This window comes from Mesorhizobium sp. M7D.F.Ca.US.005.01.1.1 (assembly GCF_003952545.1).
In the GTDB taxonomy this organism is placed as follows: domain Bacteria; phylum Pseudomonadota; class Alphaproteobacteria; order Rhizobiales; family Rhizobiaceae; genus Mesorhizobium; species Mesorhizobium loti.
Window position 1 is genome coordinate 3,961,651 of the sequence record NZ_CP034453.1, and the last position, 112,703, is coordinate 4,074,353.

110 protein-coding genes, 1 tRNA gene and 1 riboswitch (2 of these 112 only partly in view) are annotated in these 112,703 nt (G+C 62.4%); of the genes, 64 read left to right on the forward strand and 47 right to left on the reverse strand.

The annotated features are described in order from the left end of the window. From ctaD to radC, 3 genes are all read right to left on the reverse strand, one after another. Positions 1-699, reverse strand: the start of a protein-coding gene (gene ctaD / locus EJ076_RS18915) for a cytochrome c oxidase subunit I (RefSeq protein WP_126068907.1). Its footprint begins 1,071 nt before the window's first position; only the first 699 of its 1,770 coding nucleotides appear in the window; its start codon is at positions 697-699; the stop codon falls past the left edge of the window. 21 nt (positions 700-720) lie between these two features. Further along, a complete protein-coding gene (locus EJ076_RS18920; RefSeq protein ID WP_126068908.1) occupies positions 721-1,602 on the reverse strand; it encodes a cytochrome c oxidase subunit II in 882 nt (293 codons plus the stop codon). A 157-nt stretch (positions 1,603-1,759) separates the two neighbouring features. Next, the gene (radC, locus tag EJ076_RS18925) at positions 1,760-2,518 is read right to left on the reverse strand and encodes a DNA repair protein RadC (RefSeq protein ID WP_126068909.1); all 759 of its coding nucleotides are present in this window, start codon (positions 2,516-2,518) and stop codon (positions 1,760-1,762) included. A gap of 258 nt (positions 2,519-2,776) precedes the next feature. Between radC and EJ076_RS18930 the strand changes: the two genes are divergently transcribed. Genes EJ076_RS18930 through EJ076_RS18940 form a run of 3 tightly spaced genes read left to right on the forward strand, consistent with a single transcriptional unit; the run spans position 2,777 to position 5,741 of the window. After that, entirely contained in the window at positions 2,777-3,634 is an 858-nt protein-coding gene (locus EJ076_RS18930) for a MipA/OmpV family protein (RefSeq protein ID WP_126068910.1), read from the forward strand. A gap of 17 nt (positions 3,635-3,651) precedes the next feature. After that, on the forward strand, positions 3,652-4,419 hold the full coding sequence (locus EJ076_RS18935; RefSeq protein ID WP_164548865.1) for a response regulator transcription factor: 768 nt from the start codon (positions 3,652-3,654) through the stop codon (positions 4,417-4,419). After that, a complete protein-coding gene (locus EJ076_RS18940) occupies positions 4,416-5,741 on the forward strand; it encodes a HAMP domain-containing sensor histidine kinase (protein WP_126068912.1) in 1,326 nt (441 codons plus the stop codon). Before EJ076_RS18935 ends, EJ076_RS18940 begins: the two co-directional genes overlap by 4 nt. A gap of 30 nt (positions 5,742-5,771) precedes the next feature. Here the strand turns inward: EJ076_RS18940 and map are convergent, their stop codons facing one another. After that, positions 5,772-6,599 carry a type I methionyl aminopeptidase gene (map, locus tag EJ076_RS18945; protein WP_109671569.1) on the reverse strand — a complete coding sequence of 276 codons (828 nt, stop codon included), beginning with the start codon at positions 6,597-6,599 and terminating at the stop codon, positions 5,772-5,774. Between the two features lie 200 nt (positions 6,600-6,799). Here map and EJ076_RS18950 point away from each other — a divergent pair, with 200 nt between their 5' ends. From EJ076_RS18950 to EJ076_RS18980, 7 genes are all read left to right on the forward strand, one after another. Beyond that, positions 6,800-7,219, forward strand: a complete 420-nt coding sequence (locus tag EJ076_RS18950; protein ID WP_109671549.1) for a hypothetical protein — start codon at positions 6,800-6,802, stop codon at positions 7,217-7,219. Positions 7,220-7,330: 111 nt separating this feature from the next. Further along, entirely contained in the window at positions 7,331-7,570 is a 240-nt protein-coding gene (locus tag EJ076_RS18955; protein ID WP_109671548.1) for a hypothetical protein, read from the forward strand. Between the two features lie 152 nt (positions 7,571-7,722). After that, a complete protein-coding gene (locus EJ076_RS18960; RefSeq protein WP_013532001.1) occupies positions 7,723-8,019 on the forward strand; it encodes a DUF982 domain-containing protein in 297 nt (98 codons plus the stop codon). A 42-nt stretch (positions 8,020-8,061) separates the two neighbouring features. After that, a complete protein-coding gene (locus tag EJ076_RS35825) occupies positions 8,062-8,493 on the forward strand; it encodes a DUF6074 family protein (RefSeq protein WP_245462834.1) in 432 nt (143 codons plus the stop codon). Between the two features lie 427 nt (positions 8,494-8,920). Further along, the gene (locus tag EJ076_RS18970) at positions 8,921-10,147 is read left to right on the forward strand and encodes a pilus assembly protein TadG-related protein (RefSeq protein WP_164548683.1); all 1,227 of its coding nucleotides are present in this window, start codon (positions 8,921-8,923) and stop codon (positions 10,145-10,147) included. A gap of 5 nt (positions 10,148-10,152) precedes the next feature. Next, positions 10,153-10,593, forward strand: coding sequence for a TadE/TadG family type IV pilus assembly protein (locus tag EJ076_RS18975; protein WP_170136885.1), 441 nt, complete (start codon positions 10,153-10,155; stop codon positions 10,591-10,593). Then, positions 10,583-10,987: a TadE/TadG family type IV pilus assembly protein gene (locus tag EJ076_RS18980; protein WP_126068913.1), complete on the forward strand. Its 405-nt coding sequence runs from the start codon at positions 10,583-10,585 to the stop codon at positions 10,985-10,987. The genes EJ076_RS18975 and EJ076_RS18980 overlap by 11 nt, the downstream gene beginning before the upstream one ends. Positions 10,988-11,359: 372 nt before the next feature. Here the strand turns inward: EJ076_RS18980 and EJ076_RS18990 are convergent, their stop codons facing one another. The 5 genes from EJ076_RS18990 to phaC all read right to left on the reverse strand — a co-directional run bounded on the left by EJ076_RS18990 (position 11,360) and on the right by phaC (position 16,080). Further along, positions 11,360-11,602: a hypothetical protein gene (locus EJ076_RS18990; protein WP_109671545.1), complete on the reverse strand. Its 243-nt coding sequence runs from the start codon at positions 11,600-11,602 to the stop codon at positions 11,360-11,362. Between the two features lie 361 nt (positions 11,603-11,963). Next, positions 11,964-12,398, reverse strand: a complete 435-nt coding sequence (locus EJ076_RS18995; RefSeq protein WP_126068914.1) for a PIN domain-containing protein — start codon at positions 12,396-12,398, stop codon at positions 11,964-11,966. Between the two features lie 88 nt (positions 12,399-12,486). Next, positions 12,487-12,561, reverse strand: a tRNA-Glu gene (locus EJ076_RS19000). A gap of 224 nt (positions 12,562-12,785) precedes the next feature. Beyond that, positions 12,786-14,030 carry a YcbK family protein gene (locus EJ076_RS19005; protein ID WP_126068915.1) on the reverse strand — a complete coding sequence of 415 codons (1,245 nt, stop codon included), beginning with the start codon at positions 14,028-14,030 and terminating at the stop codon, positions 12,786-12,788. 214 nt (positions 14,031-14,244) lie between these two features. After that, entirely contained in the window at positions 14,245-16,080 is a 1,836-nt protein-coding gene (phaC, locus tag EJ076_RS19010) for a class I poly(R)-hydroxyalkanoic acid synthase (protein ID WP_126068916.1), read from the reverse strand. A 43-nt stretch (positions 16,081-16,123) separates the two neighbouring features. Between phaC and EJ076_RS19015 the strand changes: the two genes are divergently transcribed. The 8 genes from EJ076_RS19015 to recJ all read left to right on the forward strand — a co-directional run bounded on the left by EJ076_RS19015 (position 16,124) and on the right by recJ (position 23,354). Beyond that, entirely contained in the window at positions 16,124-16,570 is a 447-nt protein-coding gene (locus tag EJ076_RS19015) for a hypothetical protein (RefSeq protein ID WP_245462835.1), read from the forward strand. 45 nt (positions 16,571-16,615) lie between these two features. Beyond that, positions 16,616-17,833 carry an LL-diaminopimelate aminotransferase gene (locus EJ076_RS19020; RefSeq protein ID WP_126068917.1) on the forward strand — a complete coding sequence of 406 codons (1,218 nt, stop codon included), beginning with the start codon at positions 16,616-16,618 and terminating at the stop codon, positions 17,831-17,833. A gap of 45 nt (positions 17,834-17,878) precedes the next feature. Further along, entirely contained in the window at positions 17,879-19,192 is a 1,314-nt protein-coding gene (locus tag EJ076_RS19025) for a homoserine dehydrogenase (RefSeq protein WP_126068918.1), read from the forward strand. Positions 19,193-19,328: 136 nt separating this feature from the next. After that, a complete protein-coding gene (locus EJ076_RS19030; protein ID WP_109671538.1) occupies positions 19,329-19,685 on the forward strand; it encodes a hypothetical protein in 357 nt (118 codons plus the stop codon). A gap of 71 nt (positions 19,686-19,756) precedes the next feature. After that, positions 19,757-19,924 (forward strand): Thivi_2564 family membrane protein, encoded by a 168-nt coding sequence (locus EJ076_RS19035; protein ID WP_109671537.1) that lies wholly within the window; start codon positions 19,757-19,759, stop codon positions 19,922-19,924. Positions 19,925-20,127: 203 nt separating this feature from the next. Continuing rightward, a complete protein-coding gene (gene glpX / locus EJ076_RS19040) occupies positions 20,128-21,111 on the forward strand; it encodes a class II fructose-bisphosphatase (protein ID WP_126068919.1) in 984 nt (327 codons plus the stop codon). Between the two features lie 73 nt (positions 21,112-21,184). Continuing rightward, positions 21,185-21,409 (forward strand): DUF6434 domain-containing protein, encoded by a 225-nt coding sequence (locus EJ076_RS19045; protein ID WP_109671535.1) that lies wholly within the window; start codon positions 21,185-21,187, stop codon positions 21,407-21,409. A gap of 160 nt (positions 21,410-21,569) precedes the next feature. Beyond that, entirely contained in the window at positions 21,570-23,354 is a 1,785-nt protein-coding gene (gene recJ, locus EJ076_RS19050) for a single-stranded-DNA-specific exonuclease RecJ (RefSeq protein ID WP_126068920.1), read from the forward strand. A gap of 115 nt (positions 23,355-23,469) precedes the next feature. Here recJ and EJ076_RS19055 read toward each other — a convergent pair whose 3' ends face one another. The 3 genes from EJ076_RS19055 to folE form a co-directional block, all read right to left on the reverse strand. After that, a complete protein-coding gene (locus EJ076_RS19055; RefSeq protein WP_109671563.1) occupies positions 23,470-24,441 on the reverse strand; it encodes a patatin family protein in 972 nt (323 codons plus the stop codon). Positions 24,442-24,525: 84 nt separating this feature from the next. Continuing rightward, positions 24,526-24,984, reverse strand: coding sequence for a phosphoribosyl-AMP cyclohydrolase (gene hisI / locus EJ076_RS19060; protein ID WP_109671534.1), 459 nt, complete (start codon positions 24,982-24,984; stop codon positions 24,526-24,528). Positions 24,985-25,018: 34 nt separating this feature from the next. After that, complete coding sequence (folE, locus tag EJ076_RS19065) at positions 25,019-25,654, reverse strand: GTP cyclohydrolase I FolE (protein WP_109671533.1); 636 nt, start codon at positions 25,652-25,654, stop codon at positions 25,019-25,021. Between the two features lie 240 nt (positions 25,655-25,894). On the opposite strand from folE, the gene EJ076_RS19070 reads away from it, so the two are divergent. Continuing rightward, on the forward strand, positions 25,895-26,341 hold the full coding sequence (locus EJ076_RS19070; protein WP_126068921.1) for an iron-sulfur cluster assembly scaffold protein: 447 nt from the start codon (positions 25,895-25,897) through the stop codon (positions 26,339-26,341). 17 nt (positions 26,342-26,358) lie between these two features. Here EJ076_RS19070 and EJ076_RS19075 read toward each other — a convergent pair whose 3' ends face one another. Beyond that, positions 26,359-27,264, reverse strand: coding sequence for a LysR substrate-binding domain-containing protein (locus tag EJ076_RS19075; RefSeq protein ID WP_126068922.1), 906 nt, complete (start codon positions 27,262-27,264; stop codon positions 26,359-26,361). Positions 27,265-27,354: 90 nt separating this feature from the next. Between EJ076_RS19075 and EJ076_RS19080 the strand changes: the two genes are divergently transcribed. From EJ076_RS19080 to blaOXA, 3 genes are all read left to right on the forward strand, one after another. Next, positions 27,355-27,513, forward strand: a complete 159-nt coding sequence (locus EJ076_RS19080; RefSeq protein WP_126068923.1) for a hypothetical protein — start codon at positions 27,355-27,357, stop codon at positions 27,511-27,513. 59 nt (positions 27,514-27,572) lie between these two features. Continuing rightward, a complete protein-coding gene (gene yidD / locus EJ076_RS19085) occupies positions 27,573-27,962 on the forward strand; it encodes a membrane protein insertion efficiency factor YidD (protein ID WP_164548684.1) in 390 nt (129 codons plus the stop codon). A 147-nt stretch (positions 27,963-28,109) separates the two neighbouring features. After that, positions 28,110-28,937, forward strand: a complete 828-nt coding sequence (gene blaOXA / locus EJ076_RS19090) for a class D beta-lactamase (RefSeq protein WP_126068924.1) — start codon at positions 28,110-28,112, stop codon at positions 28,935-28,937. Between the two features lie 57 nt (positions 28,938-28,994). On the opposite strand, the gene EJ076_RS19095 is transcribed toward blaOXA, so the two are convergent. After that, positions 28,995-29,831, reverse strand: a complete 837-nt coding sequence (locus EJ076_RS19095) for an SAM-dependent methyltransferase (protein WP_126068925.1) — start codon at positions 29,829-29,831, stop codon at positions 28,995-28,997. A gap of 201 nt (positions 29,832-30,032) precedes the next feature. On the opposite strand from EJ076_RS19095, the gene thrS reads away from it, so the two are divergent. Further along, on the forward strand, positions 30,033-32,009 hold the full coding sequence (gene thrS / locus EJ076_RS19100; RefSeq protein ID WP_126068926.1) for a threonine--tRNA ligase: 1,977 nt from the start codon (positions 30,033-30,035) through the stop codon (positions 32,007-32,009). A gap of 84 nt (positions 32,010-32,093) precedes the next feature. Next, positions 32,094-33,032: a GNAT family N-acetyltransferase gene (locus tag EJ076_RS19105; RefSeq protein WP_126068927.1), complete on the forward strand. Its 939-nt coding sequence runs from the start codon at positions 32,094-32,096 to the stop codon at positions 33,030-33,032. 12 nt (positions 33,033-33,044) lie between these two features. On the opposite strand, the gene EJ076_RS19110 is transcribed toward EJ076_RS19105, so the two are convergent. Continuing rightward, positions 33,045-34,007, reverse strand: coding sequence for a hypothetical protein (locus EJ076_RS19110; RefSeq protein WP_109671525.1), 963 nt, complete (start codon positions 34,005-34,007; stop codon positions 33,045-33,047). Between the two features lie 157 nt (positions 34,008-34,164). On the opposite strand from EJ076_RS19110, the gene EJ076_RS19115 reads away from it, so the two are divergent. From EJ076_RS19115 to EJ076_RS19125, 3 genes are all read left to right on the forward strand, one after another. Further along, entirely contained in the window at positions 34,165-34,749 is a 585-nt protein-coding gene (locus EJ076_RS19115; RefSeq protein ID WP_126068928.1) for a nitroreductase, read from the forward strand. Continuing rightward, positions 34,750-35,358: a flavin reductase family protein gene (locus tag EJ076_RS19120; protein ID WP_109671523.1), complete on the forward strand. Its 609-nt coding sequence runs from the start codon at positions 34,750-34,752 to the stop codon at positions 35,356-35,358. Between the two features lie 157 nt (positions 35,359-35,515). Further along, positions 35,516-37,417, forward strand: a complete 1,902-nt coding sequence (locus EJ076_RS19125) for a hypothetical protein (RefSeq protein WP_126068929.1) — start codon at positions 35,516-35,518, stop codon at positions 37,415-37,417. On the opposite strand, the gene EJ076_RS19130 is transcribed toward EJ076_RS19125, so the two are convergent. Continuing rightward, on the reverse strand, positions 37,395-38,129 hold the full coding sequence (locus tag EJ076_RS19130) for a TetR/AcrR family transcriptional regulator (protein ID WP_109671521.1): 735 nt from the start codon (positions 38,127-38,129) through the stop codon (positions 37,395-37,397). The two genes, EJ076_RS19125 and EJ076_RS19130, sit on opposite strands and share 23 nt — an antisense overlap. A 159-nt stretch (positions 38,130-38,288) precedes the next feature. Between EJ076_RS19130 and EJ076_RS19135 the strand changes: the two genes are divergently transcribed. Then, a protein-coding gene (locus tag EJ076_RS19135) for an IS5 family transposase (RefSeq protein ID WP_126068930.1) occupies positions 38,289-39,040 on the forward strand; the annotation gives its coding sequence in 2 pieces (ribosomal slippage) (positions 38,289-38,619 and positions 38,619-39,040; 753 coding nt in all). A 58-nt stretch (positions 39,041-39,098) separates the two neighbouring features. Next, positions 39,099-39,773: an isoprenylcysteine carboxylmethyltransferase family protein gene (locus tag EJ076_RS19140; RefSeq protein WP_109671520.1), complete on the forward strand. Its 675-nt coding sequence runs from the start codon at positions 39,099-39,101 to the stop codon at positions 39,771-39,773. Between the two features lie 12 nt (positions 39,774-39,785). On the opposite strand, the gene EJ076_RS19145 is transcribed toward EJ076_RS19140, so the two are convergent. Continuing rightward, positions 39,786-40,667: a CoA ester lyase gene (locus EJ076_RS19145; RefSeq protein WP_109671519.1), complete on the reverse strand. Its 882-nt coding sequence runs from the start codon at positions 40,665-40,667 to the stop codon at positions 39,786-39,788. 3 nt (positions 40,668-40,670) lie between these two features. After that, entirely contained in the window at positions 40,671-41,123 is a 453-nt protein-coding gene (locus tag EJ076_RS19150; RefSeq protein ID WP_109671518.1) for a MaoC family dehydratase, read from the reverse strand. Positions 41,124-41,276: 153 nt separating this feature from the next. Here EJ076_RS19150 and EJ076_RS19155 point away from each other — a divergent pair, with 153 nt between their 5' ends. Then, positions 41,277-42,401 carry a DUF2336 domain-containing protein gene (locus EJ076_RS19155; RefSeq protein WP_126068931.1) on the forward strand — a complete coding sequence of 375 codons (1,125 nt, stop codon included), beginning with the start codon at positions 41,277-41,279 and terminating at the stop codon, positions 42,399-42,401. Here the strand turns inward: EJ076_RS19155 and EJ076_RS19160 are convergent. Together EJ076_RS19160 and parE are read right to left on the reverse strand one after the other, a co-directional pair. Continuing rightward, entirely contained in the window at positions 42,398-44,464 is a 2,067-nt protein-coding gene (locus EJ076_RS19160) for an FUSC family protein (protein ID WP_126068932.1), read from the reverse strand. The two genes, EJ076_RS19155 and EJ076_RS19160, sit on opposite strands and share 4 nt — an antisense overlap. 46 nt (positions 44,465-44,510) lie before the next feature. Then, positions 44,511-46,565 carry a DNA topoisomerase IV subunit B gene (gene parE / locus EJ076_RS19165; RefSeq protein WP_109671562.1) on the reverse strand — a complete coding sequence of 685 codons (2,055 nt, stop codon included), beginning with the start codon at positions 46,563-46,565 and terminating at the stop codon, positions 44,511-44,513. Positions 46,566-46,803: 238 nt separating this feature from the next. Between parE and cpaB the strand changes: the two genes are divergently transcribed. The 10 genes from cpaB to EJ076_RS19215 all read left to right on the forward strand — a co-directional run bounded on the left by cpaB (position 46,804) and on the right by EJ076_RS19215 (position 56,999). Then, positions 46,804-47,730: a Flp pilus assembly protein CpaB gene (gene cpaB, locus EJ076_RS19170; RefSeq protein ID WP_245462837.1), complete on the forward strand. Its 927-nt coding sequence runs from the start codon at positions 46,804-46,806 to the stop codon at positions 47,728-47,730. A gap of 32 nt (positions 47,731-47,762) precedes the next feature. After that, a complete protein-coding gene (locus EJ076_RS19175; protein WP_126068933.1) occupies positions 47,763-49,208 on the forward strand; it encodes a type II and III secretion system protein family protein in 1,446 nt (481 codons plus the stop codon). Between the two features lie 4 nt (positions 49,209-49,212). Then, positions 49,213-49,482, forward strand: coding sequence for a hypothetical protein (locus EJ076_RS19180; protein WP_109671513.1), 270 nt, complete (start codon positions 49,213-49,215; stop codon positions 49,480-49,482). Positions 49,483-49,526: 44 nt separating this feature from the next. Further along, entirely contained in the window at positions 49,527-50,741 is a 1,215-nt protein-coding gene (locus EJ076_RS19185) for a CpaE family protein (RefSeq protein WP_109671512.1), read from the forward strand. Further along, on the forward strand, positions 50,738-52,159 hold the full coding sequence (locus EJ076_RS19190; protein ID WP_109671511.1) for a CpaF family protein: 1,422 nt from the start codon (positions 50,738-50,740) through the stop codon (positions 52,157-52,159). Before EJ076_RS19185 ends, EJ076_RS19190 begins: the two co-directional genes overlap by 4 nt. Positions 52,160-52,163: 4 nt before the next feature. Beyond that, a complete protein-coding gene (locus EJ076_RS19195; RefSeq protein WP_126068934.1) occupies positions 52,164-53,129 on the forward strand; it encodes a type II secretion system F family protein in 966 nt (321 codons plus the stop codon). 1 nt (position 53,130) lies between these two features. Beyond that, on the forward strand, positions 53,131-54,093 hold the full coding sequence (locus EJ076_RS19200) for a type II secretion system F family protein (RefSeq protein WP_109671509.1): 963 nt from the start codon (positions 53,131-53,133) through the stop codon (positions 54,091-54,093). A gap of 87 nt (positions 54,094-54,180) precedes the next feature. After that, the gene (locus tag EJ076_RS19205; protein WP_126068935.1) at positions 54,181-55,002 is read left to right on the forward strand and encodes a hypothetical protein; all 822 of its coding nucleotides are present in this window, start codon (positions 54,181-54,183) and stop codon (positions 55,000-55,002) included. A 186-nt stretch (positions 55,003-55,188) separates the two neighbouring features. Then, entirely contained in the window at positions 55,189-55,659 is a 471-nt protein-coding gene (locus tag EJ076_RS19210) for a hypothetical protein (protein WP_109671507.1), read from the forward strand. 164 nt (positions 55,660-55,823) lie between these two features. After that, positions 55,824-56,999, forward strand: coding sequence for a GGDEF domain-containing protein (locus EJ076_RS19215; RefSeq protein ID WP_109671506.1), 1,176 nt, complete (start codon positions 55,824-55,826; stop codon positions 56,997-56,999). On the opposite strand, the gene gcvP is transcribed toward EJ076_RS19215, so the two are convergent. From gcvP to gcvT, 3 genes are read right to left on the reverse strand one after another with little or no spacing between them, the layout of a single operon-like run. After that, positions 57,000-59,810 (reverse strand): aminomethyl-transferring glycine dehydrogenase, encoded by a 2,811-nt coding sequence (gene gcvP / locus EJ076_RS19220; RefSeq protein ID WP_126068936.1) that lies wholly within the window; start codon positions 59,808-59,810, stop codon positions 57,000-57,002. A gap of 17 nt (positions 59,811-59,827) precedes the next feature. Further along, complete coding sequence (gene gcvH, locus EJ076_RS19225; RefSeq protein WP_126068937.1) at positions 59,828-60,196, reverse strand: glycine cleavage system protein GcvH; 369 nt, start codon at positions 60,194-60,196, stop codon at positions 59,828-59,830. Positions 60,197-60,201: 5 nt separating this feature from the next. Next, positions 60,202-61,299 (reverse strand): glycine cleavage system aminomethyltransferase GcvT, encoded by a 1,098-nt coding sequence (gene gcvT / locus EJ076_RS19230; protein ID WP_126068938.1) that lies wholly within the window; start codon positions 61,297-61,299, stop codon positions 60,202-60,204. A 149-nt stretch (positions 61,300-61,448) separates the two neighbouring features. Next, positions 61,449-61,535: riboswitch (glycine riboswitch) on the reverse strand. A gap of 292 nt (positions 61,536-61,827) precedes the next feature. On the opposite strand from gcvT, the gene EJ076_RS19235 reads away from it, so the two are divergent. Next, positions 61,828-62,829 (forward strand): hypothetical protein, encoded by a 1,002-nt coding sequence (locus tag EJ076_RS19235; RefSeq protein WP_126068939.1) that lies wholly within the window; start codon positions 61,828-61,830, stop codon positions 62,827-62,829. Between the two features lie 18 nt (positions 62,830-62,847). On the opposite strand, the gene EJ076_RS19240 is transcribed toward EJ076_RS19235, so the two are convergent. Together EJ076_RS19240 and EJ076_RS19245 are read right to left on the reverse strand one after the other, a co-directional pair. Next, on the reverse strand, positions 62,848-63,576 hold the full coding sequence (locus EJ076_RS19240) for a GntR family transcriptional regulator (RefSeq protein WP_126068940.1): 729 nt from the start codon (positions 63,574-63,576) through the stop codon (positions 62,848-62,850). 8 nt (positions 63,577-63,584) lie between these two features. Next, positions 63,585-64,865 (reverse strand): D-amino acid dehydrogenase, encoded by a 1,281-nt coding sequence (locus EJ076_RS19245; RefSeq protein ID WP_126068941.1) that lies wholly within the window; start codon positions 64,863-64,865, stop codon positions 63,585-63,587. 219 nt (positions 64,866-65,084) lie between these two features. Here EJ076_RS19245 and EJ076_RS19250 point away from each other — a divergent pair, with 219 nt between their 5' ends. After that, complete coding sequence (locus EJ076_RS19250; protein WP_126068942.1) at positions 65,085-65,879, forward strand: aspartate/glutamate racemase family protein; 795 nt, start codon at positions 65,085-65,087, stop codon at positions 65,877-65,879. A gap of 40 nt (positions 65,880-65,919) precedes the next feature. On the opposite strand, the gene EJ076_RS19255 is transcribed toward EJ076_RS19250, so the two are convergent. The 6 genes from EJ076_RS19255 to EJ076_RS19280 all read right to left on the reverse strand — a co-directional run bounded on the left by EJ076_RS19255 (position 65,920) and on the right by EJ076_RS19280 (position 70,694). Continuing rightward, entirely contained in the window at positions 65,920-66,711 is a 792-nt protein-coding gene (locus EJ076_RS19255) for a molybdopterin-binding protein (RefSeq protein ID WP_126068943.1), read from the reverse strand. 1 nt (position 66,712) lies between these two features. Further along, on the reverse strand, positions 66,713-67,591 hold the full coding sequence (locus EJ076_RS19260; RefSeq protein WP_126068944.1) for a cytochrome b/b6 domain-containing protein: 879 nt from the start codon (positions 67,589-67,591) through the stop codon (positions 66,713-66,715). 97 nt (positions 67,592-67,688) lie between these two features. Continuing rightward, positions 67,689-68,366 (reverse strand): DUF1345 domain-containing protein, encoded by a 678-nt coding sequence (locus EJ076_RS19265; protein ID WP_109671499.1) that lies wholly within the window; start codon positions 68,364-68,366, stop codon positions 67,689-67,691. A 31-nt stretch (positions 68,367-68,397) separates the two neighbouring features. Continuing rightward, positions 68,398-68,865, reverse strand: a complete 468-nt coding sequence (locus EJ076_RS19270; RefSeq protein ID WP_109671498.1) for a YaiI/YqxD family protein — start codon at positions 68,863-68,865, stop codon at positions 68,398-68,400. Between the two features lie 64 nt (positions 68,866-68,929). Then, complete coding sequence (gene gfa, locus EJ076_RS19275) at positions 68,930-69,499, reverse strand: S-(hydroxymethyl)glutathione synthase (protein WP_109671497.1); 570 nt, start codon at positions 69,497-69,499, stop codon at positions 68,930-68,932. A gap of 67 nt (positions 69,500-69,566) precedes the next feature. Beyond that, positions 69,567-70,694 carry an S-(hydroxymethyl)glutathione dehydrogenase/class III alcohol dehydrogenase gene (locus EJ076_RS19280; protein ID WP_126068945.1) on the reverse strand — a complete coding sequence of 376 codons (1,128 nt, stop codon included), beginning with the start codon at positions 70,692-70,694 and terminating at the stop codon, positions 69,567-69,569. Between the two features lie 199 nt (positions 70,695-70,893). On the opposite strand from EJ076_RS19280, the gene EJ076_RS19285 reads away from it, so the two are divergent. After that, entirely contained in the window at positions 70,894-72,906 is a 2,013-nt protein-coding gene (locus tag EJ076_RS19285; RefSeq protein WP_126068946.1) for an acetyl/propionyl/methylcrotonyl-CoA carboxylase subunit alpha, read from the forward strand. 52 nt (positions 72,907-72,958) lie between these two features. Here the strand turns inward: EJ076_RS19285 and EJ076_RS19290 are convergent, their stop codons facing one another. Continuing rightward, positions 72,959-73,390, reverse strand: a complete 432-nt coding sequence (locus EJ076_RS19290) for a hypothetical protein (RefSeq protein ID WP_245462838.1) — start codon at positions 73,388-73,390, stop codon at positions 72,959-72,961. 316 nt (positions 73,391-73,706) lie between these two features. Between EJ076_RS19290 and dnaE the strand changes: the two genes are divergently transcribed. From dnaE to EJ076_RS19305, 3 genes are all read left to right on the forward strand, one after another. Continuing rightward, positions 73,707-77,204, forward strand: a complete 3,498-nt coding sequence (dnaE, locus tag EJ076_RS19295; protein ID WP_206438823.1) for a DNA polymerase III subunit alpha — start codon at positions 73,707-73,709, stop codon at positions 77,202-77,204. 261 nt (positions 77,205-77,465) lie between these two features. Next, complete coding sequence (locus EJ076_RS19300) at positions 77,466-77,864, forward strand: nuclear transport factor 2 family protein (protein WP_126068948.1); 399 nt, start codon at positions 77,466-77,468, stop codon at positions 77,862-77,864. Positions 77,865-77,921: 57 nt separating this feature from the next. Then, on the forward strand, positions 77,922-78,725 hold the full coding sequence (locus EJ076_RS19305) for a potassium channel family protein (protein WP_126068949.1): 804 nt from the start codon (positions 77,922-77,924) through the stop codon (positions 78,723-78,725). Positions 78,726-78,737: 12 nt separating this feature from the next. Here the strand turns inward: EJ076_RS19305 and EJ076_RS19310 are convergent, their stop codons facing one another. After that, positions 78,738-79,619 carry a DMT family transporter gene (locus EJ076_RS19310; RefSeq protein WP_126068950.1) on the reverse strand — a complete coding sequence of 294 codons (882 nt, stop codon included), beginning with the start codon at positions 79,617-79,619 and terminating at the stop codon, positions 78,738-78,740. 197 nt (positions 79,620-79,816) lie between these two features. On the opposite strand from EJ076_RS19310, the gene EJ076_RS19315 reads away from it, so the two are divergent. Further along, a complete protein-coding gene (locus tag EJ076_RS19315) occupies positions 79,817-80,323 on the forward strand; it encodes a hypothetical protein (RefSeq protein ID WP_126068951.1) in 507 nt (168 codons plus the stop codon). Positions 80,324-80,329: 6 nt separating this feature from the next. Here EJ076_RS19315 and EJ076_RS19320 read toward each other — a convergent pair whose 3' ends face one another. Next, complete coding sequence (locus EJ076_RS19320; RefSeq protein WP_126068952.1) at positions 80,330-81,658, reverse strand: DNA polymerase IV; 1,329 nt, start codon at positions 81,656-81,658, stop codon at positions 80,330-80,332. A 65-nt stretch (positions 81,659-81,723) separates the two neighbouring features. Between EJ076_RS19320 and EJ076_RS19325 the strand changes: the two genes are divergently transcribed. Together EJ076_RS19325 and EJ076_RS19330 are read left to right on the forward strand one after the other, a co-directional pair. Next, a complete protein-coding gene (locus EJ076_RS19325) occupies positions 81,724-82,299 on the forward strand; it encodes a GNAT family N-acetyltransferase (protein ID WP_109671489.1) in 576 nt (191 codons plus the stop codon). Between the two features lie 107 nt (positions 82,300-82,406). Then, positions 82,407-83,957, forward strand: a complete 1,551-nt coding sequence (locus tag EJ076_RS19330) for a hypothetical protein (RefSeq protein ID WP_126068953.1) — start codon at positions 82,407-82,409, stop codon at positions 83,955-83,957. A 12-nt stretch (positions 83,958-83,969) separates the two neighbouring features. Here the strand turns inward: EJ076_RS19330 and EJ076_RS19335 are convergent, their stop codons facing one another. Together EJ076_RS19335 and EJ076_RS19340 are read right to left on the reverse strand one after the other, a co-directional pair. Then, positions 83,970-84,623 carry a hypothetical protein gene (locus EJ076_RS19335; protein WP_126068954.1) on the reverse strand — a complete coding sequence of 218 codons (654 nt, stop codon included), beginning with the start codon at positions 84,621-84,623 and terminating at the stop codon, positions 83,970-83,972. After that, positions 84,620-84,919, reverse strand: a complete 300-nt coding sequence (locus EJ076_RS19340; RefSeq protein WP_056582159.1) for a DUF3572 domain-containing protein — start codon at positions 84,917-84,919, stop codon at positions 84,620-84,622. Before EJ076_RS19340 ends, EJ076_RS19335 begins: the two co-directional genes overlap by 4 nt. A 261-nt stretch (positions 84,920-85,180) precedes the next feature. Between EJ076_RS19340 and EJ076_RS19345 the strand changes: the two genes are divergently transcribed. From EJ076_RS19345 to ugpC, 9 genes are all read left to right on the forward strand, one after another. After that, a complete protein-coding gene (locus EJ076_RS19345; RefSeq protein WP_276325614.1) occupies positions 85,181-85,537 on the forward strand; it encodes a response regulator in 357 nt (118 codons plus the stop codon). 33 nt (positions 85,538-85,570) lie between these two features. Continuing rightward, positions 85,571-86,944 (forward strand): PleD family two-component system response regulator, encoded by a 1,374-nt coding sequence (locus EJ076_RS19350; RefSeq protein WP_109671486.1) that lies wholly within the window; start codon positions 85,571-85,573, stop codon positions 86,942-86,944. 522 nt (positions 86,945-87,466) lie between these two features. Continuing rightward, positions 87,467-88,966 (forward strand): FAD-dependent monooxygenase, encoded by a 1,500-nt coding sequence (locus tag EJ076_RS19360; RefSeq protein WP_164548686.1) that lies wholly within the window; start codon positions 87,467-87,469, stop codon positions 88,964-88,966. A 139-nt stretch (positions 88,967-89,105) separates the two neighbouring features. Continuing rightward, complete coding sequence (locus EJ076_RS19365) at positions 89,106-89,840, forward strand: FadR/GntR family transcriptional regulator (protein ID WP_109671484.1); 735 nt, start codon at positions 89,106-89,108, stop codon at positions 89,838-89,840. Next, positions 89,837-91,024 carry a PLP-dependent transferase gene (locus tag EJ076_RS19370; protein ID WP_126068955.1) on the forward strand — a complete coding sequence of 396 codons (1,188 nt, stop codon included), beginning with the start codon at positions 89,837-89,839 and terminating at the stop codon, positions 91,022-91,024. Before EJ076_RS19365 ends, EJ076_RS19370 begins: the two co-directional genes overlap by 4 nt. A 29-nt stretch (positions 91,025-91,053) precedes the next feature. Further along, positions 91,054-92,331, forward strand: a complete 1,278-nt coding sequence (locus tag EJ076_RS19375; RefSeq protein WP_126068956.1) for a sugar ABC transporter substrate-binding protein — start codon at positions 91,054-91,056, stop codon at positions 92,329-92,331. A gap of 183 nt (positions 92,332-92,514) precedes the next feature. Then, on the forward strand, positions 92,515-93,438 hold the full coding sequence (locus EJ076_RS19380; protein ID WP_126068957.1) for a sugar ABC transporter permease: 924 nt from the start codon (positions 92,515-92,517) through the stop codon (positions 93,436-93,438). Continuing rightward, positions 93,438-94,286, forward strand: a complete 849-nt coding sequence (locus tag EJ076_RS19385; protein WP_027036797.1) for a carbohydrate ABC transporter permease — start codon at positions 93,438-93,440, stop codon at positions 94,284-94,286. The genes EJ076_RS19380 and EJ076_RS19385 overlap by 1 nt, the downstream gene beginning before the upstream one ends. A gap of 4 nt (positions 94,287-94,290) precedes the next feature. Beyond that, positions 94,291-95,358 carry a sn-glycerol-3-phosphate ABC transporter ATP-binding protein UgpC gene (ugpC, locus tag EJ076_RS19390; RefSeq protein ID WP_126068958.1) on the forward strand — a complete coding sequence of 356 codons (1,068 nt, stop codon included), beginning with the start codon at positions 94,291-94,293 and terminating at the stop codon, positions 95,356-95,358. Positions 95,359-95,749: 391 nt separating this feature from the next. Here the strand turns inward: ugpC and EJ076_RS19395 are convergent, their stop codons facing one another. The 10 genes from EJ076_RS19395 to EJ076_RS19440 all read right to left on the reverse strand — a co-directional run bounded on the left by EJ076_RS19395 (position 95,750) and on the right by EJ076_RS19440 (position 105,619). Continuing rightward, the gene (locus EJ076_RS19395; RefSeq protein WP_109671478.1) at positions 95,750-95,959 is read right to left on the reverse strand and encodes a hypothetical protein; all 210 of its coding nucleotides are present in this window, start codon (positions 95,957-95,959) and stop codon (positions 95,750-95,752) included. A 157-nt stretch (positions 95,960-96,116) separates the two neighbouring features. After that, positions 96,117-96,377, reverse strand: coding sequence for a hypothetical protein (locus tag EJ076_RS19400; protein WP_126068959.1), 261 nt, complete (start codon positions 96,375-96,377; stop codon positions 96,117-96,119). 178 nt (positions 96,378-96,555) lie between these two features. Then, a complete protein-coding gene (rpmG, locus tag EJ076_RS19405; RefSeq protein WP_006201775.1) occupies positions 96,556-96,723 on the reverse strand; it encodes a 50S ribosomal protein L33 in 168 nt (55 codons plus the stop codon). Positions 96,724-96,876: 153 nt separating this feature from the next. Next, positions 96,877-97,335 carry a hypothetical protein gene (locus EJ076_RS19410; RefSeq protein ID WP_126068960.1) on the reverse strand — a complete coding sequence of 153 codons (459 nt, stop codon included), beginning with the start codon at positions 97,333-97,335 and terminating at the stop codon, positions 96,877-96,879. Positions 97,336-97,445: 110 nt separating this feature from the next. Beyond that, positions 97,446-98,624, reverse strand: a complete 1,179-nt coding sequence (locus EJ076_RS19415; RefSeq protein WP_109671476.1) for an MFS transporter — start codon at positions 98,622-98,624, stop codon at positions 97,446-97,448. Positions 98,625-98,640: 16 nt separating this feature from the next. Continuing rightward, a complete protein-coding gene (locus tag EJ076_RS19420; protein WP_109671475.1) occupies positions 98,641-99,381 on the reverse strand; it encodes an NUDIX domain-containing protein in 741 nt (246 codons plus the stop codon). A gap of 86 nt (positions 99,382-99,467) precedes the next feature. Beyond that, a complete protein-coding gene (locus tag EJ076_RS19425; RefSeq protein WP_109671557.1) occupies positions 99,468-99,914 on the reverse strand; it encodes a DUF983 domain-containing protein in 447 nt (148 codons plus the stop codon). Beyond that, entirely contained in the window at positions 99,914-102,220 is a 2,307-nt protein-coding gene (rnr, locus tag EJ076_RS19430) for a ribonuclease R (RefSeq protein WP_126068961.1), read from the reverse strand. Before rnr ends, EJ076_RS19425 begins: the two co-directional genes overlap by 1 nt. A 6-nt stretch (positions 102,221-102,226) precedes the next feature. Beyond that, positions 102,227-104,878: a type I DNA topoisomerase gene (gene topA, locus EJ076_RS19435; RefSeq protein ID WP_109671473.1), complete on the reverse strand. Its 2,652-nt coding sequence runs from the start codon at positions 104,876-104,878 to the stop codon at positions 102,227-102,229. A 363-nt stretch (positions 104,879-105,241) separates the two neighbouring features. Then, on the reverse strand, positions 105,242-105,619 hold the full coding sequence (locus EJ076_RS19440; protein ID WP_109671471.1) for a hypothetical protein: 378 nt from the start codon (positions 105,617-105,619) through the stop codon (positions 105,242-105,244). 197 nt (positions 105,620-105,816) lie between these two features. Between EJ076_RS19440 and EJ076_RS19445 the strand changes: the two genes are divergently transcribed. From EJ076_RS19445 to EJ076_RS19470, 6 genes are all read left to right on the forward strand, one after another. After that, on the forward strand, positions 105,817-106,563 hold the full coding sequence (locus tag EJ076_RS19445; RefSeq protein ID WP_126068962.1) for a cytochrome c biogenesis CcdA family protein: 747 nt from the start codon (positions 105,817-105,819) through the stop codon (positions 106,561-106,563). Positions 106,564-106,730: 167 nt separating this feature from the next. Then, on the forward strand, positions 106,731-108,107 hold the full coding sequence (glmU, locus tag EJ076_RS19450) for a bifunctional UDP-N-acetylglucosamine diphosphorylase/glucosamine-1-phosphate N-acetyltransferase GlmU (protein WP_109671469.1): 1,377 nt from the start codon (positions 106,731-106,733) through the stop codon (positions 108,105-108,107). A gap of 215 nt (positions 108,108-108,322) precedes the next feature. After that, positions 108,323-110,146 (forward strand): glutamine--fructose-6-phosphate transaminase (isomerizing), encoded by a 1,824-nt coding sequence (gene glmS, locus EJ076_RS19455; RefSeq protein WP_126068963.1) that lies wholly within the window; start codon positions 108,323-108,325, stop codon positions 110,144-110,146. A 118-nt stretch (positions 110,147-110,264) separates the two neighbouring features. Next, the gene (locus EJ076_RS19460) at positions 110,265-110,546 is read left to right on the forward strand and encodes a type II toxin-antitoxin system RelE/ParE family toxin (RefSeq protein ID WP_109669338.1); all 282 of its coding nucleotides are present in this window, start codon (positions 110,265-110,267) and stop codon (positions 110,544-110,546) included. 37 nt (positions 110,547-110,583) lie between these two features. After that, entirely contained in the window at positions 110,584-110,883 is a 300-nt protein-coding gene (locus EJ076_RS19465; RefSeq protein WP_126068964.1) for a HigA family addiction module antitoxin, read from the forward strand. Positions 110,884-110,962: 79 nt separating this feature from the next. Further along, positions 110,963-111,718, forward strand: coding sequence for a DUF502 domain-containing protein (locus EJ076_RS19470; RefSeq protein WP_126068965.1), 756 nt, complete (start codon positions 110,963-110,965; stop codon positions 111,716-111,718). Here the strand turns inward: EJ076_RS19470 and recG are convergent. Next, positions 111,670-112,703, reverse strand: the end of a protein-coding gene (recG, locus tag EJ076_RS19475; protein WP_126068966.1) for an ATP-dependent DNA helicase RecG. The gene runs 1,075 nt beyond the window's last position; the window shows 1,034 of its 2,109 coding nt (coding positions 1,076-2,109); its start codon lies beyond the right edge, outside the window; it ends in the stop codon at positions 111,670-111,672. The genes EJ076_RS19470 and recG overlap by 49 nt on opposite strands.

The following is a 112,703-nucleotide window of genomic DNA, read 5'->3' on the forward strand; positions in this document are numbered from 1 at the left end:
GACGAACAGCGCCGGAAAGGCGAGCAGCGCCATGACGGTTGCGGTGAAGATGCCCCAGACGGTCAGCGGCAGGCGCATCATTGTCATGCCGCGCGTGCGGCCCTGCAGCACCGTCACCACATAGTTCAGGCCGCCCATCGTGAAACCGATGATGAACAGGATCAGCGAGGAGAGCATCAGGATGATGCCCCAGTCCTGGCCGCCTGGCGTGCCGCTCATGATGGCTTGCGGCGGGTAGAGCGTCCAGCCGGCCCCCGTCGGTCCGCCGGGTGCAAAGAAGCTCGACACCAGAACCAGCACGGCAAGCAGGTAGATCCAGTAGCTCAGCATGTTGACATAGGGAAAGACCATGTCGCGCGCGCCGACCATCAATGGGATCAGATAGTTGCCAAAGCCGCCGAGGAAGAGGGCGGTGAGCAGGTAGATCACCATGATCATGCCGTGCATGGTGATGAACTGGTAGTAGGCTTCCGGGGTGATGAAGTCGAACGTACCGGGGAATCCGAGCTGCAGCCGCATCAACCAGGACAGAACCAGGGCGACCAGGCCTATACCCGTTGCCGTCGCCGAATACTGGATGGCGATGACCTTGGCGTCCTGCGAGAAGACGTATTTCGTCCACCAACTGTGCGGATGGTAGAGTTCCATTTCCGCGACTTCGGCCGGTGGGATGCCATCTGCAGGCGTGATGTCGACCATAGGAACACCTCCGTGTCCTTTTCAGCGAGACCCGACCGTTTCGAGCCTTGCTGCAATTTTCAAACCTGACGCCATCTTGCCCGGCGCCTGGTCCGCCGAGCCCGTTTGCTGGGGTGCCGACAACTGGGCGAAAGTCTGCTGCTGGCCAAGCCAGGCCACGTAATCTTGCTGCGTGTCGACCATGACCACACCATGCATCAAAGGATGCCCTTGGCCGCAAAGTTCGGCGCACAGGACCTGAAAGGTTCCGGTCCTGGTCGGGGTGAACCAGAAATAGGTGACCGAGCCCGGGATCATGTCCATCTTGGCGCGGAATTCCGGCACATAGAAATCATGCAGCACATCGATCGAGCGAAGCAGCATCTTGACCGGTTTGCCGACCGGCAGATGCAGATCAGCCGCTTCGACCACGACATCGTCCTGACCATTGGGATCGCTGGCAATCACGCCCAGCGGGTTGTCAGCGGTGACGTCGCGGGTGTCGGACGTGCCAAGCTTGCCGTCCTTGCCGGGCAGACGGAAACTCCACTGCCACTGCTGGCCGACGACTTCGACATCGGTTGCGTCGCTCGGGACGTGGACAAACCGGCTCCAGACGAACAGGCCGGGAACCAGCAACGCCGTGACCCCGACCGCGGTAACGATCGTCAGCCACGATTCGAGCCGCTTGTTCTCCGGTTCGTAGGCCGCCCGGTTTCCTTCCCGGTGACGGAAGCGGAAGACGCAATAGGCCATGAACAGGACGACGGCGGCGAAGACGAAGCCGGTGATCCAGAAGGTGATGATGATGGTGTTGTCGATATAGGCCCAGTTCGAGGCAATCGGCGTCCACCACCATGGGCTCAGGAGATGAAACAACACTGAGCCCACGACGATCAAAACGAGTACAAGCGCTACGGCCATGTCCCGTTCCTCCCGGCATTCCAAAGGGGCGCGCGAAGCTGTCCCGTCGAATGCCAAGTTCATCATGCTCTTTTTGCGGTCGAAATTCCAGAGCCGACTATCTTGACGGGAAAAATGCCGGCTTTTGCCGCCGCGACCCTTCCGAGAAGGGCCGGCCCTAGATCAGCAGCAGGCCCTTCATGCTGGCGTGTCCCTTCCGCCCGATGATGATGTGGTCGTGCACGGAAATGCCTAGGCGCTTGCCGGTCTCGATGATCTCCTTCGTCATCTCGATGTCGGCGCGCGACGGCGTCGGGTCGCCTGACGGGTGATTGTGGACCAGGATAATGGCGGTCGCCGAGAGTTCGAGCGCGCGCTTGATCACTTCCCGCGGATAGACGGGCGTGTGGTCGACAGTGCCTGTCTGCTGCACCTCGTCGGCAATCAGCGCGTTCTTCTTGTCGAGGAACAGGATGCGAAACTGCTCGCGCGCCTCGAAGGCCATGGCTGAACGGCAATAGTCGAGAAGCTGCTGCCAAGACGAGAGGATCTCGCGGCCGTGGACCTCGCCGCGTGCCATGCGCTGCGCCGTCGCGGCGACGATTTTCAGGTCGAGTGCCACCGCCGGGCCGATGCCCTTGACCTCCTGCAGCAGGCCAAGAGGCGCGCCAAGCACTTCGGCCAGCGTGCCGAAGCGCGCCAGCAGCGCCTTGGCCACCGGCTTGGTGTCGGCGCGAGGGATCAGGCGAAAGAGCAGAAGTTCCAGCAGTTCGTAATCGGGCAGGGCGTCCGGACCTGCCGAGGCAAAGCGCTCGCGCAAGCGGTCACGATGGCCGAGATAATGCGGCTTTTCGTCTGCCGCCTTGGCTTTCGCCGCTGGCCGCATCGGCACTTCGGCGAAGAAACTCCGCTCGTCGTCGTCGCTGATGTTCCCCATATGCCGCCCACACTCCTCCGATGCGAACATTAAAACCGTTCTGGACTGGATTGAAAACCGTTCTGTTCTGCGAGCGTGAGATGACCGGCGCGGGGGGCATGCCAGCTTTTGCCATCAACTTCCGGCTTCTCTCGTGCAGGCGCCAAGATGAGACCAAGATTGCGCAACAAAACTTAACATCACTTCACGCATGCAGCCACTTTCACCTGAAATAGTCAGAGCATCAGGGGCTCACCGCCTCGCTGTTCTGGAGCACGCATGTTCGCCAAGATCGATTCTGGAATGTTCACTGGCCGGGCCTCTCTTGCGGCGATGGCAATCCTGTTTTCAACGCATTCGGGGATCGTGCTGGCGGCCGACGCCATTGCAGTCGATGCCGACGATTTCACCCCGCCGCCCGAACCTTCCCGTTTCGGGCGCATCGAACAAAAACTGGCCGACTGGCACGTCGTGCTTGGCGGTGGCGCCATCATCGTCCCCAAATACGAGGGCAGCGACGAGTTCAAGATCATGCCGGTGCCTTTCGTCACGGCCACATTCCGCGACACGGTGACGATCGATCCGACAGGCGCCAACATCGCCGTCTATGACCAAGGGCCGTTCGCATTGCGTGCGCGGCTTGGCTATGAGATGGGTCGCAAGGAAGACGACTCCGATCACCTGCGCGGCTTGGGCGATGTCGACATGGGCGCGACAGTCGGCGCGAAGGCCGCGGTGAAGTTCGGCCCGGCTGAAATCTTCGCACAACTGGACAAGACCATCGGCGGCAGCGATGGCCTGTTGGGCACGATCGGGATCGAGGTGACCCAGCCTCTGTCGCAATCGTTGATGATCGGCGCCAGCGCATCCGTTGTCTTCGCCGACGAAAATCACATGCAGGCCTATTTTGGCGTCACGCCGGAACAGTCGGCTCGCTCGGGGCTGGCGCGCTATGATGCCGGCGCCGGGTTGAAGCGCGCCGATTTTTCCGTCTCCGCCACATATATGCTCAACGAGAACTGGATGGTGCGTGGCCAGGCGGGGGTCGGCATTCTTGTGGGTGACGCCGCCGACAGCCCTATTGTCGTCGACAAGATCCAGCCTTCCGGGATGCTTCTTGTCGGATACAGGTTTTAATGCCCACACAGGTAACGATGCAGGCTGCGGCAAACGCGAGCCGGAGCGATTTGAACGCCAAGTTCAAATCGGCAAGGCAGGATTCGCGTATCCTTATTGTCGAAGACGATATCGAGATCGCGCGCATGCTGGGTGAGACGCTCACCGATAACGGCATGATCGTGGAAATTGCCGAGAGCGGCGTCCAGATGAATGCCGCGCTTCGCAACCACAAATTCGATCTCATCGTGCTCGATGTCATGCTGCCGGGTGAGAACGGTCTCAACATCTGCCGCCGTCTTCGTACGGGAACGAACATTCCGATCCTGATGCTGACTGCGCTTGGCGAAGAAATCGACCGTATCTTCGGACTGGAAATCGGCGCGGACGATTATGTGACGAAACCATTCAGCGCGCGCGAGCTGACGGCCAGGATACGGGCGCTGCTGCGCCGCACGGCCTATGCTCCCGACGAGCGGGACCGGTCGAAGGTGCTTCGCTTCAACGGCTGGAGCCTCGATCCGATCCGCCGGCAATTGCATGATCCGAGCAATGCGCGGGTTGCGACGACGACGCATGAATTCGACCTGCTGCTTGCGTTCTGCCGCAATGCGGGCCGGGTTCTCTCGCGCGAAGAACTGCTCAGCGTGACCCACGCCGGGCTCGCCGGACCGATCGAACGAAGCGTCGATGTGCATGTCAGCCGGATCCGCCAGAAGATCGAAAAGGACGCGCGCGATCCGGTGCTTCTCAGGACTGTTCGGTTGGGTGGCTACATCTTCACCGCAACGGTGGAGGAAGCATGAGGGGTTTCGTCCGCCGTTTTCTGCCCCAGTCCGTGCGCGGGCAGTTTGCGGCAATCATTTTCATCGCGGTGATTGTGATCATGTCCGTCGGATCGGTCGTCGAGAGTTTCATAGAGAACGTCGACCTTCCCGTTGTGGAAGATAGCGCCAGGCGAGCGGCCGTTTTTGCTGCCTTGCTACGCGAAACGCCAGCGCAAGCGCGTGGCGCAATTCTGGCGACAGCTGCGCGAGCTGGTTTTGATCTCAAGGTGCTGCCCAAGGAACAGATCCGCAGCATTCCCTATTCCTATCTGCAGTGGCGAAGTATCGAATGGCTTTTCCGCATCGACAGGGGGGCGGTTGATGGGCGCTGGATAAGGATCGGCGGCCGATACGCGTTTGTGATCGACCTCGACCAGCATGACGTCCTTGCTCATTTCGGTATGCCCGATTCCTGGCTGACATCTGGCTTCGTGCGTGCCTCGTTCTACAGGTTCATGGCTTTCGTCGCCTTGCCCGTCCTGATCTGGCTGTTTGCGGTATGGGCCGTGACGGGCCCGCTGAAGCGCATCTCGGCGGCAGTCGGGTCGGCCGAGATTGAGAATAGCGACCAGCTTTTCGTCGAACGCGGCTCCATTGAGATGGTTGGGCTGGCGCGCGCCCTGAACAGGATGAGAACGCGTATCCGAACGATGATAGAAAACCGCACGCGCATGTTGCGCAGCGTCAGTCATGATCTGCGCACGCCTTTGACGCGGCTGCGGCTTCGCGCCGAGCGCATGGATGATGGCCCCGTTCGAACCGCGATCCTCTCCGATGTCCAGCACATCGAAGTCCTGATCGACGAGACCCTGACCTATCTGCGCAACGACGTTTCGACGGAGAAGCTGCAGCGCGCCGACATTGCCAGCGTTCTGCAAACCGTCTGTGCTGAATTCTCCGATGTCGGGTTTCCGGTCTCATATTCCGGACCGGATCGGCTTCTGGGCTGGTGCAAGCCCAATGCACTGGCGCGGGCGATTGCCAATCTCTGCGACAACGGGGTCAAATTCGCTGGCAATGTCACGGTCGCATTGACGGCGACCGACACGGCGGCACGCATCACGGTTGGCGATGACGGGCCGGGCATTCCGATGACGGCGCGCGCTCGTGTTTTCGAACCGTTCTTCAAAGAAGATGCGTCGCGCGGCATTGCATCGAAGCATGGCTTTGGCCTGGGTCTTTCGATCGTTGCCGACATCGTCCAGGGACACGGCGGCAGGATCGAATTGCAGGACAATCAACCCAACGGACTGGTCGTCACCATCGACCTGCCGAATGGTCCAAGTGCCCAACCGTCTTAGACGGCCTCGTGCCGGGTAAGACGACGCGCTTTAAGCCGGCAGGCCGGGGCGGTCGAGCTTTTTGGGCGACAGGGTGAAAATCTCGCAGCCGGTGTCGGTCACGCCGATCGTGTGCTCGTACTGCGCCGACAGCGAGCGGTCGCGCGTCACCGCGGTCCAGCCGTCCGACAGAACCTTCACGTGCGGTCGGCCGAGATTGATCATCGGCTCGATGGTGAAGATCATGCCGGGCCGCATCTCGACGCCCTCATTGGCACTGCCATAGTGCAGGATGTTCGGTGCGTCATGGAAAAGCTGGCCGACGCCGTGGCCGCAGAAATCGCGCACCACCGAGCAACGCTCACCCTCGGCATAGGTCTGGATGGCGGCGCCGATGGCGCCGGTGCGGGCGCCGGGCCTGACCGCCGCTATGCCGCGCATAAGGCATTCATGCGTGACTTCGAGCAGGCGCTCGGCGGCGCGCTTGATCGTGCCGACCGGATACATGCGCGAGGAATCGCCGTGCCAGCCGTCGAGGATGTAGGTGACGTCGATGTTGACGATGTCGCCATCCTTGAGCGGCTTGTTGTCGGGAATGCCATGGCAGACGACATGATTGATCGAGGTGCAGGACGATTTCGTGTAGCCGCGATAGTTGAGTGTCGCCGGCAGCGCGCCGTGGTCCATGCCGAATTCGAAGACAAAGCGGTCGATGGTTTCGGTGGTGACGCCGGGCTCGACCATCGGCACCAGTTCGTCGAGACAGCGCGCGGTGAGATCGCATGCCTTGCGCATGCCGGCAAAGCCGTCCTCGCCATAGAGGCGAATCTGGCCGGTATTTCTGAGCGGTGCCGTGGCGGCGTCGAGATAGGTGACCATTTTGTCCGTGTAGTCGGTAGGGCTCTGCAAGAGAGCCGACGTGAAAATCTCCCCAGATTTGGCACTTGAGGGCAAAAGGTTCAAGGAAGAACTGCCTGATGCAGCCGTGCATTCGGGATATTTGCCTTGCATAGGGTAATGTCTCGCCGGGTTTTGCCCGGTTTACTTTCCTTTCTGGCCATCGTGCGGTAGGGCGGGTGATGTTTTCGAGATCGCGCCCCTTCACGGCCAGGCAAGCCAGATGGCTTGAAGCGCCGCTGACGGCAGCCTGCTCATGCCTGATGGGCATGGTGCTGCTGGCGATGCTATGCCTCGGCCGGCCGGCGGCGCCAGCCTTCGCGGATAGTGCGCCGAGCGGTGCCAGCATCGGTGTCGAGCGGTCTGGCGAGGTGGCGGCGCTGCTGCGTGTCACCGGTAAGGTGCAAGCGCTGGAAGTTCGCGCCGTCCGTCCGGCCCTGGTCAAGTTCGCCGGCGGCCACCCCGCCCTGCCGGTCCCCGACGCTGTCTTCCCCGGGGTCGAGCGCACGCTGCCGGGAGCGGCTGTTTCGGGATACGGAGCGGCCTCGGCTCCGAGGGCGGGCACCAACCAGCCGCGCGCACCGCCGGGCATCGCGGCCTAAGCGGTCCAGAGCCGCACCCTTCACCTCTTCACTATCCCTGTTCGCGTCGTGATCGTGCGGCGGCTGTGGCCGCGCCGCGGTCGCGCGGCGCGGCATTTCCGGACTATTTCAATGCAACAACGCATCAAGACTTTCAAAACCCTGTCGCGTGCGGCCTCGGCTGCCGCGTTCCTCTCCGTTCAGGCGCTCATCTGCATCGGAACCGTCTATTGGGCGGTTGCCGAGACACTCGGCCTGTCGCCGATGTCGGCCCTTGTGCTCGGCGGCATCTTCGCCGTGCCGACGATATTTGTGCTGATCACCGCGATTCGCATGGCTTTCGACGCGGAGACGGATCCAGCGAACCAGTGAGCGCAGTCGCCCAAAGCATATCCTCGATTGTTTTGGGCGACGTGGCTGTTCAGCGACCCAAGTGACGACACATTTCTGGGTCAAAAGCCTGTCAAAGCAACTTTTGACGACGAATGGCGTAGCCTCGGTGACGCCGGTTCGGGAGATAGGAAATGGACAGACTGCAATTCGAGGTGCCGGTGCGCATCGCACCCGCGCCCGGCCTGCCAGTCGAGGAGATTTACGGCGTCGAGCAGGCGCTCGATTTTCTTCAGGACTGGCCTGCGCGTCGTCAGGGCCCGATCTATCAGAAAGCGTTCAACGCCTGCTTTGGCGCCACGGTGGACGTGGTCAAGACCGAGGATGCCTGCCGGGCATTCATGGCGTTTTGCCGGGCGAGCGGACTGATGGCCAGGGACATGATGACGCCGCGCAAGCGCGGCGGTGAGGCAAGGGCGCTCCAGGCCTGAGGGCCGTCGCCCGTTTCACCTGCCCAACGCCAACGATGGCGTTTGAACGCACACGGCGATGTCGTGGGCGTATGGCTGCGCCTTTTGTCCCCGACGACCTCACCAGGCGCACCAACGTCAGCGCCGTTAAGCTTCCGTTTCCACCTTCCCGGCTACGCCATTGCTTGTTGGCAATGGTTGATTCGTTGCGTCAGTCTCATGGTTCGGAAGATGTCCCTAGAAAAAGTTCGTGCATTCCCGATCGACCGTCAGGTATTCTTGGTCAGGGAAGTTGCCGCCAAGCTCGGCAATCTGCATGGCGAGACCGCCACCTCCTTCTGGAGGGCCAAGGCGTCGGAGTTGCTCGATCGCGTGGTCGGATCCGGCAGGGACAGAACAGCAGCCAGCGATGAAGTGCGCAGGTTCTTCCTGGCCGTACAGAGAGAGATGATGGCCGAAACGGCTGCGGAGTCGATGCCAATTCTTTCCGCTTAAAGCTGAACCGGGGTAGCAACACATCGGTGTTCGCCACCTTCGACGGCAAGTTCGCCGATCGGATGCAGACCATGGCGGCAATATCGAGTTCAGGGTGAACTGGTAGGCAAGGGCACGGAGTGCTCGCTGGCTCGGTATCCGATGGAGTGGGTCCCGGTTTGCCGCGCATAAATCCTATCGCGAATGGATGGCAGTCCTGCCCCATAGCGGGTCACTTGCCACCATCTCCGCAATTGCATTGTTAGCAAACGGTAAACTGTCGCCGGCAATCGTCCACGTGGGATGCGGGCTTTTGGTCGTGTTGCTGCCTTTAATGCCGTCGATCGGCCATGAATCTCCTTGTTCTGGATGCCAATAGATCACTGGTCAAAATTGAACGGAACTTTTTAGCCGTTCGTTCATATATGCGTGCTTTCTAATCTATGCCATGGTCTCCAATTGCTTCACCCGAATTCGGCTTGTGGCGGACGGTATATGCCGGAGCACCCGCGCAAATGTTGCCACCATTTTCGCCCTGACGTTGCCGATCGTTGTCGGCGCCGCGGGCTTCGGTGTCGAGACCTCCTATTGGTACTACAACAGCCTGAGACTGCAGGCGACGGCTGATGCCGCCGCCTATGCCGGCGCGCTTGAACAGGTCTCGGGTTCCGACAAGCCGACAATCGTCGCGGCCGCGACCCAGTCGGCAGCGACGAACGGACTGGGCTCGGGCACCATCGTCGTCAATACGCCGCCAGCGTCCGGACCGAATACGGCGAAGAAAGCGGTCGAGGTGATCGTCGGCCAGAAGCTCGACCGGATGTTTACCTTGATCTTCACGCAGGCCCAGGTTCCCGAACAGGCGAGGGCGGTCGCCCTCATCACCAACGCCTCGAAGGCCTGCATGACCGCGCTCGATCCGGCCGCCCCGCAGGCAGCGCTGTTTTCCGGCAATACTATCGTGAAGGTTACCGGCTGCGTGGTGATGTCCAATTCGATCGCCCCTGACGCCATCAAGCTTCAGGGCTCGGCGGGCCTCCAGATCGATTGCCTGATTTCGGCGGGCGGCGTCTGGCTCAGCAATCCCGTCACTACGGTCTGCGCGGCCCCGATCACCCAGGCGCTGCCTGCCGCCGATCCATTTGCCGACCTGCCAGCCCCGGCGGCCTCGAACCCTTGCCAGAACGACAACAAGCCGACGCTGAGCCCAGGCACCTATTGCGGCGGCATGACGCTGAAGGGCAATGTCACGCTTTCGCCTGGCGTCTATGTCGTTCAGGGCGATCTCAAGATAAACGCCAACGCGGCCATTATCGGCAGCGGTGTGACCATCTTCATGTCGGGCAGTTCGACCGTCAGCATGAATGGCAACGCCTCTGTGAAGCTCAGCGCGCCGACCTCGGGCACCTATTCCGGTGTGCTGTTCTACGGCGACAGGACCGGTACCCCCGCATCCAGCACATTCAACGGCACAGCGGACTCGCTGCTGACCGGAGCCATCTACTTCCCCAAACAGCAAGTAAACTATCTTGGCAACTTCTCAGGCAACGGCGGCTGCACCCAGGTCGTCGCCAATACGATTCAATGGTCCGGCAGCACAACCATCAACCAGGATTGCACGAGCCTCGGAATGCGCGACATTCCGGCGGGGCTGTCCGTGGCGCTGGTAGAGTAGCCTCCGTGGAACGCCGATCGGCGCCGATCCTCAGCGATAAAGCGGGCGTTGCGGCGGTCGAGTTCGCGATGGTGCTGCCCATCCTGTGCCTGGTGCTGCTCGGCATTCTGGACGGCTGGTCCTACGTAACGAGCTCGCTGTCGATGCGTGCCGGCGTGAAGACTGCCGCGAACCTGGTCATGGGCGGATCGACCAATGATACGGCGACCAAGGCTGTTGCCATTGCGAGCTGGGAGAATCGGCCGGAGGACGGCCAGGTCACGCTAAGCCGGACTTACATGTGCGGGACGACCGTCGTCGACGCTGCCACCTTGTGCAGTGGGCCGAAAGCACCATCGGTCTATGTCCAGATCCAGGCATCGGCCACTTGGGTGCCGCCCATTGCCTTCGGCGCCTTTGCTGCTTCCACCACGATCGGTCACCAGGAGATGATCCGTGTCCGCTAGGGCAAGCGCGTTCGGGCGGGATCGATCGGGCGGCGCCGGGCTGGAATTCGCGCTGATCGCGCCTTTCCTCGTCATGCTGCTGTTCGGGATCTTCGCCTTCGGCTGGTCGATGAACTCGGTCTCCAGTGTTCGCTATACGCTGGAGACGTCCTCGCGTTCGCTGCAGCTTCAGAACACGCTGACCCAGGCCGACATCCAATCGATCGCCACGCAGAAATTGCAGGCCCTGGGTTTGAAGGATGTGAACGTCACGATCGCCATCGACCCGGCGAGCGGCGGCTTCCGCATGGCGCATCTGACCGCCACCTACGCCTTTGTCATCGACTTCCCTTACTTCAGCGCCTTCCCGATCAACTACGCGACAACCGTTACCGTGCCGCTGGTCGGCGGCTAGGCTCTGACAGGACAGCGATCGGCGAGACCGCGCGCTGGGCGCTGCTTACTTGTACGCCTTGAGCGCGATCAGACCACAGAGGATGATTATCGCCGTCAGGATCAGCGCCCACGACACGACGTTATGCGATAGACGCCTCCGGCGACCGCGCAGGGCCTGGTCTCGCCAGAGTTTAGCCTGATCAGCTCCTATGTTTAGTTTATCCACGCTCTTCTCCCCATGAGCAGAATGCGACTCAGCTGCATGAACGGTCGAGCGAGCATGCCCGTCCGCGAAGCTGAACGGAATGGGGGTGTGGGGCCTCATGCCCTACGTCTTCCTTGTGTTGGCGCCAAAGCCGCGCGCGCGAGGACATTCGCCGCTTCCCAAAGGTCAGAGACCGAGCGTCTGACTGGCTTCCAGATGCATCAAAACTACCGAAGGTGCGATCGTCACGTCCGTGTCAGGTTGACGGGTGGCCTCGACCAAAACGGCCGCTGCCTGTTCAACCCGATCGGCCGCATGGTCGACCTGGTCGAGCTTCTTCGCCAGGCGGCCGCGCAGGGTCGAAAGCCGTGTTGCGTGGTAGGCGGCGCTTCGCTTTCGGCCGTCCAGGGTGAGCGGTTCAAAGAGCATCGTGACGGCTCCTCACTGTACGATGGCCACCTATACGCCGCCTCTTCACGGTTCGCGATTCCCTCAAAAGGAGAACGCCCTATCCCTTTGGTCCCGACCCGGCTCCTCCTCAGAGCTGGGTCCGGGTATGGTGCTAGTCGTTCTGGATGACCACGTCCCCCGATGGGTTTTGACCATCGCAGTGACGAGTGGGCGAAACTGACGCCTCCAGAAATGAGCAGACATCGCCAAGGCGATCAGGGCGACTGCGAGAGCCGCAATATTGATCCAGTCCATCTTCCCGCCGCCATACCGACTATCGACCGTCGCAGGAAAGAACTGGCACCGCAATTGGCACCGGACGGCTAGGGCGACGACAGCCTCATGGCTTTCGCAGGTCAAGTACGGCACAACCATTCGCGCTAGCGATTTTCTTCAAAGCTTGGTCATTGGTGACGAGCAGAAAACCGTTCTGGATGCAGGTGTCGGCAATAAGGGCGTCTGCGCTGTTGCTCGGCCTTTTCTTCTCACGGTCCAGCTGATCCTTCAGTTCGCTACAGAGGGATGCGGGGCCGGTCCATTTCGCCTCACCCCATCGAGACATACCCCACACCGCAGTCTCGGTCGGAACTCGAATATGCGTAACTGCGGTGACCATGGCTTGGAGAGCGTTTCGCTTTGTGGGATCGGATGTCCGCTCGATTTCGTCGTTCTGGATATGCGTGATCACAGGCTCCCATTCTGCTGGGATTGGGGCAGGATCGATCGAACCTTCCACGAGATGGTTGAAGACATTTGTGTCCAGCATCACCTTCATGGGCCAACTTCAAAGCCAATGTTCGCTGAAATCCGCCGGCGTTTATTCGGCGCATCGGTATCAAAACTAACTAAGACATTGAAAAGCCTGGTACGCCCAAGGGGAATCGAACCCCTGTTACCGCCGTGAAAGGGCGGTGTCCTAACCGCTAGACGATGGGCGCGCTCAGACGAAGCGGCTTATACTGGCGTTGTGCGCAACCGGCAACCCGTCAGGTGCCACCTTGGACAACTTTTTTCCGAGCCTTGTAATCAAGGATTTCGCTATGTCCGGCAAGGTGCGGAATTCTGCTCTGCTGCACTCGTCGGCTACTGTCCTGGCATGGATCCCAGGGTCTGCGCCGCGGCGCTTCGCTCCTTGCTTCGCCATAGGATGACGAAGTTGCCGCTAGCCGTCGCCACCACCGCTGCGCCGGCGGCAGCGCCAGTTCCAGTCGCGCTCCGGACCGACGTCGACGTGAACCGATTCTGTGTGGCAGTAGGTGCCGACACCGCCGCGGCCGGGCATGCTTCTGATGTAGCTTGCCAGTTCCCATTTCGAAACGCCGGGCACCTGGATGTCGGCGGCGGCGCAATACATGTGCAGCGAATTCTTGGCGCCGTTGGCGCGCCGGTTGCGGGCCGGGTCGCGATAGCCTGACGTCACCGTCATCTTGCGTCCGTAGTGGCCTTCGATCGTCTTCAGCACGCGCACCAGCGACGGCTTCAAGCAGGCCACATCGACGCTTTCGTTCTGCTTGAGCAGCCCGTTGGGCGCCAGCCGGGCCATGCCGGCGGCGGACGCAACCTGATAGGAGCCGCCGACTGGCCCCTCATCCTCGTTGAGGTCGACGTCGCTTTCGTCGTCGATGCCGGACTTGCGCTTGATTTCGAACAGGGCTGTCTGGCGCACGCCGGGCAGGGCGTCGCTACCAGTGATGTGGCCGCTATTGTCGCCGCCGAGCGAAGCCAACTGCACCGGCTTTGCCGTGGAATTGGCCGAGGCGAGCGTGATGATCGGCTTTGCTGCTGCCGGCGCCGGTTTGGCCTGCACCGCGGGTTCGCCCGATCGGGTGTTGATAAGGGGCGTCGCCGAGGCCGGCGTGGCGCCGAACATCGAGGCCAGGAAGCCTTTTTTCTTTGGTTCCTCGGCCTGGGGCATCTCGCCAGCCGTCACATAGACCGGGTTGTTCATGGCCGGAGCGGCTGTCGGCTTCTGCGCGTTTACGCCGGCGTCGGCAGCTGCGATCTGCTGAGCAACCGTGTCGTTCTGCTGCGCCGTCTGCGCCTGCTGCTGCAAGGACTGCGGCGTGTTGCCGACGATCGTTTCGGCGCCCGCCGGCGTGGTCAGCGGAAAGGCGGCTCCCGGTTTGGCCATCGGCACATAGGCGACCTTCTCGGGCAGCGCCGTATCGCTTGCCGTCATCACGGTCGTCTGCTCGGTCGTGACCTCAGACGAATCGGAGGCGACGGTCGCCTTGCCGCTGGAGGCAGCGCTTATGTCCGATGCGGTGGCATTGTAGCCGGGCATTCCGACCGACATTGTCGGATCACCAGCCGAGGTGCAGGAGGCCAGAAGCAAGGAACAAAGCGCTGCCACAATGGCGCGGCGTTCTCCCTTTGCGAGGCTCCATCCTGCTGATTTCAAAGTCAAATTCCCCCTCGATGCCCGGTCGGTTTCCTTGGCGCGGCACGCATACGTCGCTGTCAAGGTGACCTTTGTCTCCGATCCGGAAACGAGACCTGTGTCAAATCCGCAAGCCTGAAAGTATTTTTGCAGTGATTGCCAAATTAGGGCTGCTTGATGGTTGACGACACCATTTCGCCCGCTTTTACCGGCCCGTCAACTCACCAGACATTACAGTCCGTTACACACGCACCTTCACATAGGTACCGGGAGCATCCCCCAAGGTTTTCATATGCTTGCCGGGTTTGCGGGCCGGCACGCGGGTGTTGTCCTTGGCCTCTATCCAGCTCTGCCAGTGCGGCCACCAGGATCCTAGGTGGTCAGTGGCCTTGGCTACCCATTGGCCGAAGTCGCCCGTTGGCGTATCCCCGGTCCAGTATTGGTATTTGTTGGATGCCGGCGGGTTTACGACACCCGCGATGTGGCCCGATCCCGCCATCACGTACTCGACCTTGCCGCCGAAATATTTCGAGCCGAGAAATACCGAAAGCGCCGGCGCGATGTGATCTTCCTTGGAAGCGAGGTTGTAGATCGGGATGGTGATGTCGCCGAGCGAGACCGTGTGGCCCGCCAGCTCCATCATGCCTCGCGAGAGATTGTTCTCGAGATAGCAATTGCGCAGGTAGAAAGAGTGATTGGCCGCGCCCATGCGGGTCGAATCGGCGTTCCAGTAGAGCAGGTCGAAGGGCAGGGGATCCTTGCCGCGCATGTAGTTGTTGACGACATAGGGCCAGATCAGATCGCCCGAGCGCAGCATGTTGAAGGCGGTCGCCATCTTGGTGCCGTCGAGATAGCCCTTTTCGCTCATCGATTTTTCCACCGCGGCGATCTGCTCCTCGTCGACGAACACTTTCAGGTCGCCGGCATGAGTGAAGTCGACCTGCGTGGTGAAGAAGGTGGCTGACTTGATGCGGTCGTCGCCTTCTCGCGCCATCAGCGCCAGTGCCGCCGCCAAAAGCGTGCCGCCGACGCAATAGCCGATAGCGTTGACGTCGCGTTCGCCGGTGGCCTTCTCGACCGTGTCGAGGCCATATTGCAGGCCTTCGCGGATATAGGCCTCCCAACCCTTGGCGCCGTGGCGCTCGTCCGGGTTGATCCAGGAGATGACGAACACGGTGTGGCCCTGTTCGATCGCCCAGCGGATGAAGGATTTCTGCGGATTCAGATCAAGGATGTAAAACTTGTTGATCCATGGCGGGCAGATCAGCAACGGCCGCTTGAGCACCGTCTCGGTCGCCGGGTCATACTGGATGATCTCGGCGACATCGCTGCGGCCAACCACCTTGCCAGGGGTGGTGGCGATGTTCCTGCCGATCTCGAAGGGTGAATAGTCGGCCTGACGCAGCTTCAGGTCGCCTTTGCCGGCGGCGATATCCTCAGCCAGCATCTTCATGCCGCGAACCAGATTCTCGCCGTTCGAGGCGACGGTTTCGCGAAACAGTTCCGGATTGGTCAGGATGAAATTCGACGGCGAGATGGCGTTGGACACCTGCTTGACGTAGAAGCCGGCCTTGTGGCGGGTGTGCTCGTCCAGACCGTCGGCGTGCTCGACCAGATCGGCCGCCCAGCGCGAGGTGACGAGATAGGCCTGCTTGAGAAAATCGAAGAAGGCGTTGCGGCCCCATTCGGGGTCGAGGAAGCGCTTGTCGCCGCGCTCCGGCTTGACGGCGTCTTCGGTGGCTTCCGCGGCGTTGCTGGTGCGCTGAATGGCGTTGGCCCAGACCGTCATGTAGCCGGAGAACAACCGCGTCTGCGCTTCCAGCGCGCGTTGCGGATCGGAAAGCCAGTATTCGCTGAGCTTGGAAAAGGTCTTCACCATGTCGACAACCGGCTCGGCGACGTGATCGCGCACGTCGCCTTTTTCGCGCGGCTCGGCCCAAGCGGACGCCGCCTTGCCGGCCTGCTCGATCATGCGCGCCATGTTCAGAGCGAAGCGTTCCGGGTCCTTCACCAGATATTGCTCGACGGTCGAAGGCTCGTCATCTTCCGCTTTGCCCGAATCGGGTGTTTTGGACATGGTTGGCGGGGTTCCTCCCGAGGCCTTTTCTTGACATATTAACATGGGACATCCGACCGGGTCCAATCTCGCTTACCTCGGCTGCCAAGGAAACAATATGACGATTAATATTGGCGAGACTGTTTTTTTCGGTGCCGGACGTTTTTGCCGCATCGGCGCGTCGATCGTCCTCATGGGGATTGCCGGGTGCTCGAGCGCCAACACGAGCGGCCCGACGCCTATTGCTGCGGGGACGGGGCCGAAGGATACCGGCACCTTTCCAAACCTGAACATTAAGCCGCAAGTGGCGGCGCCGCAGTTCACCGAAGCCGAGAAGAACGCCAAGCTTGCGCAATTGAAGGCGGACGAGAACGCGCAGGCAGCCAAAGGCGGCGGTCCGAAGGTCGCCAACCAGGCGGCACTGACGGATCTCGCCAAGAAGCATGGCGACGAAACGCTGAAGCAGATCGAAGCCAAATGCGATCCCGCCCTCGACCCTACCTGCAAATAAGTATATAGCGCGCGCCCAATACCCCCTTTGCTGTCTGGAACTGCCATGGAAGAATTTCACAAGGTTCGCCGGCTTCCGCCTTACGTCTTCGAGCAGGTCAACCGGCTCAAGGCCAGCGCCCGTTCGCGCGGCGCCGACATCATCGACCTCGGCATGGGCAATCCGGACCTGCCCACACCCAAGGCCATCGTCGACAAGCTGTGCGAGATCGTGCGCGATCCGCGCACGCATCGTTATTCCTCATCGCGCGGCATTCCGGGCCTGCGCCGTGCGCAGGCCAGCTACTATAACAGGCGCTTCGGCGTGAAGCTCAATCCCGATACGCAAGTGGTGGCCACGCTTGGTTCGAAGGAAGGCTTCGCCAACATGGCGCAGGCAATCACGGCGCCTGGCGACGTGATCCTGTGCCCGAATCCGACCTATCCGATCCATGCCTTCGGCTTCATCATGTCGGGCGGCGTCATCCGCTCGCTGCAGGTGGAGCCCGATGACGGCTTCATCCCGGCGCTCGAGCGCGGCGTCAAGCATTCGATCCCGAAGCCGCTGGCGCTGATCCTCAACTATCCATCGAACCCGACGGCGCTGGTCGCCTCGCTCGATTTCTACAAGGATGTGGTCGCCTTCGCCAAGAAAAACGACATCATCATCCTGTCCGACCTTGCCTATTCGGAGATCTATTTCGACGGCAATCCGCCGCCTTCGGTGCTGCAGGTGCCGGGCGCGATCGACGTCTGTGTCGAGTTCACCTCGATGTCGAAGACCTTCTCGATGCCGGGCTGGCGCATGGGCTTTGCCGTCGGCAACGAGCGGCTGATCTCGGCCCTGACCAGGGTGAAATCCTACCTCGACTACGGCGCCTTCACGCCGATCCAGGTGGCGGCGGCACACGCGCTCAACGGCGACGGCGCCGACATCGCCGAGGTCCGCGACATCTATCACAAGCGCCGCGACGTGATGGTCGATGCCTTCGGCCGCGCCGGCTGGACCATTCCGGCACCGGCGGCGTCGATGTTTGCCTGGGCGCCGATCCCGGAGCCGTTCCGGCATCTCGGCTCGCTCGAATTCTCCAAGCTGCTCATCGAACATGCCGACGTGGCGGTGGCGCCCGGTGTCGGCTTCGGCGAACATGGCGACGATCACGTGCGCATTGCGCTGGTCGAGAACGAGCATCGGATCCGGCAGGCGGCGCGCAACATCAAGCGCTTCCTGGCGACCAGCGCCAAGCAACCCAACAATGTGGTTCCGCTTTCCGCTCACCGGTAAGTTTGCCGCACGCAATTTGATCTGACTTGAGGGACGTCGCCGGACATGGCTGAACCATTGCGTGTTGGAATTGCCGGCCTCGGCACGGTTGGCGCGTCGGCGGCGCGCGTGCTGCGCGACAAGGCGGCGGAGCTGACCCGCCAGTGCGGCCGTGACGTCATCGTCACCGCCGTCTCGGCGCGCGACCAGAAGCGTGATCGCGGCGTCGATCTGAGTTCGGCAAAGTGGTTCGACGATCCGGTCAAGATGGCGCAGGCCGCCGAAATCGACGTGTTCGTCGAACTGATCGGCGGCGACGAGGGGCCGGCGCGCTCATCGGTGAAGGCGGCACTCGAAGCCGGCCGTCACGTCGTCACTGCCAACAAGGCGCTGCTCGCCAAGCATGGCGTGGCGCTGGCCGAGATCGCCGAGAAGAAGGGCGTGCTGCTTAACTACGAGGCCGCCGTGGCGGGCGGCATTCCGGTCATCAAGACGATGCGCGAGGCGATGGCCGGCAATTCGGTCACCCGCGTGTTCGGCATCCTCAACGGCACCTGCAACTATATCCTGACCCGCATGGAGGCCGAGGGCATCTCATTCGACGCCTGCCTGAAGGACGCGCAGCGGCTGGGGTATGCCGAGGCCGATCCGACCTTCGACATCGAGGGCCACGACACCGCGCACAAGCTGTCGATCCTGACCAGCCTTGCCTTCGGCACCAGGATCGCCGCCAACGACATCTACATGGAAGGCATTTCCAACATCACCCAGGCCGACATCCGCGCGGCCGGCGATCTTGGCTACCGGATCAAGCTGCTTGGTGTCGCCCAGCGCACCGAGAGCGGCATCGAGCAGCGCGTCCATCCGACGATGGTGCCGACCGCCTCGGTCATCGCGCAGGTGCACGGCGTGACCAATGCGGTGGCGATCGAGACCGACATTCTTGGCGAGCTGCTGCTGTCCGGCCCCGGTGCGGGCGGCAACGCCACCGCCTCGGCCGTCATCGGCGACATCGCCGACATCGCCAAGAGCCGGCCCGGCTTCCAGCACGGTCCGGTCTTCGGCCGGCCGGCGAAGGAGCTGAAACCGTATAAGAAGGCGCAGATGCGCAGCCATGCCGGCGGCTACTTCATCCGGCTGACCGTGCATGATCGCATCGGCGTGTTTGCGGCAATAGCCAAGCGCATGGCCGACAACGACATTTCGCTGGAATCGATCGTCCAGCACGCGGTCAACGGCGAGGCGGCAGCTCAGAAGACGGTGATCCTCGTCACCCACGAGACGACGGAGGCCGCCGTGCGCAAGGCCGTCGACGGCATCACCAAGGACGGCCACCTGACCGACAAGCCTCAGGTCATCCGCATCGAGCGGGCAGGGTAGTTTTCCTGGGGATAGCCGCGTGGGACAGGAATCCCGCAGGCATCGAGGTCCGGCCTGACGGCAAACAGCCGCTTCCGGCCGGAACGAATTCGCGTCGCCGCCGTTCTCTTGGTCAGCAACCAGAGGGAGCCGCTTCATGGCCGACACCAACAAATCCGACACCCCGCACATCGACGACATCCAGAAGACGCTGGAAAAGCAGATTGCCGAACTGCGCAAGGAGATCACCAAGATCAACAAGAGCATTTCGGCGCGGGGCGCGGAAATGCTCGATGACGCCAGCGAACAGGCTTCCGATTTCTACGACACGGCGGCGGCCCGCGCGTCGCGAACCGCCCAACAGCTGCGCAGCCAGGCCCATGCTGTTTCGGAAGTCGCACGCGAAAATCCCGGTACGACGACAGCCGTGGTCGGCGTGATCGGCCTGCTCGGCTTTCTGGCCGGCTTCGCCATTGGCCAGTCGATGAACGACACGTCGCGCCGCTGGTATTGATCGCGGCGCGATAGGGCCGGTTTCTCCGGCTCATTTCCCTGTTTCAGCACATCATCTTTAAGGAGGGCACCATGGCTTCATCCGCGTTGATCAGCATCCTGATCACATTCCTCGTCATCATCCTCGTTCTCTATCTGGTTCAGCGTCTGCCGCTCGATGCCCGCATGAGGCAGATCGCCCAGATCATCGTGATCATCATTGGCATCATTTCGCTGCTCAAATACCTTGCGGTTTTCTAGGCCGCGAAGGGCGCCGATGTTCAATTTTTCATGCCGGCCCGGTTCTTTGCGACCGGGCCGGCGTCGTTTCAAAATGCGTTTAATCGATTGATATTGCTGGCTATTCGATAAAGTTTTGGATGGGTCTTGCCGTTGTCATGCTCGCCTGACAAAACAGGCCCGCCTCCGGCGGGAGGCCGCATTGCCAACGAGGAAATCACCAGATGAATGTGGCCCAGAACATCGTCGCCGGTCTTGACCGGATACTCACCATGGAACTGGTGCGCGTCACCGAACGGGCCGCCGTCGCGGCCGCCAGGCTGCGTGGGCGCGGCGACGAAAAGGCGGCCGACCAGGTCGCCGTGGATGCCATGCGCCAGGAGCTCAACCGCCTTGCCATCAAGGGCACGGTGGTGATCGGCGAGGGCGAGAGGGACGAAGCGCCGATGCTCTATATCGGCGAGGAAGTCGGCTCGGGCAAAGGTCCGGCCGTCGATATCGCACTCGATCCGCTCGAAGGCACGACGATCTGCGCCAAGAACCTGCCCAATGCGCTCGCCGTCATCGCGATCGCCGAGAAGGGCAGCCTGCTGTTCGCACCCGATGTCTACATGGACAAGATCGCCATCGGCCCTGGCTATGCAGACGGCGTCATCGACATCGATGCCTCGCCGGCCGAAAACATTGCCAGTCTCGCGAGGGCCAAGGGTGTCACTATATCGGATATCACCACCTGTATCCTCGACCGGCCACGTCATGCCAAGCTGATCGATGCGGTGCGCGCCACGGGTGCCGCGATCCGGCTGATCGGCGACGGCGATGTCGCCGGCGTCATCCACACCACGGATCCCGAAGAAACCGGCATCGATATCTATCTTGGCACTGGCGGCGCGCCCGAGGGCGTGCTGGCGGCGGCCGCGCTGCGTTGCACCGGCGGCCAGATGCAGGGCCGGCTGATCCTCGACACGCCGGAAAAGGTCGCTCGCGCGGCAAAGATGGGTATTTCCAATCCGAAACGGGTCTATCGGACGGAGGACATGGCGCGCGGCGATGTGCTGTTTGCGGCGACCGGTGTCACCGACGGCAACATGCTGGCTGGCGTCAAGTTCGGCCGCAATTACATCACCACCCACACGATCGTGCTGCGCTCGTCGTCGCGGACGGTGCGCGAGATCAAGGCCAGGCATCAGGACCTGGATAAGTTCTGACGCTCGCTTGCGAAGCCACCTTGCAATTGTTAGCCATTCGGGCGCGTCCGATGCTGGCTGCAAGGATTTGACGATGAAACCGTTCGACTGGCACGCGGATCCGATTTCGCGCGCCACCGCCATCACGAAGTCCTATCGCAACACCCAGAACGTGCGCCGTTTTCTCACCCGGGAATGCGGCGATGCGTTCAGATTCGACCGGCCTTTCATGGCCTGGCTCAAGGACGGTGCGGACAAGACGATGGGCGATGCAGCCGACGAATGGCTTCGGCGCCGGGCTGAAAAGCGGAAAGCGTAGTTTTCTTGAACACCCGTGAACCGCTTGGCTTTGCCTGCCTTTGGCCGAAAGCGCGTCGCGTTCACCCGACGCGCTTTCATGCATGTCGTTGTCCCAAAACCGCTGCGCACTTTTGGGTGACATGCACTATCCTGCGGCCAATCATGAGTTGGCAAAGCGTATGACCGGCGAAAAACGCCTCTTCCTCGATGTCAGGCAGTCGGCTACCGGGGTCTCCTGGGAGCACCGGCTGACCGAGCGGCAGGACATGATCGCGCTCGCCATCGCGCAAGGCCATGGCGTGCCCGATGTCGTTGCGCGGGTGCTTGCCGGTCGTGGCGTCACCGCCGAGCAGACGGAGCGGTTTCTCGACCCGACGATCCGCGATCTTCTGCCGGATCCGGCATCGCTGACCGACATGGACAGGGCGGCGGCACGCATCGCCGCCGCGGTGATGGCCAGGGAAAAGGTGGCGATCTTCGGTGACTATGATGTCGACGGCGCCGCTTCGTCGGCCTTGCTGAAGCGGTTCCTTACGCATTTCTCGGTGCCGTCGGAAATCTACATCCCGGATCGTATTTTCGAGGGCTATGGCCCCAATCCGGATGCCATGCGCGAGCTTGTTTCGCGTGGCGCGACACTGATCGTCACCGTCGATTGCGGCACCAACAGTGCCGTTTCCATCGATGCCGCCAACGATGCCGGGGCCGATGTCGTGGTGCTCGACCACCACCAGGTCGGCGGCGCTTTGCCGGCGGCAATCGCTGTCGTCAATCCCAATCGCGACGATGACCTTTCCGGGCAGGGCCATCTCTGTGCCGCCGGCGTGGTCTTCCTCGCCCTTGTGCAGACGGCCAAGATCCTGCGCGGCCGCATGGCCGATGCCACCCCGCCGGACCTGCTTTCACTGCTTGATATTGTAGCGCTGGCCACCGTCTGTGACGTGGTGCCATTGACCGGCGTCAACCGCGCCTTCGTGGTCAAAGGGCTACAGATGGCGCGCCAGCAGAAGAACGAAGGGCTGGCGGCACTGGCACGGGTGTCGCGCATCGGCGAGCCGATCAGCACTTTCCATCTGGCCTATCTGATCGGCCCTCGCATCAACGCCGGCGGGCGCATAGGCGATGCCGCACTCGGCAGCCGGCTGCTTGCGACCGACGACCCGGTCGAGGCGCGCACCATCGCCGAGACGCTCGATCGGCTCAACCAGGAACGGCAGCTGATGGAGCAGGAGATGCTCGCCGCAGCGCGTGCCGAGGCCGATGCAGAGCTTGCCGGCGGCAATGGCCCCGCCATCGTCGTCACCGCCAGCAACAGCTGGCATCCGGGCATTGTCGGCCTGCTCGCCTCACGATTGAAGGACCATGCCCGCCGACCCGCCTTCGCCATCGCCTTCAACGCCAATGGCGTCGGCACCGGCTCGGGCCGTTCGGTGTCCGGCTTCGACCTCGGCCGGCTGGTGCGCGAGGCGGCCGATGCCGGGCTGATCGTCAAGGGCGGCGGCCATGGCATGGCGGCCGGCATCACCGTGGAGCGGGCGAAGCTTGGCGAGCTCAGGGCGTTTTTCGAAGAGCGGGCGGCAGCCGATGTGTTCCGGCTGCAAGGCGAGGAAAGCCTGGCGATCGACGGCGCGCTTGCCGCTGAAGGCGCGACGCTTGGACTGCTCGACGCGCTGGAAAAGGCCGGACCGTTCGGTGCCGGGCATGCAGCACCCGTTTTCGCTCTGCCGCGCCATCGGCTGGCAGACGCCAGGCCGGTCGGCACCAACCACATCCGCGTCGAGCTGCAATCGGAAAGCGGCGGTCGCATCCAGGCGATCGCCTTTCGCGCCGTCGATACCGCGCTTGGCGAGTTCCTGTTCAAGAACCGGGGCAAGACTATCCACGTCGCCGGTTCGCTGTCGGGCAATTACTGGAACGGCAACCGCACGGTGCAGTTTCGCATTGTCGATGCGGCGCGCGCATAGTCGCCTGCGGCCAACTCAACTGGCCGGTGTACATAGGGCAACAGCGTCGCGGGGCAGCATGGCTCCGTCAGTGTGACGGAACGCACCAATCATGTGTTGAAAGGGGCAGATAGGCCTAGGCCAGAACGGACTGCAGCCGGGTCAGTTCGCCGATCTGGGCCATCGTCGCCTGATAGCCGAGGTTGATCGCCTCGTCGGCGCGATGAAATTCGGTCAGGCCGATATGGCTGAGCTTCGGCTGCAGTGACATGTCGGGCGGATCGCCGGCAAGCCTGGCGCGCGAAATGCGGTCCTGGATGATGTTGAAGGCCTCGACCATGACGCCGGTGATGCCGAGTCGCGTCTGATGCGACTGGTGCTCGGCGTCGACCTGACCGGGTCTCGGCGCGTCCTTTTCGACGACCAGTTCGCCGGCGCTGTGCTTGATAACGGCGGCACGGCCGAACAGATCATAGTGAAGATTGACCGCTACGACGAGCGGCTGCTCATAGGCACGGCAGACCGAAACCGGCACCGGGTTGACCAGAGCGCCGTCGACCAGCACGCGGCCATTGCAATTCACCGGCTCGAACACGCCGGGCAGCGCATAGGAAGCGCGCATGGCGGTGATCAACGAGCCGCTCGACAGCCAGATTTCGTGGCCAGTGCGGATTTCGGACGTGACTGCGACGAACGGCTTGACCAAATCCTCGAAACGAATGCCGGCCATGTGCTCGCGCAGCCGGGCGTCGAGCTTCATGCCGCCGAACAGGCCGCTGCCACGCAGGTTGAGATCGAGCAGGCCGAAGATGCGTCGCTTGGTCAGGCTGCGGGCGAATTCTTCGAGTTCGTCCAGTTTGCCGGCAAGATAGCAACCGCCGACCAGAGCACCGATCGAGGTGCCGGCGATCATCGACACTTCGATACCGGCTTCGTCGAGCGCGCGCAGTACGCCGATATGCGCCCAACCGCGGGCGCAACCGCCGCCCAAGGCGAGCGAAATGCCTGTTTTCTTCGGAGGTTTCGTTTCGGACGCGCCGCCTGACGAGGACAGGCCGTTGGCCTCCCTGACATCTGGTCTGTTACGCAATGACGCCCACTCGAGCATCATGATCTCCCTTGTCCCACTCCCTTTCTACAGGAAGTACGTTTGAGAATAGTGAACATGAGTGGTTTGTGAATATTGAATGGTTCACAGAGGCTTCCGATACGTGTTTTCCGCATCGAACAGCGGTTTGCTGCCGTCGCCGGCAAGCGTCCCCTTGCCATCGACCAGCCCCACCGTCCGATAAAAGCATGAACGCCGACCGGTGTGACAGGTTGCGTCGTGGCCCAACACTTTGACGCGCAGCCACAACGCATCCTGGTCGCAATCGGTGCGCATCTCGACGACATGCTGGAAATTGCCCGAGGTTTCGCCCTTTTTCCAAAGCGCGTTGCGCGAGCGTGACCAGTAGTGAGCGATGCCTGTCTCCAGCGTCAGCGCCAGCGCCTGCGCATTCATGTGCGCAACCATCAACAGCATGCCATCTTGGGCGTCGGTGACGACGACAGTGACCAGACCGGCAGCGTCGAAGCGCGGTGAAAACACCGCGCCTTCCTCGAGCGCTTTCTTGTCTGACGGAGCTTTCGGGAATTCAAGTGCCGACATCGCCGGTCCTTATCTAGCGAAGTCGGTGGGGCTATCAGACCCCGCCGCCGCGCACCATGGTGACGAAACGGACCTGCTCTTCGGGCGTGTCCTTGAAGACACCGGTGAAGGTCGAGGTCAGCGTTGTGGAACCCTGCTTGCGGATGCCGCGCATGGCCATGCACATGTGTTCGGCCTCGATCATGACGGCGACGCCGCGCGGATTGAGCACGTCCTGGATGACGCCGGCGATCTGCGCCGTCAGGGCCTCCTGCGTCTGCAGGCGGTGGGCGAAGATGTCGACGACACGCGCGATCTTGGAAAGGCCGACGACCTTGCCGTCCGGCAGATAGCCGACATGCGCCTTGCCGATGATCGGCACCATGTGGTGCTCGCAATGCGAATGGAATGTTATGTCCTTGACGATAACCAGGTCATCGTAGCCGGCGACCTCCTCGAATGTGCGGCCGAGTTCCTCGGCCGGGCACATGTCGTAGCCGCCGAACATTTCGCGATAGGCCTTGGCCACCCGCTTCGGTGTGTCGATCAGCCCTTCGCGGTCCGGATTGTCGCCGGTCCAGCGCAAAAGCGTGCGCACGGCGGCCTCGACTTCGGCTTCGCTCGGCCGGTCGGTAACCGGCTTCTCCATATAGGCTGACTGGGGCATGAGTTTCTTGATGACGGCATCCATAAAAGGCGTCTCCCGTAGTCCCTCTCGGCGGAGGAACGAGTTGAACGGACCACGACCTTTCGGTTTCGGAAACTCGCCCCGTTTCCAGCCCCGTAAGTGGCGTGAACTTCCCGGCAAGGACATTGGCTTTCGTTGTCTTGTCGATACCGGACTGCCAGCATTATATATGGTCATGATGAGCGAAAGGAAGACACGACAGCGGCAATCGCTGTTCGCTTGGCGGCGACGGATTGGAAAATAATGATAAACGATGTCTACAATACGAAAATTCTCGGTTTTGCCGGAAACATCGCCCGCATCGGTCGCCTCGATCATCCTGACGCGACCGCCAAGGCGCATTCCAAGCTTTGCGGCTCGACCGTCACCGTCGACCTCAAGATGCGCGATGGCGTGGTCACGGACTTTGCCCATGACGTGAAGGCCTGCGCGCTCGGCCAGGCGTCGTCCTCGATCATGGCGCAGCATGTCGTCGGCGCCAGTGCCGAGGAATTGCGCGCGGTGCGCGACACCATGCTGAAGATGCTGAAAGAAAATGGCGCCCCGCCGGCCGGTCGCTTCGCGGACCTCAGATATCTAGAGCCGGTGCGCGACTACAAGGCGCGTCATGCCTCGACCATGCTGACTTTCGATGCCGTGGTCGACGCGATCGGCCAGATCGAAAAGAAGCGCGCCGAAGAAGCGGCCTGAGGGCCGATAACCGACCGTTACAGAGCACGTCTGCTTTCGGCAAATTCGCCGCGTACCCAGTCGGCGAACGCGGCGGCCGGCTCCGAGAGATCGCGCAAGCTTCTGGCCACCAGCCAATAGGCGCCGGATGCGACGTCGATGTCGAACGGCTTGACCAGCGTGCCGGATTTGATTTCTCCGCCGATCTGCAAGAGATCGCCAAGCGCCACGCCATGTCCGAGCAGGGCGGCCTGCTTTGAAAGCGACGCGTCCGCCAGCATCGGACCGCGCGCGGGCACGGCGTCGGCGGGTACGCCAGCGGCTTCGAACCAGCGCGCCCAACCCTGACGGTTCTCCTCGTGCAAAAGCGTGTAGTGACCAAGATCGATCGGCCTCTCTAGGGCAGGGCCCGAGGCAAGCAGCGCCGGCGACAGAACCGGTGAATCGACTGTCGAGGCAAGCCGCTCAGCCTGGCTGCGCGGCCACGAGCTGGCGTGCGTGCTGAAGCGTAAGGCAAGTTCGGGCTGATCGCTGCGGAACTCGATCAGCCTTGGGTCGACTTCGAGAGAGACGTCGATATCGGGCCGCAACTGGCGAAATCGATTGAGCCGGGGGACCAGCCACACGGATGCAAGTGACGGCTCGACACTGACGCGAACCACGGACTGCGCCGGCGTCGCCACCAGTTCTCCAAGCAAGGTGTCGATAGCGTCGAAGCTTTTGACGAGCTGATCCAGCAGACGCCGGCCGGTGTCGGTCAGTTCGACACGGCGATGGTGACGTTCGAACAGGGGCTGGCGCAGGAAGGTTTCGAGTTCGCGGATCTGCCGGCTGATCGCCGCCTGCGAGACGAAAAGCTCCTCGGCGGCCCTGCTGAAGCTCAGATGTCGGCCAGCCGCCTCGAAGCTTCTCAATGCCGTCAGCGGCAAGCGTCCGCGCTTCATTCGCATAACCCAAGATTATCCGAAGTGGAAATTATACTCGTTTGAAGGCGAAGGCCAGCGGCGGTCTAATCGCGTCAAAGGAGACCGATCATGATCCAGTTGCTGAGCATCTTTGGCGATGTCATGCGGATCGCAACGTTTCAATGGCGCGACGAAGGACAGCGTGAAAAACGCCGCGAAGAGCCGACCTGTCCCGGCCGCTGGGCGCCTTCGGCTGACAGCCGGCCGTTTCGTCCTTTCCGTCCGTGATGGGAGTCGGGATTGCGTTCTCCAGTAGAAGCTCACATCTATCGCATGGGAAACGCGAAATGGAGACTGTGGTGCGCGACCGGCATGGACATGCGCATATCGCCGCCGGACGGCCAAAGCGCGGCCGCAACTGGCCCGGCCCGTGGCGCAAGACGCCGGGCCGTCTCCTCGGCACGTCGCTCGTGCGCCTTTACCAGCTGACGCTGTCCGGCTTTGTCGGCAATTCCTGCCGGCATCTGCCGACCTGTTCGGAATATGCGCATGAGGCGATCGCCCGCCATGGCCTGTGGGCCGGTGGCTGGATGGGATTTTTCCGCGTGCTGCGTTGCGGGCCATTTGGCACCCATGGCATCGACCGCGTGCCGGAAGCCTTGGCGGAGCGTTATGTCTGGTTCATGCCATGGCGGTACTGGCGGATCGGCAGCAAGCGTGGCGAAGCGCAGGGCTGATGGCGCCGGTCATGTCCCTCCGGCACTGCGCGTTTACGATCCGGTAGGGTTAATACAAGCCTGCACAAAGACTGCGCATTTGAGACAAAATCGAGACAAGAGACCTCGCTAAGCCGCTCGCGAACCCCCTTCTGGAGCGAGCAGAAAATGCGCAATTTCGACCGTCTTCCCTTTATCTTTGCCGGAATCCTGTTCCTGCTCGCCTGGCTGCTGGGATTTCCGCTGCGCGCGCAATCGGCGCCGCTGAAGGACGTTCAATGTACGGTGATCGCTGACGCGGCGAGCGGCAAGACGCTTTACCAGGATGGTGTGTGCGACCAACGGTTCAGCCCGGCATCGACGTTCAAGGTGCCGCTGTCGCTGATCGGTTATGACAGCGGGATCCTGAACGACGAGCACACCCCGAGCTGGGATTACAAGCCTGAATTCAACGCGGTGAAGCGGGATCAGAAGACCGTCGATCCGGTGGTCTGGGAGCGGGATTCGATCCTGTGGTTCTCCCGGGAAATCACCCGCCGGCTTGGGCCGCAGAGTTTTGCCTTCTATGTCTCGAAATTCGGCTACGGCAATGCCGATGTTTCCGGCAACCCCGGCAAGAATGATAGCCTGACCCAGTCCTGGGTGAATTCTTCCCTGAAGATCACGCCGGTCGAGCAGGTCGATTTCCTGCGCAAGCTGCTGGCCCGCAAGCTGCCGGTCTCGGCCAGGGCTTACGATATGACATTAGCCATCATCCCGACCTTCCAGGCCGGAGGCTGGACGGTGCAAGGCAAGACCGGCAGCACCAGGCTGCGCAACGATGCCGACAAGGTCCAGGACAAGCGCTCGCTCGGCTGGTTCGTCGGCTGGGCGCAAAAGGATGGCCGCCAGATCGTCTTTGCGCGGCTTGTCGTCGATACCAACCGCACCGATATGCCCAAGGGCCTCAAGACCCGGGCCGCGTTCCTGAAGGATCTGCCACTGTTGGTGAAATGAGTCTTATCTCTACGCAATTCCCGATTGCAAACCGCTGCACACTTTTCCTGGAATTACTCAGGAGCTTCGGCGGGCACGGATGATGTGACCGCCGGAGTTGGCGGTTGGTCCCTTCGGTGCCCCGGACAAGCGAGCAGCAATATCGCTGCGCTCGAGGTCTTCAATCTCGTCGAAGCCAAGCTCGCGCAAGGATTTCTCCAGGTCGGTGGGAACAAAGAAGCTGATCCATGGCTCCCCGACAGACGCGACGCGAGCCGCATGGAAGGCCAGGGCAGCTTGTCCCGCCGCATCGCGGTTCTCAGCCGGTTCGCTGTAGTCGAATACGACTTCCGAGCCGGGGACGCCGGCTATCCAGAACAGCGTGTTGAAGATCGATTCCTTCGTCAGATAGGGAACAACGCCCAGCCAGATGAAGAAGCTCGGCTCGGTCGACTGCAAACCGGCCGCAATCAGTTCAGCGGGCAGGCTTTGCCGCTCGAAATTGACCGGCACGAATTTGGTAGCGGGTGGCTCGGCAAGGCCGCTATCGGCGATGCATTTGCGTTTCCAGGCTTGCGTGGCCGGGTGGTCGACTTCGAACACGCTGAGATCCGGATACGGGTTGCGCAGCGAAAACGTATCGAGGCCTGCGCCAAGCACGACGAGTTGCCTGATGCCGCGACGGACCGCCGCCGCCAGCCAGTCCTCGGCAAACCGGGCGCGCGCGGTCACGAACAGGCGCATACGCCGGCTGCGTTCGTCTTCCTGCTCAAGCTCTTGTGCCGCGGGAGCAGCTTCACCCAGAATCGGGATCGCGTAGGGATCGCGAAACAGCGCTGCCTGCGGTGAAAACTGATGGAGTGCCCTCATGCGTGCGACGCCAAGGGCGGTTCTGCTGGGTGTAGCGTCTTCCATATCGACAATTCCAGACGATTGCGGGGATATTCGCAAGCTGGGTGACGGGCCTGCGACATCTTGGCGACATTTCCTCACGCTACATCAGTCAGTGCTCTTTACCTGGGCCGGCACTGCCTCTAAAACCCGCCCGCTGCCGGACGCATCCGGCTTTTCCCACGACCACCCGCGCTCGTTTGCGGGACTGGATAGGAGATATACATGCTGAATTCCGTTTCCCTGACATTTCCCGATGGCTCCATCCGCGACTACGACGCGGCTATGACCGGTGCTGGCCTCGCCGAATCGATCTCGAAATCGCTGGCCAAGAAGGCGGTCGCCTATGCGATCGACGGCACCGTTCGCGATCTCAGTGACCCGCTCGGCAAGTCCGGCAAGGTCGAGATCGTCACCCGCGACGACCCGCGCGCGCTGGAACTCATCCGCCACGACACCGCGCACGTGCTGGCGGAAGCCGTGCAGGAATTGTGGCCGGGAACGCAGGTGACCATCGGGCCGGTGATCGAGAACGGCTTCTACTACGACTTCGCCCGCAACGAGCCGTTCACGCCTGACGATTTTCCGGTGATCGAGAAGAAGATGCGCGAGATCATCGCGCGCAACAAGCCGTTCACCAAAGAGGTCTGGTCGCGAGATAGGGCAAAAAAAGTGTTTGCCGACAAGGGCGAACGCTACAAGCTGGAGCTGATCGACGCCATTCCCGAGGATCAGGACCTCAAGATCTACGCGCAGGGCGACTGGTTCGACCTTTGCCGTGGCCCGCACATGGCCTCGACCGGGCAGATCGGCAACGCCTTCAAACTGATGAAGGTGGCCGGCGCCTATTGGCGCGGTGACTCGAACAACCCGATGCTGACCCGCATCTACGGCACGGCCTGGGCCGACCAGGCGCAGCTCGAAGCCTACCAGACGATGCTGGAGGAGGCCGAGAAGCGGGACCACAGGAAGATCGGCCGCGAGATGGACCTGTTCCATTTCCAGGAAGAGGGCCCTGGCGTCGTCTTCTGGCACGCCAAGGGCTGGAAGATGTTCCAGAACCTGGTCAACTACATGCGCCGACGCCTGGACGAACAGGGCTATCAGGAGGTCAACGCGCCGCAGGTGCTCGACAAGAGCCTATGGGAAACGTCAGGCCACTGGGGCTGGTATCGCGACGCCATGTTCAAAGTGACGGTCGCCGGCGATGATACAGATGACGACCGGGTCTTCGCGCTGAAGCCGATGAACTGTCCGGGTCATGTGCAGATTTTCAAGCATGGGTTGAAGTCTTATCGCGATCTTCCCGTAAAACTTGCGGAATTTGGCAATGTGCATCGCTACGAGCCGTCGGGCGCGCTGCACGGGCTGATGCGCGTGCGCGGCTTCACGCAGGACGATGCGCACATCTTCTGCACCGAGGAACAGCTGGCAGCGGAATGCCTGCGCATCAACGACCTGATCCTGTCGACCTATGCCGATTTCGGTTTTGAAGAAGTCAGCGTCAAGCTTTCAACGCGGCCGGACAAACGCGTCGGCACCGACGAGGCGTGGGATCACGCCGAGGCGATCATGGGCAACGTTCTGGAGACGATCAGGGCAAGGTCCGGCAATCGGATCAAGACCTCGATCAATCCGGGCGAGGGCGCCTTCTACGGGCCGAAATTCGAATATGTGCTGAAGGATGCCATCGGCCGCGAATGGCAGTGCGGCACGACGCAGGTCGACTTCAACCTGCCGGAACGCTTTGGCGCCTTCTACATCGGTTCGGATTCCGAGAAGAAGCAGCCTGTGATGGTGCACCGCGCCATTTGCGGTTCGATGGAGCGCTTCCTCGGTATCCTGATCGAGCACTACTCAGGCCATTTCCCGCTATGGTTCGCGCCGCTGCAGGTGGTGGTGGCGACGATCACGTCCGATGCCGACGGCTATGCGACCGAGGTGGTGGCAAAGCTGAAGGCCGCAGGGCTGTTGGCGGAAGCCGATCTGCGCAACGAGAAGATCAACTACAAGGTCCGCGAGCACAGCCTAGCCAAGGTTCCGGTCATCCTCGTCTGCGGCAAGCGCGAGGCGGAGGAGCAGACCGTCAACATGCGCCGGCTGGGCTCACGCGACCAGGAATCGCTTGGCCTTGACCAGGCGATCGCGCAGTTGACCGACGAGGCCATGACACCTGATCGCCGCCGCAAACGCGCTGCGTAGTCGGCACAGTTCCGACGACATGGCGGTGGAGCGATCCATCGCCATTTTCATATCCCTGTCACGCCGACCTTGTAACGAGCCCCTATGCTCAAGCTGAAATTGCGCGAACGACCCTTTCCCGAGCTTTCCTATGCCAATCCGCGCCAGCCGGCGCTGACGCGCTGGTTCATTCATTCGGTCGAAGGCCTGTCGGGCCGTGACCGCTACACCGCGCTCTATGATTTCTGGCGCCGCCAGGTCGTGCCGACCGGTGAACGCGTGTTCAGCCGCATGCTCGACCTGATCGACGTCCGGGTGCGGACATCAGATCAATGGCCGCCCGCACAATTGCCGGATACGCCGCTGGTGATCGTTGCCAATCATCCCTTCGGCATCGGTGACGGCATTGCCGTGCTGTCGCTGGCCGAGCAGCTCGGACGACCGTTCCGGGTGATGATCCACAAGGATCTGCTCAAGATCCGCGAGATGGAGCCTTACTCGCTGCCGATCGACTTCTCCGAGACCAAGGACGCGCTCAAGAACAACATGGCCGTGCGCCATGAAGCGGTGCGGTTGCTGAAAGAGGGCGTCACCATCGTGGTGTTTCCGGCCGGCGGTGTCGCCACCGCGCCGAAGGGCTTTGGCCGGGCGCGCGACCTGCCGTGGAAGATGTTTCCGGCCCGTCTCGTCCAGGACGCCAAGGCGTCGGTCATTCCGATGCATTTTTCCGGGCAGAACGGCAGGCTGTTCCATCTGGTCAGCGGGCCGATGAACATGGCCGAGCGCGACGGCCGGGTGGCGAAATTCGTCGGCAAGGCCTCGCTGACCTTGCGCACGTCGCTGCTCATCCATGAATTCGCGCGGCTGTCCGGCAAGGCGATCGACGTGCGCGTCGGCGATGTGCTGAACTGGAGCGAACTGGAGCCGTTGCGCGACCGCAAGGCGTTGCTCGACCGGCTTTATCGCGGCGTGTTCGACCTGGCGCCAGTCGTGGCGCGCCGGCGCATTCCGTTCCTGCCGGCGCGGACCAAGCTGGCGGCCTGAAGTCAGAAGCGGTTAGTCCGCGCCTTCTTCAGGATCCATCGCCGCGGCCTCGGTGGCCAGAACCTCGATCTCCTGGTTCTGGCCGGCCACGACCGTAAAATCCTTCTGATAGATGCGGTCGCGGTTCTTGGCGATGATGGTGTAGTCGCCCTCGGCCAGCACCATCGAGGCGAAGGCGCCGACGGTTTCCTTGATCGGATCGCCGGATTCGTTGAGCAGCGACCAGGAGGTATCGGCGATCGCCTCGCCACCGGTTTCGCGCACCAGCTTCATCGTGATCTCGGCGGCATGGTGCTCGACGGTGGCTTCGGTCAGCTTGCCGGCCTCGACGCGGATGTCGGAGCGGATGACCGCATTGACCGCGCCATAGGTCGAGACGACATGGTAGATGCCGGCGTTGAGCCGCACGACACTGTTGGGCTCGACGTCGGGAATGATCAGCGCGCGGTCGCCATTGGCCTCGGCGGTGCCCTCGTAGATCGAAAAGCGCAGGTTCTTCGGTGGAATGCGCACGCCGCCGGACAGAACGGCGTCGAGCTTGAGGCCGCCGGCATCGAGCACGAGGCTTTCGCGCTTGGCATCCTTGCCGACGGTGATACGCTTGGTGGCGCCGGCCCGGCCGTAGGAGGCATGAACCAGATAGCTGCCGGGTTCGAGCTGGAAGACGGCGGTGCCGCCATGGGAGGAAGCGACCATCGGCAATTTGCCGTTGACGGCTTCGGGCTTGAAGACCCGCCAGACGATGCCGCGCGTGATGTCGGAACCCTTGTCCGTCAACTGGGCGGACAGTGTGATGGCGCCGCCGCCGCTCAACGCCAGCGATGTCTCGCCTTTCGGCGTCGCGTAGCTTGAAATTCCCGGAAGCTTCAGGTCACTGACACCGTCGACGTTCTGCGCTATGGCGAACGAAACCGGCGCCATCAACAGCAGGGCGCCGAGCCAGATCAGGAAAAGACGGACAGTCCCCTCAAACATGCCTTGCGTTGAAGCCCATGGCGGTGGCAATTTCAAGGCTTAAGAGTCCGATCGATAGGACTCTTCCGTCCGGCGTATCCCGCGCCAATGCCCGAGCCGCCCGAATTCCCGATGGTGCGCTTCAGCTCAAAACAGAATGTCTAGGAGACTTGCGCCCATGGCGTCGCCGATCATCGATTTCCTGCTGACCCGAAACTCCGCGCCAATTCCGGATCTGAAGGAGCCGGCGCCGAGCGATACGGAAATCGCAACGATGATCGCCGCTGCCTCACGGGTGCCCGACCATGGCCGATTGGAGCCCTGGCGCTTCATCGTCTACCGTGGCGAAGCGCGCGTCGAGACCGGCAGGCAACTGGCAGCCCTTGCCGAGCAGCGGGAGGGGCCCTTGCCAGAAGGCCGCCGCAACCAGGAACTGGCGCGGTTCTCGCGCGCGCCGCTGGTGATCGGCGTCGTATCTATCCCCAGGGAGAATCCAAAAATCCCGCAATGGGAAATGTTCCTGTCGGGCGGTATGGCGGCGATGAACCTGATGATAGCAGCCAACGCGCTGGGTTATGGCACCAACATGATCAGCAACTGGTATTCCGATGTACCGGAGGGCCGGGCGCTGCTAGGATTGGCGCCGCAGGAGCGGGTCATCGGCTTTATCCATATCGGCTCTTATGCCGGCCCGGCGCCGGAGCGGCCACGGCCCGATCCGGCAAAGCTTTACGGCGACTATTCGGGACCATGGAACGGCTGAATGTTTTATGAGCCTTCAAAGGGCCATGGCCTGCCACACGACCCGTCGAAGGCGATCGTGGCACCGCGTCCGATCGGCTGGATTTCGACGCTGAACAAAGCTGGTGAGATCAACCTCGCTCCGTATTCTTTCTTCAATGCCGTTTCGACGCGGCCGTTCATCGTCTGGTTCTCCTCCGAAGGCGAGAAGGACAGCGCCTCCTTTGCCCAGGAAACCGGCGAGTTTGTCGCCAATCTGGTCAGTCGCGATCTTGCGGAGAAGATGAACCGCACATCCGTCAGCGCACCGCGCGGCGTCAACGAGTTCGTCTACGCCGATCTTGCCATGGCGCCGTCGCGCCTGGTCGCGCCGCCGCGCGTGGCGGCAGCGCCTGCAGCGCTCGAATGCCGGGTGACGGAGGTCTTTCGGCCAAAGGCGCTGGACGGATCGCCGACAAGTGCCGTCGTCGTCGCCGGTGAGGTGGTCGGCGTGCATATCGACGACGCCTTCCTGACAGACGGCCTGTTCGACATCACCAAAGCCGGCAATGTCGCTCGTCTCGGCTACATGGACTATGCCAGCGTCGACGAGGTGTTTTCGATGCGAAGGCCGCGCTGGGACAAGGACTAGGTCTTAGGTTCGGCCGCCGTCCGCCGCGTCGCCGGATTCAATAGCCGTGGGCACGCAAAAGCGATTCCCCTTTATCTGAACACACGCTAAGAGAGCGGCTTCGGCGATGCGTTGGGGTTACGCATCGACCTTGGGGATATTGCGGGGCGCGGGCGACATGAAGAAACGAGACTCGCTGGGAACCCGGCTGCGCTATTGGTTCGACAAGAGCATGGCCGCCGGCCCGATCGCGCTGATCGGCTGGCTCGCCATTGTTTCCCTGCTGATCATCATCGCCGCCGCTGGCTTCCTTGCGGTGACCCGCATCGCGCCGGAAGGCGGCGAGCCGCTGAACTTCGTCGAAGCGTTCTGGGAATCGCTGATGCGCACGCTCGATTCCGGCACGATGGGCGGTGACACAGGCTGGGCCTTCCGCCTCGTTATGCTGTTTGTCACGCTTGCCGGTATCTTCGTCGTGTCGGCCCTCATCGGCGTGCTTAGCGCCGGCGTCGACAGCAAGCTCGACGAACTGCGCAAGGGCCGTTCGCGGGTGCTGGAGACCGATCACACCATCATCCTCAACTGGTCGCCGTCGATCTTCGATGTCATCTCCGAACTCGTCATTGCCAATGCCAGCCGCCGCCGTCCGCGCATCGTCGTCATGGCCAATATGGACAAGGTCGAGATGGAGGACGAGATCGCGGCCAAGGTCGGCAAACTGGGTAACACGCGCATCATCTGCCGCAGCGGCGACCCGACCGATCTCTATGATCTGGTCATCGTCAATCCGCAGACCTCGCGGTCGGTCATCGTGCTGTCGCCGGACGGCGACGACCCGGATTCGCAGGTCATCAAGACGGTGCTGGCGCTGGTCAACGATCCGAACCGGCGCACCGCCCCCTACAACATCGCCGCTGAGATTCGCGATGGCAAGAATGCCGAGGTCGCCCGGGTCGTCGGCGGAGCCGAGGTGCAACTCGTGCTAGCCGACCAGCTGATCTCGCGCATCGTCGTGCATTCGAGCCGGCAGTCAGGTCTCAGCGGCGTCTATTCGGAGCTGCTCGATTTCGACGGCTGTGAAATCTACACGACCGAGCAGCCGGACCTCACCGGCAAAAGCTTCGGCGAGGCGGTCATGGCGTACGAGCACTGCGCGCTGATCGGGCTTTGCGACCGCGAGGGCCGCGTCAATCTCAACCCGCCGTCGGATCTGGTGATCGGCAAGGACATGCGCGCCATTATCATCGCCGAGGACGATGCCGCGATAAAGCTGGGAAGCACTGGGATCAAGATCGATGCGGCGGCGATCCTCGGCCCGCGGTCCATCAAGGCGAAGCCGGAGCGGACGCTGATCCTCGGCTGGAACCGGCGCGGTCCGATCATCACCTATGAACTGTCGCGCTATGTCGCGCCTGGGTCGATCCTGACGATCGCCGCCGATACGCCCGGCCTCGAACAGGAAGTTGCCGAACTGCCGGTCGCGGGCGACAATCTGTCGGTATCCTGCCGCGTCACCGACACGTCGAGCAGCACCGCGCTGGCAAGCCTGGACGTGCCTTCCTACGACCACGTGCTCGTCCTCGGCTACAGCGAAACCATGGCAGCGCAGCCGGCCGATACGCGCACGCTGGTGACGCTGCTGCATCTGCGCAAGATCGCAGATGATGCCGGCATGCACATCAGCATCGTCAGCGAGATGATCGACGTGCGCAACCGAGAGCTTGCGGCGGTGACCAAGGCCGATGATTTCGTCGTCAGCAACCGGCTGGTCAGCCTGATGCTGGCGCAGGCATCCGAGAATCAGTACCTCGCTGCGATCTTCGACGACCTGCTCGACGAGAAGGGTTCTGAAATATACATGCGTCCGGTCGCCGACTATGTCGCCATCGACCAGCCGGTGACCTTCTGGACGATCGCGGAATCGGCGCGGTTGCGCGGCGAAATCGCCATAGGTTACCGGCGCATCCGCGCCGGAGAGGCCGACCAGCGGGCGCTGGGCGGCGTCACCGTCAACCCGCTGAAGTCGGAAGCACTCGCCTATCTGCCGGAGGACCGGATCATCGTGCTGGCGCGGGACTGAGGGCCGTGCCGGCACTCGTCCGCCGCCTGGCTGTCATGACGGCGCGCACGTAGCCGGGCTCGCCGATGCGAATGCTCCCATCGGGGAGGCCGAGTATGCGGTCGAGAGCGATCTCGTAGAGCCTGACGCGTGTCTCCAGGGCTTCGATGGCGACGTCCATGTCGGCGTCGGTGCCGCCGGCGAATGCCTTGGCAATGATGTCGTGAGTGGCCATGCCGAACTGCATGACGATGTCGGCGACACCCTCCGGGTCGAATGTCCTGAAGGTGCCGTCTTCGATGCCTTGCCTGATGATCTTGACCAGCAAGGGTGAAAACGACGCGCTGGCGGCCAGGTTGATGCGGTGGAAAAGCACCAGGTTCTCCGGCCGAAACAGCGTTTCGAAAAGAGCCCAGGCTTCCGGTGCAGTCTCGATCTTGGCCCGCCGCGACTGGGCAAGCAGGCCATTCAGGCGGCTGAGCGGATCGAGATCGGGATCGTCGAGTATGTCCTGGACTCCAGCCAATGCCTGTCTCGCGAAGCGCTCGGCCAGCGCCACCAGAAGAGCGTCCTTGGAGGCAAAGTAATGATAGAAGGCGCCCTTCGAGATGCCGGCAGCCGCAATCACGTCGTTGAGGCTCGCTTTGTCGTAGCCCTGCGTCAGGAACAGGGCCTGGGCATGATCCAGAAGTTCTTCTCGCCTGAGCTCAGGATGCTTGATGACACGGGGCATGACAAAAGCTTCTGCACGCGATGGCCGCTCTCGTCCAGATGCGTGATGGTCCTCGATCCACTTGAATGGTAGACCGTCGGTCGGTATAATAGACCAGTGGTCTAAGGTTTGTTGAGATTCAGGATTCCCCCTGAGCTTGGATTGTGATTCAAGCTTTGGATGGAACGACTTGTTTTGACGGACGCCCAATGGGCAAAGATGGAACCGCATTGTCTGGGTAAACCAACCGATCCCGGACGAAGTGGTGGTGACAATCGCCGCTTCATCGAAGCGTTGCTTTGGATTGTGCGGACAGGAAGTCCGTGGCGCGACCTTCCAGCCTTCTTCGGGAGCTGGAACACCGTTTTCAAGCGCTACCGCGACTGGGTCAAAGCTGATGTTTTCATTCGGCTTTTCGAGGCGTGTTCGGATGAACCGGACATGGAATACGCCATGGTTGATGCCACCATCGTCAAGGTTCACCGCCATGGACAGGGCGCAAAAGGGGGACTCAAAGCCAGGCCATAGGCCGCTCCAAGGGCGGCATGACCACCAAAATCCTGGCACTCACCGATGCACTTGGCAATCTTGTGCGCTTTGCTCTTTTGCCCGGCCAACGGTTCGATACCGTGGGTGTCGCACCGCTCATCGATGGTGTCTGCTTCGGCGGCTTGATCGCCGACAAAGCCTTCGACAGCAACACCATCATTGCCGACCTGAATGAGCGCGGCGCCAGGATCGTTATTTCACAGCACTCACGTCGTACTTTTCCCCTGCCGCTCGACAAGGAACTCTACAAATGGCGCCACCTGATCGAGAACTTCTTCGCCAAACTCAAGGAATTCAAGCGTATCGCCATGCGCGCCGACAAAACTGACCAGAGCTTCGCAGCCTTCATCAATCTCGCAGCCGCCGTCATAAACTCACGCTGAATCTCAACAAGCCCTAGTGAGGCCAATGCTGGCGGGGGCATATCGCGGAAGGTTTGTCATGATCTCGAAGTTGATTCTCCAGACGTTCGTGTGGTTCGGCGTCATGGGCGCCTTGCTCTTCCTGTCGGCCGGCACGCTGCACTGGCCGGGAGCCTGGGTGTTCCTGGTGGTGATGGTGGGGCTTAGCCTCAGCTTGGGCGTAGCGCTGGCCCGGCGCGATCCCGGCCTGATGAATGAGAGACTGAGCCCTCCCATCCAGAAGAATCAGACCGCAGCTGACAAGGTGCTGTTGAGCGTATTGCTGGCCGCTATCTTCGGTTGGCAGGCCCTCATGGGGCTCGACATCCGTTTCGGCTGGTCGGCGGTTCCCGTCTGGGTACAGGTGATAGGCGCGGCTGTCCTGCTGCTCGGCATCTGGATCTGCTATCTGACGATGCTGGAGAACAGTTTCGCGGCGCCCGTTGTGAAGATCCAGGACGAGCGCGGACAGCGCGTGATCACCACGGGTCCCTACAGCTACATCCGCCATCCGATGTATGCCGGCGCCATTCTCTTCTTTGCCGGCACGGCACTCCTGCTTGGCTCCTGGTGGGGGTTGGCGTCGGTGCTCGTGTTCATCATTCTTTTGGCCATCCGCACATTCATCGAAGAAAGCACGCTTCGGACTGGCCTGCGAGGCTATGACGACTATGCGGCCCATGTTCGCTACCGCCTGATTCCATTGGTCTGGTAGCGATTCGGGCGCTCAGGCGGAAACACCTGCCGCCTTTGCCCGCGCCAGAAGTCGTTCGGCCAGTCGCAGATGCGGGCGGTCGTACATCTTGCCGTCGATGCCGACGACGCCGGGATTTCCCGCTGCCGCGAACGCGGCGACGATTGCCGCCGATTGTCTCACGGCCTCGCCCGACGGCGTGAAGGCGGCGTTGATGACCGACACCTGAGCGGGGTGGATCGCCATCTTGCCGGTGAAGCCATCGCGCTCGGCTTCCATGCATTCCGCTTGGAAGGCCGCCATGTCGCGAAAATTCGGGAAGACGGTGTCGATCGCCGCGACCTCCGCCGCACCAGCGGCAAGTATTGTCATGGTGCGGGCGTGACGGAACACGTCCGTGTAGCGGCCATGTTCGTCGCGGGCCATGCGTGCGCCGATCGCCGCCGACAGGTCTTCCGCGCCCCAGGTGAGACCGGCAAGCCGCGCGCTCGTCCCGGCATAGGTCGCCGCCGCCAGCACGCCTGCCGGCGTTTCGGTGATGATTGGCAGGATCTTGATCGCGCCGTCGGCCAGGCCGTTTTCAGCCTCGCGAACCCTGAGCTTTGCCGACAGGTGCTGCACATCCTGGCCGCTGTTCGACTTGGGCAGCATGATGCCGTCGGGCTTGGCTGAAACGAGTGCCGCCAGATCGTCATCCGTCAGCCCCGTCGACAGGTCGTTGACCCTGACGTAGATCGCCGAGCTGGTTTGCGCCCTGCGCTCGGCGATGAAGCGCGCCGCCACCTCGCGTGCCAGCGCCTTGTTGTGCGGCGCCACGGAATCTTCAAGATCGACGATGACCACGTCGGCACCGGCACCAAAACCCTTTTCCAGTTTCCTCTCGGAATCGCCGGGGACGAACAGCAGCGAACGCATGCGTCAGATCGCCTTCTTCAGCATCATCGCTTGCCTGGTGCATTTGGCGACGAGATCGCCATGCTGGTTGTAGGCGCGATGCTCGAATTCGACGATGCCGCGATCGGGTTTCGATTTCGACTCCCGCACCGAGATGACTGTCGTCTCGACCCGGATGGTGTCGCCATGGAAGACCGGATGCGGAAACACGGTTTCCTTCATGCCGAGATTGGCCACCGTGGTGCCGACGGTGATGTCATTGACCGAAATGCCGATCATCAGCCCGAGCGTGAACAGCGAGTTGACCAGCGGCTTGCCCCATTCGCTCTTGGCGGCAAAATCGAAATCGATATGCAGCGGCTGCGGGTTCAGCGTCATCACCGAAAACAGCATGTTGTCGCTTTCGGTTACGGTCTTACGCAGCGTGTGCTGGAAGACATGGCCGACGACGAACTCTTCGAGATAAAGCCCGGCCATTTTCTCTCTCCTCCACTGTTTGACGGTTGATAGGCGCTGCATTCAGGGCTCGCAAGCCAGTTAATGAACATGGTGAACCGTTCGTAAACCATTTCTGCCTACGGTCCTGACTGGGGCCAGAAACCTTCTGGCAAGGGGCGTAAGCAGGCGGGCATGGTTGTTGTTTCGCATTTCCTGAAATGGATCTACACCGCCAGGGTGTCGGAGCGCGCAGCCGCGGCCAGCGCGCTGGCCCGGGCCTATGTAAATTCCGACCTGCCATTCGAGGACCGTTGCGCCGCCGAGGCAGCGCTGACGCTGTTGCTCGACGATGCCTCGTCGAAGGTGCGTCTGGCGATGGCCGAGGCGCTGTCCATGAGCCACCACGCGCCATTGCAGATCATCAGCGTGCTTGCCTCCGACCAGCCGGAAGTCGCCGGCGTGGTGCTGGCGCGCTCGCCGCTGCTCACCGACGCCGATCTCATCAACCGCGTGGCCTCAAGTCCGAGGGCGACGCAAAAATTGATCGCCGACCGGCCGCTCGTCTCGATGGCGCTGTCGGCGGCCATCGCCGAGATCGGCGAGGCGGAAGCCTGCGCCGTGCTGCTCGCCAACAGCGGCGCCGACATCGCTTCGCTCAGTTTCCGCCGCATGGCCGAACGGCACGGGCATCTGCCTTTGGTGCGCGAGGCGCTGATATCGGACGCCCGCCTGCCTGCCGACTGCCGGCATATGCTGCTCGTCAAGCTCGGAGAGATGCTGAAAACGTCGCCGCTGGTGATGGCATTGATGGGCGCGGCGCGCGCCGACCGCGTCATGCGCGACGCCTGCGTCAAGGCTTCGGTGACGCTGATCGAGGGCACGCGCCAGGAAGAGCATGCCGCACTGATCGAGCATCTCAGGCTGCGCGGCGATCTGACCGCGAGCTTCCTCATCCGCACCATCGCGCATGGCAAGGTCGATTTCTTCGGCTCGGCGCTGGTCGCGCTCAGCCAGCAGTCCGAACAAAGGGTAAGAGCACTGCTGGCCGGCGGGCACGACGTGGCCTTGCAGGCGTTGTTCCGCAGCGCCGGCCTCGCCGCTGCCACGCACGCCATCATCCTGCGTGCGCTGAAGATCTGGCGCGAGGTCGCCAACGGCAATCGCGTCGCCGGAGTGCAGGAGGTCAGCTGGCTGATGCTCAAGGAAGTGGGCGGGCAATCCGCCGAAGGCGATCTCGCCGCGCTGGTCAAGTCGATCCATCTCGATGCGCTGCGCGAAAACGCGCGCGGCCACGCGCTGGCGATCGCAGCCGCTTAACCTTTATCCCTCGCGAAGAAATCCGGAAAATCCTCCATCGCCGCGGCGATGATACGCAGCGATGCCGCGATCTGCAGCATCTCGCCGGTGCTGTTTCGTTGGGCGATGCCAGCCGCATATTGGCGGGCGACGGTGACCGTCGAGGTCTGTGGATCGCCGGGGGCGCGGAAGAGCAGTTCGCGCGCCAGCCCCCTCAGGAAGTTGGCAATCGAAAGCGCGGTCTCGGATGGGATGGCATGGCCTTGGCTTGCGCTGCGCAGCCGCAGGATCTCCAGGCCGACGGTGACGGCGGCGACGCCGCCGCCTAAAACCGCATCGCCCTTCCTGCCGGCGTTCTGCACCAGCGGCATCAGCTGGTTGATGCGGTCATAAGCGAGGCTCTCGAAGGCCGAACGCCTCGGCACCCGCTCATGCAGGCAAAGCCGCGCTAGATCCTCGCGCATGGCGCGCACGATGCGATTGGCCGCCAGCCACGGATCGGCGGGCAGCACCAGGATGAAGACGCCGATCGCCAGCAGGATACCAACCAGCACCGATGCCGAGCCGGCGAAGAACGGGCCAGGATCGTAGGTCATCGCCTGATGCGGGCTGAGGAAAGCGAGGAAGTTGATGGCGAAGGCTGTCGCCACGCCGACATAGCGCGGATTGGCCATGGCCAGCGCCGTCGGCACCAAGATGGGCACGACAAACAGGACGAACCAGCCGAAGCCGGGCAGGGCAGGCATCGCGATCTGGCCGACCAGAAAGGCAAAGGGGAGCGCCAGCAGCGTTCCCTTGAAGAAGCCCCAGGCCACCTGTACCGGGTCGGGGCGAGCGGCAAACAGGCTCGATACGACGGCAACGAGAATGACCGTGCCCGCCGCTTCCGACCATTTCGTTGTCAGCCAGAAGGCCGCGACCAGCAGCGTGGCAAGGGCAGCGCGCACGGCATTGCGCGACGCGCCGGGGTAATCGCGATGCACCACCAGCGCAGGCTGCCTGCTGCCCCGGACCGGGCGCGTGGCAGGCGCGCGCAAGGCGTCGAGGCCGCGCAGTACCTGCTTGAGCGCCTCGGCGAAATCGGCGGCGATGGTGAGGCGGGTGATGGTGCCGACCCTGTCGTCGCCCTGGTCGGTCGAGGCATCGGGCATTTGCCGGGCCTTGGCCGAAATGGCGTCGAGCCGCGCCACCCAGGGTGCGGTGTCATCCAGTGCGCCTGACTTGGCCGCCAGTTCGCTGACAAGGGTCTGCAACTCTGAGCGCACCGGGATAAGTGCGGCGTTCTTTGGGGCAGCGTGCGAATGCAGCGCGCGTGCCGCCGACAGGGCCGAGAGCAGCTGTCCTATGGTGCGCCGGACCGGATGTGCACGCGGTGCGAAGCTCGGCGCCTCGAGCCTGGCATAGGCGCGCATCTCGCCAAGCGTCTGAGTGTCAGTGACCAGCTTTCGATGCAGGCCGGAGAGCGTTGCGGGATCGCCGCCGGAGAAAGCACCGCCGGCATAGGTGGCAAGATCGAGGATGCAGCGTTTCAGGCGCGAGATGATGGCGTCGCTCGCCAGTTTCGGCAGGATCAGCCGGCTGGTCAGGCCGGCGCAGACAATGCCGAGCACGATCTCGGCACAGCGTGCGACGGCGAGGTTAACGACGAGGTGCGGTTGTCCGAAGGCGGGCAGGCCGATGATCATCGCGGTGTAGCCGGCAAGGGCGGCGCCATAGGCTTCGGGATTGCGCAGCAGCGACGAGACGAAGGTGCAAATGCCGATCCAGACGGCAAGCACCGTCACCAGCACCCAGGGGTTGGTGCCGAAAACCGTGGTGATGCCGATCGCCGCAACGCCGCCGGCAAGCGTGCCGAGCAGCCGGTAGAAGCCCTTCGCCAGCACCATGCCGGCAACCGGCTGAGCGACGATGAACACCGTCATCATAGCCCATTGCGGGTGGTCGAGTTTCAGCGCATAGGCGGCCAGCAGCGCGATCAGGCCGGCCGAAACGGTGCGCAGGGCGAAAATCCAGTCCGAGCGCGTCGGTTGGGTCAACCCGGCTAAACTGGTTTCGAAATAGCCTTTCAGCCGCACCCAGGTCACATGCTCGTCTCCGCAACTGGAGCCCGTGTTATGGACCGGCTGGCGGCTAGATATCCAGCACTTCCGTCTCGGCGAATTCGGCGCGTTCCTGGATGAAGCGGAAGCGGGCCTCCGGCTTGGTGCCCATCAGCGCGTCGACGGCGTCCTTGGTCGCCGCCTCGGCATCGATCACATCGATCCGAAGCAGCGTGCGCTTCCTCGGATCCATGGTGGTTTCCTTGAGCTGCGCGGCCATCATCTCGCCCAGACCTTTGAAGCGGCCGAGTTCGACCTTGCCGCGCCCGGTGAACTCGGTGCGCAGGAGTTCGTCCTTGTGCGCGTCGTCGCGGGCATAGGCGACCTTGCCGCCCTGCCTGATCGAGTAAAGCGGCGGCACCGCCAGATAGAGATGACCGCCACGCACCAGCGCCGGCATCTCCTGGTAGAAGAAGGTGATCAGCAGCGAAGCGATGTGGGCGCCATCGACATCGGCGTCGGTCATGATGATCACACGGTCGTAGCGCAGATCCTCGTCGCGGTATTTCGAGCGCGTGCCGCAGCCGAGCGCCTGGATTAGGTCGGATATCTGCTGGTTGCCGGCAAGCTTGTCATTGCCGGCGCTGGCGACGTTAAGGATTTTTCCGCGCAGCGGTAGGACGGCCTGGCTGGCGCGGTCGCGCGCCTGCTTGGCCGAGCCGCCGGCCGAGTCACCTTCGACGATGAACAGTTCGGCGCCGGCCGCGGCATTCTGCGTGCAGTCGGCGAGCTTGCCCGGCAGCCGCAATTTGCGCACCGCGCTCTTGCGCGACACCTCTTTTTCCTGCCGCCGGCGCACCCGCTCGTCGGCACGTGCGATCACCCATTCGAGTAGCTTCGAGGCTTCCTGCGGATTGTCGGCCAGCCAATGGTCGAACGGATCACGGATCGCGGTCTCGACAATTCGAATTGCCTCGATCGTCGCCAGCCTGTCCTTGGTCTGGCCGACGAATTCCGGCTCGCGGATGAACACCGACAGCATGCCCGCCGCCGAGATCATGACGTCTTCCGAGGTGACGATCGAGGCGCGCTTGTTGCCGACGAGATCGGCATAGGCGCGCAGGCCCCGCGTCAGTACATTGCGGAAGCCGGCCTCGTGGGTGCCGCCTTCGCCGGTCGGGATGGTGTTGCAGTAGGAATTGATGAAGCCGTCGCCGCCGAACCAGGTCACCGCCCATTCGAGCGAGCCATGGCCGCCTTGTTTCTCGCTCTTGCCGGCGAAAATCTCGCGCGTCACCTGGAAGTCGTCGCCGAGCGATGCCTTGAGATAATCCTTCAGGCCGCCGGGAAAATGGAATTCAGCCTTGGCCGGTGTCGGATCCTTTTCCTTGATCAGTGACGGATCGCAGGTCCAGCGGATTTCGACGCCGCCGAACAGATAGGCTTTCGAACGCGTCATGCGGTAGAGCCGCGCCGGTTCGAATGCCGCGCCCTTGCCGAAAATCTGCTCGTCGGGGTGGAAGCGGATTTTTGTTCCGCGCCGATTGTGGACCTCGCCCAATTGTTCCAGGCCGGTCACGGGAACGCCGCGTGAAAAGCGCTGGCGATAGAGCTGGCGGCCACGTGCGACCTCGACCTCGAGATGGTCCGACAGCGCGTTGACCACGGACACACCGACGCCATGCAGGCCGCCCGATGTCTCGTAAACCTTGGAGTCGAACTTGCCGCCCGAATGCAGCGTCGTCATGATCACTTCGAGCGCCGGCTTCTTGAACTTCGGATGCGGATCGACCGGGATACCGCGGCCATTGTCGGTGACGGCGAGATAGCCGTCGGCCGAGAGTTCGACATCGATGAAGGTGGCATGGCCAGCCACCGCTTCGTCCATCGAATTGTCGATGACCTCGGCGAACAGATGGTGCATCGCCTTGTCGTCGGTGCCGCCGATATACATGCCTGGCCGGCGGCGCACCGGCTCCAGCCCTTCCAGCACCTCGATGTCGGCGGCGCTATAGCCTTCGCTGCCATCCTTGGTCGCGGCAGGACGCTTGGTGGCCTGAACCAGCGGATCCGCCGGCCGCGCCGGCGTGCGAACCGGCTGCGGCTGCTTGTCCATATTGCCGAAGAGATCGTTGTTGTCGTCCATGCCTGCCATAGGGTCCGATGCTGCGAATCACCTCGCGATACTGCCACGCTTTTCAGCGCCAAGCGACCGAGGTTCCTGTTCCGTTCGGGGATATGGTCCTTCTTAACCCAAAACCATTCGATAACCAAGTCGGCGGAAATAGGTCGGATACCACCGTGCGAAATTCCTGATTCTTTAACAATGCCGCCTAGGGTTAAGCCCAACAAAACAAGAAACTGCGGGCATCAGGGGTTTCGGCGTGAGGGGCAAGGCCATATCGATGATCGGCATCGCCGCCGTTTTTGGCGCGATCTCGATCTTTGCCGCGGATTTCTGGGTCAAGAGCCAGGCCAAGGCCGATTCCGAAGAGAAGACGGCGTCGATCCCGGCACCTGTCGTGCCCAGGGTAGAGTTCAAGACCATCGTGGTGGCGAATGCGCCGCTGCGTTACGGCATGGAACTCGACCGGGCGCAGCTTAGCGAAATTCCGTGGTCGGAAGAGTCCGTGCCGCAGGGCGCCTTCACCACTATCAATGCGTTGCTCGCCGACGGTAGCCGCGTGGTGCTGTCGCCGATCGAAGTCAACGAACCGGTGCTGCTGACTAAGTTGTCCGGGCCAAATGGCCGCGCGACGCTCTCCAACATGATGACGCCCGGAATGCGGGCGGTAACCATCCGTACCGACGAGATCGCGGGGGTTGGCGGTTTCGTCACGCCGGGCGACCGGGTCGATGTCGTGCTGACACGCGATGCCGGCGAAATCCAGGAAGTGGCCAAGAACGCTCAGGGCGCTGCCGGTTCCACCATCACTTCCGAGATCGTCGTTGCCGATGCCAAGGTGCTGAGCGTCGGGCAGGGCGCCGACGAGCGCCAGACGACGCCGCAGATTTCCAATTCCGTGACCATCGAGGTGACGACCGACGGCGCGCAGAAAGTGGCACTGGCCCGCACCGTCGGCACCTTGTCCTTGTCGCTTCGGTCCTCCAGCGAAGGCGGAGACGACAAGAACGGCGTCACCACCATCTCTTCCTTCGGTGGATCGGTCGCCTCGAATGTGCAGGCCGCGGCCGGCTCATTGTTCGATGCCGTCACCAAGGAGCCGGAGAAGCCGAAGTTCAAGACGGTCATCGTAACGCGCGGCACAAAGGCCGAGGAATACCAGGTTCCTTCGCCGGACCAGAAATAGAAGCCAGTGGGGACTGGGTGAGGGACGGGACAATGTTCGGGCTGATCACATACAGGGTCATGGGACGGTTGCGCGTTTTGCGCACCGTGGCTGTCGCGGCTTCGCTGGCTGCCGCCACGATGCTGGCCTTCGGCACCTGCGCCAAGGCCGACAACGACATCGTCTATGTGTCGTCGACCAAGAATGCGTCGATCAAGGTTGCCAAGGGCAAGCCAAAGACGATCATGACGAGTGCCGCCTTCTACCAGATCGTCATCGGCGATCCGGAGATCGCCAACGTCAATCCGCTGACCGACAAGTCCTTCTATGTGCTCGGCAACAATCTCGGCACCACCGGCATCGCGCTGTTCGACGAGAAGAAGCAGCTTGTCGGCACCATCGACATCGAGGTGACGCTCGACACCGACCAACTGGCCAGCACCATTCGCGCCAGCGTGCCGGATGCCAGGATTAAGGTCGGCTCGGCCAATGGCCGTGTCGTGCTATCGGGCGAGGCGGATGACGCTGTCGCCGCCGAAAAGGCAAACAAGATCGCGACGCGCTTTTCCGGCACCGAAGAGGTGATCAACTCGGTCAACATCTCGTCGTCGCAGCAGGTCCAGCTCAACGTCCGCTTCGTCGAGATCAACCGCCAGGCGGGCCAGGATCTGGGCGCCAAATACGCCGCCAATTTCGCCTATGGCCTTGGTGGCCGCGACGTCTCGCTCGATCCGGGTACAGTGCCGACGGCCGGCACTGGCGAGATCATCGGTCGGCTTTTGTCGAACGGCGTGTCGATCGATATCGCCATCAAAGCACTGGAGGAACGCGGTCTCGCCCGTCGGTTGGCCGAGCCGAACCTGATCGCCCGGTCCGGCCAGACGGCGAGCTTCCTCGCCGGCGGCGAGTTCCCGATCCCGGTCTCCGAGGACAACGGCAAGATCTCGGTCAGTTACAAGAAATACGGCGTCAGCCTGGATTTCACGCCGACCGTCCTGAAGGACGGGCTGGTCAGCCTGGACATCGCGCCGGAAGTCTCCTCGATCGACGCCTCGGCCTCCTACAATATCGGCACCATCTCGGTTCCCGGCTTCATCGTGCGCCGTGCCAGGACGTCGGTCGACCTGAAGAATGGCCAGAGCTTCATGATCGCCGGATTGCTGCAGTCGCAAAACGACATCACCACGTCGCGCATTCCCGGTCTCGGCAAGATGCCGGTGCTTGGGGCGCTGTTCTCCTCGAAATCCTATCAGCGGCGTGAGACCGACCTAGTCATCATCGTCACCCCCTATCTGGTCAAGCCGGTCGATCCGTCGAAGAAGCTCGTCGAGCCGACCGACGGCACGCAGCCGGCCAGCAACGCTGACTATTTTCTCAACAACACCGAGGAAGTGAAGACGTCCGACGCCAACCGCGCGCTGGCAATGGCCGACGGCAGCGTCGCGCAGCCGGCTGCCGTCACCACGGTCGGGCATTTCCTTGACCTGCCGAAGGACTGAAGTCATGCGCCTGGTCTTGAGATCGAGCATCGCCTTGCTGCTGGCAGGTTTTGCCGCTGGCTGCACCAGCGACGACTATGTGCGCAGCGAAGGGCCGACGATCGGCGCCGGCGAAGCGCAGGCTGCCAACACCGTCATGCAGATGGTCGATCCCTGGAAGTACGGAGTCCAGAACACCAGACTTCTGGTGCCGGCCCAGCGAGGCGCCGCTGCGGCCGTCACCCCCGATCAGGCGGCCGAAACGAAGGCGTCGCAGTCCAGCACGACTAATTGATCCAACGGGCAACTGGTCCAATGGCGACCTGACAGGCTGACAGAATGGCAAACGGCATCAAGACCAGGAAGATCCTGCTCGTATCGACCGACAGGACCTTTGTGCAGGACACGCGGACCGCATTCGCCGCCTCCGAGATCATCCAGCTCTCGACAGTGGAGAAGAGTGTCACGGAGCTGCGCGGCGAGATCCAGGAAGCCGACTTCGGCGCCATCATCGTCGACATGGATGCGGCAAGACTGGAGGAGGTCGAGTCGCTGCAGCGCGTCATGCGCCGGCTCGAGGACAAGGTGCCGGTTGTCGTCGTCACGCAGGAGTTCAACGCGGCCGCGGTGCGCATTCTCGTGCAGCTCAAGGTCGCGGATTTCCTGGTCAAGCCGATCACCACCGCCGATCTCGTGCGCTCCGTGGTGCGAGCGCTGCAAGGACCCGGGCGCGAGGAAAACACCGAGTCGCAGATCTACACCTTCATGCCGGCCGCGGGCGGCGTCGGCACCACGACGCTGGCACTGCAAACCGCCTTCCAGCTGCATCATTCGGTGACGCGCGGCGCCTCGACCTGCGTCGTCGACCTTAATTTCCAGCAGGGCGCCTGTGCCGAATATCTCGACCTCGAACCGCGCTTCGACATCACCGAGATCGAGAACCAGCCCGAGCGCCTCGATCGCCAACTGCTCGATGTGATGCTGTCCAAGCACGCCAGCGGACTTTGCGTGCTGGCGGCACCGACGCATCCGTCGGAAATGCGCTCGTTCAAGACCGATGTCGTGGTGCGCATGCTGGACCTGGTTTCGGCCTATTTCGACAATGTCGTCATCGACATGCCGCGCACCTGGTTTCCATGGACGGAGACGGTGCTGCTCGGTTCCAACAAGCTCTACATCGTCGCGGAGATGACGGTGCCGTGCCTGCGCCATACGCAGCGGCTGATCCAGGCGGTCTACGAGACCGCCGGCAAGGAGGTGAAGCCGAACGTCATCGTCAACCGCTTCGAACAGAAGATGTTCGACAACGGGATCAAGCAGGCGGACGTCCAGGAAATTCTCGGCGAGCATTTCGTCGGCGGCATCGCCAACAACTACAGGCTGGTGCGTGAGGCGGTCGATCGCGGTGTGCCGCTGCACGAGATCGATCCGAACGCCAATGTCATTAATGATCTGAAGAAGATCATCCTGCCGGAGGAAGCGGTCCCAACCCGAGCGAAATCACGCTCGCTGTTTGGCATGGGCCGTGGATTGCTGAAGAGGAAAGCCGGATGACCAGCCGCTTCTCCACCTTGCAGAACCGCGATGCGCGTCCGCAGCGGACTGCCGAGCCAATGCCGGTCGCCCATCATGCCGTCGTCATTCCGACGAGCCGAAAGGCTTTGCCGGTAAAGCCGGAAGCAGCACCGGCAAAGAATGCCAACAAGGTGCTCGATGCGCGCGTGCGCATCCACCGGCTGCTGCTCGAGGAGATCAATCTCGTCGCGCTGGAGCGTTTGCCCAAGGATGAGATGCGCCGGCAAGTGCATGATTTCGTGTCGGAAAAGACCAAGCAGGAGCGGATGGCGATCAACACCGTCGAACTTGATGCGCTGGTCGACGACATCGTCGACGAGATGGTCGGCCTCGGCCCGCTCGAGCCGCTGCTCAAGGACCCCGACATAAACGACATCCTGATCAACGGCCACCTGAACTGCTTTGTCGAAAAGAAGGGCAAGCTGCAGCCGGTCCATATTCCGTTCAAGGACGAGGCGCATCTCTTGCGCATCGTTAACAAGATCGTTGCCGCGGTCGGCCGTCGCGTCGACGAATCGCAGCCGATGGTCGATGCTCGCATGCTGGACGGCTCGCGTTTCAACGCGGCCATCCGTCCGGTTGCGGTCGATGGACCACTGGTGTCGATCCGCAAGTTCTCCAAGAATAAGCTCGGCCTGCACAAACTGGTCGAATTCGGTGCCATCACCCAGAACATGGCCGAAGTGCTGGCGGCGGCCGTGCATGCCCGCAAGACGACGATCATTTCGGGCGGTACCGGTACCGGCAAGACGACCATGCTCAATGCGCTGTCGGCCTTCATCCCGGAAGATGAGCGGCTGATCACCATCGAGGACGCGGCCGAGCTGCAATTGCAGCAGCCGCATGTTGCGCGCATGGAAACACGTCCGGCCAACATCGAAGGCCATGGCGAGCTGAAGCAGCGCGACCTGGTCAAGAACGCGCTGCGTATGCGCCCCGACCGCGTCATCCTCGGCGAGTGCCGCGGTGAGGAAGCATTCGACATGCTGCAGGCGATGAATACCGGTCACGAAGGGTCGATGGCGACCATCCATGCCAACACGCCGCGCGACGCCATCTCGCGGCTTGAGCAGATGCTTGGCATGACCGGCATGCCGATGACGGTGCAGTCGATCCGCAGTCAGATCGCCAGCGCGCTCGACCTGATCGTCCAGCTGACGCGCCTGTCCGACGGTAAGCGCAAGGTGACCAGCGTCGCCGAGGTGACCGGCATGGAAGGCGATGTCATCCAGATGCAGGAGATCTTCCGCTTCGTGCGTACCGGCATGGAGGCCGACGGCAAGATCCTCGGCTACTACGAGGCGACCGGCATCCGGCCGCGGTTCCTCGAGGATCTGCGCGCCATGGGCATCGAGTTCCCCGGACGATATTTCGAACCCGGTCGGCCGCAGGAGTAGCGAAGTGTTCGACGGGCTCAGCGCGATCTACGTCGTCTATGCCGCGGCTGCCCTTACCGGCATCCTGATCGCCGAGGCCTGCTACCTGCTTTATGCCGGCCGCAGCGACAAGCGCACCGCCATCAACCGGCGCATGAAGCTGCAGGAACACAAGATCAGCCAGGAGCAGGTGCTCGTCCAATTGCGCAAGGAGCGGGGCCTTGACGCTGGCACGCCGCTGTTTTCGCCGGACCGGTTCCGCGCTCTGCGAACCCAGTCGGGCATGATCATGCCGCTGTCGAAATTCCTGATGATCACCTGCGGTGTCGCATTCGCCGCTGGTCTGGTCGCCATCTGGTACGGCTTGCCACCGCTGATGGGACTTGTCCTGTTTCTGGTGCTTGTGCCGGTGCTGCCGGTGCTGACGTTGCGTTTCAAGCGCAAGCGCCGGCTGAAGCGGTTCGGCATGCAGCTGCCGGAGGCACTGGAACTGATCACGCGTGGCCTGAAGGCCGGCCACCCAGTGCCGGTGGCGATCGCCATGGTCGCGCGCGAGATGCCGGACCCGATCGGCACCGAGTTCGGCGTCATCGCCGACGAAGTGACCTATGGCTCCGATCTGGTTTCGGCGCTGAACTCGCTGTTCGACCGGGTCGGACAGGAGGATCTGCCGCTGTTCGTCACCGCCGTCTCGATTCAGACCAGTTCGGGCGGCAATCTGCGCGAGATCCTCGACGGCCTGGCGACGACAATCCGCGAGCGTGGCAAGCTGCGCCGCAAGGTGCGCGCCATTGCGACAGAAGGCCGAATGTCGGCCTACATCCTGACGGCGGTGCCGGCCTTGCTGTTTGCCGCCATCATGGCGCTGATGCCGAGCTTTTACCGCGACGTCTGGGGTGAGCCGAAGACCTGGTACCTGCTTGGTGGGTCGATCACCTGGCTGATGCTGGGCAATTTTATGATGTTCAAGATGTCGAATTTCAAGTTCTGACATGCAGGGCTTCATCGAATTCCTCGCCTCGCTCGCCCCGACCTCGTTGATGCCGGTGGCCATCCTGCTGCTGGCCGCGGGCGCTGCCGCTGTTGCATGGCCTATGATGGCGGCGAAGGGCGATCGCAATGAGGTAATGCGCCGGCTCAGGGTCGACAACGGTCCCGTGGCCGCAAAGCCCGAGCCGGTGCAGAAGAAGAATACCGGCGTCGTGCGCGAGAAGGCGGTGAAGCGGGCGCAGGAATTCTACGCCAGGAGCGATCCGGAAAATGTCGCCCGGCTGCGCATGAAGCTCATCCAGGCAGGATATATGGAGCCGCGCGCTGTCGGCATGTTCTTCCTGATCCGCTTCACCGCGATGATCGGCACGGCAATCGGCGTGTTTGTGCTCAACCGGTGGATGGCCAGCCCGGACGCGACGATGGCCAGCCGCTGGACATTCGTCATCCTGTCGGGAGCGGCCGGCTATTTCCTGCCCGGCCTCGTGCTGAGCCAGAAAGTGCGGGAACGCAGGCGTGAGTACCGCAACGGCTTTCCCGATTTCATGGACCTGATGATCGTCTGCTCGGATGCCGGCATGAGCATGGAGGCCGGCATCGAGCGCGTCTCGAAGGAACTCGCCAAGACTTACCCCGCGCTCAGCCAGAACCTGCAGCTGGTGTCGCTGGAGCTGAGGGCAGGGCGCAGCCTTGACGATGCGCTGAAGGCGCTCGCCGACCGCCTCAGCCTGGACGAGGTGCGTTCCTTCGCCACGCTGCTGCAACAGTCCAAGGAACTCGGCACCAGCCTGTCAGGAGCGCTGCGCGTCTTTTCCGACGATATGCGCCACAAGCGCATGTCGCTGGCCGAGGAAAAGGCGCACGCCCTGCCGGCCAAGATGTCGGTGCCGGTGGTGGTGTGCATCCTGCCGGTGGTGTTGATGATTGCGGCGATTCCAGTCATCGTCAAAATGACGGCGCACTAGCGAGCGCCCCACGAAAGCCCCATCGAGGGGCTGACAACCCATTGTTCTGCCTGCACTCTGCCCCTGCGACGTGAGAAGCCCATGCGAATGCTGTTGCGCACCCTCTTCCTTGGCCTCGCAGCGGTCAGTTTGTCGCCCGCCTGGGCCGCGGCGGGCGATTGCGGCGATGCTGCCGCCTTGGTGCAGCAGGCCTATCCCAAGGCTCGAAAGAGCGCCGACGGCGCCTCGTTCACGCTTGAACCCCATATCAGCATCGCCCTGGCGGATGCCGATTCGCCATTTGTCCTGGTCTGCAGGATATGGCCCGCCCATGACGACCTGCTGCTGGTCGCAGTGCCGCTGACCGACAGCGCCCAATCCAGCGACGACGGACATGTCGGAGATATCGAGCTTCTGGTCGTCGACAGGAACAGCCTGCAGGTGCGCCAGCGCCTGCTCCAGCCAGGGCTAATCACCGATGATGCCCTAGCCATCCGCAAGATCGACCTCGATACCGGCCGCTATAGGCTGGCGCCCGAGGTCTCCGCCTTCGGCCTGCGCATCGAAATCGCAAACCATTCGCAGGCCAACCCCTTCAGCGAAACCGACCTGCGGCTCTATGCCCTCGCTGGCGATACCTTGCGGCTGGTTCTCGATGGCCTCGTCGTGGCCGGCAATGGCGGCGAAGGCGATGCCAATTGTGCGGGATCCTTCCATTCGAGCCAGGTCAGCCTGGCGATGAGCCCGGTGAGCCATCGCGGCTATCACGATATCTCGGTGGCCGAGCGGACGGATACGGACAACCCGTCTCCCGATAAGGATGGCGAGTGCCAACCCCATCCCGGCAAGCCGATCAACCGGACCTACCGGCTGCGCTATGACGGCAGCCGCTACCCGGTTCCGGAAGCGCTCAAGGTCATGGGACCGTGAAAAGGCCGCTCACGCCCTTGCTGCAGGGGTTCGCTCGGGAATAAGTCTTCGTCTTGTGCCTGGTGGTTAATGGCTGGTGTGCCCGAAACCAAATTTTAGCGGCGTTTCGGCACCGAAGTTTAATCGCCGCTCATGTAATGTGTTTCCTGAAGAACGACCCGGCAAATCGGGCGATGAGGCAGGGGCATGCGTCACAGTAAGTTCACGGCAATGGCCGCGCTGGCGGCCGTCTTGATGATGTCTGGCTGTACGACGGGTGGCGTCGACACGACCAAGACCACCGCTATCCAACCGGCGGCAAAAGGCATCGACACCTCCGATCTGGCGCAAGGCAAGGCGCAGTTTCGCGACGCCAATTACGGCCTCGCCGAAAAGCACTTTCGCAAGGCCGTCGAGTTGAAGGCCGACAATGCCGAGGCCTGGATGGGGCTCGCTGCGTCCTATGATGAGCTCGGCCGCTTCGACTTCGCCGACCGTGCCTATGGCCAGCTTTTGAAAGTCGCCGGCCGCAAGCCGCAGATCGTCAACAACATGGGCTATTCGCAACTGCTGCGCGGCAATCGCAAGAAGGCCAAGGCGCTGCTGCTCGAAGCGAAGGCCGGCATGGCCGATCCCACTGTCGTCAACGCCAACCTCGCTCTCTTGAACAAGGGTTGATCCGGTCGTTGCGTCCCAGGTCCGGTTTCGGGACATAAGGCATCGACGCTTTGTAAACCCTATCGGCAGGTTGCGTCGAAAGATCGGCTGAAAACCACGTCTGAGGGCTGCAGCTGACCTAGAATGCGGCGTAACCGCCGACGCTCGAGAGGCCCTTGCCCGATATGCTGGACTTCAGTTCGCTCCTGCTCGCAGCCGCGCTGTCGGGCATCTGCCTCAGCGTCACCATGTTTGCGATCTGGTTCACCGCGCCCAAGGCAGGCTTCGTGCTAACGGTGGCGTGCGGCATTCTGGTGCTCGTCGCGCATGTGATCCTGTTCTGGCGATACACCAAGGATCCCGATCCGCTGCTCTGTCAGATCGTGCTTGCGTTGCTCACTCTAGGGTTCCTGATCCTCTGCGTGTCGGCCATGCAATATCTGGGCGTGCACGGCTACAGACGTGCCGTTGCACCGGCGCTTGCCGCCATGGCTATCTGTGCCGCCGTGACCCTTCTGGGCCTTGATGGCGTCGGCTTCATCATCACCTACACCACGGTGACGGCGCTGCTGTCGGCGATCGGCGCCATGTTCTGGATCAACGGCAGCCATGATCGCCGCATCCTGCTGGTGGTTTCGTTTCTGAGCGGCACCTGCGCGGTGTCGTTTGCGCTCTGCGGCATGGTTCTGCTGACCAAGGGGCAATGGACGCTCGCGACCGCGCCCGACAACTGGGCCGAACGACTGAATTCCGTTGTGGCGGTGGCCTGCATGACCGGGCTCGGCGCATTGACGCTCTCCCTCCACCATCTGCAGGCGCAGATCGAGCTGAAGGCCGAGACCATGACCGACCCGCTGACGGGGTTGATGAACCGCCGGGCGTTGACGTCGCTCTACGGTGAGCGGAGTTTCGGTCCGTTCATGTCCGTCGTCATGTTCGACCTCGACCACTTCAAGCGGACGAACGATGTCTATGGTCATCCGGTCGGAGACCAGGTCTTGTGCCGCTTCGCCGCGGTGATCAAGAAATATGCCAGGACCGGCGTCGACGCCTTTCGCCTGGGCGGCGAGGAATTCGCCGTCGTCATGTCGCGAATGACGGAAGAGAAGGCCCATGATCTCGCCAGCAAGATCTGTGTGGCCTTCGGCACCGAGATCGTCGCCACCCAACTCGGCAAGTTGCGCAGTACGGTCAGCGGCGGCATCGGCTTTGGCGAGGCAAGCGGCCGCACCCTCGATGACGTGCTTGCCGAGGCCGACGCGGCGCTCTACGCCGCCAAGCGCGCCGGTCGAAATTGCGTCATCGGTCGGACGGCACTAGACAAGGCCGACCCGGTCAAGCCGGCCTTGCGCTCCGCTTAATTATTCCGCTGCACCCAGATAGTCCGACAGGGGCGGGCACGAGCAGACCAGGTTGCGGTCGCCGGCAACATTGTCGATGCGTGACACCGGCGGCCAGTACTTGGCTGCCGTGTCGGCGTCGCCGGCGGGATAGGCCGCCTCCAGGCGCGAGTAGGGATGGGTCCACTGGGCGGCCAGCACCTCGGCGGCGGTGTGCGGCGCGTTGACCAGCGGATTGTCGGCCAAAGGCCATTCGCCCCTGGCGACTTTCGCTGCCTCGCCTGCGATGGCGATCATCGCCTCGCAGAAGCGGTCGAGTTCCCGCTTGGGCTCGGATTCGGTCGGCTCCACCATCAGCGTGCCGGCGACCGGGAAGGACATGGTCGGCGCGTGGAAGCCGTAGTCGATCAGACGCTTGGCGACGTCGTCGACGCTGATGCCGGCGCTGTCCTTGAGCACGCGGGTGTCGAGGATGCATTCATGCGCGATGCGATCGTGCCTACCCTTGTAGAGAAGCGGGAAGTGCGGCGCGAGCCGTGTCGCTACGTAGTTGGCCGAGATGATGGCGGTCTCCGTCGCCTGCTTCAGTCCGGCCGCGCCCATCATGCGGATATACATCCAGGTGATAGGCAGGATCGAGGCGCTGCCGAATGGTGCGGCCGACACGGCGTGCGCCGAACCTTCGGTGACATGTCCCGGCAGATAGGGCTGCAGATGCGCCTTGACGCCGATCGGGCCGATGCCCGGGCCACCGCCGCCATGGGGAATGCAGAAAGTTTTGTGCAGGTTCATATGACAGACGTCGGCGCCGATATCGGCGGGTCGCGCCAAGGCGACCAGGGCGTTGAGGTTGGCGCCATCGAAATAGACCTGGCCGCTATGCTCGTGGATGAGGGCGCAGAGGTGGCGCGCACCTTCCTCGTAGACGCCATGCGTCGAGGGGTAGGTGAACATCAGCGCCGCGAGATTTTTGGAATGCTCGTTGGCCTTGGCTCTCATATCGTCCATGTCGATATTGCCGTCCTCCAGGCAGCGCACGACGACGACGCTCATGCCGGCCATCGCCGCACTCGCCGGATTGGTGCCATGCGCGGAGGAAGGGATCAGGCAGACGGTGCGATGGCCTTCGCCGCGCGAGCGATGATACGCGCGGATGGCGAGCAGGCCGGCATACTCGCCCTGGCTGCCGGCATTGGGCTGCAAGCTGACCGCATCGAAGCCGGTGATCTCCGACAGCCATCCTTCCAACTCGTCGATCATGGCACGATAGCCGGCCGAATGGCTTGCCGGCGCGAAGGGATGCAAATTGGCGATTTCAGGCCAGCTTACCGGCATCATTTCCGCCGCGGCGTTGAGCTTCATGGTGCAGGATCCCAGCGGGATCATGCTGCGGTCGAGCGCCAGATCCTTGTCGGCCAGCCGGCGCAGCAAGCGCATCATGTCGGTTTCCGACTTGTTCTCATGGAACACAGGTTGGGTCAGGAACTCCTTGCCGCGCGGCTTGCCGGGCACTGTGCTGCCGGCTGAGGAACCAGCCTTGGCACCGAACAGGGCCGCGATCGCATCGAGATCGGCATACGTCGAGGTCTCGTCGAAGCTGATGCCGACATGGTCCGCATCGATGACGCGCAGCAGGCGACCGGTCTTTTCAGCCGCAGCGGCGATCTGCGCCGCCTTGCCCTTGGTCTCCACTGTCACCCCGTCGAAACGGCTGGCACCGATTACCGATACGCCTGCCGCCTCGAGGCCGCTTGCCAGACGATTGGCCAGCGCATGGATGCGCCCGGCAATCGCCTGCAGCCCGGCGGGGCCGTGCCAGATGGCATAGGCGGTCGCCATGTTGGCGAGCAGCGCCTGCGCGGTGCAGATGTTGGAGGTCGCCTTGTCGCGGCGGATATGCTGTTCGCGGGTCTGCAAGGCAAGCCGGTAGCCGGGCCGGCCCTTGCTATCGGTGGATTGGCCGACCAGACGGCCGGGCATCAGTCGCGTCAACTTGTCGGAGACGGCGCAATAGGCGGCGTGCGGCCCGCCAAAGCCCATCGGCACGCCAAAACGCTGCATTGGGCCGACGGCAATGTCGGCGCCAAGTTTTGCCGGCGCATCGGTCAAGGTCAGGCCGAGCGGGTCGGCGATGAAGACGACGATGGCACCGGTCGCCCGAGCCTTGTCGATCGCCGCCTTGTGGTCGCCATAGACGCCCAACGTATCCGGCCAGGAGACGAGCAAAGCGGCGGTGTTGTCGTCGATCGTCTCGCCGTCGATCTCGATGCCGAGCGGCTCGGCGCGGGTGCGCACGACATCCAGCGTCTGCGGGTGCGGCGTGCCGGCCAGCGCCACCTTGGTGCGCTTGTCGCGGTGGTGGCGCAGCGCAATGCCGACGGCTTCGGCGACGGCGGTCGCTTCATCGAGCAAGGAGGCCGATGCCACCGGCAGGCCGGTCAGTTCAGTGACCAGCGTCTGGAAGTTGAACAGCATTTCGAGACGGCCCTGGCTGATCTCGGCCTGATAGGGCGTGTAGGCGGTGTACCAGGCCGGGTTCTCGAACAAATTGCGCTGGATCACCGGCGGCACATGGACGCCATGATAGCCGGCGCCGATGAAGCTCTTCAGCACCATATTCTTGGCCATGGTCGCCGCCAATTCGGCCAGCGCTTCCGCTTCGCTGGCCGGTGCGGGCAGGGCCAGCGGCAAGTCGAGGCGGATCGACTGCGGCACGGCCTGGCTGATCAGCGTCTCGACGGACGGAACGCCGATCACGGCAAGCATGGCTCTGACATCGTTGACGCTCGGACCGATATGGCGGGCCGAGAAGGGAGTGAGTGCTGCGGTCATGTCAATACGTCCTGATATCAGCCGATATGGGCTTTGTAGGCGGCCTCATCCATGAGGCCCGCGAGTTGGCTTTCGTCGGCAAGCTTCATCTTCCACAACCAGCCGGCGCCGGTTGCCGCCGAATTGACCAGTGACGGGTCCGACGACAGTGTGCCGTTGGCTTCGGTGATCTCACCATCGACCGGCGCGTAGACGTCGGAAGCCGCCTTGACGGATTCGACCACGACGGCGGTGTCGCCCTTGGTCAATTTCTTTCCGGTCTCCGGCAATTCGACGAAGACGAGATCGCCGAGTTGTTCCTGCGCGTAGTCGGTGATGCCGACGGTGGCGATGCCGCCCTCGACGCGGAGCCATTCGTGATCGGTTGTGAAATAGGTCGTTGCCATGGAAATCATCCTTTGCGGTAGCGATGCGGAGTGAAGGGCAGGGAGCTGATATCGACTGGGATTTTCGTGCCGCGAACATCGGCGAAGACCCGTGTTCCCGGCTTGGCCAGCGATGCCGCGACATAGCCCATGGCGACCGGATGGCCGGCCGAGGGGCCGAAGCCGCCCGATGTGACATGGCCAGCGGGCTTGCCGTCGGCGTCAAAGAGCGCGGCACCGCCGCGCACCGGCTGGCGGCCTTCCGGTTTAAGCCCAACTCGCTTTTGCGCGGGTCCTCGTTCCACGGCGGCGCGGAGCGCATCGGCGCCGATGAAAGCGCCAGAAGCACGGACCTCCTTCGGGATCGCCCACATCAGCGCGGCACTGGCCGGGTCGGTCTCCGGCGTGATGTCCTGACCATGAAGGCAGAGCCCGGACTCCAGCCGCAGGCTGTCGCGGGCGGCCAGACCGATCCACAGCACGCGCTCGTCGTCGAGCAGCTTCGCAACGAGGTCACGCGCATCGGCCTCCGGCAGCCCGATCTCGAAACCGTCCTCGCCGGTATAGCCTGAGCGGCTCATGAACCAGGTCTTCCGCGGTTCCACACCGTGCATGAACAGCAGCGAGCCGGTCTCGATGCCGGCGCGGGAAAGAGCAGCCCAGGCCTCTGGACCCTGGATGGCGAGAAAGACGCGGTCGAGCGGCTCGACCTTGGCGTCGAAATCCGCGGCAAGCGCACGCAAATGCTTTTCGTCGGCCACGGCGTTGCCGGCATTGGCGACCACCATGAATCTGATATCGCCAAGCCTGGTGACGATCAGATCGTCCAGAATGCCGCCTGCCTCATTCAGGAAGAAGGACAATTTGGACTGCGAAATCTCGAGCGCGCCGGCGTCCAGCGGGCAAGCACGGTTGAGCAGCGCAACCGCCTCCGGTCCGCTGACCTCGAACAGTTTCATATGCGAGATGTCGAACAGGCCTGCCCGTTCGCGGGTGTGAAGATGTTCCTTCATGACGCCGGCCGGATAGGTCAGCGGCATCGACCAGCCGGCAAAGGCGCCAAAGCGCGCACCGGCGGCCATGTGGATATCTTCTAGGGGGAGGTGTTTTGTGTCGCCCGTCATGTCGTCTCCAGAGTCGCACGCAATCGGTCGCGAATGGCGACCAGTCCGTGCCCCTCTGTCTGAAGCCTGAGAGACTCGCGCTGCCGGAACTCTGTCAGCGGCGCTTACACCTTCGGCGCGGGGGCAAGCCCCGACTTTCCAGAGTGTCTTTCCCGTCTACGGTTCTTTTGCCTGAGAGATTTCGGGCGATTTCCCCTTCGGCGGCAGCTTTCGCTGCTCTCTCCCGCAAACAGGTAGGACTCAGACCCTGAGTCCTCGACGCGCCATCCATAGCTTGTGCGCGACGGCTTGTCACCTGTCAGCGACATCTAAAGCGCGTCGCGCTGAAACGGAGTCAGGCGACGCACTTTAGCTCTTTGTTTTGATGCATGTCGTTCCCCCAAAACCGCCGCACACTTTTGGGCGGCATGCATTGGCCGACAAGTCTTCGCTAACCACGCCGTTTGCCGGTTTTTCAAGACACTGCTGATATGGTGGCAGGCATGACGCTTTGGGGCTGGTATTGCCGGCGGCGGACGGGGACGACAAATGGGCGAATTGATCATGAGTGCGCCGGTGGCCGGGCTGACCTCGAAAAGCAGCATCGCCGCGGAGGATGTGGCTATGCTGCGCCATGAGGTGTTCGGCGATGGCGTGGTGACGCGCGGCGAGGCCGAGGCGCTGTTCGCGCTCGACGCCACGGCCAAGGACAAATGCCAGGAATGGCCGCCCTTCTTCATCGAGGCGGTCACCGACTACATCGTCCACCAGGAAAAGCCGTCGGGCTATATCTCGCAGGACAATGCCGACTGGCTGATCCGTACGATCTCGCGTGACGGCATGGTCGACAGCCGGACCGAACTCGAATTGCTGGTCCATGTGCTGGAAGAGGCGAGATCGTCGCCGGGTCAGCTTTGCGTCTATGCGCTGGAGCAGGTGGCGCATGCCGTTATCGACGGCAAGGGGCCGCTGATGCTCGGCGGCGCACTGGTTCCCGGTTTGATCGCCAAGGCCGAGGTCGAGCTGCTGCGCCGGATCCTCCATGCCCATGGCGGCGACGGCAACATCGCCATCACCCGCGCCGAGGCCGAAGTGCTGGTCAGGATCAATGAGCGGACCGCTCAAGGACACAACGATCCGTCCTGGAACGACCTGTTCGTCAAGGCGATCGCCAATTTCGTCATGTGCTCGGCCGGCTATGAAGCGCCGACGCGCGATGTGGCGCTGCGCCGTGATGTCTTCCTCGAACACGCCGATCCGGAAATCGGCGGTTTCTTCAGCCGCATGATCTCCGGCGGTCTTGCCGGCATCATGGAAGCCTATCGGTCTCCAGGCGACATCGAGGCCGAGTGGGAAGCCAAGAACAGGGCGGCCGAGGCCCTGGCCCGCCGCGCCGAGACGATCGATGCCGGCGAAGCCGGCTGGCTGATCGAGCATATCGGCGCGGACCGGCCTCTGTACGAGAACGAACGCGCGCTGCTGACGCTGATCAAGCACGCCTCGCCGGAAATCCACCCGGCGCTGAGGCCGCTGCTCGACAAGGTCGCCTGACCGGCAAAGGTTGCCTGATCAGATCTGGCCTACATCGATGTATATCCGGGCGAGGCCTTCCCGAACGGTCGACATGGCATCGGCGACACTGATGGCGATGTGGTCATGCATGAGCCTGGCGGCGCTGTCGGCATCGCGGGCGACCATGGCCCGGGCGATCTCGCTGTGTTCGGTGTAAGTCGTCGACAGTCGCCGGTGCTTCTCCACTTCGATCTTGCGAACGAAATGGATGCGCGTGTTGATGCCTTCGAGCATGCGCGCCAGTTCGGGATTGCCTGACAGCCTGGCGATGCGGATGTGAAATTCCTCGTCCCTGGCGGTCAGCTCAGTGCTGGAAAATGAGTCGGCTCGCGCCATGGTCAGCGTCCACCAGTCGACGAGCGCGGCGAGTTCCTCATTGGTCGCGCGCTGGATTGCCAGCCTGAGGGAGCGGTCCTCGAGCACGGCCCGCACATCGGAAAGATTGACGATTTCGTCGACATCGAAGCCGCGGCAGAAGAAGCCGCGATTGGTCTGGAAGGTGATGAGTTCCTCCGTGACCAGCCGCTGGAGGGCCTCCCGGATCGGGCTGCGGCTGACGTTCAGCCTCGCGGCAAGCGCCACTTCGTTGATGCGTTCGTTCGGCTTGAAGCGATAGTCCATCGCCATCCGACGGATCTCTTCATAGACACGCGGGCCGGTCTTGATTGGCTTGGATGCCGACGCCGCATTGTTGTCCTGGTTGCTTTGCCTGGTGGGTCGGAGCATGGCGTCGGTCAAGCCTTTGCGGCGCTTGGTTCGGCGAACCGCGCCTGTGTGGGAAGGATACCATCGAGGGCGATTGGTGCAGCCCGGCCGGCGATCAGATCGGCGACGATGCGGGCCGATCCATGCGCCATGGTCCAGCCGATATGGCCGTGGCCGGTGTTCAGCCAGAGGTTTTTGATGTTGCGCAGGCCGAGGATCGGCAGATTGTCGGGCGTCATAGGTCTCAGACAGGCCCGCATCTCGGCGCGATCATAGGCGATACCGTGTGGAAAAAGGTCCTGCGTGACACGCTTCATGAAGGTGAAATCGGAGGGTTTGTGGCTGCGATCATAGCCCGCGAATTCCGCGGTGGCGGTGACGCGGATGCGATCGCCCATCGGCGTGATGGCAACGAGGTTGTGCTCATCGATAACGGGAAGTTTTGGAGCCAAGGCCTGGTCGACGATGGGAATGGTCAGGGAATATCCCTTGATCGGGTAGATCGGCAGGCCAAGGCCGATCTTGCGGGCAAGGATCGGGCTTTCCGCGCCCAAACACAGAACGTAGGTGTCGGCCAGGATCTCACCCTTGTCGGTGACGACCCGGGTGATCGCGTCGTTCCTGCGTTCGATCCCGACGACCCTGGTGTTTGTCAGGATCTTGCCGCCCCTCGTTTCCACGATGGCCGCCAGTGCGCGCGTAAATTTGGCGGCGTCGCCGGTTTCGTCGGTCGGACACAATATGCCGCCGGCAATGTCGCCGCGCGACGAAGCCAGCGCCGGCTCGCGGTCAACGATTTCCTGCGCGTCGACAATGCGGATCTCCTGGCCGTCGGCCTCCAGCAGGCGCATGTTGGCGACGCCCTTGTCGAGCGCCTGACGGCTGCGATGGAAGTAAAGAATGCCGGCCGAGGTCCTGTCGTATTGGATCGCTTCCTCCCTGACGACCGCCTGCAGGACCGATTGGGAATGGACTGCAAGCCGATGTTTGAGCAGCGTGTTGCGACGCGCCCTTGCGGCCGTGCATTCCCTCAGGAAGCGCAGCGACCACGAGTAGAGATGCGGGTCGGCGGAGAGTTTGAAACGAAGCGCCTGGTCTTTCTGGAACAGCGACTTCAGCAGGATTTTTGGGGCGGCTGGCGATGACCAGACGAAAGAGTGACCGGGCGCGATCATGCCGGCATTTGCCCAGCTTGCGCCCTCGGCCACCTGCGGTGCCTGCTCGAGAACGGTGACCTGATGGCCATCCTTTTGCAGCTGATAGGCCGTGGTGATCCCGACCACGCCCCCGCCCAAGATCAATACGCGCATTGCCGTTCCAATGGCTGTCGTTCCTATTGTCGACAATTCAATAGGAAGACGCCGATCCTTGTCAACGGCGCAAGGGCGGCGACTGACAAGTGATCCACCTAAGCGTAGAATTCAGGCGTTTCCGGTTTCCAAAATCCGCACGGAGCCCTTGACACCTTCGGCAATGTTGCCGTTTTCTATTGTCGACAATTCTGATTGACATCAGGAAGGGACTACACCATGGACGCCCCGGTTACCCGCGCCGACGAAACGCTTGTCCTCGACAAGGAACACATTCCCTTCAAGACCGACGACGGTATTGGCACCCGCGCCAATCTCGGCCTGCTCGTGCTGCGGACCGACCAGACCATCGAGGATGAATTCCGCTATGCGCTGCCCGCACGCGACATCGCGCTGTATGAGGCGCGGCTCTACAGCGATGTCGAGATCACGCCGGAGAACCTGATGAAGATGTCGGCCGTGATCCCGGCAACGGTCGGGCTCCTGCCCGACGTCAAGTTCGATGTGATCGGCTTTGCCTGCACCTCGGGAGCGCTTGTCATCGGCGAGGACAAGGTCGCCGCGCGCGTTCACGAGGTGCTGCCAGGCGTGCAAGTGACCAACCCGGTGACGGCGGCACGGGCCGCGCTGAAGGCCCTAGGCGTCTCGCGGATCGCGCTGCTCACCCCTTACCTGGCGAAAATCAATCACTCGCTGCGTGCATCGCTGATGGCGCGAGGAATGGATATCCCGGTCATGGGCTCCTTCAACGAGGCGGACGACAATGTCGTTGCACGCATCACGCCGGCATCGGTCAAGCAGGCCATCTTGGAGATCGGTGCGTCGAGCGACTGTGAGGCCGTGTTCGTTTCCTGCACCAGCATGCGCGTTGCCCGGATCATCGAGGAGGTCGAGAAGGAATTGGGGAAACCGGTCACCTCGAGCAACCATGCACTTGCCTGGCATATGCTGCGGCTTGGCGGCATTGGCGAGCAGATTGCCGGAAAAGGCGAGCTGTTTCGCTGCTCGCTGTAGGCCTGGCCATCTTTAGAGGCGCAGCGTTTGCGGCTGCGGTTCAGATGCCACCGTACCAGTCGTAGCCATTGTCTTCCCAATAGCCGCCCCTGCCGCCGCCGACAGTGGCAAAGCCGTCGACGAGTTCGATCTTGTAGAGATATTTCGGCATCTTATAGCCGAGCTGGCGCTCGACGCGGACACGCAGCGGCGCGCCGTTCTCGACCGGCAACGGCTTGCCGTTCAGGCCGTAGGCAAGGATCGTCTGCGGGTGACGGGCATCGATCAGGTCGATGGTGCCGTAATATTTGATGTCGCCCGACAGGCTGCGGTCGATCGTGTCGAGGCAATGGAACATGACATAGCGCGCCTGCGGTTTGACCACCGCCTGGTCCAGCACCAGCGACAGCGGCGTGCCGGTCCATTTGGCGATGCAGCTCCAACCTTCGACGCAGTCATGGCGGGTGATCTGGGTGCGGCTCGGCATGTTCTGAAGCTGCTCGCGGCTCAGCGACAGCGGTTTTTCGACCAGGCCTGTAACCTCCAGCCGCCAGTCGGCGAAGTTGTTGGCGAGCAGACCTTTGTAGATATCGTCGTCCGGTGCCGTGACCCCGTTCGGCCGTTGCGGCTGGCGGATGTCGGCCTCGGTGAATTCGGGCGCCAGCGTATCGCGTCCGGCAAGCAGGCGTTGCGCCCGGTATGTCAGGCCATTGGCGTTTTCCAGGAAACTGCGCAGGCCGCTGCCGATGCTCAGCTGGCTGTCGAAAGCGTCGCAGCCCGACAGCATCATGCCGGAGGCGCCGAGGCTGGCACCGGTGAGGAATTTGCGGCGGCTGATCTCAAACTTCGCCATGTCAGGCACTCCTCTCGACGGGTTTGTCGTCCTGTGCGGGAGGATCGGTGCGATACCAGCCGGTGATGATCGACCGCAGTTCGTTGATCGGGCCGGCGGCCAGGATCATCAGGATATGGACGACGAAGAAGGCGACCAGAAGCACCATGACGGTGAAATGAATGGTGCGTGCCGTCTGCCGGCCACCGAGCAGATCGTTGAGGAACGGCAGCACCGAATTCATGCTTGGCGACATCGCCAGGCCGGTGATGATCATCAGCGGCAAGAGCACGAATAGCACACCGCCATAGGCCATCTTCTGCAGCGTGTTGTATTCCCGCGTGTGGTGGAATTTGAGCTTTGCGTGGTCGATGATGTCTTGCGGCAGCCGCTTGAGATCATCGAGGCGTGGCGCGAGATCGCGCCGCAGATGGCCGTTCACAGTGCTGGCGACCAGCCAGACGATCAAGGTCGTGGTCAGTATCCAGGCAAAGAAGAAATGGATGACGCGGGCGGTGCCGAGATCATAGTAGGACGGGATCGTCGCCCAGGACGGAAAGGCGCGGGACGTCTCCTGGCCTGCCGGCCCCGACCAGCCTAGCACCCCAGTGGTGTCGAAGCGATGTCCAAAGATTTCGGTGTAGCCGCGTGGCCCGGCGTTGGTGTTCTCGGCGCCGATGGCCAAGATGGTGTTGTTGTAGTCGAAGCCCGACTGCTTGCCGATATAGAGCTGCGGACGTGCATTGAAGATCTGCAGGCCGGACAGCAGCATGAAGAACAGCGAGATGGCCCAGAGCCAATGCGTCAGCCGGGTCCAGCGCGACTGCCGGTAGATCAGCGTTGTGTCGTTCGACGCAGAAGCGCCTGGGCCGGCGGATTGGCTTCTGGCAACGGATTCCATCTTGTCTCGTCTCCCGACCTCGCGGCGTGGCCTGCGCGTTCATTGTCCTCCTGATACGTCGCGATCCAAACCAATGTTTCATCCGATCACGGATTTATTACGGAGCGCCCAAGCTGACGGCGAGATTGACGGCGGCTGCGACGATGACCGTGTTGAAGAAAAACGACAGGATCGAATGGACCAGCACGACACAACGCATATGCGTCGTCGAGATGTTGGTGTCGGCGGTCTGCGCCGTCATGCCGATCACCGTCGAGAAGTAGAGGAAATCCCAGCCTTCCGGCCGTTTGTCGCCTGGGAACAGCAGTCCGCCGACCGGGATCTTCTTCTTGGTCTCGGCATCGACCGCATCGCCGTCCATCCAGTAGACATGGGCATAATGGAGCGCGGCCATGGCATGGATTGTGAACCAGCCGAGTGGGATCGACAGCAGCGCGAAGGTGAGTTCGACAGGGTGGGCGCTGTCTTTCTGGTTGATCAGTTGGAACAGCGAGAAGGTGGCAAAACCGACAACGACGAGCGTCACGGCGAAGATGACCAGCACCGGTTGGTCGGTGGCGCGCGCATTCTTGCTCAGATACCTGCCGGTGAATTTCGGCATCTGGGCAACGACAAGAATGACGTAGGCGGCAAAGAATGCGTTGGCGCCGATCGAATAGGCGAGCGGGGCGTGCAGCAGCAACGCCGTGAGGAGCGCCAAAACGCCGAAGCAGGCCGATACCGCGAACAGCATGTGGCGTTGCATGGGAGGCTTCATCGGGGTTTCGGCAGCCATGGCGGTTCCAACCTTGGATGGCGCTCGGTTTCTATTGCGGTGTGGCGGATTTGAGCGCCCGCCGCAAGATGCGGTCGAGTTCGCCGAGAAATCGCGAACGGTCCTGCGGGGCGAAGCTGGCATTGTAGCCCTTGCTTTCGCCGGTCTCGCGCAAGTGCTGCTTGAGATCGCGCATCGCCACCGCCATGCCGATCGTTTCCGGCGTGAAGGGGCGCCCGGTCGGTCCAAGCACGTGCGCGCCGAGTGCCACCGCGCGGGCGGCAAGCGGAATGTCCGCGGTGATCACGATGTCGTTGGATTTTGCGTTTTCGACAATCCAGTCGTCGGCGGCGTCGGCGCCCTTGGACACCACGACGTTGCGGATCATCGGGTCGCGGGAGGGGCGCAAGCCGCCATTGGAGACGTAAGTGACGACGACGCCATGGCGCTCGGCGACTTTTTCGACCTCGGCTTTGACCGGGCAGGCGTCTGCGTCGACGAGAATGGCGGGTGAGGGCATTGTTTCTCCAGAACGAGCAGGGGCCGGAAACTTGTCCGGCCCCATACCTGAAATCTCACGACTGTCAGGCCGGCAGTGCGCCGGACTTCTTCGCCGTCCAGGTCGCGATATAGTCCATCAGGCCGGGGTTGAGGCAGTCATAGGGCTCCAGTCCGATTGTCTTCAACTGCGCACGGATGCCGTCCATCCGCTTTGGATCGACGCCGGACTCGATGATCGACGAGACGAAAGCGGTGAAGCCCGGCGGCGACCAGCCGTCCTCCTCGAAGCGCTCGGGATGGATGAAGGACAGGCCCTTGAACGGGTGGTCGCGCTCGACCGGTCCGTGCATATGGACGCCGCAGCCGGTGCAGGCATGGCGCTGGATCAGCGCCGAGGGGTCCACCACCTTGAGCTTGTCGCCGTTCTCGGTGACGGTGACGTCGCCGGTGCCGGCCACGGCAACCACCGAGAACACCGCGCCTTCCGGCTTCCAGCATTTGGTGCAGCCGCAGGCGTGGTTGTGGGCGATCTGCCCCTTGACCTTCACCTTGACCGGCTTGCTCGTGCAGGCGCAGACCAGCGTGCCGCCGGCAAAGCTTGCGCTCTCCTTGGGCAAGCCATTGTCGATTTTCGGATGCAGTTTCTCCGCCATTCTTTTCTCCTCCCAGTTGTGAACCACAGAGGTCGCAGGCCGGTTGGTCGGCGGCTTGTGGTCTTGCTCAGTAAACGACGACGCTTCGGATCGACTTGCCCTCATGCATGAGGTCAAAACCCTTGTTGATATCCTCGAGCTTCAGCGTGTGGGTGATCATCGGGTCGATCTGGATCTTGCCGTCCATGTACCAGTCGACGATCTTCGGCACATCGGTGCGACCGCGCGCGCCGCCGAAAGCGGTGCCCATCCAGGTGCGCCCGGTAACCAGCTGGAACGGTCGCGTCGAGATTTCCTGGCCGGCGCCGGCCACGCCGATGACGACCGACTTGCCCCAGCCGCGATGCGAGGCTTCCAGCGCCTGACGCATGACCTTGGTGCTGCCCGTGCAGTCGAATGTGTAGTCGGCGCCGCCGATCTGGTCGGCGCCGCGCTTGGTCATGTTGACGAGGTGGGGGACGACATCGCCGTCGATCTCCTTCGGATTGACGAAATGCGTCATGCCGAATTTCTCGCCCCAGGCCTTCTTGTCGTTGTTCAGGTCGACGCCGATGATCATGTCGGCGCCGGCAAGCTTCAGGCCCTGGATAACGTTGAGGCCGATGCCACCGAGGCCGAAGACCACGGCAGTCGCGCCTTGCTCGACCTTGGCAGTGTTGATGACCGCACCGATGCCAGTGGTCACCCCGCAGCCGATGTAGCAGATCTTGTCGAAGGGTGCGTCCGGGTTGACCTTGGCCAGCGCGATCTCGGGCAGCACGGTGAAGTTGGAGAAGGTCGAGCAGCCCATATAGTGGAAGATCTTGTCCTTGCCGATCGAGAAGCGCGACGAGCCGTCGGGCATCAGGCCCTGGCCCTGCGTGGCGCGGATCGCCGTGCACAGATTGGTTTTTCGCGACAGGCAGGACGGGCATTGCCGGCATTCGGGCGTGTAGAGCGGGATGACATGGTCGCCCTTCTTGACCGAGGTGACGCCCTTGCCGACATCGACCACCACACCGGCGCCCTCATGGCCGAGGATGGCCGGGAACAGGCCTTCGGGATCGGCGCCCGACAGCGTGAATTCGTCGGTATGGCAGATGCCGGTCGCCTTGATCTCGACCAGCACCTCGCCCTCGCGCGGACCGTCGACGTCGACCTCCATGATCTCCAGCGGCTTTCCGGCGGCGACAGCGACAGCGGCGCGGGTTTTCATCAGGCAATTCCTCCAGAGGCGATTTTTGCGCAAGCTTTCAGGTTTTGCCTTGGCGATCAACAGCTAGCTGGTTCCAGGCTTGGGCCAGCGTGGAGAATTCTAATCCAAATCGATTGAAAGACCGCGATTGACCCGGCCGGCTTGACCACGCCAGCACAGGCCATAAAAGGAACGGCCGACCCGAGGGATGACATTCCGCATGTTCACCAAAATCCTGATCGCCAACCGTGGCGAGATCGCCTGCCGCGTCATCAAAACGGCGCGCAAGATGGGCATCGCCACGGTTGCCGTCTATTCCGATGCCGACCGCGATGCCGTGCATGTCGAGATGGCCGACGAGGCGGTGCATATCGGGCCTTCGCCCGCGGCGCAAAGCTATCTCATCCCTGAAAAGATCATCGCCGCCTGCAAGGAGACAGGCGCTCAGGCTGTGCATCCCGGCTACGGGTTCCTGTCCGAGCGGGCGGCCTTCTGTGAGGCGCTGGAAGCGGAAGGCATCACCTTCATCGGCCCGAAGCCCAAGGCGATCAGGGCAATGGGCGACAAGATCGAATCGAAGAAGTTCGCCAACGCCGCCAAGGTTTCCACGGTACCCGGCTGGCTCGGCGTCATCGAGAATGCCGACCATGCCGAAAAGATCGCCGGCGAGATCGGCTATCCCGTGATGATCAAGGCCTCGGCCGGCGGCGGCGGCAAGGGCATGCGTATCGCCTGGAGCCAGTCGGAAGTGCGCGACGGCTTCGACCGAGCCCGTTCGGAAGCCAAGAGCTCGTTCGGCGACGACCGCGTCTTCATCGAGAAATTCGTCGTCGATCCGCGCCATATCGAGATCCAGGTGTTGGCCGACGCGCATGGTAACGCGCTCTATCTCGGCGAGCGCGAATGCTCGATCCAGCGCCGCAACCAGAAGGTGGCGGAAGAGGCGCCGTCGCCATTTCTTGATGCCGAGACACGCAAGGCCATGGGCGAGCAGTCGGTGGCGCTGGCCAGGGCCGTCGACTATCAGAGCGTCGGCACGGTCGAATTCATCGTCGACAAGGACAAGAACTTTTATTTCCTTGAAATGAATACACGATTGCAGGTCGAGCATCCGGTGACGGAGCTCGTCACCGGCATCGATCTGGTCGAGCAGATGATCCGCGTCGCCGCCGGCGAAAAGCTCGCCTTGAAGCAAAGTGATATCAAGCTGAACGGCTGGGCGGTGGAAAGCCGGCTCTATGCCGAAGATCCGTACCGCAATTTCCTGCCCTCGATCGGCCGGCTGACGCGCTACCGGCCGCCGGATGAAGGACAATTCGGCGATGTCGTCATCCGCAACGACACCGGCGTCACCGAAGGCTCCGAAATCTCGATGTTCTACGATCCGATGCTCGCCAAGTTGTGCACCTGGGCGCCGACGCGTCTGGAAGCGATCGATGCCATGTCGGAAGCGCTCGACAGCTTCGTCGTCGACGGCATCGAGCACAACATTCCGTTCCTGGCTGCCTTGATGCAGCATCCGCGCTGGCGGGAAGGGCAGATATCGACCGCTTTCATATCAGAGGAATATCCCGACGGCTTCGCGCCGGTCGTACCGAACAACGATGAGAAAGCCGTGCTGGCGTCGATCGCGACCGCGGTGGAACTGCTGCGCCGCGACCGGCTCGACCGGCTGGGCGGGCGGCTGGCGCCGCATTCGGGAGCGCTGAAGCGCGACTGGGTGGTGAAGATCGGCGATGACTATCTGTTGGCGTCGATCCTCGAGGGCATGATTTCCATCCCGATGGAAATCGATCTGTCGATTGAGGGCGGCAAGGCGCTGACCGTTGCATCCGACTGGCGGCCGGGCGATCTGATCTGGCGCGGCAAGGTCGGCAAGCGCAAGGTTACGGCTCAGATCAGGCCGGTTGCCAATGGCTTTCGCATTGCCTGGAAGGGCATATCGGTGACCGCGCGCGCCATGCTGCCGCGCACCGCCGAGCTGGAAAGGCTGATGCCCGAAAAGATAGCGCCGGACACGTCGAAACTGCTGCTTTGTCCGATGCCTGGCCTTGTCGTGTCGATTTCCGTTGCCGAAGGCCAGGAAGTCAAGGCCGGCGAGACGCTGGCGGTGGTCGAGGCGATGAAGATGGAAAACGTGCTGCGCGCCGAACGCGATCTGGTGATCTCGAAACTCAACGCCAGGCCGGGTGACAGCCTGGCGGTTGACGCGGTGATCATGGAATTCGCCTGATTTTTTGCGCCGCAATCGAGGACGGGCAGGCAGCCGCTCCTCGATCTCGGGGTCAAGCGGGCGCGGCCACCATGCTCTGGTCTGTAATGACGTAGACGCAGGCGCGGCAGGCGTCGGCGCCGTGCTGGCTGTGCCAGCGGCAGGAGCCGCGAATGGCGCAGCTCGGCAGGTTTTCAGCCGGCGCAATCATCTGCTCGGCCATGCCGGTTAGCACCTTTTCGATGACGCCGCAGGAATTGCCGGTCCATTGCTTGCATTTGCCCTCGACGCAACGGCTGGCAAAGCGGAAGCGCGCTTCCGGGGCGCCGGCCTCGCTTGCCTGTTCGACGAATTCGGCGTCGATTTCGAACCGCTTCGGGATCGGCCGCACGATGCCGTCCGGCCCGACCACGCCGATCAGCAGCGCTCCCGCTTCGGCGCGAGCGCTCGGGCAGGACTTTTCGCCCCCGTCAACGAGCTTGGGGCTGATTGGAACCGGTTTCATATCTGCCAGCGCGCGCCACATGTTCAGCACATCATCCCGACAAAACGGCTAGTCATGAGAATTTCCCTGTTGAAAGACGATTTCACAATGGCAGTGTGCGATTGGCGCGCTCCGTCGACCATGAAGCGCTTCACACCGGTCCCGGATCGGCCTGGCGGCCGGCGGCCACGAGGTTTCCGGGTATGGGCAAGGCGCCGGGACCGAGAACGCTGGCAGGTCAAAGCGCGGGAGCCTAGATTAGGGCGGCAAGTCAAGATTCGCGGATCAGATTGAAAGCAAGGACCCGGTGGCCGACGAAAAACTTCCCCGCGACCCCCTGAAGCGCGAAGCCGCGATAGCAGCCGCGCGGCCGGAGGCGCCGGCGCGGCCCTTCGTCCATCTGCGCGTGCATTCGGCCTATTCGCTGCTGGAAGGCGCCTTGCAGATCGGCAAGGTGGTGGCTCATGCGGTCAAGGACGAAGCCCCGGCCATTGCCGTCACCGATACCAACAATCTGTTCGGCGCGCTTGAGTTCGCGCAGAAGGCGGTCAAGGACGGCATCCAGCCAATCATCGGCTGCCAGACTGCGCTCGCCTTTTCCGGCGAAAACATCGATGGCCAGCGCGATCGCAGGCGGCAAGGTCCCGATATGCGGCCGGTCGTCCTGCTTGCCGCGACCGAAGCCGGCTACTCCAATCTGGTCAGGCTGGTCAGCCGCGTCTACCTCGAAACGCCGCCCGGCGAGGCCGTGCACCTGACCACCGAAATGATGCAAGGCTATTGTGACGGGCTGATCTGCCTCAGCGGTGGTCCGCGCGGCCCGATCGGCATTGCGCTCAAGGAAGACCGCCGCGATCTAGCCGAGGCACGGCTTTTGACCCTCAAGGCGATGTTCGGCGACCGGCTCTATGTCGAGCTGGACCGGGTATCCGGCTATGATCGCGTGATCGAGAAATCCTCGGTCGATTTGGCTTATGCCCATGAACTGCCTCTGGTCGCCACCAACGAGGCGTTCTTCTCGGCCCGCGACGACTATGACGCGCATGACGCGCTGATCGCCATTGCTGAGGGTTCGGTCGTTGCCGCCGACAATCGTCGTCGGCTGTCACCGGACAATTTCCTGCGCAGCCAGGCCGATATGGCCAGGCTGTTCGCCGACCTGCCGGAAGCGATCGACAACACCGTCGAGATCGCGCTGCGCTGCTCCTACTACCCGAAGAACCGCAACCCGATCCTGCCGCGCTTCACCGGCGGCGATGTCGCCGACAATGACGCAGCCGTGCAGGCGGAAGCCGACGAACTGGCCCGCCAGGCGCATGAGGGGCTCGACGCGCGGCTGGCCGCGCATGGCCCGACAGCCGGCTACACGGTCGAGCAGTATCGCGAGCGGTTGAATTTCGAGCTCGGCATCATCACCAAGATGAAGTTTCCCGGCTACTTCCTGATCGTTGCCGACTTCATCAAATGGGCGAAGGCACAGGGCATTCCGGTCGGGCCGGGACGCGGTTCGGGCGCAGGCTCGCTGGTCGCCTATTCGACGACCATCACCGACATCGATCCGTTGCGCTTCTCGCTTCTGTTCGAGCGCTTCCTCAATCCCGACCGCGTGTCGATGCCCGACTTCGACATCGACTTCTGCCAGGATCGCCGCGAGGAGGTCATCCGCTACGTCCAGCAGAAATACGGTCGCGACCAGGTCGGCCAGATCATCACCTTCGGGACGCTGCAGGCCCGCGCCGTGCTGCGCGACGTCGGCCGCGTGCTGCAGATGCCCTACGGCCAGGTCGACAAGCTCTCCAAGATGGTGCCGCAGAATCCGGCCAATCCGGTCAAACTTGCCGACGCCATCGCCAACGAGCCGCGCTTTGCCGAAGAGGCCGAGAGGGAGCCGATCGTCCAGACGCTGCTCGACATGGCGCAGAAGCTGGAAGGCCTTTACCGCCACGCCTCGACGCACGCCGCCGGCATCGTCATCGGCGACCGGCCGCTGTCGGAACTGGTGCCGATGTACCGCGATCCGCGCTCGGACATGCCGGTTACCCAGTTCAACATGAAATATGTCGAGCAGGCCGGTCTGGTGAAGTTCGACTTCCTCGGCCTGAAGACGCTGACGGTGCTGGAAACGGCGGTGAAGCTGATCCGCCGGCGCGGCATCGAGATCGACCTGGCGACGATCCCGCTCGACGATCCCGACACCTATGCGATGCTGTCGCGCGGCGAGGTTGTCGGCGTGTTCCAGGTGGAAAGTGCCGGCATGCGCAAGGCGCTGATCGGCATGCGGCCGGACTGCATCGAGGACATCATCGCCCTGGTGGCGCTGTATCGGCCAGGGCCGATGGAGAACATCCCGACCTACAACGCCCGCAAGCATGGCGAGGAGGAGATGGCCTCGATCCATCCCAAGATCGACCATCTGGTGAAGGAGACGCAGGGCGTCATCGTCTACCAGGAACAGGTGATGCAGATCGCGCAGGAGCTGTCCGGCTATTCGCTCGGCGAAGCCGATCTGCTGCGCCGCGCCATGGGCAAGAAGATCCGCGCCGAGATGGACAAGCAGCGCGAGCGCTTCGTCTCCGGCGCGGTCGAGCGTGGCGTCGGCAAGCCGCAAGCCGACTTCATTTTCGACCTGCTGGCCAAGTTCGCCGACTATGGTTTCAACAAATCGCACGCCGCCGCCTACGCGGTGGTTTCGTACCAGACCGCCTATCTCAAGGCGCACTATCCGGTCGAATTCCTGGCGGCGTCGATGACGCTCGACATGGGCAATACCGACAAGCTCGCCGATTTCCGCCAGGATGCGTTGCGTCTCGGCATAGAGGTTCTGGCGCCGTCGGTGATATCGAGCTTTCGTCCCTTCGAGGTCGGTGAGAACCGCATTTACTATTCGCTGGCCGCGCTCAAGGGCGTCGGCGATGCTGCGGTGGAGCACATCGTTGCCCAGCGTGGTGAAAAACCGTTCAAGAACCTCGCCGATTTCTGCGAGCGGGTCGATCCCAAGATAGTCGGCAAGCGCGTCTTCGAAAGCCTGATCATGGCCGGCGCGCTCGACTGCTTCGGCCACGACCGCGCGTCGATGATGGCGGGAGTGGAACGCATGATGGGGCTGGCATCGCTGGCGCAACAGAACGCTGTTTCCGGCCAGCACGATATCTTCGGCGCCTCGCTCGGCGCCCAGTCGCAGGCACTCAATCTGCCGGCGACGGACCCGTGGCTCGCCGCCGACCGGCTGCACCGTGAATTCCAGGTGGTCGGCTTCTATCTCTCGGCGCACCCGCTCGACGAGTACAAGGCGGCGCTGCAGAAGATGCGGGTGCAGACGTGGGCCGAGTTTTCGGCGGCCGTCAAGCGCGGTGCCGCCGCCGGCCGTCTGGCCGGCACGGTAACATCCAAGCAGGAGCGCAAGACGCGCACCGGCAACAAGATGGGCGTTATCGCCTTTTCCGATACATCCGGCCAGTACGAAGCCGTGTTGTTTTCGGAAGGGCTGGCGCAGTATCGCGACCTGCTCGAGGCCGGCCGCTCCGTCGTTATCACCGTTGCGGCCGAGGACAGGCCGGAAGGCGTCAATTTGCGCATCAACTCGGTGCAATCGTTGGAGGACGAGGCAAGTCGCATCCAGAAGGCACTGCGCATTTTCGTGCGCAACGCCGCGCCGATCAACACGCTGGCCGGCCAGCTGGCCGTCAGGGGCGAAGGGCAGGTCAGCTTCGTGCTGATCAAGGAAGAAGGCGAGGGGGAAATCGAGATCGAGCTGCCCAACCGCTACCGGATTTCGCCACAGATCGCCTCGGCGATGCGCGCGGTGCCGGGCGTGGTTGAAGTGGAACTGGTTTAAGGTGCGTTGACAATCAGGTGATGCCGGCCTGCAAACGATGATCCGGACGGCAACCGGATAGATGTCGGCCAGCACATTGCGGATTGAGTTCGCGCTAGGCCTGGCATCCTGTCCGATGGGGCCAGGATGTCAGCTGCGGTTGAAGTTGTTGTCGCTTGAACCACATGCAGCGAGCACGCTCGAAATGAACTCGCCGTTTCGAACCTCAGCCCCAATCAAAGCCTCGGCGGTGCGGCCGCGGCCAGACAGGAATGCGCCATCATGCCCAGCCGCGAACGCGTTGAAACCTTCGTCAAGGAAGTGGTCGAAGGCAGCCACGTCACGGCGATCGCCGACTTCTACCATGACGATGCGACCATGCAGGAGAACCTCGGCGTTCCGCGTAGCGGCAGGGAAGCGCTGATGGCACGCGAACAATCGGTTCTGGAACGGATCCAGAAGATGCATACGCATCCGGTCCAGATCTTTCTGGTCGACGGCGACAACGTCGCCATCCGCTGGACATTCGACAGGATCGACAAGGACGGCACCGTCCGGCGCCTGGAAGAGGTGGCGCTTCAGCAGTGGCGCGGTGACCGCATTGCCAAGGAGCAGTTCTTCTATGATACGGCCACCGCCTGGGGCCTTGTCGGACCCGACGGCACAGTGGTGCAAAGCTGAGAGATCCGGCAACTTAAGCCACTGGACGGCCTTGGCTGCGGACGCTACGCAATCGTCATGAAAGCGGCGGACAAGGACGGATTGCAGGAGAATTCGGCGATAGCGCGGCTGCGCGACCGGCTGCGCAAGCTCTATCACGGGCGCACGCCGGCTGCTTTCCGGTTCCAGCTGGTGGCTGTCGTCATCGACCTCACCATCATCGCTTTCTTCATCGCGACGCCGGTTCTCCAGGACAAGCCGTCATTCCTTTGGCTCGACTATTCGGCGGCTGCTCTCGTCGCCGCAGACCTGGCCGCGCGGCTGCTCGCTTCCAACGACATGCTGCGGCTGATGAAGCAGCCGACGTCGTGGGTCGATGTCTTCATCCTGCTGACGCTGCTGATGCCGACGGCTTTCGCCAATCTCGCCTTTCTGCGCATTTTGCGACTGTGGTCGCTGTCGCGCAGCGGTTCGCTCTGGCGGCATCTCGAGATGCGCGGCCTGCGGCCCTGGCGCGAGGCGAGCCACGCGGTCATCAACCTCTTGACGTTTCTGTTTGTCATCACCGGCTTCGTCTATACCTTCTTCTTCCGCACCGGCGCCGGCCTGGAAAACTATATCGACGCGCTTTATTTCACCGTCGCGACGGTGACGACGACCGGCTTCGGCGACATCGTGCTGCCGGGCATGGCCGGCAAGCTGACGGCAATCGTCACCATGATCATCGGCATATCGCTGTTCGTCAGGCTGGCGCAGGCGATCTTCCGGCCGGCCAAGGTGTTCTTTCCCTGTCCGCAGTGCGGCTTGCAGCGGCATGAGCCGGATGCCGTGCATTGCAAGGCCTGCGGCCATATCCTGAACATACCCGATGACGGGAACTGACCGGCGGCAGTGCTACGACGCCGCGACTTCCGCTGGCTCTATCGGCTTGCGCTGAAGATTGAGCAGATTGCCCATCAGGATCAGCAGCGCGCCGCCGGCGGTGAAGGCGTCGATCTGCTCGCTATAGAGCAACCAGCCGATCAGCGCCGACAGCGGCACGCGCAGGAAATCCATCGGCGAAATGACGGTCGCGTCGGCATAGCCAAGCGCGCGGGCCATGCAGAAATGCGAAGACATGCCGGTGAAGGCAATCAGCACGATCCATGGCCATAGCGCCAGCGGCGGGTTGCGCCACTCATAGAGCGCTGGAACCAAGCCGACCACAGACTGGATGATCAGCATCCAGAAGATGATGCGCACGACGCTGTCCGTCCGGGTCAGCGACTTGACCATGACCACCGAGATGCCGAAGCAGACTGCGGCGCCGAGCACGACGAGATGTCCCGGATCGACCGAGCCGACACCGGGGCGCACGATGATCACCACGCCGATCAGCCCCAGCACGATCGCTGCAAGCCTTGGCCGGGAGAGCCTCTCGCCAAGAAAAATCACCGCCAGGATGGCCGTCCAGATCGGCGTGGTGAATTCGATCGAGATCAGTACGGCCAGCGGGATCAGCGTCAGGGCGTAGAGCCAGGCCGCCTGGCCGGAATAATGGATGATGTTGCGGGCGATATGGGCGACGGGCCGCTGCGTGCGCATGGCTGGAAAGCCGCCGCTCATCATCACCAGTGGCAGAAGGATGAAAAAGCCGATCACCGAGCGCAGTTCCAGCACCTGGAAGACGTTGATCTCGGCTGTCGTGGCGCGGCCGGCGACCGACATCGCCAGGAACGAGGCAATCGACAGCGCCATCCAGAACGCGGCCTTGGGAATCGAGGGGGTAGGTGTCATCCGCGCTATGTCGCAGGCCAGGGCTTCTGCCGCAATCGCTAGCCGTTGCCTTCTTCTGGGCCAGTCGCAGCTACTGGACGCCGCAAAAACAGTCATGTGGCGAGCGGAACCTGACACGGCAAGGGGCGTTGAGTCCCGATAGTCAGCCGTGCGTTGCAGGCCGTCCTGCCTTTTCAAAATCAACAAGGAGAGCTTCGATGAGATCATTCGCGCTAGTCGCGCTTGCTGGCGTTCTATTGGTTGGGGCAGGCGCGGCGCATGCCGACGAGACCAAATTTCTCCAGTCGTTCAAGGGCAATTTCGCCGGCAAGGGCACTGTCCAGGTGACCACGGATGTGCCGAATGTTGGAGTATCTTGCAGCTTCAAGTCGAATGCGACCTCAACCTCGCTCTCGCTGGACGGCAATTGCCGCGGTCTCGTCGTGGTGTCGCGGGCCATCAGTGCCAATCTGAAGGTCAGAGGTGCGAAATACAGCGGCACCTATGTCGGCTCTCGTACCGGGCCGGCACAACTCAACGGCAGCCGCTCGGGCAATGCGATCAATCTCGGCATCCGCTGGGCCAAGGAGGTCAATGGTGACCGCAAGGCGCAGATGACGGTCGAGAAGAGAGGCGAGAACGGCATCCGGCTGACGGTCACCGACACCGACCCGAAAACCGGCAAGAGCGTGGTGACGAGCAGGATTGATCTGCAGCGTACTTAGCGAAGATCAGTCTTCAAGCGGCTCAGGCGGGTGGGCATCGCGGCCCTTGCCGAAGGTGTAGCCGGTTTCCACCGCCTTGCGGCCGAACTTGTCGCGCAGGGCATCGATGGCGCCTTCGGCCATGGCGCGCTTGCGCGACTGGACGTCGACTAGATCGGGCGGGTCGGCCTTGTCGTCGTCCGAGAGGTCGCTGACGCCGATGCCGAGCAGCCGATATTTGGTGCCGTCGGTTTCCTTGCGCAGAAGCTCCACCCCGGTCTGAAAGATGCGGTCGGCGAGCCGGGTCGGGTCGCCGAGCTGGCGATTGCGCGTGCGCAGCTTGAAATCCTGGGTCTTCAGCTTCAGCACCACGGTGCGCCCGGCAATGCCCGATTTTTTCAGCCGCGCCGAGACCTTTTCCGAAAGCCCTCTCAGCACCGCGACCAGCTCGTCCAGCGACGCGATATCGGTGTCGAAGGTGGTTTCGGCCGATACGCTCTTGGCATCCTGGTCGGGATCGACGCGGCGGACGTCCTCGCCGCGCGAAAGGTGGTAGAGCCGGTCGCCCATCGTGCCGTAGCGGCGCATCAGGTCGCCACGATCCATCTGTTGCAACTGGCCGATGGTGCGGATGCCGTCGCGCTCAAGCGTGGCGTTGAACGCTTTGCCGACGCCCCAGATCATGGTCACCGGCTGCGCCGCCAGGAAGCCGACTGCCTCGGCTTCGCCGATGACCGAGAAACCGCGTGGCTTGCGGAAATCGGAGGCTATCTTGGCGAGGAACTTGCAGTAGGACAGGCCTGCCGAAACGGTGATGCCGATCTCCTTCTCGACCGCCAGCGCAAAGCGCGCCAGCACCACCGCCGGCGGCAGGCCGTGCAGCCGTTCGGTGCCGGCGAGATCCAGAAACGCCTCGTCGATCGAGAGCGGTTCGACCAGCGGCGTCAGCGCCTGCATCATGGCGCGCACCTCGCGGCCGACGCGCACGTATTTTTCCATGTTGGGGCTGATGACGACCGCCTCGGGGCAGGCTTCGAGCGCCTTGAACATCGGCATTGCCGAGCGCACGCCCTGGATGCGCGCGATGTAGCAAGCGGTGGAGACGACGCCGCGCTTGCCGCCGCCGATGATCAGCGGCTTGTCCTTGAGCGCCGGATTGTCGCGCTTTTCGATCGCTGCATAAAAGGCGTCGCAATCGATATGGGCCAGATGCAGCCGGTAGAGCTCGGGATGACGCGCAAGCCGGGGGCTGCCGCAGCGTTCGCAGCGGCGCGTCTGGCTGCGCTGAAACGTCAGGCAGTCGCGGCAAAAACCGTGATCGGGATTGTTGACAGGGGCCGCCATCGCTGCGAACATAAAGAGAACAGAGGCAATGGTACGACAGTGCAAGGCCAGCGACAAGGCTGGCCTGGGGAGAACTCATGAGCACGACCATAGCGCCGCTTACGCCTGAGCTTTGGGCTGAATTCGAGGACCTGTTCGGCAAGCAGGGCGCCTGCTACGGCTGCTGGTGCACGCATTTCCGGCTGGCCCCGGCGGTGCGCCGCGAGAGCAGCCGAGAACGCAACAAGGACCACATCAGGGCGCGCATCGAAGCCGGTCCGCCACCGGGTTTGCTGGCATTCGAGGATGGTCAGGCGGTCGGCTGGATGCAGATCGGACCGCGCGCCGACGTGCCCGAATGGAACAATCAGGGCAGGGGGTCGGCACCGGTCGATCCCGCCGACGCCGCCGATCCGGCCGTCTGGGCGATTTCCTGCTTCTTCATCCGGAGCAAGGTGCGAGGCAGGGGCATCACGCATCGCCTCGTCGAAGGCGGCATCGATTTCGCCCGCCGGAACGGCGCGCGGCTGGTTGAGGCCTGCCCGATAGACCTGTCGCGCGATTCGCGCTCGATCGGCCTGTTCGTCGGCTCGTCGCGGGTTTTCGAGAAGGCTGGTTTCGAGAGGCTTGTGGAACGCAAGGCGGGCCGGCCGTTGATGCGGCTGGTGCTTTGACGAGTCTTTTCGCACTGGAAGCCTTGTTGATCTCACCTTGCGGTTGCAGTGGTAATTTCATACCAGACGAACGAAGCGTTCCTTCAAGGCCAAAACGGAGAATTCGCGTGAACCGTGCCCTGCCATTCGTGTTCCTTCTTGCGTTGAGTGCACCTGCTTTCGGTCAGACCGTCGACAGCCAGGGTGCGAAGCAATTGTCCGATGACCTGTCCCGCTATGTCGGCAAGCAGGCGATCGACAAAGGCATCCTGAAGGTTTCGCTCGAAGGCGGCGCCTACAAGATCCTGTTTGATTTCAAGGCACTTGCCGCATCATTCCCGGACCAGAAGCTGCTGAAGCTCGATTTTGCGCCCTATGCCTTGATGGTGAAGCCGCGCAGCGATGGGGCCTGGGATGTCTCGATGGATTTTTCGCAAAGCGCCTCCGTCGAGTTCAACGGGCCCGAGGGGCTGCAAAGCACGCAGTTTTCGATCAAGGATGGCAAGGGCTCCGGCGTCTACGATCCCAATCTGGCGGCCTTCACCAGCGGCACCAGTTCAATGGCCGGCATGACCATGGCATCGAAGGATGCCAAGCAGCACATGGAGGCCAGCACCGGGGCTGGCACTGCGACCATTGCCGCGACCAAGTCCGCGACCGGCGGCGTCGATTTCACCACCTCGCAAAAGGTGTCGAGCTTTGTCGAAGCGATCAACTTCGACGATCCGGAGAGCGGGTTGAAATTCCCGGTCACCGTCAGGTCGCCGGAACTGTCGATCGAAGCCAGCGGCAAGGGCGTACGAACAAAGCCGTTGCTCGATTTGCTGGCATTTGGCGTGGCCAATGAAGACGAGGCGACGCTGAAGGCCAACCAGGCGCAACTCAAATCGCTTCTGGTCGCCGCATTGCCGCTTTGGGAGCGTGTCGAGGGAACCTACGGCTTTAAGGATTTCGCGGTGGAAAGTCCGGTCGGCAATTTCGGCGCCACGCAACTCAGCACTGCGTTCGGCACCGACGGAGTCGCCCAGAATGGCAAAATCACCTATGGCATCAAGGCGTCAGGGCTGACCGTGCCGCAGCAGCTCGTGCCGAGCTGGAGCGTCGCGCTCCTGCCCACCGACATCGACCTGAACTTCGGCGGCGCCAACATCGACCTCGACAGCATGGCGAAGAAGGCGATCGAAGCCTTTGATCTCAATCAGGATCCGCCGCTGTCGGCCGAATTCGGCGAACAGCTCAAAGTCGACTTCATGGCCAAGACGCCGAAGGTCGTCCTTGGCCACAGCACCGTGAAGAACAAGGACACGGAGATCGCGCTGGAAGGCGAGATGACGTTCCCCGGCGAAAAGCCCGAAGGTAGCGTGACCGTCGATGTCGCCGGCTTCGACAAGCTTGTCGAGGGCCTGCAGGAGGCGGCAAAGTCGGAGCCGGAGGTGGCGCAATATGTGCCTGTCGCCCTCATGGCGAAAGGTTTTGGCAAGACGCTGCCCGATGGCCGGCTGGAATGGGTCGTCAACGCCAAGGCCGATGGTTCGGTCACCGTCAATGGTGTCATGCTGAAGCCCGCCGATCCGGCCGTGGACGACAGCGTGGATGATGGTGACGGCGGCGACGATGACGGTGGAGACGCCAGTGGCGGTAGCGACAATGGCGGCGCGGGAGCGAAACTGAACCCTTGAGGGGCTAGGGCTTTAGAGCCCCAGCGCGCTCGCGATCTTCGGCGCGGCTTCGTGCCAGTCCTGGACGACGACGATGTCGTCCGTCACCGGCGGCAGGAATGCGCGCAGCGAATTGTCGGCCATCAAATGGATGAGATGCGCGTCAGCGACGGAGTTGCGCACCGACCCCAGATTGTGCGGCTGATCGTCGACGAAGACCACCGGCCTGGCGGCCTTGCCGCGAAGCTTGGCCACTGCCGGTCCCTTGGCCATTTCAGTGGTCAGAAGTGGGTAGCTCAGCCCGAGGGCATCGAGATGGGCGCGACGCACGGCGCGGTGTCTGTGCGGCATGGCCGTCAGCAAGATGATTTCCGCGCGGTCGCCGAGCCCTGCCAGGGCCTCTGCTGCGCCGTCGGTAATGCTCTGCCAATCGGCTTGCGCGTCAAAGAAATCGCCCAGGAGTGCCGTGACTTCAGGCTGTTCGATCAGCCGGCCGCTCGCCGTCTCGGCAATGTTGCCGGTCAGCCGAAAGGAGGCCAGCGTCAGGCCAAAGCCGCGCGCCTTGAGGAAATTCGGGAACGGGCGGATGAATTCGAGCACGACGTCGTCGACGTCGAGCACCAGCAGCGGCCGGTCGTCGGCCGCCAGTTCCTCGATCTGGCGCGCGGTTTCGGGGTCATCGCTCATATCGAATGCTCATGGTTGTCGTCGCCCAGTGGCAGCGCCCGCAAGGCTTTGCCGACGGCAGCCGGCGGCGTGCCGGTTTCCTCGGCAAAGCGCATCAGCGTCGGCTCGTGGGCGAGAATGAACTGCAGGACACCGGCCAGAAAACCCGGCTCGCTGGCGGCTTTGCGGATAGAATGCGCCTCTATGCCGGTGATTGCCAGAAAGCGCGGCAGCAGCTCCGGATCGGAGGCGACGAAGCCCAGGGCCTTCACGGCAATCGATTCCGCTTCTTCACGCATTGACGCTGCGTTTGCCATCACTACCTTCGGTGTGTGGAATGAGTCTCTCCCGCAGTAATGGCAAGAATTGCTTGCGGCAAGCCATTAGAGCGTGGCGCGCCCTTTGGACGCGCAGAGGAACGAGGTGGAATTTGCGTTGTTTTCCAGCCGCGGATTTCCGTTTCGTCAATCATATTGCCGTAAAGTGAAGCAGGGTTTGGTGCGTCTAGACATGGGCGCATGACGGTCGCCTTCGAGCGGAAGGACGACCGGGACGGGATATCGATGCCGAAGAAGGTCATGATCGTCGAGGACAACGAGCTCAACATGAAGCTCTTTCGGGACCTCATCGAAGCAAGCGGTTACGAGACCGTGCGCACCCGCAACGGTCTGGAAGCGCTCGATCTGGCGCGCCTGCACAAGCCGGATCTCATCTTGATGGATATCCAGCTGCCTGAAGTGTCGGGGCTGGAGGTGACCAAATGGCTGAAGGAGGACGACGAGCTGCACGTCATCCCGGTCATTGCGGTGACCGCCTTCGCGATGAAGGGCGACGAGGAACGCATCCGCCAGGGTGGCTGCGAGGCCTATATTTCGAAGCCGATCTCGGTGCCGCGTTTTATCGAAACCATCAAATCCTATTTGGGTGATGCGTGATGTACCCTTTCAGCCGAGCCGGAGCCTTATGAAATGACTGCGCGGATCCTCGTCGTCGACGACATCCCTGCCAATGTGCGGCTGCTGGAAGTCCGGCTGCTGGCCGAATATTTCGAGGTGCTGACCGCCACCAACGGGCCGGATGCGATCGAAACCTGCGAGAATGGCAAGGTCGATGTCGTGCTGCTCGACGTGATGATGCCTGACATGGACGGCTTCGAGGTCTGCCGGCGGCTGAAAAGCGATCCGGCGACATCGCACATTCCGGTGGTGATGATCACCGCGCTCGACCAGGTTTCCGACCGCGTACGCGGGCTCGAGGCCGGCGCCGACGATTTCCTGACCAAGCCGGTCAACGACCTGCAGCTGATGACGCGCGTCAAGAGCCTGGTTCGCCTGAAGTCACTGACCGATGAGTTGCGGCTGCGTGCCTCGACGACGCGCAACATCGGCATCGAAGAGCTTTTGAGCCGCAATTTCGCGTCCGAGGACACGACACCGAAAGTGCTTTTGATCGACGAGCGCAAATCATCCGTCGAGCGCATCCAGAAGATGCTGCGCGACCGCGCCGACCTCGATGTCTCCAGCGATCCGCATGCCGGCTTCTTCCAGGCCGCCGAGACGTCCTATGAATGCGTGATGATCTCGACTGCGTTCGCCGATTTTGATCCGCTCAGGCTCTGTTCTCAGTTGCGCTCGCTGGATCGCACCCGCTTCGTGCCGATCATTCTTCTGGCGGAGGAGGGCGAGGAGGAGCGCATCATCCGCGGCCTCGAACTCGGCATCAACGACTATCTGATGCGGCCGATCGACCAGCAGGAACTGACGGCGCGGCTGCGTACCCAGGTGCGCCGCAAGCGTTACAACGACCAGCTGCGCGCCAGCGTCACCCAGACCATCGAAATGGCGGTGACCGACGGCCTGACCGGGCTGCACAACCGCCGCTATCTCGACAGCCATCTGCAGACGCTGTTCGATCGCGCCGTGGCACGGCGCCGGCCGCTGTCGGTGATGATCACCGACCTTGACCGCTTCAAGGCCATCAACGACGCGCATGGCCATGACGGCGGCGACGAAGTGTTGCGGGAATTTGCGCGACGGCTGCGCAAGAATGTCAGGGGTATCGACCTTGCCTGCCGCTTTGGCGGCGAGGAGTTCGTCGTGGTGATGCCGGACACCGAAGGTGCGGTTGCCGAGAAGGTGGCCGAGCGCATTCGCGCCGAAATTGCCCAGGCGCCTTTTGCCATCGGCCAGGACGGCAAGACGATCGAAGTCACGGTCAGCGTCGGGGTGTCGTCGGTGCTGAAGGGTGTGGATACGGTGGCGGCGCTGATGAAGCGTGCCGATCTCGCACTCTACGAAGCCAAGAGCGGTGGCCGCAACCGCGTCGTCGCCAAGGCGGCATAACCGGTCCAGACCCGATTATCCTGTCAACCCGACAGGGTTACCCGTTTACCTTAATCCAAGCGATTCGCGAGCCTTGGTTAAGAAACTGTTGATTTTCATAAGCTCTTGCGCAAGTGTGCAGGCCAAGACGAAGCCGGCACGAGGATAGACAGCCGGCTCGATCCCCAGAATACCCCATGATGCTCAGGTCCGCCGCATCTCCTGGGTCCGTGGGGTCGGCCGGCCGGCGCTGGCACATAGTGGCCTCCTCGTACCGCTGCCAAACGCCGACCGGCCCCCTTCTTTCCAATGAGCATCAGAGCTCCGTGCCAAAGCACGGAAGACTCTGCGTTTTTTGCGTGTGAAAATCCGGATATCGTTTTTAGGACTGCGATGGCACGTTCCGTGCGCTGTCACGTGGCTGCCAACGATGAGGAAGAGTACCCCTCCATTTCATAGATATGGCGCACAAGGGGCTTGCGGCAAGACCCGGCTCCTCCCGTAAAACCGCGGTCCAGGCCAACGGAAACGGGAGTGACGAGAATGGGTGTGATGTTGCCGGCAGACGGATCGCGTCGGGATCATGCAGTGGTGATCGCCGGGGGCGGTCCGACGGGATTGATGCTGGCAGGCGAGCTCGCATTGGCGGGCGTCGATGTCGCCATTGTCGAGCGGCGCGATACTCAGGAACTCATTGGCTCACGCGCAGGCGGCCTGCACGCACGCACGATCGAGGTGCTCGATCAGCGCGGAATCGCCGATCGTTTCCTCTCGCAGGGACAGCCATCGCCGTCCGTGGGCTTCCACATGATCCGGTTGGACATCAGCGATTTTCCCACGCGGCACAATTATCTGCTGGCGCTGCGGCAAAACCATATCGAGCGGATATTGGCCGACTGGATCAGCGGGTTGCAGGTGCCGATCTATCGCGGACAGGGCGTTACGGGTTTCGCACAGGACGATGGCGGCGTCGATGTGGAGCTGTCTGATGGCCAACGATTGCGGACGCGGTATCTCGTTGGCTGCGACGGAGGACGCAGCGTGATCCGAAAGGCGGCGGGCATCGAGTTCGCTGGGCAGGATCCTACGATGAGTTGGATGATTGCCGAGGTCGAGATGGTGCAGGAGCCGGCATGGGGCTTTCGCAGCGACGCCTACGGTATCCATGCGATAGGCAAGATCGAGGAAGGCGGCCGGGTCGGTGTCGTGCTGACCGAGAGGCAACTGACCATCGGAGGCGAACCGACGCTGCGCGATCTCAGCGAGGCGCTGGTCGCCGTCTACGGCACCGACTACGGGGTCCACAACCCGACCTGGCTCTCCCGGTTCACGGACATGACGCGACAGGCTGCCTCTTACCGCGACAGACGCGTGCTGCTGGGCGGCGACGCCGCGCATGTGCATCCGCCGATGGGCGGACAGGGGCTCAATATTGGCGTGCAGGACGCGGTGAATCTTGGATGGAAACTGGCCCAGGTGGTCAAGCAGATATCACCGGAAAGCCTTCTGGACAGCTATCACGCCGAGCGTCATCCGATTGCCGCCCGCGTACTGCGCAACGCGATGGCACAGGTTGCGCTTCGTCGCATGGATGCCCGCACCAAGGCATTGAACGACATCTTTGCCGAGTTGCTCGGCATGGAAGAGCCTCGCAAACGGATCGCCGCGGAGATGTCCGGCCTGGGTGTCCATTACGACCTCGGCGAGGGGCACCCACTGCTTGGGCGGCGAATGCCGGACCTCGATCTGATCACCGCCAACGGGCCGTTGCGGCTCTTCACCTTGCTGCACGACGCGCGGCCGGTGCTCCTCAACCTCGGTGAGCCCGGCAGACTGGACATCGCCCCCTGGGCCGATCGGGTCCGGCAGATCGACGCCGGGTACGCCGGTGCCTGGAAGCTCCCGGTCTTGGGGACGGTCGCCGCGACCGACGCCGTCTTGATCCGGCCCGATGGCTATGTGGCTTGGGTTGGGGTGGGAACCCAACAAGGCCTGATGGACGCGCTGACCACTTGGTTCGGACCGCCCGCTGCCGCTGATTAGCAGACACGGTCGATGCTGGTTCACACGAGCGCCCGAAACGCATTGCGTCGCCACCTTCGACAGTTCTCCTGACAACCGATTGACAGGAGGTTCCATCTATGCAGAAATTGGTTGGACCATTGGACCACTTGGAGGTGACGTGGACCAGAACAGCCTGCCACCCATTCAGACGACGGCGCGCGATGACGCCGTGCTGAAGGCGTTGGTGGGCTTTGTCCGCGCCGAGGCTTTGCAGCCGGGCGAGCGGCTTCCAACCGAGCGTATTCTGGCCGAGCGGCTGAAAGTCAGTCGCAACACGGTGCGCGAGGCGCTGACTCGCTGGGAAGGGCTTGGCCTCGTCGAGCGCCGGCAAGGCAGCGGCACCTATCTCAAGGTTGCCGTCTCGCCAGACATGCTGCACATGCCGCTGACGCTGGCGGGCGGCAATGATTTCACCAGCCTGATGCAGACGATGGAGATCCGCCGCGCGCTGGAAGCGGAGGCCGCAGCTCTTTGCGCCGAACGCGCCAGCCAGGCAGATATCACCGAAATCGCGCGCAAGCTCGACATCATGGAGCAGGCGTTCCGCACGCGCGACGGCATGTCGTCGGAAGAGGATTGGGAGTTCCACCAGGCGATCTACCGGGCCTCGGGCAATCCGTTGTTCGAGCAGATCATCGCCGCCATGTACGAATTGTTCCATCGCTTCTGGGAGCATCCGCTCGGCGTGCGCGATTTTGGCCACGCCAGCTTTCCCTACCACCGCACCATCTACGAATGCATCGCCGCGCGTGACCCGCAGGGCGCCCGCGACGAGGCGCTCAAGCTGATCGCCACCGTCGAGGACGACCTCAAGCGCGGTGCCGCCAAACTCAAACTTTCGAGCCAGACATGAACGAGCATCCATCCGGTTTCGATCACGACTATCTTGCCGAGGCGGCGACACTGCTGGCGCATGACGAACCGTTTCCCGGCGGTGCGGTGGTGCCGCCGATCTACCAGACCTCGCTGTTCACCTTCGCCAATTATGCCGAGATGGCAGACACTTTTGCCGGCAAACGACGGCAGCCGATCTATTCGCGTGGTGACAATCCGACGGTGATGGAGTTCGAGGCGCGTGTCGCCGCGCTCGAAGGTGCCGAGGCAGCGCGCGGCTTTTCCAGCGGCATGGCGGCGATCAGCGCCACGGTGCTTGCCTTCGTTGGGGCAGGCGAGCGCATCGTAGCGGTGCGCAATTGCTATGGCGATGCCTACCGGCTGTTCGAGCGGCTGTTGCCGCGGCTCAACATCAAGGTCGACTATGTCGACGGCTCCGATCCGGATGCGGTCGCGGCGGCACTTCCCGGCGCCAAGCTGCTCTATCTGGAAAGCCCGACCTCGATGATGTTCGAGCTGCAGGACATCGCGCATCTGACGCGGTTAGCCAAGGAGCAGGGCATCGTCACCACGATCGACAATTCCTGGGCGACGCCAGTGTTCCAGAAGCCGATCACGCATGGCGTCGACCTCGTGCTGCATTCGGCCTCGAAATATCTCGGCGGCCACAGCGACACCGTCGCCGGCGTCGTGGCGGGTTCGGCCGCCCATATCAAGCACATCAACGAGCAGACCTATTCCTATCTCGGCGGCAAGCTATCACCGTTCGAGGCGTGGCTTTTGTTGCGCGGCCTGCGCACGCTGCCGCTGCGCCTGCCGCACCACATGAAGAGCGGCCTGACCATCGCCGAACGGCTGAAGGCGCATGCCAATGTCGAGCGGGTCAACCACCCCGTCTATTCGAACCATCCAGGCAAGGCGACGCTGGCCGGCTATGCCGGGCTGTTCTCCTTCGAGGTGACGGACGATATCGACATCCCCGTTTTCGTAGATGCGCTGAAATATTTCCGCATCGGCGTCAGCTGGGGCGGGCATGAAAGCCTGGTCGTGCCGGCCAAGGCGTCGCTGGAGCAGACGCCGGGCCTGAATTCGATGGCGCGCTTCGGCGTCAGCCCCCGAACCATCCGCTTCAATGTCGGATTGGAGAGTGTCGAAGACCTGTGGGCTGATGTCGCCCAAGCCTTCGAAAAAGCCAGAAAATAACAAGCGGGTTCAAAATGGGAGTCTTGAACATGAAAAAACTGACCGTCATGCTTGCCACCGTTGCGGGGCTGGCGATTTCCGCCGGAAGCGCTATGGCCGATTCGACCCTGAAAATGGTCGAAGTCATCACCAGCCCGCCACGCACCGAATTCCTGAAGAAGCAGATTGCCGAGTTCGAAACGGCCAATCCGGGCGTCAAGGTCGAGCTGATCTCGCTGCCCTGGGGCCAGGCTTTTGAAAAGTTCCTGACCATGGTGCAGGCCGGCGATACGCCCGACATCGTCGAAATGCCGGAACGCTGGATGGGTCTCTATGCCAACAATGCCCAGCTGGAGGATCTCGGCCCGTATATGGCCAAATGGGACGACGCAAAGACGCTCGGCGACCGCGCCAAGCAGTTCGGCTCGACCGTCAACAACACCCAGTTCATGATCCCCTATGGCTACTATGTGAACGCGCTGTTCTGGAACAAGAAATTGTTCAAGGAGGCCGGCCTCGATGGCCCGCCGGCGACGCTCGATGATTTCATCGCCGATTCCAAGAAGATTTCCGCGCTCCCGGGCAAGTACGGCTATTGCCTGCGCGGCGGGCCGGGTGCCTTCAACGGCATGCACATGTTCATGAACATCGCCGCCGGCAAGGGTGGCTACTTCAACGAGGACGGCACCTCGACCATCAACGACGAAGGCTCGGTCAAGGGCCTGCAGATGCTGGCCGACATGTACAAGGATGGCCTGGCGCCAAAGGATGCGGTGAGCTGGGGCTTCAACGAAACGGTCACCGGCTTCTATTCCGGCACCTGCGCCATGCTCAACCAGGATCCGGACGCGCTGCTCGGCATTGCCGACAAGATGAGCGCCGACGACTTCGCGGTGGCGCCATTGCCGGTCGGGCCAAGCGGCAAGTCCTATCCGACGCTGGGTTATGCCGGCTGGGCGATGTTTGCTAATTCGCAGCACAAGGACGACGCCTGGAAGCTGATGGCGACGCTTTTGTCGCCGAAGGACAATCTGGAATGGGCCAAGGAAGTCGGTGTCGTCCCGATCCACAACGGCGCCGACCAGGATCCCCATTTCAAGACCGAGCAGTTCAAGGGCTGGTTCACGGAGCTGAGTGACAGTTCCAAATATGAAATGGTGACCCCGCCGACGCATCTGGAGAACCTCGGTAACTTCGTCGACCAGGTGGCGATCAAGAACTTCCAAGAAGTGCTGCTGGGCCAGAAGACGGCCAAGGACGTCGCCGACCAGTGGGCTGCCTTCCTGACCAAGGAACAGCAGGACTGGCTGGCGAAGAACAAGAAGTAGTTTTCTTCCCTTCTCCCCGTTCACGGGGAGAAGGTGTCACGAAATGACGGAAGAGGGGCGGAGCCAAGCATTTCAAGGCTCGCGCCGCCCCTCATCTGCCTGCCGGCATCTTCTCCCCGTGAAACGGTGAGAAGGACGCTTGTCACCAGCCCCGACGCTGTTCCAGGAGCTACCTCCAAGCCAATGACCTATGCCGTGTCCGAAATACGATCCGCCGGCAAGCCGCGTCGCAAGCGGCTATCCCACGCCGCAATCGAGCCATGGCTCTATCTCAGCCCGGCGATCATCCTTCTGGTCGTGGTGCTCTTGGTGCCGCTGGTCGTCGGCATCAGCTACTCCTTTCGCAAGTTCTCCGCCTTCAAGTCCGAATATGTCGGGCTCGGCCAGTATCAGGCGATGCTGTCGGATCAGGTGCTGGGGCAGGCGCTGGTGAACACGTTGTGGTGGACGGTCGCCAGCCTTTTCTTCCAGTTCTTCCTCGGCCTTGGCCTGGCGCTGCTGCTCGACAAGCCGTTTCGCGGCCGCAAGGCTGTACAAGCCCTGGTGTTCCTGCCCTGGGCGGTGCCGTCCTTCCTGTCGGGTCTGACCTGGGCCTGGCTGTTCAATCCGATCATCGGCCCGCTGCCGCATTGGCTGTTTGCATTGGGTCTGAAAGCCGAGCCGACCAATGTGCTTTCCGATCCTTCAACCGCCATGTGGGGGCCGATCGTCGCCAATATCTGGTTCGGTATTCCTTTCTTCGCCATCACGCTTTTGGCGGCGCTGAAATCCATTCCATCGGAACTGCATGAGGCGGCGGCCATCGACGGCGCTTCGCCCTGGCAGCGTTTCACCAAGGTGACGCTGCCGTTCCTGGCGCCAACCATCGCCATCACCGTCATGTTGCGCACCATCTGGATCGCCACCTTCGCCGACCTGATCTTCGTCATGACGGAGGGCGGGCCAGCCGGCTCGACCAACACGGTGCCGGTCTACATCTATGTCAGCGCCTTCAAATCGCTGGACAAGGGCTATGCCTCGGCGGTGGCGGTGCTGTTGCTGGTCCTGCTCATTGCCTATGCGATCGCGCTGATCGGCATCCGTCGCACGCTGGTGAGGCACGTCTGATGATCGCAGGACGTTCAACCTCGCAGCGCTTCTTCGGCGGCATCGGCCTCTACGCCGCAATCGCGGCTTACGTGCTCTTTGCCCTGTTCCCGATCTATTGGACGCTGAAAATCTCGGTCACGCCGGAGCGGCTTCTCTATTCCGAAGGCATCACCTTCTGGCCGTCGCACATGACGTTGCAGAATTTCGTCACCGTGCTCGAGGCTACCGATTTCCCGCGCTATTTCCTCAACAGTGTCATCGTCTCGGTATCGACGGCGGCACTGGTGACAATCATCGCCACGCTCGCCGGTTATGCCATGTCGCGCTTCACCTTTCGCGGCAAGGCAGCACTTGCGCTGATGTTGCTACTGACGCAGACCTTTCCGCTGGTGATGGTCATTCCGCCGATCTACCGCGTGATGGGTCAGATCGGACTGATCAACAGCCTGACCGGGCTGATCATCATCTACACCGCCTTCAACACGGCCTTTGCCACCTTCCTGATGCAATCCTTCTTCGACGGCATTCCGAAGGACCTGGAGGAGGCGGCGATGATCGACGGCTGCACCCGCGCGCAGGCGATGCGCAAGGTGATCGTGCCGCTGACGCTGCCCGGCATGGGCGCAACCCTCGGCTTTGTCTTCACCGCCGCCTGGAGCGAGCTTTTGTTCGCGCTGATGCTGATTTCCAGTGACGACCAGAAGACCTTCGCGGTCGGCCTGCTCACCTTCATCGGCAAGTTCGCCGTCGACTGGGGACAGATGATGGCGGCATCCATCCTAGCGCTGATCCCGGTCTGCATCTTCTTCGCCTTCCTGCAACGCTATCTCGTCACCGGCCTGACCGCCGGCGCCGTCAAAGGATAGATCGATGGCCTCTGTTACGCTCGAAAAGGTTCGCAAGGACTATGGCGCCGTCCGCGTCCTGCACGCGGTCGACCTTGAAATTGCCGACGGCGAGTTCGTCGTCCTAGTTGGGCCGTCAGGCTGCGGCAAGTCCACGCTCTTGCGCATGATCGCCGGGCTGGAGGAGGCTTCCGGCGGTGAGATCCGCATCGGCGAGCGGCTGGTCAATGACGTAGCACCCAAGGACCGTGACATAGCCATGGTGTTCCAGTCCTACGCGCTCTATCCGCATATGGATGTGTCGAAGAACATGGGTTTCAGCCTGCTCTTGAAGAAGGCGGAGAAGGCGACGATCGACGCGAGGGTGGACGGCGCCGCCAAGCGGCTCGGGCTCGACACCTTCCTGCAGCGCCTGCCGCGGCAATTGTCCGGCGGCCAGCGCCAGCGCGTCGCCATGGGCCGTGCGATCGTGCGTGATCCCAAGGTCTTCCTGTTCGACGAACCGCTGTCGAACCTCGACGCCAAGCTGCGCGTCCATATGCGCGCCGAGATCAAGGCGCTGCACCAGCAGCTGAAGACGACATCGGTCTATGTCACGCACGACCAGATCGAGGCGATGACCATGGCCGACCGGATTGTCGTCATGCATGACGGGCTGATCCAGCAAGTCGGCGCGCCGCTCGATCTCTACGACCGGCCGGCCAACATGTTCGTCGCCGGTTTCATCGGTTCACCGGGCATGAATTTTCTGCCGGCGACCGTTCGCAAGGGTGCTACGCCGGAGGCTGTACTGGCCGATGGCCAGGCGCTGCGGCTGCCGGAAGGCCTGCCGCTGACGAACGGTGACGCCATCACCGTCGGTCTGCGGCCCGAGCATATCCGGCTGGCAGATGACGGCGCCTTGAAGGGCGAGGTGGGTGTGGTGGAGCCGCTCGGACTTTCGACGCAGTTCTACGTCAAGCTGGCCAGCCAGCAGCTTTGCGTCTTTGCCATGGGCCGTGCCGGCGTGAAGCCGGGCGACGTGGTGCGGCTGGCGGCCGAACCAGAGTCGCTGCATTTGTTCGATCCAAAAAACGGTGATCGCGTCGGCTGAGGGAACTCGGCCCGGGCTGAGGGCACTCGGGACGCGATCGACCAGTTGCATATCTACACAAGGCGCTGAATCTGCGGAACTGCAGGACCTGCGGATACGAACCGCCGCATCAGGCGCGGATGTCGGGTGGGAAGTAGAAGGGAAGGTTATATCTCGATTGACTAAAATAACGGAACGTCCAGCAGACATTTCCGGAACCGAACAGGACCCCTCAGACCTTTGCGTGTAGCGCACAAGACTTTAGTCCCGCCGTCTTCTAAAAAGAACGGAAGCCATTTCGTCACGAAGTAGGGCCGCCATACGAGAGGTCAATACCGGCGGCTGCCTCCGGAAATATGGGCGAATCGGTGGTGTGCGGGTATGGTGCGATCGCGGAAGGTGGCCGTGGCGTCTAACCGCGAGGGTTTCTTCTAGGCAGCGGCGAGCTGTCCATTGGGTTCTCAGCTGACTTGGCTGATCGCCGCTCCTTTAGCCACAGGGACTTTTTTCTTCTTGCCAGAATCTCGTCTCGAACGCTGTCTTCGGCGAGCACATCGCCATGCGTCGCGGCAATCGCGTAGTCGGCTCTGTTTGTTCGATAGTCACCTTTTTGAATGGACATCGTTTTCTCCCAGGTCGAGGCATTTCCCCCTTTTAGCCTGACGCTGAAACTAACTGCCTATCCATCGTGCGAGTCTACCAATTGGCGATTGTATTAAAACGATACACTCCGTAGGTGTGGTGATTGCGAGAGAGGCTCGCTCGTGCGGGGGGCTTTTTCATTGAGCCTGTTGAGACTCTTGCTGCTGTGCCGCGGCAAGCGGGCTCGGAGCTTGCGGCGCAGGTTCCGTAGAAGGTGCAGGGGGATTATCGGAGGCAGGCTGAGGTGCAGGCTGGGCTGCCTCCTCGGTCAGAACTTGGTCAGTCCTGGCCTTGATCTCGTCGGCCGTCTGCTGGCTTATCAGCCCGTTGCTGACAGCGAAGCCAGCAGCCAGAGCAACAAGGGCTGCAATGATTGCAGCTTTCAACTTCTTCGACATCCGTAGGGGCCCTGTTCATGACACCCTGCCAGCCCACACGACCGAGGGTGCCGCAACCATGGCGACGGTCAATCCTTTTGGCTGGAGGCTTTGCGTGGATGCAATGACATCAATTGGCTATAAACGAAAAACGCCGCCCACTGGGCGGCGTTTCGGCATTGCAGAAGGAAAACCCAGATTACTTGATCTTGGTTTCCTTGAATTCGACGTGCTTCTTAGCGACCGGGTCGTACTTGCGGAACGACAGCTTGTCCGTCTTGGTACGGCTGTTCTTGCTGGTCACGTAGAAGAAACCGGTGTCGGCGGTCGACAGAAGCTTGATCTTGATGTTTGCGGCTTTGGCCATGATATCAGTCCGTTTGTTCGTGGGGTTTTGGCCGCTGGAGCACGGGGAAACACCCGGACGCGGGAAACTTGGCGCGACACATAAAGAACGCGCCCGGAAAGTCAAGCCCGGTAGGTCCTGTGCGACCCGCCTGAGCCGACTCGTGAGCGGAAATCATGCGGTTTCTGTCGCCGATGCCGCAACCTTCTTCCAGTCGCCGGTCGTGTTCCACCAGCGATTCGGATTGGCGCGGTCGTCCAGCCCTTTGGAACGGCTGGCAAGGATCGGCTGAATGCGGATCACCGGTTCCTGGTAGGAATGGGCCTGGAAAATCGCCTCGACGACGCGGGCGGCCAGCGTCTGGTCGTCCGGCAGTTCGAAGGAAACCTCAACCGTGCCGGGGCGCCGCCGCAGCTCCGTTTCGGCGCCGGCGGCCGCACCGTCAAGCGGCCTGTAGCGTTCGATGCCGTGCGCCGACTGATAGGCATTGCGGTCATATTTACCCATGGCCAGCGGTGCGATCGCGACCACCGCGTCCATGATGCGGTCGACGTCGGCGGCCGGGGCCTGGAAGGTTACGAGCAGAAGCAGTGTCATTCGTAGCGATGTGGTTTCAAAGCCGCTGTCGATCATGGAAGTGTCCTCAAGTGTTTTGGGACACCCTTTTAGCCCTGTGCTCCTGACACGGTTCTGTCAGCAGCCTGTCATCGGCCAATGCGAATGCAGGGCTGGCAGCAGTCGCGCTACAGGAGGATCTTGCGGACCAGCCTGACGGCGACCAAAGCAATGTAGGCGGCGAAGAACAGGCCTAGCGACCAGCCGAAGCCGGATGGACCGAACGCATCCATGCCGATGCCGATCGCTTGCGGGCCGAGCACCATGCCGACGCCGTAGCACAGCACGAAGGCGGCGTTGGCCGACGCCAGTTCGTGGCCCGAAAGCTGCGAGCCGAGATGGGCAAGGCCGATCGTGTACATGGCAGCGACGACGCCACCCCAGACAAACAGAAGTGCTGCCATCAAATGCCAGTTCTGGGCGAAGAAGGGCATGAAGACGGTGCCGACAAGACCGACCGTGGCGCAGGCGATCAGCAGATAGCGGCGGTCGCTGACGCGGTCGCTGATCATGCCGATCGGGATCTGCAGCAGCACGTTGCCAAGACCGATCATGGTCAGGAGAAGGGCTGCGTCGGCCTCGGAATAGCCGATGCGGCTGCCATAGATCGGAAACAGCGCAAAGCCGCCGGTTTCCACCGCACCGAACACTAGCACGGCTGCGGTCGCCGACGGCACCAGCCAGATGTAGCGCAGGAAATTGCTGGTCTCGCCGTCGGAGGCGATCGACGGGCTCTCGTTGCGCGCCGCCAGCACGGGTATGGCTGCCAGCGTCACCAGACCGATGATGACGCCGAACGGCCTGAAGCCGGAACTGCCGAGATGGGCGAACAGCCACGGCCCGGCGGCAAAGCCGAGCGACAGAACAGTGGCGTAAATGCCCAGCACAAGGCCGCGCCGATGCGGCGGCGCCGAGGTGCTGATCCAGAATTCAGACAGGATGAACAGCACCGTCAGCGCGATGTGCAGCACGATGCGCAGCGGAAACCACATCCAGAAATCGGGCGCGAAATGAAAGCCGACAAAGGCAAGCGCGCCGGTCGCGATCATCGCAATCATGGTCCAGGCGACGCCGAAGCGCATGGCGAGTGGCGTCGCCAGCGGCGCGCCGGCGATCGAGGCGAGGCCGGCGACGGCCGTGTTGAGGCCGATCATCGAGGCCGAATGGCCGCGTGTTTCCAGGATGACGCTGAGCAGCGGCATGCCAAGACCGATGGCGATGCCGACGACGCTGATCGACGAGATCGCCGCCACCATCGGCAGCCAGTGTACGCGTTCGTCGCCCTGTGGTTGGGTATCGACCGTCATGGGGATGCTGAATACTCTACAGAAGTTCGCGGGTGAAGCGGTTGCGGACAAGCCGGTAGAAGGGCACGGGACCGCCCGGACGCAACAGCGGATCATGGGCGAGGCGCTTTTGCAGCTCGTCCAGGATCATTCGGGTGATGTCGGGTATGTCGGCTTCCCTGGCCTTGGCAAGCGGCAACCAGACCAGCTCTTCGAGTTCGTTGGTCGGGCCGCCACCGGGCAGTTCGACTGCGACGTCGTCGCGCCAGGCGCTAAAGAAGCGCGTGTCGAAGCGGCGCACCCGGTTGGGCGGCGTGATGGCGCGCGCGACGAAGCGCAGCATGTCCAGAGAGGGCTGCACGCCGTGTTCGGCAAAACCTTGCCAATCGGGCCTGACGGTGGCGAAAGCGCCTTTGCGGCCGATCAGCAATCCGGCTTCCTCATAGGTCTCGCGGATGGCCGACAAGGCGATGGCGCGGGCTCGTGCGGCGCTTATGCGCCCCGGCCCGGCGATCAGCCTGGCTTCCTGCTCCGGGTGCAATGCAGCGGCGACCGGGATGCGGCTGTCGGCCGGATCGGTGCGGCCGCCGGGAAAGACGAACTTGCCCGGCATGAAGGCGTGGCCGGCATGGCGGCGGCCCATCAGAACCAGCACGTCATCGCCCTTGCGGTCGAGCAGGATCAGGGTTGCCGCGTCGCGCGGCCGAATTGGCCGGTCGCTATGAGCGATGATGCTCCGCTCGATCTTGTCGACTTCCGCCTTGGTCATACCGTCCATGCGCAGGACCTAGCGGAAACTTCTGGCAAGCGAAAGTGGCCTTTCACGGTCGGTATGTTGCGCCAGGGCGCATTCTTGGCTGCGACTCAGGCTCCGGGATGCGGCTCGATCACGTCGTGTTCGTCGCCGAAGCCGTGCATATAGAAGGCCCATTGCAGTCCGATGACGGCACCCTTGACCGGTTGCAGCAGTGCGACCGACAGAAGGATGGTCAGCGGCACCCAGATGGCGATGTGCTGCCATGTGGACAAGGTGGAGGTCGCCTCGACGCCCATGAAAGCGCCGAGCACGATGTGACCGACGATGACGATGACGAGATAGGCAGGCAGGTCGTCGGCGCGGTGGTGATGCAGTTCCTCACCGCAGACGCTGCATGTGTCGACGGTCTTGGTGAAGGCGCGAAACAGCTTGCCTTCGCCGCAATGCGGGCAGCGGCCGAGCAGGCCGCGCTTCATCGCCGTCCACAGCGGGCGGGCGACCCGGCCCGAGTGATGTTCTCCGCCGAAAACCTGTTCTTCAATGGCTGTTGTCATCATCGTCTCCTGCCGCGCGAACCCGGTCGCGATTGCGACGCGCGGGCGCGGCCCTTGGCCTTATGAAACGACCGCTTGGAGCCCGGCAAAGGCTTCGGGTCGGTCAACATCTCGAAGCGCATCGCGCCGGCCATCGGTGCCACCTCGACGAGTCGGACCTCGACGCGGTCCGCGAGCTGGTAGCCTTTGCCCGAGCGTTCTCCGAACAGGGAGCGGGCCGTTTCGTCGTATATATAGTAATCGCCGTTCAATGTTGACACCGGGATGAAACCATCCGCGCCGTACTGCGGCAATTGGACAAATAGTCCTGATTTGGTGACGCCGGAGATGCGGGCATCGAACCGGTCGTCGATGCGCTCGGCGAGATAGGCGGCGATCAGACGGTCGACCGTGTCGCGCTCGGCCGCCATTGCGCGGCGTTCCGTGCCTGAGATCAGCACCGCGACATCTTCGAGCCGTGCCGCTTCGTCCTGCGTCAGCCCGCCCGGGCCCAGGCCGAGTGCGGCAATAAGTCCGCGATGAACGATCAAATCGGCATAGCGGCGGATCGGCGAGGTGAAATGGGCGTAGCGCCTGAGGTTGAGACCGAAATGGCCGATGTTCTTGGGCGAGTATTCGGCCTGGCTTTGCGAGCGCAGCACCACTTCGTTGACCAGGCCTTCATTGTCGGCGCCGCGCACGCGCTCCAGGATGCCGTTGAACTGGCTTGGCTGCATCTGCGCGCCGCGGGCGAGCGACAGGCCAAGCGTCTGCAGGAACTCGCGCAACGATTCCTGCTTGGCCAGCGACGGCGCGTCGTGGACGCGGTAGACCAGTTCCTGTTTCTTCGCTTCCAGCGTCTCGGCGGCGGCAACATTGGCCTGGATCATGAATTCTTCGATGAGCTTGTGGGCATCGAGCCGTTCCGGCACGATGACGCGATCGACGGTGCCGTCCGGCTTGAGCAGGATCTTGCGCTCCGGCAGATCGAGTTCGAGCGGCTGGCGGCCATCGCGGCCACGCTTGAGGATCGCATAGGCGTCCCACAGCGGCTTCAGCACCGTATCGAGGATTGGACCGGTCTTTTCGTCAGGCACGCCGTCAATCGCCGCCTGAGCCTGTTGGTAGGCGAGCTTTGCCGCCGACTTCATCATGACACGATGGAAGGAGTGCCTGAGCTTGCGGCCCTCGGCCGAAAAAACCATGCGCACGGCGAGCGCCGGCCGGTCCTGGCCCTCGCGCAGCGAGCAGAGATCGTTGGAGATGCGTTCGGGCAGCATCGGCACGACGCGATCCGGGAAATAAACCGAATTGCCGCGCTTCAGCGCTTCGCGATCAAGCGCCGTGCCATAGCGCACATAGGCGGCGACGTCGGCGATCGCCACGGTGGCGACCACGCCGCCCGGGTTCTTCTCGTCGAGATCGGGTGTAGCGAAGACGGCGTCGTCATGGTCCTTGGCGTCGGCCGGATCGATGGTGACCAGCGGCAGGTCGCGCCAGTCCTCGCGGTGATCAAGCGTCGCCGGCTTGACGGCTTCGGATTCAGCGATGACGTCGGTCGGGAAAATATGCGGAATGTCATGCGCGTGTATGGCGATCATCGAGACCGCCTTTTCGCTGGTCAGCGAACCCAGCACGTTGAGCACCTTGGCTCTCGGCAAGCCATAGCGGGAGGCCCTTGCGGGCTCGACCTCGACCAGGTCGCCGTTCTTGGCGCCGTTCTGGAATTCCTTGTCGACAATCAGTTCGGGCTGGCGCCGTTCCACCGGTTCGATGCGGAAGGTGCCGTCCTGCAGGATGCGAAAGACACCGAGCACGGCATCGGTGCGCTTCTCGAAAATCTTCATCACCCGCCCGGTGTAGGCGGGGCCGGTCGCTTCGTTGGTCGGAAAGGTTTTTGCCAGCACGCGGTCGCCGATGCCGGGCGCCGGGCCGCTGCCGCCACGCGACACGCGGATCGAGACGACGGGCGGTTCGCCCGTGCCCACGGCCTCGGCCGGGTGCGCCAGCAAAATGCCATCGCCGTCGCGGCCGAAGATGTCGAGCACGGCGACATGGGGCAGGGCGCCGACGCGGGCCAGTTGCTTGCGCTCCTTGGTCAGGACGCCTTCGTCCTGCAGGTCGCGCAAAATGTCCTTCAGCCAGATGCGGTCGTCGCCGCGCAGCGCGAACGCCTTGGCAATGTCGCGTTTTCCCGCGCGATCGGGATTTTCGGCGATGTAGCGCAGGATTTCGTCACGCGATGGCCGATAGTCGTCCTTGACCTTGGCCCTCGTGTCGGCGGTGCGCGGATCGCCGTGGCTCCTACCGGTGATCCTGCGCGCCACGCTGTCCTACCCTTTTTTCTTCGCGGCCGGCTTCTTCGAAGCCGGCTTTTGGGCCGCCGTTTTCTTGGCTGTGGTTTTCTTGGCAGCAGGTGCCTTAGCCGCTGCCGCCTTGCGGAACGGCTTCTTGCCGCCACCGCCCTTGGCTTCCTTCTCGGCAATCAGCGCCAGCGCATCCTCGATCGTCACCGACTGCGGATCCCTGCCCTTGGGCAGGGTGGCGTTGACCTTGCCGAAATTCACGTAAGGCCCGTATTTGCCGTCGCGCACGACGATCTTGCCGCCGCCATCGGGATGGTCGCCAAGCTCCTTCAGCGCAGCGGCAGTGCCGCCATTGCGGCCGCCCTTGCCCTTCAGCTGCTTCTCGGCGATCACCGACACGGCGCGGTTGAGGCCGATCGAGAACACATCCTCGATGCTTTCGAGATTGGCATAGGTGCCGTCATGCAGCACGAACGGGCCGTAGCGGCCGAGCCCGGCCGAGATCATCTTGGCCGTTTCCGGATGCTGGCCGACATCGCGCGGCAGCGACAACAGGGCGAGCGCCTTCTCGTGGTCGATCGACTCTGCCGTCCAGCCCTTGGGCAGGCTGGAACGCTTGGCTTCCTTGCCGTCGCCGCGCTGCAGATAGGGGCCAAAGCGGCCGCTGCGCAGCGTGATTTCCTCTGACGTGTAGGGATCCTTGCCGATCACCTTGGTGCCGTCCTCGCCGCCGCCATTCTCGCCATTCGGGTTGGCGGCGTCGCCGAGCTGGCGGGTGAAGGAGCATTCGGGATAGTTGGAGCAGCCGACAAAGGCGCCGAACTTGCCGAGCTTCAGCGACAGGTTGCCGGAGCCGCATTTCGGGCAGATGCGCGGGTTCGAACCGTCTTCGCGCGCCGGAAACACCAGCGGCGCCAGTTCTTCATTCAGCGCGTCGAGCACATCGGTGACGCGCAGTTCCTTGATGTCGGCGACGGCGCCGGAAAAATCCTTCCAGAAATCGCGCAGCACGTCCTTCCAGGCGAGCTTGCCGTCGGAAATCTCGTCGAGCTTTTCCTCGAGGGATGCGGTGAAGTCGTACTCGACATAGCGCTTGAAGAAGCTTTCGAGGAAAGCAGACAGCAGCCGGCCCTTAGCCTGCGGCACCAGCCGGCGCTTGTCGATGGTGACGTAGTCGCGGTCTTCGAGCGTCTTCAGGATCGCCGTATAGGTAGAAGGCCGGCCGATGCCGAGCTCTTCCAGCTTCTTGATCAGCGAGGCTTCGGAATAACGCGGCGGCGGCTCTGTGGTGTGCTGGGTGGCGTTGATCGACTGACGGGCAAGCTGTTCGCCGGCACGGATTTCGGGCAGGCGGCGATTTTCCTCGTCTTCCGCATCGTCGTCCTTCTGATCGGTGTAGGCGGCGATGAAGCCGTCGAAGCGGACAACCGAACCGATGGCGCGAAGCTCAGCGGTGCGCGATCCATTGACCGCCTCGATCTCGGCGGTGGTGCGCTCGATCTCGGCGGACTGCATCTGGCTGGCGATGGCGCGCTTCCAGATCAATTCATAGAGCCGCATCTGGTCGGAATCGAGATATTGCCTGACCGATGCCGGGGTGCGCATGAAATCCGTCGGGCGGATCGCTTCGTGCGCCTCCTGGGCGTTCTTGGCTTTGGCGGTATATTGGCGCGGCTTTTCCGGCAGGTATTTTGCGCCGAATTCTTTGGCGATGGCGTCGCGGGCGGCCGAGATTGCCTCGGGCGCCATCTGCACGCCGTCGGTTCGCATATAGGTGATGAGGCCGGTGGTCTCGCCGCCGATCTCCATGCCTTCATAGAGCCGCTGCGCCACCTGCATGGTGCGGCTGGCCGAGAAGCCGAGGCCCGACGAGGCGGCCTGCTGCAACGTCGAGGTGGTGAAGGGCGGGCCGGGATTGCGCTTGGTCGGCTTGGCTTCGACCGACACTGCCTTGAAGGTCGCGCCTTCAAGCATCGACTTGATGTCGTCGGCCTGTGCCTTGTTGGAAATGTCGAGCTTTTGCAGCTTCTTGCGATCGAAGGCGGTCAGCCGCGCTTCGAAATTCTCGTTGCGTGGCGTGCCCAGCAGAGCTGCGATCTGCCAGTATTCCTCACGGATGAAGCGCTCGATCTCGGATTCGCGGTCGCAGACCAGACGTAGCGCAACCGATTGGACGCGGCCGGCCGAGCGGGCGCCCGGCAGCTTGCGCCACAGCACCGGCGACAGCGTGAAGCCGACGAGATAATCCAGCGCCCGGCGGGCGAGATAGGCATCGACCAGCGGCGCATCGATCTGGCGCGGATTGGCCATCGCCTCCAGCACCGACGATTTGGTGATGGCGTTGAAGACGACGCGGCTAACCGGCTTGTCCTTCAGCGCGCGCTTCTGCTTCAGCACTTCCAGCACATGCCAGGAAATGGCTTCGCCCTCGCGATCCGGGTCGGTGGCGAGGATCAGGCCGTCCGCATCTTTGACCGCTTTGGCGATGTCGGCGAGGCGCTTGCCAGAGGCGGTGTCGACCGCCCAGGACATGGCGAAATCCTCATCCGGACGCACCGAACCATCTTTGGCCGGCAAATCGCGGACATGGCCGAACGAGGCCAGAACCTTGTAGTTCTTGCCGAGGTATTTGTTGATTGTCTTCGCCTTGGCCGGCGATTCGACGACGACGACGTCCATGAGGTCTCATATCAGCTGTGGTGCGGCAGAAGAATTCCGCTGCGCGCGACGAAATCTCGTTCTATTTGTTGCTCACATGGCCGCGCTTTTGCATCCGGTCAAGGGGAAGCGCCCAAATTGCGAGGCTGTCCGCAGCAATACACTCTTAGAGTGTATGGAGAAAATCACAGAATTTTGGGAAAGGGAGATGGTGGGCCTGAACCAGCGGAAACGACCCGATTCATTTTTCCACCGAGTCGCTGAAATGCTGCCCCGATCCGTAACGGGCGACATTATAACAGGCTGATTGATACTGGCCGCCGGCTGCATGGAGCGATGCCCGGCGACCAGCCCTTGTTCCGCCACCATGCGGGAATGGCGTATTTAGTTGGCCTTGACGATATGCCAGACCTCGCCGACACCGTCGCCGGCCACGTCGCCGGCCTTCTTGTCCTTGATGAAGGTATAGACCGGCTTGCCGTCATAGGCCCACATCTTGGTGCCGTCGGTGCGGTCGACAACGCTCCATTCGTCGTCCGCCTTGGCGCCGGCTTCGGCCTTCAGCGGCGGCCAATTGGTGGCACATTTGTCGTAGCAATTGGTCTTGCCCTTCTCGTCCTTGTCATAAGTATAAAGCGTCATGCCGTTGGCATCGGTGTAGATCTTGGTGCCATTGACCTCGGCTTCCTTCCACGCGTCGGCCGCGAAAGATGCGGCGGTGCTGAGCAAAAGCGCTGCCAGCCCTACGGTTATGGTTTTCATGGAAATCTCCCTGACTGATATCTGGAGACGCGCGGGAAATCGCGGCCTCACTGTATCAACGCCTGCGGGCTGCCGTTTCTTCCCCGGCAGGTGCGTCGGCCAGGGATGATCAAGGGATGATCTTGCCAACACAATGGTGATTGGTGGACAAGGCTGCGCGTCGCTATATCGGCGTAACGGTATTGGAGTTCTTGGAAATGGCATTGGACATCGGCTATGTCAGCGCGGTCGGGGCGGGAGCCATCTCGTTCCTGTCGCCTTGCGTACTGCCGCTGGTGCCGCCCTATCTCTGCTATATGGCCGGCGTCTCGGTCGACGATTTCCGCGGCAATGCGGGAACTACGGCGAGGGAAGGCGCGCGCGGTGCGCTGCTTTATTCCTCGATCGCCTTCGTGCTCGGCTTCTCGACCGTCTTTGTCGCGCTGGGCGCCGGCGCCTCGACCATCGGCCGGCTGCTGCGCGTCTGGCAGGAGCCGCTGGCGATGGGCGCCGGTGTGCTGATCATCTTGATGGGCCTGAATTTCCTCGGCGTGTTGCGCATCCCACTGCTGTCGCGCGAGGCGCGCTTCCAGTCGCAAGGCAAGCCGGCAAGTGCGATCGCGGCCTATGTCATGGGACTGGCCTTTGCCTTCGGCTGGACGCCCTGCATCGGCCCGGTGCTGGGGCCGATCCTGACGCTGGCCGGCGGCCGCGAGACGGTGGGCGAGGGCGCGTTGCTGCTAGCCGCCTATTCGCTTGGGCTGGGCATCCCGTTCCTGATCGCAGCGCTGTTTTCCGGCGCCTTCATGCGCTTTCTCGGCAGATTCCGCGTCCATCTCGGCCGCGTCGAAAAGGCCATCGGTGCGCTGCTGGTGGTCGCCGGCGTGTTTTTCCTCACCGGTGGCGTGCAGACCGTGTCCTACTGGCTGCTGGAGAATTTTCCGGTGCTGGGGCGGCTGGGGTAGCTTTTTTTCGGATGCCGAACGCATTTTCTGCGTTCGAATGGATCGTTGAACTACTGATTAAAAGTAAGTTGCTCATCCGATCTCATCGGAATTTAACCGCATTGGTGCAGCATGGCGCCACTGCTAGCATGTTTTGATTCCCAACCCTTTCATATGGTTGTCCATCCATGAGCCAGAGATCCTGCCTGTCCGTCATCCTCGCCGCCGGCGAAGGCACGCGCATGAAGAGCGTGCTGCCGAAGGTGCTGCACCAGATCGCCGGCCTGCCGATGGTCGCCCATGTGGTGAAGGCAGCCGAAGCAGCCGGCGCCGGCAGCCAGGCGCTGGTGATTGGCCATGGCGCGGACGAGATGCGCAAGGCGGCGGCAAAGTTTGCGCCAAAGGCCGAGACCTTCGTGCAGGAAAAGCGCCTTGGCACTGCGCACGCCGTTCTGGCCGCGCACGATGCGATATCAAAGGGTTATGACGATATTCTCGTCATGTTTGGCGACACGCCGCTGATCGACGCGGATGCGCTGACCGTGGCGCGGCTGAAACTGGCGGAAGGCGCTGCCGTCGTGGTGATCGGTTTCCGCCCGCCCAGTCCGACCGGTTATGGCCGGCTGATCGAGAAGGACGGCAAGCTGGTCGCCATCCGCGAGGAGAAGGATTGCTCCGAGGAGGAGAGGAAAATAACCTTCTGCAATGCCGGCATGATGGCGGTGGCCGGTGCCCACGCGCTGAAGCTGCTCGACGCGGTTGGCAACAAGAATGCCAAGGGTGAGTATTATCTCACCGACATTGTCGAGATCGCCGGCGCGCGAGGCCTCGATGTCATTGCCACCGAAGCCAGTTTCGAGAGCGCGCTCGGCATCAACAACCGCGCCGAACTGGCGCAAGCCGAGGGCATCTGGCAGGCGCGCCGCCGCCACGAAGTGATGCTATCGGGCGTGACGCTGATCGCGCCGGAGACCGTGTACTTCTCGCACGACACCGAGATCGGCGCCGACACGATCGTCGAACCCAATGTTTGGTTCGGTCCGGGGGTAAAGATCGCCACGGGAGCCAAGATCCATGCCTTCAGCCATATCGAGGGCGCCACCATCGCCTCGAATTGCGATGTCGGGCCGTTCGCGCGGCTGCGGCCGGGTGCCGATCTCAAGCGGAAGGCCAAGGTCGGCAATTTCTGCGAGGTTAAGCAGGCTGTTATCGAGGAGGGCGCTAAGGTCAACCATTTGACCTATATCGGCGACGCCCGCGTCGGCGCGGGCGCTAATATCGGCGCCGGCACCATCACCTGCAATTATGACGGCTATTCAAAGTTCTTCACCGACATCGGCGAGGGCGCCTTTGTCGGCTCGAATTCGTCGCTGGTGGCGCCTGTCACCATCGGCAAGGGCGGCTACATCGCCTCGGGCAGTGTCATCACCGAGAGCGTGCCAGAAGACGCGCTGGCCTTCGGCCGTGCCCGCCAGAAGACAATTCCTGGCAAGGGCAAAGAATTGCGCGAGCGCTTTGCTTCGGCCGCGGCTGCGAAGAAGAAGGCTACCGGCTCCGACCATTAGACGACGAGCAAGGCTACCGCAAAAGATGAATGGTCGACCACCGCAGCGGTGAAAAGCCGAACAATTTGGGTAACCCGATTGCAAGAGCGGTCTGTCATAGTGCATGCGTGCACAAATCGTTCCGTTATACGGGACGAAATGCAATGTGACTTTCGCGGCAGGCCGGCCATCCCTAAATAGCGCTGGTTTTCCACGGGGAATCGGGGACTGTCTGCATGTGCGGTATTGTTGGAATCGTCGGCCATTCGCAGGTTGCGCCGCTCATCGTCGATGCGCTGAAGCGGCTGGAATATCGCGGGTATGACTCGGCCGGCGTCGCCACTATCGAGCATGGTGAGCTTGGCCGCCGCCGCGCCGAAGGCAAGCTGATCAATCTCGAGCGCCGGCTCAAGGACGATCCACTCGCTGGCACGATCGGCATCGGTCACACACGCTGGGCGACGCATGGCGTGCCCAACGAGACCAATGCGCATCCGCATTTTTCCGACGGCGTCGCCATCGTCCACAACGGCATCATCGAGAATTTCGCCGAACTGCGCGACGAGCTGATCCGCGACGGCTATTCTTTCTCGTCGCAGACCGACACAGAAGTCGTCGCCCATCTGGTGGCGCGCGAACTGGCCAAGGGGCTGAAGCCGGTCGAGGCCGCGCACCAGGCGCTGAAGCGGCTGGAAGGCGCCTTCGCGCTGGCCATCATGTTCAAGGGCGACGAGGACCTGATCGTCGGTGCCCGCAATGGCCCGCCTTTGGCCGTCGGCCATGGCGATGGCGAGATGTTCCTGGGCTCCGACGCCATCGCGCTCGCCCCGTTCACCAATTCGATCACCTATCTCGAAGATGGCGACTGGGCGGTGGTGCGCCGCAACGGTGTTGAGATCTTCGATATCGACGGCAAAAAGGTCGACCGCAAGCGCCAGCAGTCGCTGTCGACCAGCTTCATGGTCGACAAGGGCAACCGGCGCCATTTCATGGAAAAGGAAATCCATGAGCAGCCCGAGGTGATCTCGCACACGCTGGCGAATTATCTGGATTTTGTCGGCGGCGTCTCCAAGCCGCTCGACCTGCCTTTCGATTTCGCAGAGATCAACCGGCTGGCGATTTCGGCCTGCGGTACGGCGTATCTCGCAGGCCTGATCGGCAAATACTGGTTCGAGCGCTACGCGCGGCTGCCGGTCGACATCGATGTCGCCTCCGAATTCCGCTACCGTGAAATGCCGTTGTCGAAGAATGATGCGGCCTTCTTCATCTCGCAATCGGGCGAGACCGCCGACACGCTGGCCTCGCTGCGCTACTGCCGCAAGGCGGGAATGAAGATCGGCGCGATCGTCAACGTGCGCGAATCGACCATGGCGCGCGAATCCGACGTGGTGCTGCCGACGCTGGCCGGGCCGGAGATCGGCGTTGCCTCCACCAAGGCCTTTACCTGTCAGCTTTCGGTCCTGGCATCGCTTGCGGTGCGCGCCGGCGTAGCCCGTGGCACGATCTCGAAGGAAGAGGAAAAGGCGCTGGTGCGCGCGCTTTCGGAAGCGCCGCGCTATGCCAACCAGGTGCTTAAGCTCGAAGAGCAGATCGAGCGGATCGCGCGCGAACTCTCGCGCTACAAGGACGTGCTCTATCTCGGCCGCGACACCAATTTCCCGCTGGCCATGGAAGGCGCGCTAAAACTCAAGGAAATCTCCTACATCCATGCCGAGGGCTATGCCGCGGGCGAGCTGAAGCATGGCCCGATCGCGCTGATCGACGAGAACATGCCGGTCATCGTCATCGCGCCGCACGACCGTATTTTCGAAAAGACCGTGTCGAACATGCAGGAAGTGGCGGCGCGTGGCGGCAAGATCATCCTGATCACCGACAGCAAGGGTGCAGCGCTGACCAGCGTCAAGACGATGGAGACGATCGTGCTGCCCGAGGTGCCGGAAATCATATCGCCGATCATCTACGCGCTGCCGATCCAGATGCTGGCCTATTTCACCGCCGTGTTCATGGGCACCGACGTCGACCAGCCGCGCAATCTGGCGAAATCGGTGACGGTGGAGTAGCTCTCGGCAAATCTCCATTTGCCACCGATCAACTGGTGGTAGGTTTGTATCCGCCGATGATACATTTTCTTGCGTGTCGATCTGTATCAATGTATGATACAATCGAGGGGGCGCGTTATTGATCGTTTCGTTCAAAGGCAAGGCGGTCGAAGCGGTTGCCGAGGGGAGGGCGCCAAAAGGCTTCCCACCGGACTTGGTTGCCCGTGGCGAACGTCGCCTTCGCGCAATTGCCAATGCTGCCCAACTGAATGACCTTCGATCGCCGCCCGGAAATCATCTTGAAGCCCTGAAAGGGAGCCGGGCCGGACAGCATTCAATTCGCATCAACGACCAGTGGCGCATCTGCTTCAGATGGACCGCTGCTGGGGCCGAAGACGTGGAGATCGTCGACTACCATTGAGCGGGCACTTGCCCTGAACCTTTGAGGACCCTGAACTATGCTCAAGTTCGCACGTCCAGTTCATCCTGGAGAATTCCTGCGTGAAGAATATCTCGTCCCGCTCGGCATGAGTGCAGGCGCGCTCGCGAAAAAGCTCAACCTTCCACGCACCCGTATCGAACGCATTGCCAAGGAGGAGATCGGCTTGACCCCTGATACGGCCCTGCGCCTTGCCCGGTATTTCAACACCACGCCTGAATTCTGGATGAATTTTCAGCAGGCCTATGAGCTTGAAACCGAAGCCAGGAAGCTGGCGCCGGAACTCGAGAAGATTGAACCGTTGGAAGCGGCGGCATAATCGACCTTTAAAAACTTCGCAGTTCCAATGCGCTCTCTGGTTCATTATGTTGCGCTGCAACCCGCGCGCCCGGTGAACCATGTCCGATGCTCCCAAGACCTCCGGCATGACCCGGCTGAGGAACTATTTCCTCACAGGTTTCGTCGTCTGCGCGCCTCTGGCGATCACTGCCTATATCGCTTGGTCGTTCATCGGCTGGGTCGATTCCTGGGTAAAACCCTATATTCCGGCCCGTTACAGCCCGGACTCCTATCTGCCGTTTCCGGTGCCGGGCTTCGGACTGATCGTTGCTCTGATCCTGATCACGCTTATCGGTTTCCTGACGGCCAACATTGTCGGCCGCGCCATCGTCAATTTCGGCGAGCGTCTGCTTGGCCGCATGCCACTGGTGCGTGGCATCTATGGCTCGCTGAAGCAGATTTTCGAGACCGTGCTGTCGAACAAGGGCGACATGTTCCGCCAGGTCGGGCTGGTCGAATATCCGCGCAAGGGCGTGTGGTCGCTGGTGTTTGTCGCCAGTGAGAAGGAAACTGAGATCAACCAGAAGCTCGATCAGGAAGGCGACCCGCTGATTGCGGTGTTCATGCCCTGCACGCCGAACCCGACCACTGGCTTTCTCATGTATGTGCCGAAGTCGGACATCGTACTGCTCGACATGACGATCGAGGACGGCGCCAAGCTCATCGTCTCGGCCGGGCTTGTGGCGCCCGAGGTCAAGCAGATGGTTGTCGTGAACGGCGAGCCGATCGAGGGAACGTTGGCCAATCCGTCGGTTGCCGCCTTGGCTCAGCCTGCGCGCAAGAGCCGCACGGCTTCGTCGCGCCCGAACAAGTAAAGCAGCAGGCGCAACGCCTCGCCACGCTCGGATTGCAGCTCCGGATCGCGTGACAGGACCAGCCTGGCATCGTCGCGGGCGGCCTCCAGAAGGTCGGCATGCGCCTCGATGCGCGCCACCTGGAAACCCGGCGTGCCGGACTGGCGGGTGCCCAGCAATTCGCCTTCACCACGCAGCTTCAGATCCTCTTCGGCGATCAGGAACCCGTCCTCGGTCTCGCGCATCACCGACAGCCGGCGTTTTGCGGTCTCGCCGAGCGGGTCCTTGTAGAGCAGTACGCAGGAGGAGGGCTTGTCACCGCGTCCGACCCGGCCGCGCAACTGGTGCAGTTGCGCGAGGCCGAAGCGCTCGGCATGCTCGATGACCATGACGGTGGCGTCCGGCACATCGACGCCGACCTCGATGACCGTGGTGGCGATCAGGATGCGTGTCTCGCCCTGCTTGAAGGCGCGCATCGCCTCGTCTTTCTCGGCGCCCTTCATGCGGCCATGGACGAGGCCGATGCGGTCGCCGAACAGCGGTTTCAGCGAGGCGAAACGGTCCTCGGCCGACATCAGCTTGATCTCTTCGGATTCTTCGACCAGCGGACATATCCAGTAGATCTTCTGGCCGCTGGCGACGGCGTCGACCATGCGGCCGACCAGTTCGTCCAGCCGTTCCAGCGGCAGCGTGACGGTGCGGATCGGCTGCCGGCCGGCCGGTTTTTCCGTCAGCTTTGATACGTCCATGTCGCCGAAGGCGGTCAGCACCAGCGTGCGCGGGATGGGGGTGGCCGTCATCACCAGCATGTCGGGCGCGTCGCCCTTGGCGGTGATGGCAAGCCGCTGGTGGACGCCGAAGCGGTGCTGCTCGTCGATGACGGCGAAGACCAGGTCGTGGAAGGTGACCGTGTCCTGGAACAGCGCGTGGGTGCCGATGACGATGTCGATCGCGCCGCTCGCCAGACCGGCCAGCGTGTCGGTGCGCTCGCGGCCCTTCTCGCGGC

Excerpts from the sequence above, each read along its gene's own strand:
- EJ076_RS19140 (WP_109671520.1), top strand. The coding sequence starts at position 39,099 with ATGATCTCGAAGTTGATTCTCCAGACGTTCGTGTGGTTCGGCGTCATG.
- EJ076_RS19375 (WP_126068956.1), top strand. The coding sequence starts at position 91,054 with ATGAAAAAACTGACCGTCATGCTTGCCACCGTTGCGGGGCTGGCGATT.
- phaC (WP_126068916.1), bottom strand. The coding sequence starts at position 16,080 with ATGTCCAAAACACCCGATTCGGGCAAAGCGGAAGATGACGAGCCTTCG.
- EJ076_RS19030 (WP_109671538.1), top strand. The coding sequence starts at position 19,329 with ATGGCCGACACCAACAAATCCGACACCCCGCACATCGACGACATCCAG.
- EJ076_RS19265 (WP_109671499.1), bottom strand. The coding sequence starts at position 68,366 with ATGGCTGCCGAAACCCCGATGAAGCCTCCCATGCAACGCCACATGCTG.
- EJ076_RS19175 (WP_126068933.1), top strand. The coding sequence starts at position 47,763 with ATGTTCGGGCTGATCACATACAGGGTCATGGGACGGTTGCGCGTTTTG.
- recJ (WP_126068920.1), top strand. The coding sequence starts at position 21,570 with ATGACCGGCGAAAAACGCCTCTTCCTCGATGTCAGGCAGTCGGCTACC.
- EJ076_RS19185 (WP_109671512.1), top strand. The coding sequence starts at position 49,527 with ATGGCAAACGGCATCAAGACCAGGAAGATCCTGCTCGTATCGACCGAC.
- EJ076_RS19285 (WP_126068946.1), top strand. The coding sequence starts at position 70,894 with ATGTTCACCAAAATCCTGATCGCCAACCGTGGCGAGATCGCCTGCCGC.
- EJ076_RS19150 (WP_109671518.1), bottom strand. The coding sequence starts at position 41,123 with ATGGCCGGGCTTTATCTCGAAGAGTTCGTCGTCGGCCATGTCTTCCAG.
- EJ076_RS19020 (WP_126068917.1), top strand. The coding sequence starts at position 16,616 with ATGGAAGAATTTCACAAGGTTCGCCGGCTTCCGCCTTACGTCTTCGAG.
- EJ076_RS18920 (WP_126068908.1), bottom strand. The coding sequence starts at position 1,602 with ATGGCCGTAGCGCTTGTACTCGTTTTGATCGTCGTGGGCTCAGTGTTG.
- EJ076_RS19310 (WP_126068950.1), bottom strand. The coding sequence starts at position 79,619 with ATGACACCTACCCCCTCGATTCCCAAGGCCGCGTTCTGGATGGCGCTG.
- EJ076_RS19335 (WP_126068954.1), bottom strand. The coding sequence starts at position 84,623 with ATGAGCGATGACCCCGAAACCGCGCGCCAGATCGAGGAACTGGCGGCC.
- EJ076_RS19215 (WP_109671506.1), top strand. The coding sequence starts at position 55,824 with ATGCTGGACTTCAGTTCGCTCCTGCTCGCAGCCGCGCTGTCGGGCATC.
- EJ076_RS18930 (WP_126068910.1), top strand. The coding sequence starts at position 2,777 with ATGTTCGCCAAGATCGATTCTGGAATGTTCACTGGCCGGGCCTCTCTT.
- EJ076_RS19440 (WP_109671471.1), bottom strand. The coding sequence starts at position 105,619 with ATGAAAACCATAACCGTAGGGCTGGCAGCGCTTTTGCTCAGCACCGCC.
- EJ076_RS19095 (WP_126068925.1), bottom strand. The coding sequence starts at position 29,831 with ATGGAAGACGCTACACCCAGCAGAACCGCCCTTGGCGTCGCACGCATG.
- EJ076_RS19110 (WP_109671525.1), bottom strand. The coding sequence starts at position 34,007 with ATGTTTGAGGGGACTGTCCGTCTTTTCCTGATCTGGCTCGGCGCCCTG.
- EJ076_RS19210 (WP_109671507.1), top strand. The coding sequence starts at position 55,189 with ATGCGTCACAGTAAGTTCACGGCAATGGCCGCGCTGGCGGCCGTCTTG.
- EJ076_RS19125 (WP_126068929.1), top strand. The coding sequence starts at position 35,516 with ATGAAGAAACGAGACTCGCTGGGAACCCGGCTGCGCTATTGGTTCGAC.
- EJ076_RS19025 (WP_126068918.1), top strand. The coding sequence starts at position 17,879 with ATGGCTGAACCATTGCGTGTTGGAATTGCCGGCCTCGGCACGGTTGGC.
- EJ076_RS19300 (WP_126068948.1), top strand. The coding sequence starts at position 77,466 with ATGCCCAGCCGCGAACGCGTTGAAACCTTCGTCAAGGAAGTGGTCGAA.
- EJ076_RS19350 (WP_109671486.1), top strand. The coding sequence starts at position 85,571 with ATGACTGCGCGGATCCTCGTCGTCGACGACATCCCTGCCAATGTGCGG.
- EJ076_RS19120 (WP_109671523.1), top strand. The coding sequence starts at position 34,750 with ATGTTTTATGAGCCTTCAAAGGGCCATGGCCTGCCACACGACCCGTCG.
- gcvP (WP_126068936.1), bottom strand. The coding sequence starts at position 59,810 with ATGACCGCAGCACTCACTCCCTTCTCGGCCCGCCATATCGGTCCGAGC.
- gcvH (WP_126068937.1), bottom strand. The coding sequence starts at position 60,196 with ATGGCAACGACCTATTTCACAACCGATCACGAATGGCTCCGCGTCGAG.
- EJ076_RS19305 (WP_126068949.1), top strand. The coding sequence starts at position 77,922 with ATGAAAGCGGCGGACAAGGACGGATTGCAGGAGAATTCGGCGATAGCG.
- gfa (WP_109671497.1), bottom strand. The coding sequence starts at position 69,499 with ATGGCGGAGAAACTGCATCCGAAAATCGACAATGGCTTGCCCAAGGAG.
- yidD (WP_164548684.1), top strand. The coding sequence starts at position 27,573 with ATGGAGACTGTGGTGCGCGACCGGCATGGACATGCGCATATCGCCGCC.
- gcvT (WP_126068938.1), bottom strand. The coding sequence starts at position 61,299 with ATGACGGGCGACACAAAACACCTCCCCCTAGAAGATATCCACATGGCC.
- EJ076_RS18955 (WP_109671548.1), top strand. The coding sequence starts at position 7,331 with ATGCAACAACGCATCAAGACTTTCAAAACCCTGTCGCGTGCGGCCTCG.
- EJ076_RS19320 (WP_126068952.1), bottom strand. The coding sequence starts at position 81,658 with ATGTTCGCAGCGATGGCGGCCCCTGTCAACAATCCCGATCACGGTTTT.
- EJ076_RS19280 (WP_126068945.1), bottom strand. The coding sequence starts at position 70,694 with ATGAAAACCCGCGCCGCTGTCGCTGTCGCCGCCGGAAAGCCGCTGGAG.
- EJ076_RS18950 (WP_109671549.1), top strand. The coding sequence starts at position 6,800 with ATGTTTTCGAGATCGCGCCCCTTCACGGCCAGGCAAGCCAGATGGCTT.
- EJ076_RS18940 (WP_126068912.1), top strand. The coding sequence starts at position 4,416 with ATGAGGGGTTTCGTCCGCCGTTTTCTGCCCCAGTCCGTGCGCGGGCAG.
- EJ076_RS18990 (WP_109671545.1), bottom strand. The coding sequence starts at position 11,602 with ATGCTCTTTGAACCGCTCACCCTGGACGGCCGAAAGCGAAGCGCCGCC.
- EJ076_RS19105 (WP_126068927.1), top strand. The coding sequence starts at position 32,094 with ATGCTCAAGCTGAAATTGCGCGAACGACCCTTTCCCGAGCTTTCCTAT.
- EJ076_RS19070 (WP_126068921.1), top strand. The coding sequence starts at position 25,895 with ATGATAAACGATGTCTACAATACGAAAATTCTCGGTTTTGCCGGAAAC.
- EJ076_RS19240 (WP_126068940.1), bottom strand. The coding sequence starts at position 63,576 with ATGCTCCGACCCACCAGGCAAAGCAACCAGGACAACAATGCGGCGTCG.
- EJ076_RS19145 (WP_109671519.1), bottom strand. The coding sequence starts at position 40,667 with ATGCGTTCGCTGCTGTTCGTCCCCGGCGATTCCGAGAGGAAACTGGAA.
- EJ076_RS19465 (WP_126068964.1), top strand. The coding sequence starts at position 110,584 with ATGCTCAAGTTCGCACGTCCAGTTCATCCTGGAGAATTCCTGCGTGAA.
- EJ076_RS19180 (WP_109671513.1), top strand. The coding sequence starts at position 49,213 with ATGCGCCTGGTCTTGAGATCGAGCATCGCCTTGCTGCTGGCAGGTTTT.
- EJ076_RS19315 (WP_126068951.1), top strand. The coding sequence starts at position 79,817 with ATGAGATCATTCGCGCTAGTCGCGCTTGCTGGCGTTCTATTGGTTGGG.
- EJ076_RS19080 (WP_126068923.1), top strand. The coding sequence starts at position 27,355 with ATGATCCAGTTGCTGAGCATCTTTGGCGATGTCATGCGGATCGCAACG.
- EJ076_RS19360 (WP_164548686.1), top strand. The coding sequence starts at position 87,467 with ATGGGTGTGATGTTGCCGGCAGACGGATCGCGTCGGGATCATGCAGTG.
- EJ076_RS19250 (WP_126068942.1), top strand. The coding sequence starts at position 65,085 with ATGGACGCCCCGGTTACCCGCGCCGACGAAACGCTTGTCCTCGACAAG.
- EJ076_RS19045 (WP_109671535.1), top strand. The coding sequence starts at position 21,185 with ATGAAACCGTTCGACTGGCACGCGGATCCGATTTCGCGCGCCACCGCC.
- EJ076_RS19035 (WP_109671537.1), top strand. The coding sequence starts at position 19,757 with ATGGCTTCATCCGCGTTGATCAGCATCCTGATCACATTCCTCGTCATC.
- EJ076_RS19470 (WP_126068965.1), top strand. The coding sequence starts at position 110,963 with ATGTCCGATGCTCCCAAGACCTCCGGCATGACCCGGCTGAGGAACTAT.
- glmU (WP_109671469.1), top strand. The coding sequence starts at position 106,731 with ATGAGCCAGAGATCCTGCCTGTCCGTCATCCTCGCCGCCGGCGAAGGC.
- EJ076_RS19370 (WP_126068955.1), top strand. The coding sequence starts at position 89,837 with ATGAACGAGCATCCATCCGGTTTCGATCACGACTATCTTGCCGAGGCG.
- EJ076_RS19345 (WP_276325614.1), top strand. The coding sequence starts at position 85,181 with ATGATCGTCGAGGACAACGAGCTCAACATGAAGCTCTTTCGGGACCTC.
- EJ076_RS19015 (WP_245462835.1), top strand. The coding sequence starts at position 16,124 with ATGGGACATCCGACCGGGTCCAATCTCGCTTACCTCGGCTGCCAAGGA.
- EJ076_RS18995 (WP_126068914.1), bottom strand. The coding sequence starts at position 12,398 with ATGAAGGTGATGCTGGACACAAATGTCTTCAACCATCTCGTGGAAGGT.
- rpmG (WP_006201775.1), bottom strand. The coding sequence starts at position 96,723 with ATGGCCAAAGCCGCAAACATCAAGATCAAGCTTCTGTCGACCGCCGAC.
- parE (WP_109671562.1), bottom strand. The coding sequence starts at position 46,565 with ATGGACGACAACAACGATCTCTTCGGCAATATGGACAAGCAGCCGCAG.
- EJ076_RS19410 (WP_126068960.1), bottom strand. The coding sequence starts at position 97,335 with ATGATCGACAGCGGCTTTGAAACCACATCGCTACGAATGACACTGCTT.
- EJ076_RS19340 (WP_056582159.1), bottom strand. The coding sequence starts at position 84,919 with ATGGCAAACGCAGCGTCAATGCGTGAAGAAGCGGAATCGATTGCCGTG.
- glpX (WP_126068919.1), top strand. The coding sequence starts at position 20,128 with ATGAATGTGGCCCAGAACATCGTCGCCGGTCTTGACCGGATACTCACC.
- EJ076_RS19425 (WP_109671557.1), bottom strand. The coding sequence starts at position 99,914 with ATGACAACAGCCATTGAAGAACAGGTTTTCGGCGGAGAACATCACTCG.
- EJ076_RS19205 (WP_126068935.1), top strand. The coding sequence starts at position 54,181 with ATGCTGTTGCGCACCCTCTTCCTTGGCCTCGCAGCGGTCAGTTTGTCG.
- EJ076_RS19130 (WP_109671521.1), bottom strand. The coding sequence starts at position 38,129 with ATGCCCCGTGTCATCAAGCATCCTGAGCTCAGGCGAGAAGAACTTCTG.
- EJ076_RS19245 (WP_126068941.1), bottom strand. The coding sequence starts at position 64,865 with ATGCGCGTATTGATCTTGGGCGGGGGCGTGGTCGGGATCACCACGGCC.
- EJ076_RS19325 (WP_109671489.1), top strand. The coding sequence starts at position 81,724 with ATGAGCACGACCATAGCGCCGCTTACGCCTGAGCTTTGGGCTGAATTC.
- EJ076_RS19190 (WP_109671511.1), top strand. The coding sequence starts at position 50,738 with ATGACCAGCCGCTTCTCCACCTTGCAGAACCGCGATGCGCGTCCGCAG.
- blaOXA (WP_126068924.1), top strand. The coding sequence starts at position 28,110 with ATGCGCAATTTCGACCGTCTTCCCTTTATCTTTGCCGGAATCCTGTTC.
- EJ076_RS19075 (WP_126068922.1), bottom strand. The coding sequence starts at position 27,264 with ATGAAGCGCGGACGCTTGCCGCTGACGGCATTGAGAAGCTTCGAGGCG.
- EJ076_RS19200 (WP_109671509.1), top strand. The coding sequence starts at position 53,131 with ATGCAGGGCTTCATCGAATTCCTCGCCTCGCTCGCCCCGACCTCGTTG.
- hisI (WP_109671534.1), bottom strand. The coding sequence starts at position 24,984 with ATGTCGGCACTTGAATTCCCGAAAGCTCCGTCAGACAAGAAAGCGCTC.
- topA (WP_109671473.1), bottom strand. The coding sequence starts at position 104,878 with ATGGACGTCGTCGTCGTCGAATCGCCGGCCAAGGCGAAGACAATCAAC.
- EJ076_RS19395 (WP_109671478.1), bottom strand. The coding sequence starts at position 95,959 with ATGTCCATTCAAAAAGGTGACTATCGAACAAACAGAGCCGACTACGCG.
- radC (WP_126068909.1), bottom strand. The coding sequence starts at position 2,518 with ATGGGGAACATCAGCGACGACGACGAGCGGAGTTTCTTCGCCGAAGTG.
- thrS (WP_126068926.1), top strand. The coding sequence starts at position 30,033 with ATGCTGAATTCCGTTTCCCTGACATTTCCCGATGGCTCCATCCGCGAC.
- EJ076_RS19420 (WP_109671475.1), bottom strand. The coding sequence starts at position 99,381 with ATGGACGGTATGACCAAGGCGGAAGTCGACAAGATCGAGCGGAGCATC.
- EJ076_RS18970 (WP_164548683.1), top strand. The coding sequence starts at position 8,921 with ATGGTCTCCAATTGCTTCACCCGAATTCGGCTTGTGGCGGACGGTATA.
- EJ076_RS19380 (WP_126068957.1), top strand. The coding sequence starts at position 92,515 with ATGACCTATGCCGTGTCCGAAATACGATCCGCCGGCAAGCCGCGTCGC.
- EJ076_RS19290 (WP_245462838.1), bottom strand. The coding sequence starts at position 73,390 with ATGAAACCGGTTCCAATCAGCCCCAAGCTCGTTGACGGGGGCGAAAAG.
- EJ076_RS19445 (WP_126068962.1), top strand. The coding sequence starts at position 105,817 with ATGGCATTGGACATCGGCTATGTCAGCGCGGTCGGGGCGGGAGCCATC.
- EJ076_RS19235 (WP_126068939.1), top strand. The coding sequence starts at position 61,828 with ATGGGCGAATTGATCATGAGTGCGCCGGTGGCCGGGCTGACCTCGAAA.
- EJ076_RS19255 (WP_126068943.1), bottom strand. The coding sequence starts at position 66,711 with ATGGCGAAGTTTGAGATCAGCCGCCGCAAATTCCTCACCGGTGCCAGC.
- EJ076_RS19055 (WP_109671563.1), bottom strand. The coding sequence starts at position 24,441 with ATGCTCGAGTGGGCGTCATTGCGTAACAGACCAGATGTCAGGGAGGCC.
- EJ076_RS19385 (WP_027036797.1), top strand. The coding sequence starts at position 93,438 with ATGATCGCAGGACGTTCAACCTCGCAGCGCTTCTTCGGCGGCATCGGC.
- EJ076_RS19260 (WP_126068944.1), bottom strand. The coding sequence starts at position 67,591 with ATGGAATCCGTTGCCAGAAGCCAATCCGCCGGCCCAGGCGCTTCTGCG.
- ugpC (WP_126068958.1), top strand. The coding sequence starts at position 94,291 with ATGGCCTCTGTTACGCTCGAAAAGGTTCGCAAGGACTATGGCGCCGTC.
- map (WP_109671569.1), bottom strand. The coding sequence starts at position 6,599 with ATGGTCACCTATCTCGACGCCGCCACGGCACCGCTCAGAAATACCGGC.
- glmS (WP_126068963.1), top strand. The coding sequence starts at position 108,323 with ATGTGCGGTATTGTTGGAATCGTCGGCCATTCGCAGGTTGCGCCGCTC.
- EJ076_RS18960 (WP_013532001.1), top strand. The coding sequence starts at position 7,723 with ATGGACAGACTGCAATTCGAGGTGCCGGTGCGCATCGCACCCGCGCCC.
- EJ076_RS19270 (WP_109671498.1), bottom strand. The coding sequence starts at position 68,865 with ATGCCCTCACCCGCCATTCTCGTCGACGCAGACGCCTGCCCGGTCAAA.
- EJ076_RS19415 (WP_109671476.1), bottom strand. The coding sequence starts at position 98,624 with ATGACGGTCGATACCCAACCACAGGGCGACGAACGCGTACACTGGCTG.
- EJ076_RS19115 (WP_126068928.1), top strand. The coding sequence starts at position 34,165 with ATGGCGTCGCCGATCATCGATTTCCTGCTGACCCGAAACTCCGCGCCA.
- folE (WP_109671533.1), bottom strand. The coding sequence starts at position 25,654 with ATGGATGCCGTCATCAAGAAACTCATGCCCCAGTCAGCCTATATGGAG.
- EJ076_RS18935 (WP_164548865.1), top strand. The coding sequence starts at position 3,652 with ATGCAGGCTGCGGCAAACGCGAGCCGGAGCGATTTGAACGCCAAGTTC.
- EJ076_RS19400 (WP_126068959.1), bottom strand. The coding sequence starts at position 96,377 with ATGTCGAAGAAGTTGAAAGCTGCAATCATTGCAGCCCTTGTTGCTCTG.
- EJ076_RS19155 (WP_126068931.1), top strand. The coding sequence starts at position 41,277 with ATGGTTGTTGTTTCGCATTTCCTGAAATGGATCTACACCGCCAGGGTG.